The 115,343-nt window shown below is 47.4% G+C and carries 88 protein-coding genes, 5 pseudogenes and 2 riboswitches (1 of these 95 only partly in view); of the genes and pseudogenes, 41 read left to right on the top strand and 52 right to left on the bottom strand.

Features of this window, described 5'->3' with window-relative positions; translation table 11 throughout:
* Positions 1 to 105: 105 nt before the first annotated feature.
* Positions 106 to 1,467: an MATE family efflux transporter gene (locus CEQ32_RS12455; RefSeq protein ID WP_088586127.1), complete on the top strand. Its 1,362-nt coding sequence runs from the start codon at positions 106 to 108 to the stop codon at positions 1,465 to 1,467.
* Positions 1,468 to 1,484: 17 nt separating this feature from the next.
* Here CEQ32_RS12455 and CEQ32_RS12450 read toward each other — a convergent pair whose 3' ends face one another.
* Both CEQ32_RS12450 and CEQ32_RS12445 read right to left on the bottom strand, forming a co-directional pair.
* Positions 1,485 to 2,090 carry a DUF4274 domain-containing protein gene (locus tag CEQ32_RS12450; RefSeq protein ID WP_088586126.1) on the bottom strand — a complete coding sequence of 202 codons (606 nt, stop codon included), beginning with the start codon at positions 2,088 to 2,090 and terminating at the stop codon, positions 1,485 to 1,487.
* A 79-nt stretch (positions 2,091 to 2,169) separates the two neighbouring features.
* Positions 2,170 to 2,595 (bottom strand): HPP family protein, encoded by a 426-nt coding sequence (locus CEQ32_RS12445; protein WP_069453544.1) that lies wholly within the window; start codon positions 2,593 to 2,595, stop codon positions 2,170 to 2,172.
* 268 nt (positions 2,596 to 2,863) lie between these two features.
* On the opposite strand from CEQ32_RS12445, the gene CEQ32_RS12440 reads away from it, so the two are divergent.
* Together CEQ32_RS12440 and CEQ32_RS12435 are read left to right on the top strand one after the other, a co-directional pair.
* Positions 2,864 to 4,630, top strand: a complete 1,767-nt coding sequence (locus tag CEQ32_RS12440) for an alkaline phosphatase D family protein (protein WP_088586125.1) — start codon at positions 2,864 to 2,866, stop codon at positions 4,628 to 4,630.
* 333 nt (positions 4,631 to 4,963) lie between these two features.
* Positions 4,964 to 5,530, top strand: a complete 567-nt coding sequence (locus tag CEQ32_RS12435) for a phosphoribosyltransferase (RefSeq protein ID WP_011624046.1) — start codon at positions 4,964 to 4,966, stop codon at positions 5,528 to 5,530.
* A gap of 85 nt (positions 5,531 to 5,615) precedes the next feature.
* Here CEQ32_RS12435 and CEQ32_RS12430 read toward each other — a convergent pair whose 3' ends face one another.
* Positions 5,616 to 6,884, bottom strand: coding sequence for a glycerophosphodiester phosphodiesterase family protein (locus tag CEQ32_RS12430; protein ID WP_088586124.1), 1,269 nt, complete (start codon positions 6,882 to 6,884; stop codon positions 5,616 to 5,618).
* Between the two features lie 352 nt (positions 6,885 to 7,236).
* Here CEQ32_RS12430 and CEQ32_RS12425 point away from each other — a divergent pair, with 352 nt between their 5' ends.
* Positions 7,237 to 7,542 carry a DUF3622 domain-containing protein gene (locus CEQ32_RS12425; RefSeq protein WP_037414426.1) on the top strand — a complete coding sequence of 102 codons (306 nt, stop codon included), beginning with the start codon at positions 7,237 to 7,239 and terminating at the stop codon, positions 7,540 to 7,542.
* A gap of 143 nt (positions 7,543 to 7,685) precedes the next feature.
* Here the strand turns inward: CEQ32_RS12425 and azu are convergent, their stop codons facing one another.
* The 3 genes from azu to rihA form a co-directional block, all read right to left on the bottom strand.
* Positions 7,686 to 8,162 carry an azurin gene (gene azu / locus CEQ32_RS12420; RefSeq protein WP_055648145.1) on the bottom strand — a complete coding sequence of 159 codons (477 nt, stop codon included), beginning with the start codon at positions 8,160 to 8,162 and terminating at the stop codon, positions 7,686 to 7,688.
* A gap of 170 nt (positions 8,163 to 8,332) precedes the next feature.
* Positions 8,333 to 9,244 carry a ribokinase gene (gene rbsK / locus CEQ32_RS12415; protein ID WP_088586123.1) on the bottom strand — a complete coding sequence of 304 codons (912 nt, stop codon included), beginning with the start codon at positions 9,242 to 9,244 and terminating at the stop codon, positions 8,333 to 8,335.
* Between the two features lie 18 nt (positions 9,245 to 9,262).
* Positions 9,263 to 10,219 carry a pyrimidine-specific ribonucleoside hydrolase RihA gene (gene rihA / locus CEQ32_RS12410; protein WP_037414420.1) on the bottom strand — a complete coding sequence of 319 codons (957 nt, stop codon included), beginning with the start codon at positions 10,217 to 10,219 and terminating at the stop codon, positions 9,263 to 9,265.
* Positions 10,220 to 10,423: 204 nt separating this feature from the next.
* On the opposite strand from rihA, the gene CEQ32_RS12405 reads away from it, so the two are divergent.
* From CEQ32_RS12405 to CEQ32_RS12390, 4 genes are all read left to right on the top strand, one after another.
* Complete coding sequence (locus CEQ32_RS12405) at positions 10,424 to 11,755, top strand: DUF3592 domain-containing protein (RefSeq protein ID WP_088586122.1); 1,332 nt, start codon at positions 10,424 to 10,426, stop codon at positions 11,753 to 11,755.
* 3 nt (positions 11,756 to 11,758) lie between these two features.
* Entirely contained in the window at positions 11,759 to 13,201 is a 1,443-nt protein-coding gene (locus CEQ32_RS12400) for a hypothetical protein (protein ID WP_088586121.1), read from the top strand.
* 134 nt (positions 13,202 to 13,335) lie between these two features.
* Positions 13,336 to 13,565, top strand: a riboswitch (cobalamin riboswitch).
* 108 nt (positions 13,566 to 13,673) lie between these two features.
* Positions 13,674 to 15,635 carry a TonB-dependent receptor gene (locus CEQ32_RS12395; RefSeq protein WP_088586120.1) on the top strand — a complete coding sequence of 654 codons (1,962 nt, stop codon included), beginning with the start codon at positions 13,674 to 13,676 and terminating at the stop codon, positions 15,633 to 15,635.
* 261 nt (positions 15,636 to 15,896) lie between these two features.
* The gene (locus CEQ32_RS12390) at positions 15,897 to 16,625 is read left to right on the top strand and encodes an HDOD domain-containing protein (RefSeq protein WP_037414412.1); all 729 of its coding nucleotides are present in this window, start codon (positions 15,897 to 15,899) and stop codon (positions 16,623 to 16,625) included.
* Positions 16,626 to 16,684: 59 nt separating this feature from the next.
* On the opposite strand, the gene CEQ32_RS12385 is transcribed toward CEQ32_RS12390, so the two are convergent.
* A complete protein-coding gene (locus CEQ32_RS12385; RefSeq protein ID WP_088586119.1) occupies positions 16,685 to 17,590 on the bottom strand; it encodes a LysR family transcriptional regulator in 906 nt (301 codons plus the stop codon).
* Positions 17,591 to 17,790: 200 nt separating this feature from the next.
* On the opposite strand from CEQ32_RS12385, the gene metE reads away from it, so the two are divergent.
* The 4 genes from metE to CEQ32_RS12365 all read left to right on the top strand — a co-directional run bounded on the left by metE (position 17,791) and on the right by CEQ32_RS12365 (position 25,067).
* On the top strand, positions 17,791 to 20,061 hold the full coding sequence (metE, locus tag CEQ32_RS12380; protein WP_088586118.1) for a 5-methyltetrahydropteroyltriglutamate--homocysteine S-methyltransferase: 2,271 nt from the start codon (positions 17,791 to 17,793) through the stop codon (positions 20,059 to 20,061).
* Positions 20,062 to 20,432: 371 nt separating this feature from the next.
* Positions 20,433 to 21,644 (top strand): efflux RND transporter periplasmic adaptor subunit, encoded by a 1,212-nt coding sequence (locus CEQ32_RS12375; RefSeq protein WP_088586117.1) that lies wholly within the window; start codon positions 20,433 to 20,435, stop codon positions 21,642 to 21,644.
* Between the two features lie 2 nt (positions 21,645 to 21,646).
* On the top strand, positions 21,647 to 23,617 hold the full coding sequence (locus CEQ32_RS12370; protein WP_088586116.1) for a MacB family efflux pump subunit: 1,971 nt from the start codon (positions 21,647 to 21,649) through the stop codon (positions 23,615 to 23,617).
* Positions 23,618 to 23,621: 4 nt separating this feature from the next.
* Positions 23,622 to 25,067, top strand: a complete 1,446-nt coding sequence (locus CEQ32_RS12365) for an efflux transporter outer membrane subunit (protein WP_088586115.1) — start codon at positions 23,622 to 23,624, stop codon at positions 25,065 to 25,067.
* Between the two features lie 78 nt (positions 25,068 to 25,145).
* Here CEQ32_RS12365 and CEQ32_RS12360 read toward each other — a convergent pair whose 3' ends face one another.
* The 3 genes from CEQ32_RS12360 to CEQ32_RS12350 all read right to left on the bottom strand — a co-directional run bounded on the left by CEQ32_RS12360 (position 25,146) and on the right by CEQ32_RS12350 (position 28,793).
* Positions 25,146 to 26,270, bottom strand: coding sequence for a site-2 protease family protein (locus CEQ32_RS12360; RefSeq protein WP_047534546.1), 1,125 nt, complete (start codon positions 26,268 to 26,270; stop codon positions 25,146 to 25,148).
* A 205-nt stretch (positions 26,271 to 26,475) separates the two neighbouring features.
* On the bottom strand, positions 26,476 to 26,853 hold the full coding sequence (locus CEQ32_RS12355; RefSeq protein WP_037414404.1) for a DUF4144 domain-containing protein: 378 nt from the start codon (positions 26,851 to 26,853) through the stop codon (positions 26,476 to 26,478).
* Positions 26,854 to 27,101: 248 nt separating this feature from the next.
* Positions 27,102 to 28,793 (bottom strand): DUF342 domain-containing protein, encoded by a 1,692-nt coding sequence (locus CEQ32_RS12350; RefSeq protein WP_088586114.1) that lies wholly within the window; start codon positions 28,791 to 28,793, stop codon positions 27,102 to 27,104.
* Between the two features lie 1,088 nt (positions 28,794 to 29,881).
* Between CEQ32_RS12350 and CEQ32_RS12345 the strand changes: the two genes are divergently transcribed.
* Positions 29,882 to 30,508, top strand: a complete 627-nt coding sequence (locus CEQ32_RS12345; protein WP_088586113.1) for a hypothetical protein — start codon at positions 29,882 to 29,884, stop codon at positions 30,506 to 30,508.
* A 384-nt stretch (positions 30,509 to 30,892) separates the two neighbouring features.
* Positions 30,893 to 31,285, top strand: a complete 393-nt coding sequence (locus CEQ32_RS12340) for a hypothetical protein (protein ID WP_146128718.1) — start codon at positions 30,893 to 30,895, stop codon at positions 31,283 to 31,285.
* Between the two features lie 465 nt (positions 31,286 to 31,750).
* Here CEQ32_RS12340 and CEQ32_RS12335 read toward each other — a convergent pair whose 3' ends face one another.
* Positions 31,751 to 32,149, bottom strand: coding sequence for a hypothetical protein (locus CEQ32_RS12335; RefSeq protein ID WP_088586111.1), 399 nt, complete (start codon positions 32,147 to 32,149; stop codon positions 31,751 to 31,753).
* 81 nt (positions 32,150 to 32,230) lie between these two features.
* Complete coding sequence (locus CEQ32_RS12330; protein ID WP_088586110.1) at positions 32,231 to 32,836, bottom strand: hypothetical protein; 606 nt, start codon at positions 32,834 to 32,836, stop codon at positions 32,231 to 32,233.
* Between CEQ32_RS12330 and CEQ32_RS12325 the strand changes: the two genes are divergently transcribed.
* Positions 32,821 to 34,376, top strand: a protein-coding gene (locus CEQ32_RS12325) for an IS3 family transposase (RefSeq protein WP_088213182.1) whose coding sequence is annotated in 2 segments (ribosomal slippage) — positions 32,821 to 33,283 and positions 33,283 to 34,376 — 1,557 coding nt in all. Because the reading frame shifts where the segments join, the coding sequence is not laid out codon by codon here. The two genes, CEQ32_RS12330 and CEQ32_RS12325, sit on opposite strands and share 16 nt — an antisense overlap.
* Here CEQ32_RS12325 and CEQ32_RS12320 read toward each other — a convergent pair.
* The 8 genes from CEQ32_RS12320 to CEQ32_RS12285 form a co-directional block, all read right to left on the bottom strand.
* Positions 34,373 to 34,639: a hypothetical protein gene (locus CEQ32_RS12320; protein ID WP_088586109.1), complete on the bottom strand. Its 267-nt coding sequence runs from the start codon at positions 34,637 to 34,639 to the stop codon at positions 34,373 to 34,375. The two genes, CEQ32_RS12325 and CEQ32_RS12320, sit on opposite strands and share 4 nt — an antisense overlap.
* A 622-nt stretch (positions 34,640 to 35,261) precedes the next feature.
* The gene (locus tag CEQ32_RS12315; protein ID WP_088586990.1) at positions 35,262 to 36,290 is read right to left on the bottom strand and encodes a methyltransferase; all 1,029 of its coding nucleotides are present in this window, start codon (positions 36,288 to 36,290) and stop codon (positions 35,262 to 35,264) included.
* Positions 36,291 to 36,508: 218 nt separating this feature from the next.
* A complete protein-coding gene (locus CEQ32_RS12310) occupies positions 36,509 to 37,891 on the bottom strand; it encodes an alkaline phosphatase (RefSeq protein ID WP_088586108.1) in 1,383 nt (460 codons plus the stop codon).
* A gap of 73 nt (positions 37,892 to 37,964) precedes the next feature.
* The gene (gene gshB / locus CEQ32_RS12305; RefSeq protein WP_088586107.1) at positions 37,965 to 38,912 is read right to left on the bottom strand and encodes a glutathione synthase; all 948 of its coding nucleotides are present in this window, start codon (positions 38,910 to 38,912) and stop codon (positions 37,965 to 37,967) included.
* Between the two features lie 92 nt (positions 38,913 to 39,004).
* The gene (gene rsmE, locus CEQ32_RS12300) at positions 39,005 to 39,736 is read right to left on the bottom strand and encodes a 16S rRNA (uracil(1498)-N(3))-methyltransferase (RefSeq protein WP_088586106.1); all 732 of its coding nucleotides are present in this window, start codon (positions 39,734 to 39,736) and stop codon (positions 39,005 to 39,007) included.
* Between the two features lie 8 nt (positions 39,737 to 39,744).
* Positions 39,745 to 40,521, bottom strand: coding sequence for an endonuclease EndA (gene endA / locus CEQ32_RS12295; protein WP_088586105.1), 777 nt, complete (start codon positions 40,519 to 40,521; stop codon positions 39,745 to 39,747).
* Between the two features lie 126 nt (positions 40,522 to 40,647).
* Positions 40,648 to 41,262 (bottom strand): SprT family zinc-dependent metalloprotease, encoded by a 615-nt coding sequence (locus tag CEQ32_RS12290; RefSeq protein ID WP_088586104.1) that lies wholly within the window; start codon positions 41,260 to 41,262, stop codon positions 40,648 to 40,650.
* Between the two features lie 145 nt (positions 41,263 to 41,407).
* A complete protein-coding gene (locus tag CEQ32_RS12285) occupies positions 41,408 to 42,565 on the bottom strand; it encodes a hypothetical protein (protein WP_088586103.1) in 1,158 nt (385 codons plus the stop codon).
* 369 nt (positions 42,566 to 42,934) lie between these two features.
* Between CEQ32_RS12285 and CEQ32_RS12280 the strand changes: the two genes are divergently transcribed.
* Positions 42,935 to 43,732: an OXA-48 family carbapenem-hydrolyzing class D beta-lactamase OXA-252 gene (locus CEQ32_RS12280; protein ID WP_037428895.1), complete on the top strand. Its 798-nt coding sequence runs from the start codon at positions 42,935 to 42,937 to the stop codon at positions 43,730 to 43,732.
* Between the two features lie 301 nt (positions 43,733 to 44,033).
* On the opposite strand, the gene CEQ32_RS12275 is transcribed toward CEQ32_RS12280, so the two are convergent.
* The gene (locus CEQ32_RS12275; RefSeq protein ID WP_015586033.1) at positions 44,034 to 44,945 is read right to left on the bottom strand and encodes a LysR family transcriptional regulator; all 912 of its coding nucleotides are present in this window, start codon (positions 44,943 to 44,945) and stop codon (positions 44,034 to 44,036) included.
* 122 nt (positions 44,946 to 45,067) lie between these two features.
* On the opposite strand from CEQ32_RS12275, the gene CEQ32_RS12270 reads away from it, so the two are divergent.
* The 3 genes from CEQ32_RS12270 (at position 45,068) to fusA (ending at position 53,794) form a co-directional block, all read left to right on the top strand.
* Entirely contained in the window at positions 45,068 to 49,621 is a 4,554-nt protein-coding gene (locus CEQ32_RS12270) for a biotin carboxylase N-terminal domain-containing protein (RefSeq protein WP_047535014.1), read from the top strand.
* Between the two features lie 189 nt (positions 49,622 to 49,810).
* Positions 49,811 to 51,262, top strand: a complete 1,452-nt coding sequence (locus CEQ32_RS12265; RefSeq protein WP_181159849.1) for a diguanylate cyclase — start codon at positions 49,811 to 49,813, stop codon at positions 51,260 to 51,262.
* A 438-nt stretch (positions 51,263 to 51,700) separates the two neighbouring features.
* Entirely contained in the window at positions 51,701 to 53,794 is a 2,094-nt protein-coding gene (fusA, locus tag CEQ32_RS12260; protein ID WP_037414509.1) for an elongation factor G, read from the top strand.
* A gap of 100 nt (positions 53,795 to 53,894) precedes the next feature.
* Here the strand turns inward: fusA and CEQ32_RS12255 are convergent, their stop codons facing one another.
* Complete coding sequence (locus CEQ32_RS12255; RefSeq protein WP_037414510.1) at positions 53,895 to 54,776, bottom strand: LysR family transcriptional regulator; 882 nt, start codon at positions 54,774 to 54,776, stop codon at positions 53,895 to 53,897.
* A gap of 94 nt (positions 54,777 to 54,870) precedes the next feature.
* Here CEQ32_RS12255 and CEQ32_RS12250 point away from each other — a divergent pair, with 94 nt between their 5' ends.
* The gene (locus CEQ32_RS12250) at positions 54,871 to 55,023 is read left to right on the top strand and encodes a hypothetical protein (protein ID WP_037414512.1); all 153 of its coding nucleotides are present in this window, start codon (positions 54,871 to 54,873) and stop codon (positions 55,021 to 55,023) included.
* A gap of 164 nt (positions 55,024 to 55,187) precedes the next feature.
* Here the strand turns inward: CEQ32_RS12250 and napB are convergent, their stop codons facing one another.
* The 8 genes and pseudogenes from napB to CEQ32_RS12210 all read right to left on the bottom strand — a co-directional run.
* Positions 55,188 to 55,619: a nitrate reductase cytochrome c-type subunit NapB gene (gene napB / locus CEQ32_RS12245; RefSeq protein WP_088586102.1), complete on the bottom strand. Its 432-nt coding sequence runs from the start codon at positions 55,617 to 55,619 to the stop codon at positions 55,188 to 55,190.
* Positions 55,616 to 56,599 (bottom strand): quinol dehydrogenase ferredoxin subunit NapH, encoded by a 984-nt coding sequence (napH, locus tag CEQ32_RS12240; RefSeq protein ID WP_088586101.1) that lies wholly within the window; start codon positions 56,597 to 56,599, stop codon positions 55,616 to 55,618. Before napH ends, napB begins: the two co-directional genes overlap by 4 nt.
* Positions 56,596 to 57,330: a ferredoxin-type protein NapG gene (gene napG / locus CEQ32_RS12235; protein ID WP_037414518.1), complete on the bottom strand. Its 735-nt coding sequence runs from the start codon at positions 57,328 to 57,330 to the stop codon at positions 56,596 to 56,598. Before napG ends, napH begins: the two co-directional genes overlap by 4 nt.
* A 51-nt stretch (positions 57,331 to 57,381) precedes the next feature.
* A complete protein-coding gene (napA, locus tag CEQ32_RS12230) occupies positions 57,382 to 59,862 on the bottom strand; it encodes a nitrate reductase catalytic subunit NapA (RefSeq protein ID WP_088586100.1) in 2,481 nt (826 codons plus the stop codon).
* Positions 59,859 to 60,143, bottom strand: coding sequence for a chaperone NapD (locus CEQ32_RS12225; protein ID WP_037414522.1), 285 nt, complete (start codon positions 60,141 to 60,143; stop codon positions 59,859 to 59,861). The genes napA and CEQ32_RS12225 overlap by 4 nt, the downstream gene beginning before the upstream one ends.
* A gap of 268 nt (positions 60,144 to 60,411) precedes the next feature.
* The gene (locus tag CEQ32_RS12220; RefSeq protein ID WP_181159848.1) at positions 60,412 to 61,635 is read right to left on the bottom strand and encodes a lipocalin-like domain-containing protein; all 1,224 of its coding nucleotides are present in this window, start codon (positions 61,633 to 61,635) and stop codon (positions 60,412 to 60,414) included.
* A gap of 50 nt (positions 61,636 to 61,685) precedes the next feature.
* The gene (locus CEQ32_RS12215; protein WP_181159846.1) at positions 61,686 to 64,376 is read right to left on the bottom strand and encodes an ABC transporter permease; all 2,691 of its coding nucleotides are present in this window, start codon (positions 64,374 to 64,376) and stop codon (positions 61,686 to 61,688) included.
* 154 nt (positions 64,377 to 64,530) lie between these two features.
* Positions 64,531 to 65,052: pseudogene (locus CEQ32_RS12210) on the bottom strand (ABC transporter ATP-binding protein); the annotation flags it as partial.
* Between the two features lie 378 nt (positions 65,053 to 65,430).
* Positions 65,431 to 65,553: riboswitch (glycine riboswitch) on the top strand.
* A 153-nt stretch (positions 65,554 to 65,706) separates the two neighbouring features.
* Between CEQ32_RS12210 and CEQ32_RS12205 the strand changes: the two are divergent.
* Positions 65,707 to 67,065, top strand: a complete 1,359-nt coding sequence (locus tag CEQ32_RS12205) for an alanine/glycine:cation symporter family protein (protein ID WP_122040763.1) — start codon at positions 65,707 to 65,709, stop codon at positions 67,063 to 67,065.
* A gap of 129 nt (positions 67,066 to 67,194) precedes the next feature.
* Positions 67,195 to 70,155: pseudogene (locus tag CEQ32_RS12200) on the top strand (PAS domain S-box protein); the annotation flags it as partial.
* A gap of 21 nt (positions 70,156 to 70,176) precedes the next feature.
* On the opposite strand, the gene CEQ32_RS12195 reads toward CEQ32_RS12200, so the two are convergent.
* Positions 70,177 to 71,298 carry an ISAs1 family transposase gene (locus CEQ32_RS12195; protein ID WP_088585462.1) on the bottom strand — a complete coding sequence of 374 codons (1,122 nt, stop codon included), beginning with the start codon at positions 71,296 to 71,298 and terminating at the stop codon, positions 70,177 to 70,179.
* Positions 71,299 to 71,379: 81 nt separating this feature from the next.
* On the opposite strand from CEQ32_RS12195, the pseudogene CEQ32_RS12190 reads away from it, so the two are divergent.
* Positions 71,380 to 73,728: pseudogene (locus CEQ32_RS12190) on the top strand (response regulator); the annotation flags it as partial.
* 60 nt (positions 73,729 to 73,788) lie between these two features.
* Positions 73,789 to 74,805 carry a two-component system response regulator gene (locus CEQ32_RS12185; RefSeq protein ID WP_037414530.1) on the top strand — a complete coding sequence of 339 codons (1,017 nt, stop codon included), beginning with the start codon at positions 73,789 to 73,791 and terminating at the stop codon, positions 74,803 to 74,805.
* A gap of 55 nt (positions 74,806 to 74,860) precedes the next feature.
* On the opposite strand, the gene ygfZ is transcribed toward CEQ32_RS12185, so the two are convergent.
* A complete protein-coding gene (gene ygfZ, locus CEQ32_RS12180; protein WP_088586096.1) occupies positions 74,861 to 75,814 on the bottom strand; it encodes a tRNA-modifying protein YgfZ in 954 nt (317 codons plus the stop codon).
* Positions 75,815 to 75,949: 135 nt separating this feature from the next.
* Positions 75,950 to 77,179, bottom strand: coding sequence for a phosphoglycerate dehydrogenase (serA, locus tag CEQ32_RS12175; RefSeq protein ID WP_037414534.1), 1,230 nt, complete (start codon positions 77,177 to 77,179; stop codon positions 75,950 to 75,952).
* Positions 77,180 to 77,335: 156 nt separating this feature from the next.
* Here serA and CEQ32_RS12170 point away from each other — a divergent pair, with 156 nt between their 5' ends.
* Together CEQ32_RS12170 and CEQ32_RS12165 are read left to right on the top strand one after the other, a co-directional pair.
* Entirely contained in the window at positions 77,336 to 77,944 is a 609-nt protein-coding gene (locus CEQ32_RS12170; RefSeq protein WP_055648172.1) for a DUF2238 domain-containing protein, read from the top strand.
* A gap of 364 nt (positions 77,945 to 78,308) precedes the next feature.
* Positions 78,309 to 78,929: a helix-turn-helix transcriptional regulator gene (locus tag CEQ32_RS12165; RefSeq protein WP_055648173.1), complete on the top strand. Its 621-nt coding sequence runs from the start codon at positions 78,309 to 78,311 to the stop codon at positions 78,927 to 78,929.
* On the opposite strand, the gene CEQ32_RS12160 is transcribed toward CEQ32_RS12165, so the two are convergent.
* Entirely contained in the window at positions 78,926 to 80,539 is a 1,614-nt protein-coding gene (locus tag CEQ32_RS12160) for an IS1634-like element ISShes12 family transposase (protein ID WP_011715680.1), read from the bottom strand. The two genes, CEQ32_RS12165 and CEQ32_RS12160, sit on opposite strands and share 4 nt — an antisense overlap.
* Before the next feature lie 90 nt (positions 80,540 to 80,629).
* Here CEQ32_RS12160 and CEQ32_RS12155 point away from each other — a divergent pair.
* Positions 80,630 to 80,707: pseudogene (locus CEQ32_RS12155) on the top strand (DNA-binding response regulator); the annotation flags it as partial.
* Between the two features lie 176 nt (positions 80,708 to 80,883).
* Here the strand turns inward: CEQ32_RS12155 and CEQ32_RS12150 are convergent.
* Together CEQ32_RS12150 and CEQ32_RS12145 are read right to left on the bottom strand one after the other, a co-directional pair.
* Complete coding sequence (locus tag CEQ32_RS12150) at positions 80,884 to 82,389, bottom strand: curlin (RefSeq protein ID WP_055648263.1); 1,506 nt, start codon at positions 82,387 to 82,389, stop codon at positions 80,884 to 80,886.
* A gap of 14 nt (positions 82,390 to 82,403) precedes the next feature.
* Complete coding sequence (locus CEQ32_RS12145) at positions 82,404 to 82,823, bottom strand: curlin (protein WP_037414543.1); 420 nt, start codon at positions 82,821 to 82,823, stop codon at positions 82,404 to 82,406.
* A gap of 399 nt (positions 82,824 to 83,222) precedes the next feature.
* Between CEQ32_RS12145 and CEQ32_RS12140 the strand changes: the two genes are divergently transcribed.
* Positions 83,223 to 85,730, top strand: a complete 2,508-nt coding sequence (locus tag CEQ32_RS12140; RefSeq protein ID WP_055648264.1) for a S8 family serine peptidase — start codon at positions 83,223 to 83,225, stop codon at positions 85,728 to 85,730.
* Positions 85,731 to 85,841: 111 nt separating this feature from the next.
* Here CEQ32_RS12140 and CEQ32_RS12135 read toward each other — a convergent pair whose 3' ends face one another.
* The 8 genes from CEQ32_RS12135 to sfsA form a co-directional block, all read right to left on the bottom strand.
* Positions 85,842 to 86,360 (bottom strand): hypothetical protein, encoded by a 519-nt coding sequence (locus CEQ32_RS12135; RefSeq protein ID WP_055648265.1) that lies wholly within the window; start codon positions 86,358 to 86,360, stop codon positions 85,842 to 85,844.
* Positions 86,361 to 86,659: 299 nt separating this feature from the next.
* Complete coding sequence (gene panC / locus CEQ32_RS12130; protein WP_055648266.1) at positions 86,660 to 87,505, bottom strand: pantoate--beta-alanine ligase; 846 nt, start codon at positions 87,503 to 87,505, stop codon at positions 86,660 to 86,662.
* A 77-nt stretch (positions 87,506 to 87,582) separates the two neighbouring features.
* Positions 87,583 to 88,377, bottom strand: a complete 795-nt coding sequence (gene panB, locus CEQ32_RS12125) for a 3-methyl-2-oxobutanoate hydroxymethyltransferase (protein WP_037429053.1) — start codon at positions 88,375 to 88,377, stop codon at positions 87,583 to 87,585.
* Between the two features lie 56 nt (positions 88,378 to 88,433).
* Positions 88,434 to 88,922, bottom strand: a complete 489-nt coding sequence (gene folK, locus CEQ32_RS12120; RefSeq protein ID WP_088586095.1) for a 2-amino-4-hydroxy-6-hydroxymethyldihydropteridine diphosphokinase — start codon at positions 88,920 to 88,922, stop codon at positions 88,434 to 88,436.
* The gene (locus tag CEQ32_RS12115; RefSeq protein WP_037414638.1) at positions 88,922 to 90,223 is read right to left on the bottom strand and encodes a polynucleotide adenylyltransferase PcnB; all 1,302 of its coding nucleotides are present in this window, start codon (positions 90,221 to 90,223) and stop codon (positions 88,922 to 88,924) included. Before CEQ32_RS12115 ends, folK begins: the two co-directional genes overlap by 1 nt.
* Positions 90,224 to 90,505: 282 nt before the next feature.
* A complete protein-coding gene (gluQRS, locus tag CEQ32_RS12110) occupies positions 90,506 to 91,402 on the bottom strand; it encodes a tRNA glutamyl-Q(34) synthetase GluQRS (RefSeq protein WP_088586988.1) in 897 nt (298 codons plus the stop codon).
* 139 nt (positions 91,403 to 91,541) lie between these two features.
* Positions 91,542 to 91,985: an RNA polymerase-binding protein DksA gene (gene dksA, locus CEQ32_RS12105; RefSeq protein WP_037414555.1), complete on the bottom strand. Its 444-nt coding sequence runs from the start codon at positions 91,983 to 91,985 to the stop codon at positions 91,542 to 91,544.
* Positions 91,986 to 92,148: 163 nt separating this feature from the next.
* On the bottom strand, positions 92,149 to 92,853 hold the full coding sequence (gene sfsA, locus CEQ32_RS12100; protein ID WP_088586094.1) for a DNA/RNA nuclease SfsA: 705 nt from the start codon (positions 92,851 to 92,853) through the stop codon (positions 92,149 to 92,151).
* A 230-nt stretch (positions 92,854 to 93,083) separates the two neighbouring features.
* Between sfsA and pepB the strand changes: the two genes are divergently transcribed.
* On the top strand, positions 93,084 to 94,376 hold the full coding sequence (pepB, locus tag CEQ32_RS12095) for an aminopeptidase PepB (protein ID WP_088586093.1): 1,293 nt from the start codon (positions 93,084 to 93,086) through the stop codon (positions 94,374 to 94,376).
* Positions 94,377 to 94,566: 190 nt separating this feature from the next.
* The gene (locus CEQ32_RS12090) at positions 94,567 to 95,064 is read left to right on the top strand and encodes a GNAT family N-acetyltransferase (RefSeq protein ID WP_192959170.1); all 498 of its coding nucleotides are present in this window, start codon (positions 94,567 to 94,569) and stop codon (positions 95,062 to 95,064) included.
* Between the two features lie 402 nt (positions 95,065 to 95,466).
* Here the strand turns inward: CEQ32_RS12090 and CEQ32_RS12085 are convergent, their stop codons facing one another.
* From CEQ32_RS12085 to CEQ32_RS12075, 3 genes are all read right to left on the bottom strand, one after another.
* Positions 95,467 to 96,354 carry a phosphoribulokinase gene (locus tag CEQ32_RS12085; protein WP_011071167.1) on the bottom strand — a complete coding sequence of 296 codons (888 nt, stop codon included), beginning with the start codon at positions 96,352 to 96,354 and terminating at the stop codon, positions 95,467 to 95,469.
* A gap of 85 nt (positions 96,355 to 96,439) precedes the next feature.
* Positions 96,440 to 96,685: a YheU family protein gene (locus CEQ32_RS12080; RefSeq protein ID WP_037429042.1), complete on the bottom strand. Its 246-nt coding sequence runs from the start codon at positions 96,683 to 96,685 to the stop codon at positions 96,440 to 96,442.
* A 9-nt stretch (positions 96,686 to 96,694) separates the two neighbouring features.
* Positions 96,695 to 97,678, bottom strand: coding sequence for a hydrolase (locus CEQ32_RS12075; protein WP_088586091.1), 984 nt, complete (start codon positions 97,676 to 97,678; stop codon positions 96,695 to 96,697).
* Between the two features lie 111 nt (positions 97,679 to 97,789).
* Here CEQ32_RS12075 and CEQ32_RS12070 point away from each other — a divergent pair, with 111 nt between their 5' ends.
* Complete coding sequence (locus CEQ32_RS12070; RefSeq protein WP_047539290.1) at positions 97,790 to 98,296, top strand: hypothetical protein; 507 nt, start codon at positions 97,790 to 97,792, stop codon at positions 98,294 to 98,296.
* 46 nt (positions 98,297 to 98,342) lie between these two features.
* Entirely contained in the window at positions 98,343 to 99,938 is a 1,596-nt protein-coding gene (locus CEQ32_RS12065; protein WP_055648273.1) for a GMC family oxidoreductase, read from the top strand.
* A gap of 70 nt (positions 99,939 to 100,008) precedes the next feature.
* Here CEQ32_RS12065 and CEQ32_RS12060 read toward each other — a convergent pair whose 3' ends face one another.
* Positions 100,009 to 100,668: a cupin domain-containing protein gene (locus CEQ32_RS12060; protein ID WP_088586090.1), complete on the bottom strand. Its 660-nt coding sequence runs from the start codon at positions 100,666 to 100,668 to the stop codon at positions 100,009 to 100,011.
* A gap of 70 nt (positions 100,669 to 100,738) precedes the next feature.
* Positions 100,739 to 101,521 (bottom strand): SDR family NAD(P)-dependent oxidoreductase, encoded by a 783-nt coding sequence (locus CEQ32_RS12055; protein ID WP_088586089.1) that lies wholly within the window; start codon positions 101,519 to 101,521, stop codon positions 100,739 to 100,741.
* 102 nt (positions 101,522 to 101,623) lie between these two features.
* Here CEQ32_RS12055 and CEQ32_RS12050 point away from each other — a divergent pair, with 102 nt between their 5' ends.
* Entirely contained in the window at positions 101,624 to 101,959 is a 336-nt protein-coding gene (locus CEQ32_RS12050) for a winged helix-turn-helix transcriptional regulator (protein ID WP_088586088.1), read from the top strand.
* An 88-nt stretch (positions 101,960 to 102,047) separates the two neighbouring features.
* Complete coding sequence (locus CEQ32_RS12045; protein ID WP_088586987.1) at positions 102,048 to 102,455, top strand: GFA family protein; 408 nt, start codon at positions 102,048 to 102,050, stop codon at positions 102,453 to 102,455.
* 253 nt (positions 102,456 to 102,708) lie between these two features.
* Here the strand turns inward: CEQ32_RS12045 and CEQ32_RS12040 are convergent, their stop codons facing one another.
* Both CEQ32_RS12040 and CEQ32_RS12035 read right to left on the bottom strand, forming a co-directional pair.
* The gene (locus tag CEQ32_RS12040) at positions 102,709 to 103,170 is read right to left on the bottom strand and encodes a DUF2390 domain-containing protein (RefSeq protein ID WP_055648275.1); all 462 of its coding nucleotides are present in this window, start codon (positions 103,168 to 103,170) and stop codon (positions 102,709 to 102,711) included.
* A gap of 35 nt (positions 103,171 to 103,205) precedes the next feature.
* Positions 103,206 to 105,119 carry an ABC transporter ATP-binding protein gene (locus CEQ32_RS12035; RefSeq protein ID WP_088586087.1) on the bottom strand — a complete coding sequence of 638 codons (1,914 nt, stop codon included), beginning with the start codon at positions 105,117 to 105,119 and terminating at the stop codon, positions 103,206 to 103,208.
* A 59-nt stretch (positions 105,120 to 105,178) separates the two neighbouring features.
* Between CEQ32_RS12035 and CEQ32_RS23205 the strand changes: the two genes are divergently transcribed.
* The 5 genes and pseudogenes from CEQ32_RS23205 to CEQ32_RS12015 all read left to right on the top strand — a co-directional run bounded on the left by CEQ32_RS23205 (position 105,179) and on the right by CEQ32_RS12015 (position 110,100).
* On the top strand, positions 105,179 to 105,304 hold the full coding sequence (locus CEQ32_RS23205; RefSeq protein WP_264291138.1) for a hypothetical protein: 126 nt from the start codon (positions 105,179 to 105,181) through the stop codon (positions 105,302 to 105,304).
* 91 nt (positions 105,305 to 105,395) lie between these two features.
* Positions 105,396 to 105,596 (top strand): YheV family putative zinc ribbon protein, encoded by a 201-nt coding sequence (locus tag CEQ32_RS12030; protein WP_011071175.1) that lies wholly within the window; start codon positions 105,396 to 105,398, stop codon positions 105,594 to 105,596.
* A 168-nt stretch (positions 105,597 to 105,764) separates the two neighbouring features.
* Complete coding sequence (gene aguA, locus CEQ32_RS12025; protein WP_055648277.1) at positions 105,765 to 106,877, top strand: agmatine deiminase; 1,113 nt, start codon at positions 105,765 to 105,767, stop codon at positions 106,875 to 106,877.
* 73 nt (positions 106,878 to 106,950) lie between these two features.
* Positions 106,951 to 108,657, top strand: a complete 1,707-nt coding sequence (locus tag CEQ32_RS12020; protein WP_088586086.1) for an amidase — start codon at positions 106,951 to 106,953, stop codon at positions 108,655 to 108,657.
* Positions 108,658 to 109,172: 515 nt separating this feature from the next.
* Positions 109,173 to 110,100, top strand: a pseudogene (locus tag CEQ32_RS12015) (transposase).
* 34 nt (positions 110,101 to 110,134) lie between these two features.
* Here the strand turns inward: CEQ32_RS12015 and CEQ32_RS12010 are convergent.
* Positions 110,135 to 111,748, bottom strand: coding sequence for an IS1634 family transposase (locus tag CEQ32_RS12010; protein ID WP_037431746.1), 1,614 nt, complete (start codon positions 111,746 to 111,748; stop codon positions 110,135 to 110,137).
* 162 nt (positions 111,749 to 111,910) lie between these two features.
* On the opposite strand from CEQ32_RS12010, the gene CEQ32_RS12005 reads away from it, so the two are divergent.
* Together CEQ32_RS12005 and CEQ32_RS11995 are read left to right on the top strand one after the other, a co-directional pair.
* On the top strand, positions 111,911 to 113,521 hold the full coding sequence (locus CEQ32_RS12005) for an IS1634-like element ISSpu7 family transposase (RefSeq protein WP_011787758.1): 1,611 nt from the start codon (positions 111,911 to 111,913) through the stop codon (positions 113,519 to 113,521).
* A 1,387-nt stretch (positions 113,522 to 114,908) separates the two neighbouring features.
* Positions 114,909 to 115,343 carry the 5' portion of a pirin family protein gene (locus CEQ32_RS11995; protein ID WP_088586085.1) on the top strand. It continues 423 nt past the right edge of the window, so only the first 435 of its 858 coding nucleotides appear in the window; it begins with the start codon at positions 114,909 to 114,911; its stop codon lies off the right edge, out of view.

The raw sequence follows: 115,343 nt of genomic DNA, 5'->3' as shown, positions 1-115,343 counted from the left end.
TTTGATGAAGGATTGAGCACAATCTAAAAATGTAAGAAAATTACCGCTCGCCAGCCTTGGCGTGTTATTGCTATTTCACTTGTCTTCCAGCGGTAAGGATTGGACGTGGCCACATCAGCTAAAACCCTGCAACAACGCATGGGCATTGTCGCCCTCACTTGGCCGATTTTTATCGAAACCTTGCTGCAATCCTTACTCGGGATCAGCGATATTTTTATGCTGAGCCATTATTCCGATAATGCGGTTGCGGCGGTCGGACTCACCACCCAATTGATGTTTTTTATGATGGTGATGTCCATGATGGTCAGCACGGGTGCCAGTATTCTGATCAGCCAAAATAACGGTGCGGGGCGAACCCAACAGGCGACCGATATTGGTGTCGCCAGCGTGGCCTTAAGTTTAGGTTTAGCAGTGGTGATGGGCGCTGCGATGTTTTTCAGTGCCCACGGCATTATCGGTTTATTTGCGCTAGAGCCTAAGGTTGCGGGCTATGGTTACGATTATCTGCTGATCTGCGGCAGTTTAAGTATCGGACTGGTGATGAACATCGCCTTTGCTGCCATCTTACGTAGTTACGGTTTTACCCGCTCGGCTATGTTGGTCACATTGAGCACGGGATTGATGAACGTGCTCGGTAACTATATTGCCCTCTATTCTCCCTTTGGTTTGCCGGTTTATGGGGTAACTGGGGTGGCGATTTCGACTGTGACCAGCCAGATGATTGGTGCCTTGATTATGCTGGCGGTGATCCGCAGTAAGCATATTCCGCTGCCAATGCAACGACTTAAATTATTGCCGCGCAGCACCTATTGGAGCGTGATGCGCATAGGTTTGCTTAATGCGGGCGAAATGCTGTCCTACAATGTGGCGCAGATGACCATCATCTATTTTATCAGCCAGATGGGCACCTTATCGTTAACGGCTTATACCTATGGCTTGAATATCAGTCGCTTTATTTACTGTTTTTCGGTGGCATTGGGGCAGGCGGCGCAAATCCAAACCGGTTACTACGTCGGTAAACAATGGTTTGATGAGATCACTGTGCGGGTGCAAAAGTATTGCTTAGTAGGCTTTATAGTCTCCCTTGCCATAGTGTTAACCTTTTATTGGCAGCGTTTTACCATTGTGGGTTGGTTGAGTGAAAATCCTAAAGTGATTGAACTTACTGCACTTCTGCTATTGGGCTCTATCGCGCTGGAAACCGGCCGAGTCTTCAATCTGGTGATTATTTCGGCATTAAAAGGCGCGGGGGATGTGGCGTTTCCGGTGCGGGTTGGCCTGTTTAGCATGTGGGGAATTGGCGTGTTATTGGCTTGGTTCTTTGGGCTGCATTTAGGTTATGGCGTGCTGGCCGCTTGGCTTGCTGTTGCGGCCGATGAATGGGTGCGAGGCTTGATTATGGTGCACCGTTGGCGCTCGGGTCGCTGGCAGCGTTTTACCCGTATTCCGCCAGCAACCTCAGCTTAAACCTAAAAGGTCACCCCTTATTGGTTGCCCCATTTACCCGATTTCAGCAGTTCATTTTTAAATTGTAGATACCTTGGGTGCCCTGCATCGGTTTCGATTTCCATCGTGCTGTAGGGGGCAAAAAGCGCACCGGGAATTTGGTATCCTCGCGTCAATACATCCTCTAGTGAGGGCATAAAACATTCTTTAATCGGGTCAAAATGGATTTTATAACTGGCATAGCTGCGCTCAACAAATCTATTGGTTATGGTTTTGAATAGCTGTCCAAAAGGCGTGTCGAGCCTCTGTGGCGTGGAGTAATAAAAGCCTTGTCCGTACCAGTAGAGCAATAAGGCGGTACCCGCATCGCAGAGTGGATGTTCGATAATTGCCCTGACCATATCGGGATCATGGTCATCCCAATTCAGGTTGCCCGCGACAAAATGCAATTCCTCAATACTTTGTAAGTCACTGATACAGGTGATTTGTGTCGCCACTTTACCAAAGTAGACGCTGTATTCATGTAAAGCGTCATAATCGGGATCGGCGAGCAATTGGGCGAGGCGGTCATGGTTGGTGATACAGCCTAATTCGGCGCATTCATAGGCGCGGATAAATTGCTCTTGGGTTAATAACTTGGCCACAGGCGTCCTTGGGAGTGTTGAAATAAGCACACTCGCCAGCTCTGCGAGAGCTGGCGAGGAATTGGGCGAGTATTAGAGGTTAAGCTTGCTGTTGCAGCAGGGTACGACAGAGCTTGATAAAGTCGGACGAGGTGACTATTCCCAATACTTTCTTATTGTTATCCACTACGGGTAAACAGCCGAGTTTATTACCGATAAAGTATTCGACTACCACGGTTAAAGGTTCATCAGGGGTGAGAGATTGGCAATCTTTATCCATCACAGTGGCGATGGGGGTGTAACGTTCCTTGCGATCCAATGCGCCTTGGCCGTATTTATTCAACATAGATAATACGCTGGCGATCATCTTTTTGTGGGTAAGAATACCGACTAAGGTGCCGTCGGTTTCAGAAATAACAGGTAAATGGCGCACGCCGCGGGTTTGCATTAAATGGTGGGCATCTTTAAGGCTCGCACCATCGCTGATGCAGATGACCTCTGTGCTCATAATATCGCTGACTTTCATCCTAAATTCCTTTTTTAACAATGCTCTGGTTTGACTCAGCATGAGCCAAAATCTGAGCGATTTGCCTCTTATTCGATGTTAGCAGCTTCATTGCGCCTTATGCCAGTATTGTACAAATAAAGTACGCTATTCAGTATAAGGCTATGAATTAAAAGAAATCATAAAAGGCTGACAAAGATGTCACAAATGTGTAACAGTGATGTCTCACAATCGGGGCCTCATTAGACCTCATACCAGTGAACCCTCATCTTAGAAAGGAATAATAATAATGAAACGAACCGTGACTCGTCGTGATTTTTTAGCCATGTCAGCCAAAGGTATTGGTGCCGCAGTGATTTCCTACGGCCTAATGGGGTGTAGTGACAGTAATGATGATAACTCTGTGCCCGCACAGTTTTTACATGGGGTTGCCAGTGGTGACCCAGCGCAGGATGCGGTGATCCTTTGGACCCGTGTGACGCCGGATTCTGTGGGGGATGTAAAAGTCAGCTGGCAAGTCGCCAGTGATGCAGCGTTCTCCCAATTAGTGACCACGGGGGAGATGGTCACTAATGCTAATCGTGATTACACCGTTAAAGTTGATGCCCGCGGTTTACGTGCGGGACAAACCTATTTCTACCGCTTTATGACGGCGGATAAAACCTCTGTCGTGGGCAAAACGCGCACTTTACCCGAGGGAGAGGTGAGTTCAGTCAAGTTAGCCGTGATGTCCTGCGCTAACTTTCCTGCGGGTTATTTTAACGTGTATGAATTGGCAGCGGCACAGGATGATCTCGATGCCGTGGTGCATCTTGGGGATTATATTTACGAATATGCCCGTGGTGGTTATGCCAGCGAACATGCGGCAGAGCTTGGCCGAGAAGTGTTACCCGCCAATGAGCTACTAACACTTAGCGATTATCGTACCCGTTACGCCCAATACCATACCGATGCCAGCCTGCAAAAACTGCATGCTAAAGTGCCTTTTATTACGGTATGGGACGACCACGAAGTAGCAAACGATACTTGGCGTGATGGCGCTGAGAATCATAACGAAGGCGAAGGGACTTTTGCGGCACGCAAAGAAGCGGCGTTGCAAGCTTACTTCGAGTGGCTGCCAATCCGTCCATGGCGCGAGGGCAACCATGAGGAGATTTACCGTAGCTTTAGTTACGGTAATCTAGTCGACTTACATATGCTCGATACGCGTGTGTTAGCCCGTGATAAGCAGCTCGACTATGCCGACTATATGGATGCCAGCACGGGCGCCTTCGATGGCGAGCGTTTCCGCGCCGATGTGACATCGACCTCTCGCACCATGTTGGGTTTAACCCAGTTGCTCTGGTTACAGGGCACCTTATTGCAAGCCACGGGTACTTGGCAGGTGTTGGGTCAGCAGATCCTCATGGGCAAAATGTCTCTACCTGCCGCGATTGCCACCCAGCAAATGAGCATTCCACAATACGCCATGCTTGGTGCGCTGGCGAAGTTAGCGGCCCGCGCAGCGGCAAATGATCCAACCTTAACGGCGGCAGAATTACAGTATTTACAGGCCAACCAAGCCTTGTTAACGCCAGAGGTGATTGCCCTGCTGCAACTGCCATCTATTCCTTATAATTTGGATGCATGGGACGGTTATGCCTATGAAAGAGAAGTGATTTTAGGCACGGCTAAATCGAAAAATCACAACCTAGTGGTGATCGCGGGTGACACCCATAACGCCTGGGCGAATGAGCTTAAAGACGTCAACGGTAATAGTGTTGGGGTGGAGTTTGCCACAAGCTCAGTATCATCCCCTGGATTGGAATACTATTTAAATCTGCCTGTGGAGCAGATCCCCGCAACCGAGGCGGCAATTGTCGAGTTGGTGCCGGATCTTAAATACACCAACCTCAAAGATCGCGGTTTTATGACCTTAACCTTCACTAAGGAAGCGGTGCGTAGCGACTGGCATTATGTCAGCACGATTCTGGCGAAGGAGTTTGAAGAGTCGACCAGCCGTAGCTACAGCGCCATGACTAAGGTCGGTGAACATATTATCAACCCAGTGAGCTAACTTAAGCGCCAAACTTAAGCTCCATCCTTTGCGTTGAGCTTGTACTCGTTCCTTGTTGGCCACCTTTGGGTGGCCTTTTTTTGCGCGTTTTTGTTAGTTCTGTCCTAAAAATGCAAAATAAACCGCAGTTAATCTACAACTTATTACTATTACTGCAGCACGGTGGTTTTTTTTGGTATAAAATTCGCTCCCAAAATTCGGCGGCTGCCTACACTTGCTAGGACTCTTATAAAGAGAATGCTGTTCTCGTGTTTTGGACGCCGAACAGACCTTACTAGGTAAAAAGCTACGCTTTGTCGCCTAAAATCAATAATTAAGATGGGGATCGGTGTCATGTCAGAAAAATATTTCGTTACCGCACAGCAACTGCTCGAAGATTCATTTCTATTAGCTTCACAGGTTTATGAGAGTGGATTTCGTCCGCAGTTTATCGTGGGTATTTGGCGTGGCGGTGCTCCAATCGGGATCGCGGTACAAGAGTTTTTCGACTTTAAAAAGGTTGAAACCGACCATATCGCCGTGCGTACCTCGTCTTACTACGGTATTGGTACCGACAAGCAAAGCAAAGAAATCAAAGTACATGGTCTGCATTACATTGTTGAAAATGCCAATGCCAGCGATAGCTTACTGATTGTGGATGATGTGTTTGACTCTGGCCGCAGTATCCATGCGCTGAAGGAAAAGTTAAGCCAACTGATGCGCTTAAATATGCCGCAGGACATTCGTATCGCTTGCCCTTATTACAAGCCAAAGAATACCGCTGTGCCTTTAAAGCCTGATTACTATATCCATGCCTCTGAAGACTGGTTAGTGTTCCCACATGAAGTGACGGGTTTAACGCCGGAAGAAATTGCCGAAGGTAAGGGCGATTTAAAAAATATTCAGCATCTTTTTAAGTAAAAAGAATCTGTTAATAAAAAGCGTTAGCAGTTTTTGCTAACGCTTTTTTGTTTCTCGGTTTTGAAATAGCGCCTATTGTTTTGGCCTATAAATCCATGCAGTTGGCATAGTAAGTCACAGTCGCTGGCCAGTCCGAAAACACGCCAATCACGCCCACATCTTTAGCTAACACATCGAGTAGTTCGTAGGTATCGCCCTCATTATCAATGGCATCGGTAATACTTTGATAATAAAAGCCGCCACCATTTTTTAATAAACCAGAACGTTCCAGCGACCATGTGGTGATCTTAAGTCCCGAGGCTTTCGCAGCCTTAGCGTATTCCGATGGAATGATTTTTTTATCCGCATCTAAGGCGACTAAAACCCAGAGTGGCGGCGCGATAATTTCGACGCCTTGGGTCTTTAAATCCGCCATTGAGGGTGACCAAGTCGCTGGATTTTGCGGATCGAAGGCGTTGTTATAATCGTACCTGTCATCGAGAAATACTGCCTGTTTAGCAAATTCAGGCGCGTTGGCGACCCAATATTTAATGTCATCCAAAATAAAGGATTGAGGAAAAACCTGTGAGGCATCGACGCCTGCTGCTGTATATTCATCGAGCATTTTCTGGGCGTACTGCTGCTGAGTAAAACCATCGAAGGGCATAGCTACGCTCGCGGCTTTTAGCTCGGGCGTCATTTTTACACCAGCTTTTTTAAACATCTCAATGCTTTCGGCGTGGGTCATTAGGGTGCCATTGCCAGCATATAAATCCGTGCGCCACTTAGGCGTACCATTCATAAACTCCTCGACAGTGGTGGCCTTGGGATTCTCGCCCTCCATCTTACCCTTTAAGGTTTTAAACTCGGCAAGGGTGATATCACTGGTACAGCAGGTTGCTGTGGCGGCAATGCCATTGGACGGATCGGCGGGCGTAAAAGGCACAGAGCATTTATTGGCAAGTTCGGGAATGGCCAAAATATTGGTCGTGCTGGCGAGATCGCACTGAGAGTGGCGGCAGACTAAGGCTTTATCGGCGGTAAAGGTCACATCACACTCGACGATACCCGCGCCGGAATCAATAGCCGCTTGGTAGGATTCTTTGGTGTGTTCAGGAAACTGCATCGCCGCGCCGCGATGACCGATGGAAAAATCACTACGGTAGAAATGATCGGTTTCGCACTGGGCTAAGCGGGTTTTAAGTGTGCTGTCTTGCATCTGGCGCACCAGAAACAGCGGCCGCTCACCCACTTGGGCCGCAACCATTTGAGTGGTGGGTGCTGTGGTCTCGTTATCTTTAGTATCACTGTTGCAGCCAGCAAGCAGAGCTGTTGTGGCAAATAGCATGTAGCGTGTTATTGGAGAGGTTTTCATCATCTTTCCTAGATTGAGTTTTTGTGAATGGATTCACCTCACACTCTAAAATGGCTAGATGACTAAATATGTTCAGTTTTATGATCAAAACAAGAAAAGTTACCGTTTGCCCGCCGCTTTTACGCTAGCTTGATACTGAGCTTAGGACTAAGATTAGGGCGAAAAATCATCTAGCATGTCGCGTTACTTTTGGGATTATTACGGCTATTTGAAAGTGCTAAGCATGAAAATTTTCTCGCAAGCGATCTTTCTGTGCCGAAATCAAGTAAACTGCGCTCCTTTTGTTTTATGATGGCGTTTGTATCGCTTGATAAGACAAACGTGGCAAGCATCATTTAGGAAATAGAGCAGAATGAGCAAGGGTAAAAAATACGATTTTCGCGTCACTCAAGCTGAAAATGGTTGGAAGACGGAAATCACTCGTCGTATGACGTCGACTAAGACGGTTGTGTCGAAAAGCCATGATGGTTTTGCGACTGAGGCCGAGGCACAAGCTTGGGGTCAAGCCGAGCTGCAAGTGTTTTTAGGCACACTGGTTGAGCGTAATAAGCGTCGCTCAGAGAAACAAGCTAAGGCTAAATTAGCGGCTGCATTAGCAGCGGAAGCGGCAACTGACGCCGATGATTTTGATGATGAAGACGAGTTCGGCGAAGAATAAATCGCAGAAGAAATCTCGGAACAAAAGTCTCGAAGGCAAGCTGGCTTGTGAGCCAATCTGCATTCAACAAAAAGCGGACCCAAGGTCCGCTTTTTGTTATGCCATCTTAAGGTGTTCCCCTAAGTAGCTGTTAGGCAATGGAATTATCCTTGAATTTTAAAGCTACCTTGCATAATCGCCCAGTGACCTGGGAAGCTGCAAAAGAATTGGTAAGCTTCAGTTGGGCTCATGCCCGCAGTACTAAATTTTATCGAAGTAGATTCACCGCCACCCACTAACGCAGTGTGAGCAATAACACGGGTATCACCGGCTTTAACATAAGCTGCATCGGCACCAGCACTCATTCCATCGGTCGCAACGGCAGACATATCTGCGGCTTTAGTTAATACCCAGTTGTGGCCCATAGCGGCTTTGGGCAGGGTACCAGTGTGCGTTAGGGTCAGTGTGACTTCTTTACAGGTAGCAGGAACAGATAGCTCTTTAGTGTCAAATTGCATTGCGTCAGTCGCAGCAATCTTGAGTTCACATTCGTTAGCACTCGCTTGGCTGGCGACGAATAATCCTAGACCGAGTAGGCTTGCGCTAGTCATGTTACGGAAAGTGGTGCTTTTCGCTTTCATCTGGTACTTCCTTATTCTGAACAAGGTGGATCGAGCCGTTTGACTCGAGTATGCGCTGCTCAGCATAGGTTGAATTCATTAAATGGGAATGAATTCGGTATGTAAATTATGTATATACAACTTTTGATTGAAAGAGATTGAGTGCGACAATTTGCCGCACTCATCAGGCATTAACGCGGCACTTCGTTGCGGTAGGGAATGGCGCGTTGTGCGCCTTCACGGGTAACCGTAATCGCCGATGCCGCATTGGCAAAGCCGACGGCGGCGGCAATCGACATACCTTCACTTAAGCCGACAACCAGTGCACCGTTGAAGGTATCACCAGCGGCGACTGTATCTATGGCTTGTACTTCAAGTGCCGGAATTAGCCCGGTAAAGCCTGCGCTACTGATAAATGCACCTTTGCTGCCTAAGGTGATCACTACCGTCGCAATCCCCTGTTGATGTAGCCATTGGGCGGCGAGTTTGGCATCTTCCTCATGCTTGACCTCTATACCCGTTAAGGCTTCGGCCTCGGTTTCATTGGGAGTAATAATGTCGACCCATTTGAGGTAGTCCAGCTCCTGAGTGGCCGCTGGCGCAGGATTAAGCACAGTGGTGATACCAAGACGTTTGGCCATTTGCAGTGCATTACTCACCGTCTCAGTGGGTGTTTCGAGTTGGATCAGTAGGTATTGCGCATTGGCAAACAGGGCGTAATGTTTTTCTAACTCGGCAGGGCTGAGGTGGGCATTAGCCCCAGCGGCAATCCCAATAGTGTTTTCGCCATTTTCAGCGATAAAAATCATCGCTGTACCTGTACTCATATTGGCAACTTGAGTGATGCCATCAGCTTGTATACCGTCCTTGAGCCAACTATTGCGCATTTCATTACCGATACCGTCTTGGCCTACATAGCAAATAAAATCCACACGAGAATCGGGCAGACACAGGCGAGCGCAAGCGACGGCCTGATTTGCGCCCTTGCCACCATGTTCTAGCCGATAACTTCGGCTTTTTAGGGTTTGTCCGGGAGCGGGCAAATACTCAAAATTCATGACATGATCGGCGTTGGCACTGCCGATAACAAGAATATGGCTCATGGAAGGTTCACCTTAGTGTCATCTGCGGTTGAGATACGTTGGAGTGTAGGCCGCTAAGCTGTCAACTAACAAGTCAACAAAGCCTTGTCTGTCGAGTCCAAACAGTACTGTGGCATTCGCAGGTTTAGCCGTAAGCTGATAGCGGTCGACTACCGTCATCCCCAGCGTTAATTCGCTCTGGGTTTCAATCTCTACTCGACAGTCTTGGGCATCAAACAGTTCAGGTTTGAGTAGCCAAGCAATAGTGCAGGGATCGTGCAGCGGCGCACCCACAAATCCCCATTTTGGATCCCTATGATAAATCATAAAGAAATCCAGTAACTCGGCGACACATTTAGCCACAGGGTTGGGAATCGCACGAATACGTTCGATATCTTCATCCATGATCTGTGCTTGATGTGTTACATCGAGGCCGCACATGGTAATGGGAATGCCGGATTTAAACACGATATCGGCGGCTTCTGGGTCGACAAAAATATTAAACTCGGCGGCAGGTGTCCAATTGCCGACACCCGCTGCACCACCCATCAATACAATGCGTTCGATCTTGGCGTGTAACTCGGCGTGGCTTGCAAGTAATAGCGCGATATTGGTAAGTGGCCCTGTGGGAACCAATGTCACGGGCTTATCACTTTGACGCAGCTGCTGCGCCATCAACTCAACGGCATTGATGCTTTGTGGCGTAAAGCTGGGTTCTGGTAATACTGGGCCGTCAAGTCCGGTTTCGCCGTGGACATTATCGGCAATGATTAACTCACGGCTTAAGGGTTTAACCGCACCGCCCGCGACCGGAATATCACTGCGATTTAATAAGGTTAAGATCCGCAGGGCGTTATTAAGCGTTTTATCGGGGGTTTGGTTACCCGCGCTGGTGGTGACGGCGAGTGGAACGAGCTCTGGATGGGCGAGGGCTAAAATGAGCGCAATGGCGTCATCATGGCCAGGATCGCAATCCAGAATAATAGGACGAGTCATACTGTTACTCCTTTAAACAGCGCAATGGAGGCTTAGAATAGCACGCTAAAGCTTGAAGACAGTGAGTCTCATAGTGTCTTTACAATAAACTGTGAGCATTTTCTGATTTCTCTTCATAAGCTGCTACAATAGCGCCCGCTTTAGGCACAATAAAGATAGATATTCAATGCCTTAAATATCATGGAATGATAAGGACGTTCTGGCGTGTTGGTGAATCCTAGTCAATTAACCTCGAGTACCTCCACTCGTTTTTTGGGGTGGTTAGAAATACTCTTAATCTGTATCCCTCTGCTGCTTTTTAGTTTTGCCGCCTTATTTCTGTGGGAAGGCGTGCAAAAGTGGTCGTTGGTCAATCAACTTGAAGAACGTGGTGCTGTCGCCATTGGCCGAGTGATTGACACTGAGTATCGGAGTGAACGAGGTTCGAACGGCATGTCTCGCCAAAGATTGATGTGTTTGGTGGAGTATCACACCGCCGAGGGCGAGGAAATTCGTCAGTGGGATCTCGATGGTGTGGATTGCCGTGCAACTTATCAATTAGTCTCGCCGCAGGATGATACGCCGGGGGCATTAGTGCCCAACTATGCGCAAAGTGCTGTGAGCTACTTGCCTGATGCACCAACACGGGCGAGCGCCAATCTTGAATTAACCCGCGATCGCGCCAAACTGGACGTTGGCTTTGGCGTCGCAGGCTTATTATTTGGCTTGTTTGTCGGTTATTTCTGTTTGAACTTATTTAGAATTCGTTGGGCTGAGTGTCGTTATGTGCCAATGCTCAAGCGTTTAGGACAGCAGCAGGATTACGCTGGGATTATCAATCTGCTTGAAACCTACAGGTGTCACCCCGCCGCGAATATTCTGGTATGGGAAGCAGCCGATCATATCGGCCATTGCAGTGAGTTATACCCGCGTTTTGTTGCCTTATTTGCCCAAATGCAATCTGTGCCAAGCAAAAAACAGTTGGAACCGATAGATGAAACCATTGTGATGATTAGCTTTTATCGCTTGAGTTCCTTAGGGTTTCACGACTTGGCGCTCGCGATGTTAGCCCGTAGCAATCAAGCTTTGTCGGCAAGAACCTTGGCAACCTTTGTACTGATAACTCGCACTTATCAGCTCCCTTTGGCACTGACATTATCCACAGAAAAGCTCAAGGCATTGGAGGCACTTTGTTATGCCAAAGAGCTCAGTTTTGGTTTGGAGGATGAAAAACAATGCTGTGTCGACTTTGCTGCCCGCATCGAATATTTACTTTGGTTAGTTAGATGGGTACTCGATAATACGCATGGTGCGCCGGAGCAAATGGTTAGCCCCGTGCAAGCGCGGATCTTGGCGGCGTTTGGCCAGACAATGGCGCTGCAAACACTCAGCCTCGATAGCGCGCAGGTGATTGATAAAAATACACAAGTATTATTATCTCGGTTAGATACGAGTCATGGTTTTCAGTGCGCATTGAGGCCGATAATCGAGTCATTATCGGATAACGTAGCGCAACATATTCAACAACTCACGTTTTCAGCAACGACAAGGAAATAAGTTATGCAGTCTTATTCAATTCCTCGCCCTTTGGCATTGGTAGCAGCCTTAATCGCCCTACAATTAACGGCTTGTAGTCAGCCGAAACCCGTAACCGTATTCGAAAATGATAAGGAAGCCTTATTGCAGTTTGATAACGGCAAACTGCTCCAATTTAAGGAAAATCCGAGTCCACAGTACCGCCATATTCCCTGTGATTTACCCGCTGTCGAGACTGTGGTCACCAATAGTTCGGCCTTTGCGGCGTTAACACAATCCGGTGAGGTGATCACTTGGGGTGATAGCTATGCTGGTGGCGATAGCCGCGAGGTGACTGAGCAGCTTAAGCAAGTTAAGCAAATCGTCTCGATTAAAGATGGGTTTGCCGCGTTACGTCAAGATGGCACTGTGGTGTTCTGGGGCAATGTGGGTAAATATCGCCTCGACAAAGCCCTACAAAACCGCATGACTAATATTACTAAATTATTCGCCAACCAAGAGGCCATTGCCGCGCTAGATGCCACAGGCAAGGTACACACTTGGGGTTATGGCCCTTACGGTGGCAATAGCTTGCATGTGCAGGATCAATTAGTTGATGTCATTGATATCTTTGCTAAGGGACGCAGTTTTGTCGCCCTCAAAAAACAGGGTAGTGCAGTGATTTGGGGCCAGGTTGAAGAGTCGACCAATATGAAAAAGTTGCTCCCTCAGCTTACGGATGTGGCGAAGATCGAATATTTTCAACACACCTATGCCGCCTTGAAAAAGGACGGCTCAGTAGTGAGTTGGGGCTGGCGCAGTGATACTTATCCTATCCGCAGTGCCTTAAAAGACGTGGCGAGTATGACGGCAAACAATTGCGCATTTGCGGTGTTAAGTCCTACGGGGGATGCGCATTTTTGGGGCGATGGCATTAACTGTGGCGTCGATTGGATTAAAAAAACCGACATTACAGGCGTGAAGGAGATTATCAGCGTCGGCTCAGGTTTTTTATTACTGCGGGATAAGGCGGTGCCGCAAATTGTGGCCGACGACACTGACTACGCGTATATGTTTGGGTTTCACTATGCCCAAGAGATTCTTGATAAATATTGGCAGGAAGGCAGTGTTATTACGCAAGGACCATCTTCCTTTGTGTTTACTCGTCCCGATGGCAAAGTGGTGCCCGTTGGATATCGCGCTAACCGTGATAATGTGGAAAAGTTAATGGCACGTATTCCGCGCCTCACGTGGTTAGATGGCGCAAATGACGGTTATGTTGGCATTAGCGACAAGGGGGAGCTGGTCTCTTGGTCGATGAATTTGCCCATGTTCGACAAGTCGCCTGTGCAACCTGCTGACTCGTTAGTGATTAAGCCGCTGGATTTAAGCCCGGTTGCCCAATGCGAAACCCCTGAGCAACGTCAGGCGATTTTGAGCAAAGACAGACCCCAACCTGCGGCAAAAAACTGGGATGGCGTTTTCTAACTCATCTGAGCTTTCTCGCCAATCTGAGATTAATGGACTTTCATCCGTATAGACGTCTATAATGCGCGCGCTTAGGTCTTTAATATTCTGAGCCTTGTTGGGCGTTAACAGGTTTGACGCCCTTTGAACCTAATTTTGAGTCAACCTTCTGTGGTGCTTGCGATGATGAAGTCGCGAGATAATCGGGAAGCCAGTGAAATTCTGGCACTGCCCCCGCAACGGTAAAAGGTGAGAGACGACCGCATTTGATAGGCGTTCACGATGAGCCCTGTAATCGAGTGTGTAAAGGTCAGTTTCGCGTTCATCTCAAGTTGAGATGGATATAGCCTAAGTCCGGAGACCGGCCCTAAAGGTGTTTTTGAGATTTCGGTGGGCAGATCTCAAAATGCGATAGTGACTATCAGTGTTTTCTACTGAATCAACGGTATCGTGGCGCTAATGCCCCGTTTTCCTTGTAGGAGTTAAAGGTAAAATGGGAACACATCCAACCAAAATTGCGCTGCTGATTGGCAGCCTTTGCAGTGTATCAATTATCGCGCCCGCTGTGGCTGCCGATGAAACTCATGCCGCCAACGTCGATGAGCATATCGTGGTGATTGGCCGTGCTGATAAGACCCCGTTAAATATTGCCGCTAATGTGAATGTGATTGATGCTGCGGCGATTGAAATGAGTGGCGCAACCAGCTTGACCGAAGTGTTACGTGGTCAAAGTGGTATTCAACTGTCCGACAATAACATTGGCACTAGCTTTGCGATGCGTGGCTTTAGCGCCAGCTCTGCGGTTAACAACACGCTGATTTTGCTCGATGGTCGCCGCTTAAATAATATTGATATCGCCGCGCCTAGCCTGAATGCGATTCCACTCAATTTAATTGAGCGGGTCGAGATTTTATCGGGCAGTGCGGGCGTGCTCTATGGCGACCAAGCGGTAGGCGGGGTGATCAATATTGTGACTAAGTCGCCTGAGAATTCGGGCGGCAGCGTGCAATTATCCGGCGGCAGCTTTAATACCTACGAAGGTCGCGGCGATGTGTCGGGCGCCATCAATAAAGATTGGCACTATTTCCTGACTGGTAGCTACAACCAAGGCGATAACTATCGTAAGCATAATGCCAATGAAACGGGTTCTATCCTTGGCCGTATTCAATATAAAACCGCCACAGATTCTTTCTTCGTTGAAACCAGCTATTACGATGATGACCGCGAGAATCCTGGGGCGTTGACCCCTAAGCAGTTCAAAGAAAACCCACGTCAGTCTTCTAATAGCAGCGAATATGTTCATGAGATGACCACGGCGGCGCGCAGCGGTTATCAGCATCAGCTTAACCAAAACTGGGCCTTGGTGGCGGATCTGGATTACAGCGATACCTTAGTGAGCTCATTAAACTGGGGGGCGGGTAGCCAAAATACTCGCTCGTTGCTGATGTTTAGCCCTAAAGCGCTCGCCAACTACAGCACCCGTCAAGGTGAGCTCAACCTAGTCACAGGTTTGGATATCAGCCGCGGTAAAGCCGAGTTTGACTCTATGGCGCGCAGTAACGTGCAGGAAATGCAAAGTGCTTACCTGCAAGCCACTGTGCCGTTAAGTCACACCTTAAGCTATGTGGTGGGCGGACGTTACGCGCGGGTGACTGACGATCTGGTCGATGGCAATGTCTATCCAAACGGTATTGATTTAGATGAAGATGCCACTGCATTCGAGTTCGGTTTAAATTACCGCCCGAGCGCCGAGCACAGATTCTATCTACGTGGCGATGAAAACTTCCGTTTCGCTAAGGTGGATGAGCAAGCCTACACCCCGAAAGATGTGTATGGCTTAAAGCCGCAGACCGGCCGCTCCTATGAAGCGGGTTGGGATTGGGCTGTTGCCAGCCAAACTTTGCGAGTGAGCTTATACCGCCTCGATTTAGAAGATGAAATTGTCTTCGACCCGAGTGCGGAAAAACCTGTTGGTGGCAGCTTCCAAGGCGCTAACGTTAATGCCGATGCTTCACGCCGTTATGGCGCGAGTGCCGATTGGGATTGGCAGGTGACTAAAGCGTTGCAACTAGGTCTTGAGTACAACTATATCGATGCCGAATTTACCGACGGGGTGAATGATGGCAAGCAATTGTCTTGGGTGGCCGAGCATTCGGGACGCGGTTATGTCAGTATGGATTTTGCCGAACATTTTCAAGTCTTTGCCGAGGCCATTTATACGGGCGATCGCTTTATCGAAGGCGATAATGCTAACCAAGGCGATAAATTGGCTAGTTATGTCTTAGGTAACTTGGCACTTAACTATACCCGTGACGCCTGGTTAGCGAGCCTGCGTATCGATAACCTGTTCGATAAAGACTATGTCAGTGCTGGTTATTATGCTGGTGGAACCTATGACGGCTATTACTCAGGCCGAGGCCGTGATATTCGCTTTACTGTCGGCTACCGTTTCTAAGCTGAACCCTGATAATTAAGTGATTTAGTACCTTTTTAAGCCAGACTCTGTCTGGCTTTGTTATTTCTGCTGTTGGGTGCAGAGAAAAATAATCTCTACGGGTGTAATATAGGCTAAGTCGTTGCTTATACTATAAAGCACATCATCTTTACGGTTAACGCAATTATTCTACGACTTAGTGCTGAAATTCTTTGTAGTTTGGGTATGATGTGAGCGGTATTCGAATCATCTTATAGCTAATTAACAGGTGTAAAGTGTCCTATGACAGATCTTGAGCAACAGGTTTTTACTCAAGTGAGAGCCATCATAGCGAATGAAGAGCAAGTCATTGGCCGCCGTGGGATCTTAATTCCACTGAAAAAGGCCATTCTTGCCGAAGGCGATATTCGTAATGTGATCGATATTATTTCGAGTGATCCCGCGTTAGCGGCCCATATGTTGATGCGCAGTAATTCGGCGCAAGCTTCTGGTGTGGTTAGCCCTAAGTCTCGCTCTTTAAAAGATGCCTTAATTCGTTTGGGCCAAGTTAATATTTACCGTTATGCCTTTACATTTTATTTGAAAGAACGCCTCGATGAATTGCCTCAACCCTATAAGAAGTTGGTTCAAGGTTATTGGAAACTCACGGAAAATATAGCAACTGATGCGGTTGACAGCTTAGTTGATATGCCGGATGTCGATATCGACCCCGATGAGGTGCAAACTTTGGCGCTGTTTAGTGTGTTCGGCCAGATTATTGCTTTAACCGCATTTGCTTATTTGAATGCCAGCTCTGAGCAATCTTTCCCGCTAAGTGTGATTAAGTCTTTGATCGATAATCAGCAACAAACTTTAACCATCGAAGCCTTTGAAGCCTTAGATCTTGACCAAGATCTGCGCCAAGAGTTTATGATCGCCCACAATCTGCGCCAGACCCGTAATCAAAATTCCCCCGGGTTAATTCTGCGCCGAGTATTGTCAATGCGTGGTTTATTGCTTAATCCGCTCTAAGCACCGCTCATAAAAACAAAGCCTGCAATAGCAGGCTTTTTTGTTAAACATTTCAACGCTTAATTGGTTTTTTGCTGGCGGGCTAAGCCTTCGCTTGCTACTAGTTGCAGCCAGTTTTGCACTAAGGCCGAGTTCGCGCTGTGGCGGCGATAAGCCCCAAATAGCGGGCGTTTTAAGCCTTCTTGACCCAGTTTGACTGAAGCTAAACTCAAACCATGTCCCTCATTGATAGACCAATTTGGTAAGGCGGCGATACCGTCCTTACAGGCGATGCGCTGCAATAACATCATGGTCAAATCGCAGGTCTTTTGCTCGCCGGCTTCTATACCCGCGGGTTCTAAAAAGTGACGGTAAATATCTAAACGCGCCAGTGGCACCGGATAACTGATTATCGGCAAGCGCGCCAATTGCTTGGGCGTAACATAGGCTTCTTTCGCTAAGGGATGATCCTTAGAAACCACTAACTTCACTTCAAAATCAAACAAATGCTGATAGGCGAGCGAGTGACCTGGCACGGGATCTGAGGTCAGCACTATATCCAGTTCGCCCATTTCTAGGGCATTGAGCGAGTCGAATAGATGACGGCTGGAAAGATCTAACTCGGCTTGGGGATGATCTTGCCTAAACTGCTCCATCACCGGCATTAGCCAGCGAAAACAGCTGTGGCATTCAATGCCGACTCTGAGCTGATTGGTTTCAGTTTCCAGCCCATTTTTGAGATCGGTTTCCGTCTCCAATACCTTAGGCAGGATCTCTTCGGCGAGGTGCAACAGGCGTGCACCTTCCTGAGTAAAGGAGAGCGGTTTGCTCTTACGCACAAAAATGGGCGAGTTAATTCGTTGCTCTAACTCCTTAATTTGATGGGAGAGAGCCGATTGAGTGACAAAACGTTTTTTGGCTGCGCCCGCCAAGCTGCCACTTTCCTTCAGGGCCATTAAGGTTCGCAGATGTCTTAGTTCGATCATGATCACTCCAAGTGAATTTCGCTCATGTTGTGCTTGAAATCAATTCGGTTGCTGGCATAGAGACTATCACAATAAACTTCTAGACGTCCAGACGCCCATTGTGATTTATCTTGGCTTAAGTGCGAAAAGTTGCCAAGAAAACACCATCAGCTGGGTGCAAGTGCCGAATATGGCTTATCTCAAATAAAGGAAGATATGGTATGCAATTAAACAGTCTAGGTTTTCCCCGTATCGGGCGTCGTCGTGAATTAAAGTTTGCCCTTGAAAAATACTGGCGTGGTGAGAGCACTCAAGCCGAGCTGCATGAGGTGGCTAGGGAGTTACGCCGCACCCATTGGCAATGGCAAGTGGCCGCAGGGATAGAGCAAGTACCTGTAGGGGATTTTGCCTTTTACGATCAAGTGTTAACCCTGAGTGCGACCTTAAACGCTATCCCCGATCGCCACCGTGGTGAGGGTGCTATCGATCTTGATACCTTATTCCGCGTTGCCCGTGGCCGTGCGCCAACTGGCACCGATGCGCCAGCCTCGGAAATGACTAAGTATTTCAACACTAACTATCACTACTTAGTGCCAGAGCTTAAGCAAGACCAAGAGTTCTCTATCGCCTATGAGCAGTTTTTTGATGAAGTGGCCGAGGCGCAGTCCTTAGGTTATCAAGCCAAGCCGGTGCTGTTAGGCCCCGTGAGTTACTTGTATCTGGCAAAAACTGTGGGTCAGGATTTCGATAAACTCAGCCTATTGCCAAATCTGTTAAAGGCCTATGCCGACATTCTTGCGCGTTTTGCTGCGCAGGGCGTGACTTGGGTGCAACTTGAAGAGCCGATTCTAGCACTCGAATTAACTCATGATTGGCAAGCAGCGATTAGCCAAGCTTATCAAGCGCTTAAAACGGCTCAAGTGAAGATTTTACTCACCAGCTACTATGGCAGTATCAGTCATCATCAGACGCTGGTTTCCGCGCTGCCAGTGGCGGGTTTGCACTTCGATTTAGTGACTGCCCCTGAACAATTGGCCTTGTTTGCCAATGCCTTAAGACCAGATCAAATTCTGTCAGCTGGCGTAGTTAATGGCCGTAACGTGTGGGCGGCAGAGGTTGACCTGATTGTTGAGCGTATCGGCGGTGTTGCCCGAGACTTAGGCCAGCGTTTATGGATTGGCACCTCCTGTTCACTGCTGCACAGCCCTGTGGATTTAGAGGTAGAGACAACGCTCACGCCGGCGCTACGTCAGCAGCTCGCATTTGCTAAGCAAAAGCTGTTGGAACTGGCTAATGTGCGCCAATTGTTGCAGGCCCCTGAGTCTGTCGCGGCCAAAGAGATAGTTAACACCTGTTTGGCACGCCGTGAGGCTAAAGCACAGGCGGCGGATGCTAAAGTGATCGCCCGTGTTGCTGCGCTGACCCCAGCCGACTATGAACGTGTGAGCGAATTTACTGAGCGCCAAGCGGTGCAGCAGCGTAAGTACCGTTTGCCATTGTTGCCAACGACCACGATTGGCTCGTTCCCACAAACACCAGCAATCCGCGGACTACGTAGTCGCTGGCGCAAGGGTGAGCTAAGCGATGCCCAATATACTGAGCAGTTGCAGCAAGTAACCCGCGATACCATCGACCGCCAGCTTAAACTCGGTATCGATGTGCTGGTACACGGTGAGGCCGAGCGTAACGACATGGTCGAATACTTCGGTGAGCAGCTCGAAGGTGTGGGCTTTACCAAAAATGGTTGGGTACAGAGTTATGGTTCTCGCTGCGTTAAGCCGCCATTGATTTATGGTGATGTGAGTCGCCCGAAAGCCATGACGGTTGATTGGGCTGTATTTGCCCAAAGCCTGACGGACAAACCCGTCAAAGGCATGCTAACGGGCCCGGTGACGATTCTACATTGGTCGTTTGCCCGTGAAGATATCAGCCGCGATACCATTGCCACCCAATTGGCGCTGGCAATTCGTGATGAAGTGGTGGATTTACAAAATGCAGGTATTGGCATTATTCAAATTGATGAGCCAGCCTTCCGCGAAGGTCTGCCATTAAAGCAAAGCGAGTGGCAGGCTTACTTAGATTGGGCGGTGAATGCCTTTAAACTAAGTGCGGCGGGTGTGGTGGATGAAACCCAAATCCACACCCATATGTGCTACAGCGAGTTTAATGACACGATTGCGGCCATTGCCGCCATGGATGCGGACGTCATCACCATCGAGACCTCGCGTTCACGCATGGAGCTGCTCAACGCCTTTGAAGATTTTGAATATCCAAATGAAATTGGCCCAGGCGTTTACGATATCCACTCGCCAAATACGCCAAGTGTTGAGGCCATGGTGCACCTTATCGAAAAAGCGGCGCAAAAAGTGCCAGTGCGCCAACTCTGGGTTAACCCCGACTGCGGCCTTAAGACACGCACTTGGGCTGAAGTAGAACCCGCGCTGAAAAACATGGTCGATGCGACCCGTGAACTACGTCGCCGCCTTGGCTAAGCACTGTAAAATCTGCAATGAATGCCTCTTTGGCATAGCGTAAACAACAGGGATACCTAAGGTATCCCTGTTTTGCTATTGGTTGTTTGAACAGACCTTCGCTTATAAAAATCAGCGTTTCACGCCATGACCCTTTAGTTTGAGGTATGCAGATAATCTCAAGTAACATGGATTTATATGGTTCAACGTTTTATCCGTATATTTAAAGGTCTAGGGCGCAAACTTCTACACAGATATTTGCAAATCTTTACCTGATATCGACACTTCCTTCGTCTACTGTGCTTAGCTAACTCTATATACTGACAGCACTATTTTTCTTCCCGCAAGATACACGCTTGCGCCCATTGGCATTGATGGACACCTAGATTCAGATGAAAAAATCCTCAAAGCGTAAATTGATATTGATCCTAAGCGGCCTCATCCTCCTTGGGGGCGGCGCTTATTTTCTGCTACATAAACCCGAGGCGGCTCCAAGCTATGTGACTGAACCCGTTAGACGCGGCGATATTGAAAACTCGGTGCTCGCCAACGGCATGTTGCAGGCCTCCAAGCTGGTGAGTGTGGGCGCGCAGGTCTCAGGGCAAATTCTGAGTTTGCCTGTGGAGCTAGGCCAAGAGGTGAAAAAGGGCGATCTTATCGCGCAAATCGACAGTCTTGCCCAGCAAAACAACCTGCAAAATGCGCTGGCATCCCTTAAAAACATCAATGCCCAGTATCGTGCTAAGCAGGCGCAAATTCGTCAGGCAAAACTCGAATATACCCGTCAGCAGCAAATGCTCGCCGATAAGGCCAGCTCCCGCGCAGACTTTGAAGCCGCCGAAGCCACGCTCACGGTGTATCAAGCCGAGCTTGAGCAGTTAGAAGCGCAAAAACAACAGGCTGAGATTAATGTCGACAGTGCCAGAATCGATTTAGGTTATACCAAGATCACTGCGCCTATGGATGGCACCGTCGTTTACTCTGCGGTCGAAGTGGGTCAAACCGTTAACGCCAATCAAACCACACCAACCATAGTCGAGATGGCGCAGCTCGATACCATGACGGTCAAGGCGCAGATCTCCGAAGCCGATATCGTCAATGTGCGCCCCGGACAGCCAGTGTATTTCACTATTCTTGGCAGACCTAACCATCCCTATCGCGGCACCTTAAGGGCGATTGAGCCTGGCCCGACCTCAATGGATGGTGACGATAGCAATATGAGCTCGAGCGATTCAGACGCCATTTATTACCATGGCCTGTTCGATGTCGAAAACCCCGACCGTACCCTACGCATTGGCATGACGGCGCAGATTTCGATTGTGCTTGCCAAGTCTGATGATGCGCTGTTAGTACCATCGCAAGTGCTGAGGGTAAAACCAAGGGATAAAGCGGCTCCGCCAGCGGAAGGCAAGTCCCGTGGGCCGCAATATCAAGTGCCTGTATTGGTGAATAACCAAGTGCAATATGTGGATGTAACTGTTGGTATTAATAACAAAATCAATGCCGAAATCCTGTCTGGCCTGAACGAAGGCGACCAAGTGGTGCTCGGAATGCCCGCCGATGGTTCGACCATGAAGTTCCGTGGCCCACCAATGAGGTTTTAAGCGTGACTAAGCCATTACTGGAAGTGTCAGCTTGCTACCGCAGTTTTCAGGCGGGTGAGCAACAACTGACTGTACTCAAAGATGTTAATCTTTCCATCGCCCGGGGTGAGATGGTGGCGATTGTCGGCGCCTCGGGTTCGGGTAAGTCGACCTTGATGAATATCTTGGGCTGTTTAGATAAACCCTCAAAGGGCGCGTACTTTATCGATGGCCAAGATACCTCGCAGATGGATGTGGATGAACTCGCAAAGCTGAGACGTGAGCATTTTGGCTTTATTTTTCAGCGATATCATTTGCTTGGCGATCTTAATGCCGTCGGTAACGTCGAAGTGCCCGCCGTGTATGCGGGTAAAGATCGCCTTGAACGTAGACAGCGCGCTGAGCACTTATTGTCGCGCTTGGGTTTAGGTGAGCGTCTCGATCATAAGCCGAATCAGCTCAGTGGTGGCCAACAGCAGAGGGTGAGTGTTGCGCGGGCGCTGATGAATGGCGGTGATGTGATCCTTGCCGACGAACCGACGGGCGCTTTAGATAGTCACAGCGGCGAAGAAATGATGCGGTTATTACAGGAACTGCACCGCGAAGGACACACTATTATCATCGTCACCCACGATATGCATGTGGCGCAGCATGCCGACCGTATTATTGAGATTAAGGACGGGGTGATTATCAGCGATGAGCCTAATCCCGCCTCAAACGTTGCTGCTGCGCCTAAGACTGAAGTGATCCCCGCCAAGACGAAGGTGCGCGCCCGCGTGGCGGCATGGGACAGATATGCCGAAGCCCTGAAAATGGCGCTGCTGGCGATGTCGACCCATAGATTGCGCACCTTTTTAACTATGCTCGGCATTATTATCGGTATCGCTTCAGTCGTGTCTGTGGTGGCGCTGGGTGAAGGCTCGCAGCGGGAAATCTTAAAGAGCATTAGTTCGATGGGCACCAATACCATAGACATTCGCCCCGGCTCAGGCTTTGGTGATAGGCGCTCGGCAAAGGTACGAACTTTGACTGCAAGCGATGCTAATGCACTGAAAAACTTACCCTATGTCGATAGCGTCACCCCGAGCATTGGTTCGAGTGCGACGGTGCGTTATGGCAATAAGGCGGTGACGGCGACTGTGAATGGTGTGGGTCCAGAGTTCTTCCGGGTTAGAGGCTATGAGCTCGCCCAAGGGCAGTTTTGGGATGATGACAGTGTTAATGCGTTAGCGCAGGATGCGGTGATCGACGAGAACACCCGTAAACAGCTGTTCCCTAACAGTAGCGGCGTCATGGGCTCTGCCATCGGGGAAGTCATCTTCCTCGGGGATTTGCCGGTGCGGATTATTGGTGTCACTCAGCCTAAGGAAAGCGCCTTTGGTAACAGTGATGCCCTCAATGTGTGGGTGCCTTATACCACGGTATCAGGCCGGATGGTGGGCAAGAAATACCTTGATGGCATTACTGTTAGGCTCGATGAATCCGTACCGAGCAATGCGGCGGAGCAGGGCATTATTAGCCTGCTGAAGATGCGCCACGGCACCCAAGATTTCTTTACCATTAACACGGATACCATTCGCCAGAATATCGAGAAAACCACCGCGACCATGACGCTATTAATCTCGGCCATTGCGGTGATTTCCCTCGTGGTGGGTGGTATTGGGGTGATGAATATCATGTTGGTGTCGGTGACCGAACGTACCCGCGAGATTGGCGTGCGCATGGCGGTTGGGGCGCGCCAGAGCGATATTCTGCGGCAGTTTTTAATTGAGGCCGTGTTGGTTTGTCTGTGCGGCGGCGCGCTTGGGGTGGCCTTGGCCTATTTGATTGGCGTGGTGTTTGCCCAAGCGGGAGGCAGTTTCCAGATGATTTATTCGACGACTTCTATTGTTGCCGCCTTCGCCTGCTCCACCTTAATCGGGGTGTTGTTTGGCTTCCTCCCCGCTCGCAATGCGGCGCGTTTAGACCCAGTTGATGCACTAGCAAGAGAGTAACGCAATGAATGATCAAGTTTTAACGCATCAAAACAAATTAAACTGCCGTGTCGGTTTATCGCTCAAGGTCAGTGTGATTGCCATCAGCATCGCACTGCTGTCAGGCTGTGGCGCGCTGATGCGCTCCGACTTTGAGCCGCCTGCTTTGCAGGTGCCAGAGCAGTGGCAGCATACCCAAGTGAATGACCCTGTGAATGGCCAAGTGAGTCTCGACCCTTGGTGGCATAAGTTTAATCAACCCGAATTAAATCAGTTGATTAGCCAAGTGCTTAGCAGCAATAATGATTTGACTCTTGCGACTTTGACCTTGCAAAAGGCGCGTTTACAGGCGGGGTTAGCGCGGGATGATTTGTATCCACAGCTCAGCTCCAATAATACGGCGTCTGTGAATAAACCACTGGATGGCGGTAGTTCGAGCAAGGCATTTCAGGCGAACCTGTCGGTAAGCTATGAGGTGGATCTCTGGGGCAAAGTGTCGGCCAATATCGACCAAGCCCAATGGACGGCGCTGGCAAGTCTCGAAGATAGGGAGAGCACGGCGCAGAGTCTCGTCGCGACGACGGCTTCGCTCTATTGGCAGATTGGTTATCTGCATCAACGGATTGAACTGAGCAATAAGAGTATTGAACACAGTCGGCAAACGTTGGCGTTAACCCAGCGCCAATATGCCTCGGGTGCCGTCACAGAGCTGAATGTGCTCGAATCCCAACGCAGTTTAGCGGGGCAAGAGGCCTCCCACAGTCAACTGCTGCAACAGTTGGTTGAAGCTGAAAATGCTCTGGCAATCTTACTCAATCGCGCCCCGGGGCAAGTGGCGGTTGAGATCAAGCAATTGCCGGACAATGCGGTGCCTGAGGTTGGTGTCGGTATTCCCGCCGACTTGGTTGGCCGTCGTCCCGATGTGAAGGCGGCCCTGTATCAATTGCGCTCGGCGCTGGCCAGTAAGGATGCGACCTACGCCAGTTACTTCCCAAGCTTGAGTTTGACTGGCAGCGTAGGGGAGTCGACCTCAGAGCTAAAAGAGCTATTGCGTAATCCCGTGGGGAGTTTAGGTGCGGGCTTAGTGCTGCCTTTTTTGCAATGGAATCAAATGCAAATCAACAATGATATTGCCGATATCGACTATCAATCTGCCATCGTCAGCTATCGTAAAACCCTCTACAGCGCCTTCGAGGATGTGGATAACGCCATCTCGGCCAAGCAGCAATACGCTTACCAAGGTGAGAAGCTTGAGCTGCAATTTAGCGCCGCCGCCCAGGCCGAAGCCATTTATGAGAGCCAATATCGCCATGGTGCTATCGGCATTCAAAATTGGATCGATGCGCAGGAGAATCGCCGCAGCGCCGAGGCCGCATTGCTGGAGAATCGCTATAACCAATTAACGGCCCAAGCGACACTCTACCAAGCCTTAGGTGGGAGCGATATCGCGCCGCCATTAGCGGATAACTAATTGAATCATTCATAAATAAAAAAACCGCGATGCCTTAAGCAATCGCGGTTTTTTATTATGTGGATCAGACGATTGCGTTTAGCTGCGCAGGATCTGGAGTGGCAGGCTTAACATATCATCGCCCGTGCCTGCTAAGTGCCAGATAATCCCAACGAGGGCGGCAACGGTCACTAAGTACCAAATGGTTGAGAATATCTGCCCATATCTGTCTAGCGGCAACAGGTGGCTTTGATGACGAGTACGCCACTCGAACACTATCTCTAAGCTACCGATAAGCAATAGGAAACCGAGCAGGGCAAGGCCCAAGGTGTAGCTGATATACACCCCAAAGGCGGCGCCAATCACACAGGCAATTAACCCCATAATGCTGTTCATCGAGAAGCTAATGCTTTTTAAAATATGGCCACCATCGAGGGGTAAAATTGGCAATAAATTAAACAGGTTAAGTAGCGCGTTAAAGGCCGCAAGCCCTGCAAAGAAGACATTGTCCGTCATGTGGTAAGCGATAAGTGAGCCTACCGACATCAATAGGCCGAAGGTTGGCCCCATAATCGAGATGACCACATCCTGCCAGCGGGTGTTAATCTTTTCATCGCTGAGGGCGAGTCCCCCCATAAAGGGGATGAGGTAAATTCCTTTGGTTTTCATCCCAAAATACTTCATCGCGCGAATATGGCCGTACTCGTGGAATACCAAACAGGCGATAAGTGCCAAGGCAAATTGGAATGAAAACAACCAAGAGTAGGCCGCCACACTCGCGCCCGCGAGTACCACTTTGATGACCTTAGCGCTTTTGAGTAGCTTAAATCCAAGGGACGCTAAACCAACAAAGCTAAATTTTTGTGGTGTAGTCACTGGGATTTCAGGGGTTTGGCGTTCGATATCTTTTTCGGTACGAGTGCCTTGGGCAATCACTTCTTCATCAATAAGCAGTCGATAGTCGAATCTAAAGGGCTGCCAAACCACATCAGTTTCAAGTCGCACAAGGATTTTATGCTCAAGAACTTGCGCTTCGCCATGCTCGCTGGCCAATTGGCTATGCTGTTGAGTGAGTTCAAATTCATGGACTTTAAGGCCGCCATTATCCACTGAAGCGGCTTTTTGTGAGACTAAGGTATTGTCCCAAAAGAGTTGTTGCCAACCTGCGAGGGAGCCTTCCAAACGCAGTGATTTGCCTAAGCAGTCAATCTTAAGTAGTTCCAATTTAGGTTCCGTTTGTTGGTGTATCCGAATGATGTCCAGCGTTGATTTGGCACTTTAAGGCAAAGTATGCAGACCAATCGCTTTGGACATAACGGGCTGGGCCGTTCGTGATAAATTATGCCTGCTAAATGTGGTTGAGGATATTAGCTTTTTGGATCATCTCGTTGAAGACTGTGAATCCTATCAGATTTTACTTTGCTTCTGCTTAGTCATCTAAGCTATGGACGATTTCCATCCCTTGGGCGAATGTTGTAAACGCTAATTTGGCCACACAGCATTGGCCTACGGCATTGGCATGTTTTTGTACCCATTTAATAAAATCGGTGAGGGGCAATTTGTGCTCTTGTTTTAGCAGGTTAGGTAGCTCACCAATAGGATCTTCATGAATAGTGGTTGGGGTGGCGCGGATCAAATATTGGTTACCTAAGCTGTCGAGTAACAGGTCCGTATCGATAAATTGATGCTGGTAAAGGCAGGCGAGTTCTAACCAATCACGTTGATGGCCAAGATAAAGGAGTTCATCATTTTGAGTCAGCTTAACTACTGCAGGCCATTGAATATCAGCCATTTTTACTTGAGTCATGTGTATTCCTGGGGCCATGTTCTACTTCAACCTATCACATTTATCCTTATCCCCCAACGCTGGCGTTTACATGGGGAATCGTAGGCAGTATGCCACCGACTAGGTCAAAGAAGAAAGCCATTGAAATGTTCTTGGGTGAGGATTCACTCGTGGATAACAATGAGGGGGCTATGATTGAGGCAGTAGCCCTAAGGGGCGCGCCACGTTGAATGACATGTGCGCCCTTAGTAAAACGCTTTGAACGTTATTTAACTGGCTGCCGCTTGTGCTTTAGGTTTGGCATTGTAATCAAAGTTAATCTCTTGATTAAGATTGGTGATGGAGCAAGTGCCATGTTCGCGGGTCGTTCTATGATTAGCTTGGCCAATATGAAATTCGACATTGAGGAATACATGCTTAATCACATCGATGTGATACTTATCGAAATAACTTTCCACTTCCTGTTTTAGGCTATCAAATTCGAGCTCTTCACGGGTGCGCTCGTTTAAAATTCGGTTCTTCTCATCGAGCATCATCTTAATCTGCTCAATCATCACGGGATCATTTTGCCATTCGGATTTTGGGGGAAGTCTTTTTAGGCGAGCTTCAATATCGAGGGTGGCTATTACCATTGATTGGACACTTTCCTCCAGCTGTTTGAGGTTTTGCTTGAGCTCGCCTTGCTCCATTGCACAAAAGACTTCTGTTTTTGTCCCCGCAGTGGCACCAATGGCAACGGCAATGAGTCCTTTTTCAGCATGGGCGACGCCACCAGTTAAATCGCCGCGGCGACCGCTAGTGTCACTTATTGTCAGGGTTCCTGCTGTTTTGGTATGACTATGAAGTAATTGCTTAGTGATCAGAATATTCCCCTTTGCAGTTAATTGGGAATATTGCACAAACTGGGCGCTGATTTGCCCTTGAGCAGTGAGGTTAGTCGAAAACTCATTGACGCGAATTTGCCGACCAATGACGCCTTTACTAACGGTAATATCGCCTTCTGCCTCAAGGGTCGCTGAATCGACAAAGCCCATCACAGTAATATCACCGGAGCTTTTCACTATCATGCCTTCGTGTACATCACCTGTGATTAAAATACTGCCTTTAAAGGTGACATGGCCCGTGCTGATATCGACATCTTTTAGCTGTAAAACATCATCAACATTCATGCCTGTGCGGGTTTCAACGGGTTGCCCTGCTACAGTGGCGATGAGTTTGTTGGGATCATTCGGATGGATGCTGGTACCTGTTCCTGCGAGTAAAGGCAGATCCTTGCCAGGCTTTTGCTTAAGGACTTCTCCTTTAATGTTATAACCGGGAGAGCCTTCGGTCCCTGGGTGTTTGATCATCAAAATATCGTTAGGCTTGACCATTATCATGGAGCCAAGATTACGCATATCCACAGTACCATCTTCGCGCTCCTGCGGCTGGAGTAAGCGCTCACGGGCCAGCGAAACCTTACGCTCTAGCACGGCATTTTGGCCGTTTACTGGGTGCTTGCCTTGGGCGATTTCACTTTGACAGCTATCGCCGGGTTTGAGCTTGGTGATTTTTTGCAGCAAGGTTTGGATTTTAAGTTTGCTTAAGCCCATGCAAACATTATTTTTTTTAAGTTCAGTAAGAATTTCAGGTAAGTCGACCGCTTTACCTCCACAAGGGGCGGTTAGGGTCATGGTGGCGAGCATTTTATCTGGGCTGATTTCAATCTTAACGCTACCATCTCGGCGTTCAGCCAGTACGGAAAACAGTTCAAATTTACCATCTTCTTGATGGTACAGAGAGTTAGTTTGCGCCACCACTTTATCGATGGCCTGATCAAGTGGATACAGTGAGCAAAACTCTGGGAGCGATAACAGGCGCATCACATCATCACGGGTGATGGGGCCATGCTCTTTGGGGATCAGGCGTAATTCCGCCTTGCTTTTGTCACTGCTTAACTCGAGGAGTTCAGGGGCCAACATAGAGCGCTTCCTTACTCGTTTGTTTTATTATTGTTTTATCGGCTAACGCGAGTATAACAGTAGAAACTTTGCGCAAAGAAGCCTTTTCGGCGCGAAAAAATGTAAATGTTGTGTTTTTGTTGTCATGGTCTATTGGTTGATTTATCAATAGATTTTTTATTTGATTAACGATAGTTAATCTAGTGTAATCTCTGGTTTTTTAGCCAAAGAATAGCACGAGTATTAATCGGCTTGGTTATGATGTTAACAAAAAAATAAACTTTACAACGCCCTAGGATATGTTAGGGATGAAGCCGATGTAGCAAAACCCTTAATAATTTAGCGCTTACTGCATTTGATAGCGTTCACAAAACGATGAAATTGTTCTTTGAAAGCTAAGCAAATTAAGTGACTGCAGAACTTGTTCACCGCCCTATTTGTCTCTGTTAACAGATACTCCCCTATATGGCTGTATGCAAAAGGTGTTCAGAGAGTTGAGCCTTTTTGATGTTTGCAATATTTTGATTAAATTTATTTTTTTGTGTGGATAAATAAGATGTGGCTTGTTGTTACTTCTTACTGTATTTCTCCAGTAAGAAGATTGAAACCGTAAAATAATGATGTTAATGTTTTGTGATTGCTGAATTACTTATCCGCAACACACTCATAAATACGAGCAAGACGGTGCTTTACTGAGGGTGACTTGTACGCGAAAAGATAGAGAGTATTGCTCTCATATCGAATATCTCGCACTAACTTACGATTTTTTCTGCTTGGAGTTGCGATTAATCGACAGTAACTTACAAATTAAGAACGAATTTAAAGCTTTCCCTGTATTTAGTGCAGGCTCCACGAATTAATGTGACATAGTTGAAGTCTGATGACTTTGGGATTTTGGATGTAAAAAGAAGAACTAATTGGAAACTATAGGTAAAAAATGCAGTGTCCAATTCGAAGTGTAATTAATAAATTTATACTTATTGAAGATATATGCGCAGGTTAACAGATAGCTGACTAGGAATAAATTGAATAATTTAGTTGCATTTTTAGAGTTTAGTTTATTCAATTTTTCTTATTAGCTTAGTATTTCATCTATTGGGAGAGTTCAATTGAATTTTAAAGTTATTGTACCGTTGATTGTTCTGATCGTTACAGGTTGCTCGTCAGTGCCAACTGTAAAGTTAAAGCCAGAAGTGTTTAATAGTCTTAAGACTGTAAACCTGGAGTCTTATCCAGATAATAATTTGATGTTGTATTCTGTTAGTACTGTTGATGTGCAGTTTGTTGGAGTTGGTATTGCAACTTCGGCTGGGGATGGGAAAGGTGTTAAAGAGTTCGCTCTTGAATACATGGAACGGAATAATATTAGTCTTAATGAGTTGGTTCGCAGCCAGTTCAAAAGTAAAGTTCAATCGGATAAATTACCAATAGTTTTCAAACAAGACTCACCTAATAAGCTTGTGCTTACACTTAATGTAGTTGTTCTAGGTATGAAGCACGGATTTTCTGATGAGTTCAACGCTTTATTCAACATTTCCGGCCAATTATTAAACGAAAAAGGTGAAATTGTTTGGTCTTATAACGCAATACCTATGCCTCCCGCGCCCGGTTACTCAGCAACCTTGGACGAAATGTTTTCCTCACCCGAGGCTTTTATTAAATATTTATCAGCAGCCTCTGATCCAATGGTGCAAAAGCTATATAATCACTTTAAAAGTGGGTTAAAGGAGATATAACCACCATCGTTATTGGGGATTGGTGGAGTGTACCCATTGACGCTATTTCAAATTTTCATTGGGCATCATTTTAAGGTGGGTTTTAGCTACTTTGGTAATGTTTAGTTTTGATTTTTTACTTGTATTCAAGGCCCGAAGCGATTCGGAAGATAAAGTGTAAAATCAAAGGGGTTTTTATTAACAAGTTTTATTCTGAATGTTAAAATTTGAAAGAGCTAAACCACAATCTATGGATTGGTAAAGTTTATAATTTTAAGGTATTGATATATGGATGATTTTTTCAAGTTTCATCGTGTAATGAGTCTGCCTTTGTCGAATCTGTTCTATTATATCAGGCACACTACGAAGTGTCGTACTTCAAGGGCGATTAGTTGTTTTTTGCTATTGTTTTTATTAGCATTTACTTTCAAAGCTCTGGCTAATGATACACATATGCAGCTTGCATTAAAGTTTGAAGATCTTAGCAGTTCTTCAGATAAAGAGGCCTTAGTGGATAGTATGATACCCTATTTTCAGATGCAAACTGATGGAGGTGAAGCAGAGATGAAAAAAATTCGTAGCTTCCTTATCCAATCTCTTCAATCTGAAGATTACAGAATCATGAAAGCAAACATATATAAAAGGCAGTTTTCCAAAGAGGAACTTGAATTGCTTATTGAGTTAGTAAGTAGCCCAGCTTATAAGTTATTGAACTCTAAGCGTTACGATATAGCAATTGATACCCAACAATCGATGCTAATCTTTCTACAAAAATCAATGGAAAATATGGGGGAATAAATCAGGTCACCCATTTTAAATCAAAAATATAATGTACTTACATTTGTCTACAACTTGTAAAAGTTAACATTGTTTAAAAATAACCATCAAAAGTCGCAGGGACAGAATCTGAGGCAATAAATTGCGCTAATCACTTAAAAATGGAGCATTTCAGACGAGACCACATCCCATAGTGCTTGGGAAGTGTTTGTTATTAGCGCGATTAATGCTGTGTCTTCAATTTTTTGTGCGATTAAGCATGAGACTGTCCAAATTTTACACCATTCGGAGGTTAACTGCAGCGCCATTAAGGCTGGGTGTCCAAATTTGTCATAAGGGGATAAGGTTTCTATCCAGATGTGGGCTTAAAAGCTTAGAGTCATCTAACTTTGGGCAAAGTAAGCTAGGTGCTTTGCTTCAATTTGTGGGGTTAGGATTAAATCGTGGGATTAAAAATTCTATGGTTAGCATTTGATTACCCCTTCGCTATTCTTGTATTACACCCCCATGAGTCAGCTCAAATCTGGGTTCTTTATTGCTTGGCCATGTCGGCTTTTCTATGGGGGACTCAAAAGTTGTCAGCCAAACTTCAAGCTCACCGGAGTCTGATAAACATCCCATGTAGGAAAAACACATACCGCTATCTATCATGTTATTGGCAAATTGAATTGCCTCTTCAAGAGAGCCTTCTTCCTTGTTATGGCTGAAGGTTTCATCGTCCCACACCCAGTTGATAGGTGCTCCATCTTCATCACAAGCAAGGTATCTTACGTTCTTATAACCGTCACTTGCTGCTGTTAATGAATCCAGAAAGGTTTCTCTGATTTCTGAGAATCTCTTTTTGAATGCTTCAATGCCTAAATCTTTACTAATAATGTGCTTCATACTTGCTCTAGAGGTTAACACCCCAATAACCGGCGCAGCTTTGCTGCGTCCGGACCCTAAGGGGCGAAGTTGATTGATTTGTTAGAAGGTGTTTTTGATTAGCCAATTTGCGCCCTCAATCAACTCGTTAATCTGTTCTTTTGTAGGCTCAATATCTTTTTTGTGAGAACAAATATTTCTAATGTCTGCAAGATAAGTAACCTTTCTCCATGTTGGAGTATCAAATACCCCTTCATTTTTTAATGGGTCGTTTAAGTCACTTATCGTTGGGTGCTTTTTGCGAGACTTAATGCCATGGTTATTAGCCAATTTTTGAAGGTGATTTTCGATAACTACGCCAACCAGAGAACCAGCTGCCCTTAAGCTTATCTTGGATAGTTGCCTTGCTGTTTCAAGCTCTGCATCTTGGATTTCAGAAAGAAGCTCTGTATCAATGTTTGCCAGGACGGAGTCAATTCTTCCTAGCAAAGAATGGAGGATTGTCAGCTGGTTAACTGAATTTTGAACAGTCTGAGCACGTGTATCGAAGTTTTGCAATTGATATGATCCAGGAGCGACGCCTTTTAGATAATCCTGAATTACATAGGTACCGTAACCCCCCTGTGTCAGGATTGTTGTCACCCCTAAATAATCATTATTTTTAAAGACAGGGTGCGGCAAAAGAGAACAAAATGGCTCGGTATTCACCAGAACGTAAAGAGGCGATCCTTAAAAAATTATTACCGCCTCACAATTTAACGGTCGCAGAGGTTGCTCGGGAAGAAGGCATTGCGGTGCAAACCTTGTATCATTGGCGGGATATTGCCAGAAAAGAAGGTCGCCCCGTGCCAGGTAAAACATTAACAGCCGATGATTGGTCAGCTGAAGCCAAACTTGCCGTGATTATTGAAACTGCTCCGCTATCAGAAGCAGAAATAAGCCAGTATTGTCGTGAAAAAGGCTTGTACCGCGAACAAGTACAACAGTGGAAGTTGGAGTGCTTGTCTGGTTTTCAAACCTCAGAAGTACAAACTAAAACCATTAAACAGCAGGCCAAGGCTGACAAAGCCGAAATCAAATCGCTGCAACGGGAATTGCGCTACAAAGAGAAAGCGTTGGCAGAAGCTGCCGCATTACTGGTGCTCAGAAAAAAGCTCAATGCGCTCTGGGGGGACGACAGCGAGGAGAGCTAACCCCCTTGCCTGAGCGCATAGCATTGATTGCCTTAATTCAAGAGGCCTATACCAATGGTGCTCGCCTTTATAAGGCTTGTGCTGAAACGGGCCTCAGTAAGCGTACCTATCGACGTTGGTATCGAGAAGGTCAAGTACAAGCTGATTTAAGGCCGACAGCGGCTCGTCCAGAGCCCGCCAATAAACTCGAAGAACATGAGCGACAACAGATATTAAGTGTGTGTAATCAAGCGGAGTACGCCAGCTTACCCCCGTCGCAAATTGTGCCAACATTATTAGATAACGGGATTTATATCGCTTCGGAATCCAGCTTCTACAGAGTGTTAAATGCTCATGGTCAACTTAACCATCGTGGTCGCACTCAGGCTGCTGTTAATCGAAGCAAACCGTTAAGTTATCGGGCAGATGGGCCGAATCAAGTGTGGTCGTGGGACATCACTTATTTGGCTTCAACCGTCAAAGGCCAGTTTTATTATCTGTACATGTTTGAAGATATTTACAGTAGAAAAATAGTGGGTTACGAAGTTCACGAACAAGAATGCGGTGAGTACGCCGCCGCGCTAATCCAACGCTGCATGTTACGCGAACAATGTTTTAATACGCCATTAGTGCTGCACTCTGATAATGGGGCGCCGATGAAGTCATTGACCATGAAAGCCAAGCTAGAAGAACTCGGTATTACGGCATCATTAAGTCGGCCGCGGGTGAGTAACGACAACCCCTTTTCAGAGTCGTTATTTAAAACCTTAAAATACCGACCACAGTGGCCTGCATCAGGTTTTAGCAGCTTAGCAACAGCAAGAGAATGGGTGGAAAAGTTTGTAACCTGGTACAACGATGAACATAAACACAGCCAGCTCAATTTTGTCTCACCAGGACAACGTCATGCTCAGCTAGATAACGCTATTTTAGCCAAGCGTAAGGAAGTGCTTGAAGCGGCAAAGGCAAGAAGACCGACGCGCTGGTCTAAAGACGTGAGAAATTGTGAGGCAGTTGGGCCCGTGACCCTAAACCCAGATAAAGCACCAATAGAAGGGGTAATAAATGCAGCTTAATATTTAAGCAAAGAGTGACAACTACCTTGAAAAACACCGTAACCAAGGCTCTTACGTTTTGGATCTATTTCATAATAAGATTTGAATTCTGGATATCGATCTGGCGCTAGCACCTCAACTACTCGAAGTGATTTTGTATACCAAGACTGATATTCATATCGGAAGTTCTGATTTTTATCTTTATCCTGAAGACGTTTTATAAGATTTACGCCTTCATCATAAAGATCTGATATTTCCTTCGATATTGATTCTTTAGTATCCATGCAAACCTCCTAACATTTTATTCATGCGCATGTGCGTTTACCTCGTTGGACCAGTGAAAACGCGCACAGTTAACTATCTGTATAAAAAGAACTTATCAGCTTTCTGCCGCTTTTCATATAAGTAATCCATCTGGAAAAACGCGCATGTGCGTTTTTCAAACCTATTAACTAAAAGCCAACTACTATAGTCAATTGATTTTATAGCGTTTTATTTGTTGAAAATGGAGTTAATGCGCACTGATATTGTCTTCAAATCATTCAAAAATACCTAAATTTAAATATGACTGTAACTCATATATTGTTAGTCAATTTATGGCAGGGCCAAACATAGGCAAATAGATAAGAATTTGTATCGCAGCAGGAGTGGGAATTTTCGATTGAGCTAACAAGCCGAAGCACGGAATGGAGCATTAGCTTTTTAGTCAGATGAAAAGTTCAATGGCAAAAAATGCTATTTAAGAGATGGCAGCGTTAACTTGTTTGTTGGGGGATTTTTTATTTCAAAATGCGCGTATTTGATAGGGGCGGCGTTATCTTCGTAATTCTTAATGAGTCTTTATTCCTTAGTGCAGCATAGAGTCAAATTAAGTTTGCCCCACTCACAATCGAGCGGGGCGAAAGATTAGGCCTGTTGGAAGGAATAGAGTTTGTACTTGTTGTTCTCTGCCGGCACGGTTAATTGGCCGAACTCGGCGGCGATGGTGTCCGAATAGGGTAGGTGGCGGTTAGCGACGATTTGCCAAATCCCTTTAGATTGTAATTGCTTGGCGCTATCGGCGACAAAGCGTTGTGCAATGCTGGTCGTGCTGGCAAGGCCATCGTGGAACGGGGGGTTGGAGATAATACCGTCGAATTTTCCACTGGTTTGCGCCAGTCCATCGGAGGGATAGACCTTGCCCGTCATGCCGTTTGCTGCCAACGTAAGTTCGCAGGAGGCTAGCGCCATAGCATTGATATCAATACATTCTAGCGACAGTGTCGGCTGCGCCTTTAGCAGCGCCGCGGCAATCACACCAGCGCCGCAGCCAAAATCCAGTACTCGACCTGAAAGCGTTGGCAGATGCGACAGCAATAGCTCTGTGCCTTGGTCTAAATGCTTTTCACTGAACACACCGACTAAGTTACAGATGGTGATATTGCCCTGCGGGGTGGCGAGTTGATACTGGCTAGTCCAATTGCTGAGTTTAATCTCGGGCGCGGTATCGATTAGGCTGCTGCCAAAGAGTAGGCAATGGCGCGCGTTATCGAGTTTGACGCCTGTGGCAAAGTATTTCGGCAACAGTTTGACTAAGGATTTAACCCCGCCTTTGTTTTCTCCTACGACTAAGAGCTGGCCATCGGCCACTAAATGCTGAGCGGCCAGATTAAACAAATAGGGCGCTAACGGCTTAGCCTTAGGAAAGTACACAATCACAGTGTCGTACTTATCATGGTGGGGCAATTGATGGCCAAAATAGCAACGCAGTTTGGCATTAGCCTGCGGCGCTAAATGCAGATAATGATGGTAATCCAAGGCGAGGGCATCGACGGACTGGGCGACATCGAGCAGTGCTTTGGGCAGTGAATCTGCCTCATGGTTTAGCACTAAGACTTTATGTTGGCTCAGGGTTTCCTGATTGCGGATAATGACTTGCGATGGATTCGTTAACACTGCATGGCTACCGTAAAAAATAAGTGCGGGCATTATACCCCTTATTCGGCTGCGAGCCAGCCTGCATGCCGCCGACTTAAGGGGTGCAGCAAAACAGCGCTCACTCGAACGGTGCGAACTGAAAGCCAATAAAAAAGGCAACTGTGTTAATACGGTTGCCTTTTATCTGTTAGCTGGCGCGATATTCGCTTGGCTTATTTTTAGCTAATCGCAGCAAATCAACCCTGTGGCTGCACTGGTGCTGGGGCTGGAGTTGATACCTGTACCGGGGCTTTTGGCTTTTTAGGCTTAGGTAGCAGGCTAAAAATCTTATTGGCGATATCAGTATTGTCCTGATGACCGTTAAACAGCCCTGCTGCGGGACCTGCGGCAAACACTTGCACATCGGTGCCTGTGTGTCCGTCCGTTGTCCAACCCGTATCGGTACGTTTATCAATCACATGACGAATAGCCATTGCCATGGTTTCTAAGCCCTGCATTCTGGCTACATTGAGTTTAGCCAGTTCTTCTTCCGTTAATTCAAAGCCTAAACCACGGGATAAGTCGGCTTGCCAGGTTTCGCCACCGATAGCGGCTTGCGCTAAGGTATCTGAACTGGCGGAAATATTGCGCAGGATCTCAGGATTCCAGTTGTAGTTTCCATCGACACCAATCGATAAACCGCCGGTATTATGGTCGGCGGTGATCACCATTAAGGTATCGGGATTTTGCCGCACAAATTGTTCAACGACTTCAATGGTGTTTGCAAACTCATCCATTTCGCCCATAGCGGCGGCGATATCATTGTTATGTCCCGCCCAGTCGATAAGGCTACCTTCGACCAGCAGTACAAAGCCTTGATCATTTTGCGACAGTAAACTGAGGGCTTTTTGGGTCAAGGTGCTAAGTTTTTTAGCATCTTTTTCATCTATGGCCCAAGGCAGTTGTACTTCGGCAAACAAACCTAAGACCTTAGGCTGGGTAATGCTGGCCAGATCATCAAAGCGGGTAATATGTTGATAGCCCTTGGCGGTAAATTGGGCCAACAGCTCGGGTGGAAAGTACTTTTGTCCGCCACCTAAAAACACATCGGCGTTGGTGTCAAGATAACTTAATGCCAGTGCATCGTAATTTTTACGGCTTTCGTTATGGGATAAAAATGCTGCTGGCGTGGCATGGTTAATTTGTGAGGTAACGGCAACCCCGGTACTTAAGCCTAAGGATTTGGCTTTTTCAAGAATGGTGGGCAGTGGCTGTTTTTGGGTATCAACCGAGATGGCGCCGTTATAGGATTTGACTCCTGTCGCGAGGGCGGTTGCGGCGGCGGCCGAGTCGGTCACATAACCACTGACACTGGCGGGATACGTGCTTGCCATGCCAACCAATAAACGGTCAAAGACGGTTTGTTCGACTTCTTCGGTATCTGGATTGTCCTTGTAATAGCGATAGGCACTGGTATAGGAAGGCCCCATGCCGTCGCCAATCATAATCACAATATTTTTGGGGCGTGATGGCGCCTTGGCTGGGCCCGTCTCATTCGCCCCAGCTTCCGCTGCAAATACGGGGCTTGAGAGCCATAAACTCATACCAAGCAGTAACAGTGGCGCTTTGGTGAAACTCATATCAGATCCCTAGAAGTCGTAGGCGCTCTTAAGGCGCCTTCAATGAATATTATTATCTTGTAGGTGTACAAGCTTACTGGGCGAGACGGGCTTCGATGGCATCGAACAGCATGCCAGTAATGTCCACATCAAATGCCGCTTGGATTTCGCGGATACAAGTCGGGCTAGTGACGTTAATTTCGGTCAGCTTGTCACCAATCACATCCAGACCCACAAAAATCAGCCCGCGTTTTTTAAGCTCTGGGCCAATGGCGCGCGCGATTTTCCAATCTGAGTCCGATAGCGGTTGGGCAACACCGCTGCCGCCTGCGGCCAAGTTACCGCGGGTTTCGCCTTTTTTCGGAATCCGCGCCAAGGCGTAGGGCACGGGCTCGCCATCCACCACCAGAATGCGCTTGTCGCCCTTGGTGATTTCAGGAATAAAGGCCTGCGCCATTGCGTATTGGTTGCCATATTGGGTTAAGGTTTCGATGATCACCCCAAGGTTAGGGTCGTCCTGCTTGACGCGGAAAATCGAGGTGCCGCCCATGCCATCTAGTGGCTTGAGGATAATATCGCCCTTGGCTTGGTGGAACGCGCGGATCCGGTTGGCATCGCGAGTCACAATGGTCTCTGGAGTAAATTCGCTAAACCATGCGGTGAATAGTTTTTCGTTGGCATCGCGCAAGCTTTGTGGCTTGTTGACGATTAATACACCTTGTTCTTCGGCGCGCTCTAACATGTAAGTGGCGTAGATATATTCGGTATCGAACGGCGGGTCTTTACGCATTAACACCACGTTCAGATCGCTCAGCGGCGTGTCTTGGGCATCGCCCAGTTCAAACCATTTATTGGCATCGTTGATGACTTTTAATGGACGCATATTGCCCATGGCTACGCCATTGACCATAGCAAGGTCGGCCATTTCCATATAAAACAGCTGGTAACCCTTTTCCTGCGCCGCCATCAGCATGGCAAAACTGGAGTCTTTCTTAATGTTGATCTCACTGATGGGGTCCATCACTATGCCGAGTTTTATCATTAATCTGTTCCTTATTGGTTGCCGTCGCAGGCAAAAAGCATTTATGGATTAGCCAGTAACCGATTCGCTAGTTAGCGGTTAACCTTTAACCTTTAACCTAAATCACCGAATCGAAGTTGCAGCGCGGTAATCGCCGTGAGTGAGGCGGTTTCAGTGCGCAGCACTCGGGGGCCGAGTAACACGTCGGTAAACTGATAGGTTTCCGTCATCGCGATTTCTTCCGCCGATAATCCCCCTTCGGGACCGATCAGTAGGCGTACGCGGGTATGGGATAAATCTAAGCCATTGATACCGTGCGCTGCCCTTGGATGCAAGTTGAGTTTGAGTGCGCTGGTCGGTTCGCTGCACCATTGCTGTAATTCCATGGCGGGGCGAACGATGGGCACTTGGCTACGGCCCGATTGCTCACAGGCGCTGATCACTATCTTTTGCCATTGCTGGATTTTCTTTTCGAGACGCTCACCAGTGAGCTTGACGCCGCAGCGGTCAGAAAATAGCGGCGTAATGGTATTTACCCCTAGCTCAACGGATTTTTGAATGGTGAACTCCATCCGATCGCCGCGGGAAATCACTTGGCCTAAATGCAGGTTGAGGGGCGACTCCGATGGATTGGCCTCACAGGACAGCACTTTTACCGTGACCGATTTTTTACCCGCATCGACAATTTCGGCAAGATAATCATGACCATCGCCATTAAACAGGCTAATTTGCTCGCCACTGCCCATACGCAGCACTTTGCCGATATGGGCTGCGCCATCTTCGTCTAGATTCAGCTGTTGGTTTACGGCTAATGGCTGAGGTTGATAAATTCTTGGAACTCTCATTGTCGACCTTATTCGGCTAATTGTTGGCGCAGTGGTGGTGCATTGCAGGCATTCTGCACAAAGGGATTATGATTACCTTGGATCTGCGCTATGGCGTTATCGCGTTTGCATTCAATAGTATCAACTGGATAGCTTTTATCCCATGCTTTGAACAATTTTAATTGCTGTGAGGCGATTTTAAGGCCATAGGTCTGCTGCATATACAGGTAAGTGCGTGCAATTTTGCCACGGGCGTGAGCGGGCGGCTGGGCTTGGCGATTCCTAAAGTCGATGACCATAGCACATTGACCATATTGGTCTGCCTTACCATTCCATTGGCTAAAACGGAAGTTGCTGCGATCACCGTTCACTTCACCAATGGCGGGCACCAGATTGTGCATGTCCGCTTCCATCTTATTGAATTCTTGGCTGTTATCGGCGCAGTTTTTACGGCCACCCTTTTGCCAGCATTGTAATTGGTGACCAAACTCCCATGCAGGGACGATATGCTCCCACTCGATACGGTTGGCGCGGGTTTCTTGTTTACGCACTTGATAACCGCAGCTATTGAGATCGGGCTTCCAGGATTTGCCCTTAATTTGGATAGTGCAGCCACAGTAAAAACTGACTGCGGGCAAGGTGCCTTGGCGACTGCCTTGGTATAAGGATTGAGACAAGACCTTGGCTTGGCTAAAACTATTGGGGTGCGAAGGAGAGGCATTGGCTGAGGCCAACACCGCCAGCCAACTGAATAGGCACAGCAAGGTTTGCCGAGACCTTAAGGCTATCTTGGAGTTGTTCAATATTTATCCCAAAAATAATCAATACTACGCGAGCCTGTGGCTCGTCTTTTATGTCTGAATGGTAAGGGAAATACCGCGTCCTATGCAAATCGCTCGTACTTTTGGCAGAGGATTTTTACGCTATGTGGGTTATTTGGCTGCTTCGGTAAAGGTGAGGTGGGTATGGCAGCGTTTACACAGATAACGGGTTTCACCACGCAGTACTTTATTATGGCGACGGATGCTCAGCCTAACCGGACCGCAGGCACAGCGGTACTCAAAGTCTTTCCCTTTAACCGACTGAGTATCGAAACTGTGGGTGGTATTGGGGCTCACCTTAAACAGCTTGAGCATGATGGATTGCCACTCGCGGCCATGGGGTTTGGTTTTGCCAAAGAGTTGGAAGCAGAGTAAGTGGCTTATTTCGTGGGGCACTACTTCGGATAAGAAGGCTTCGCTATTTTCCCTGAGTAATACGGGGTTAAAGCGCAGGCGATTCTGCTGCAAATGCGCTGTGCCCGCACTCCGTCCCCGCAGGGTAAATTGGGTCAACGGCCGCGCAAATGGACGCTTAAAGTAGATTTCTGCCTGCTGATAACAGTCTTCGATACGCGTAAGGATTTGCTGCTGCACTGGTGTCAGTGGCTTTGGCTGGTGTTGTGGCGTGTTGGTTTTCGCCATCTTGGTCGCAGTCGGCGTGGTGATACTCGCGGATGAGATAGCTTTACGGCGCAGGCTATTGAGTAGGGATCTCGGGTTAAACATAGACTTAGGCGTTAACTCTTATTTTGCAAAGCATCAAATGTGGCTAGGTGTGTCAGATGGATACCATGATGCGACCCGATAAGGCGCATAAAGCAAGCGTTCGCATCATAACCAACGCTTGCTGACAATGCCAGTATTGCAGCGGTTACAGGCTTGCCGCGGCCTGCATCACCATAGTACGCACTTGCTCGACAATGGCTTGTTCGGTGGCATTGTCGTAGCCCTTCACCCTCGGGGTGTGGATATGGCCCACCTTAGCGCGGCTATTGAACTTTTGCTGTAACACAATGGCGCGATAAGAAATCTCGTTTGAGAGATACCCACCGCCAGAGCCTTCGACCGAGGTTTCATTTTGCAGCTCGCTTAGGGAACTGGCATTAAATTCACCGCGCGCAAGGGTGGTCACAGTATGGTTATCGTTGACTTTCCACTGACCATCTTGCACTTGCATCGCTGCGACGGGTAATGAAAATTCAACAAATTCAGGGCCGATAAAGTTTTTACCGTTGAGTTTGGGGGCGATAGGCGCGGTTTTGCTTGCGCCTGTGTATAGATTTTGGTTATCGGGCGCTGCTGCACTACGGTTACGGCCTGGGAAGCGTTCAATATCAAAGTCGCTGCGCCCCATGCTGACGGTAAAGATAAACTGGGTTTTAGGGTCGCGATAAATGGGGCTGAGTAAGGATTCGATAATACCTTGGTCGAAATCCTCGAAGCGTACTGGGATCATGGCGGTTTCGATTTGGGCCTTTTTGCCATTGATATCAAATTTAAAACCATCGAGGGCGAGGGCGACTAAGCCCGAAGGATTGCTCTGACTGATGTCTTTGTCGAGGAAGAAGGGGTCGAATCCCGTCAGGAAGATTTTTATCTGCACATCATCATCGTATTGGATATCACTGAATCCTCGCGATGCCTTTTCTACGGCGCTGGCTAAAATCTGTTGCTGCCAATCAGCCATTTTAAAGTTAGCACTGTTGTTTTTAAGGCTATTTAACATTGAGAGTCGCGCCCAATACAGGGATCTGTCATCAAAGTGTCCAGACTGCACATCACGCACAGCCTGTTGCCATAATCTATGTCCTTGGCGCGCGGCAAGTTGGGTAGCGTCGCGTTCATTTTTCTGTGCGGATAATTGATTCGCTAAGCCTTCATCCAATGCTTGATAACGGTTTACCACTTCAGCCATGACTTTTTCAGCGGTAGGAATGCGAGACACTTCCACATCGCCGAGGAGTTGTACGGCACCAGCGGTTTGCGCCACTGTGCTAGCGAGGATAAAAGCGAGGCAGGGCTTTAACATTGGCGTTTCCTTTTTATTTTAATCACTTATTTTGCTGGAAATAGACGATGTTTCTAGGGCGTTCGGGCTTACTTCATCTTAGAAATAATGAAACTTATGCCAAAAAGCCACAATGATTGTTTTGAGTATAAGAGTTTACCTATAGTGATTCGAGGATCTTATTCCTATTTTGCATATCAGATCGATACTGACGAGTTGCTATGATTTTGGACTGGCGTTTAGTTGGGATAGCTAATAGTTAAATCTTGTAAAGCTTGTGCCTGATTGTTGCCACAATTGGTCAGCAGTTTGCTAGGGAATGAGAGGGCAGAGAATGATAAGCTTAGCACTTAATTTGTATGGATATATTGCATTAAGCAAGGGGACGTTATGCGTGTATTAGCCTTATCGGCTGTGTTTTTGGTGGCATCGATTATCGGAATGCCTGCGGTAGCAAAGGAATGGCAAGAAAACAAAAGTTGGAATGCTCACTTTACTGAACATAAATCACAGGGCGTAGTTGCGCTCTGGAATGAGAATAAGCAGCAAGGATTTACCAATAATCTTAAACGGGCGAACCAAGCATTTTTACCCGCATCTACCTTTAAAATTCCCAATAGCTTGATCGCCCTCGATTTGGGCGTGGTTAAGGATGAACACCAAGTCTTTAAGTGGGATGGACAGACGCGCGATATCGCCACTTGGAATCGCGATCATAATCTAATCACCGCGATGAAATATTCAGTTGTGCCTGTTTATCAAGAATTTGCCCGCCAAATTGGCGAGGCACGTATGAGCAAGATGCTACATGCTTTCGATTATGGTAATGAGGACATTTCGGGCAATGTAGACAGTTTCTGGCTCGACGGTGGTATTCGAATTTCGGCCACTGAGCAAATCAGCTTTTTAAGAAAGCTGTATCACAATAAGTTACACGTATCGGAGCGCAGCCAGCGTATTGTCAAACAAGCCATGCTGACCGAAGCCAATGGCGACTATATTATTCGGGCTAAAACTGGATACTCGACTAGAATCGAACCTAAGATTGGCTGGTGGGTCGGTTGGGTTGAACTGGATGATAATGTGTGGTTTTTTGCGATGAATATGGATATGCCCACATCGGATGGTTTAGGGCTGCGCCAAGCCATCACAAAAGAAGTGCTCAAACAGGAAAAAATTATTCCCTAGAAGTGGTTAGCGCGTATTTGTGTGAAATAGCCGTCATATAAGCTGTAAAGATATATGGACAAAATGCAGATGCTCGATGCACTTGTAGTTAATGGCTCATACTTAATCGGTCAGGCCTAATCGACTTAAGCTCCGCGCGTTAACTTTCAGCCTGAGCATTAGTATCACATTCCTAAACGTAAAAAGCCTAGCCAATTTGCTAGGCTTTTTTGTTATCTCAATGGCCATGGTCACTCAACATGGTGGTGTGAATAAAGGAATGGCGATGTCAGTAAAGGTGAATGCCGCTGCGATAAAGTGCCTAGCCCATCAAGGATTGTAGGCTTTCTTGGCTGCTAAAGCGTTTGACGAAAAAGTCCAAGAAAGCGCTGATATTGGTGGCTAATTGTCTGCGGCTCGAATACACCCCGTAGACCTTAAAGGGTTCAATCGGCCATTCCTGTAAGATTGGCACTAGCTGGCCGTTGGCGAGTTCGGTTTTGCAGGCGGAGTTTGATAGCATTGCAATCCCAAAGTCATCGAGGGCTAACTGCTTAACCATTATCGGGCTATTGACCCTGACTTTACGCTGAAAGTTTACCATGGTTTTGCGAGCACCTTTGCCTAAGGGCCATATGGGTGCTGAGCGGGATGTCCCTAGCAGAATACCACTATGGTCGCTCAGCTCCTTAGGTGTTGCGGGGGTGCCGCGTGCTTTTAAATAGCCAGGGCTTGCTACCAGAATTGGTTGACGCTCGAACAGTAATCTTGCAACAAGATCAGAGGATTGCAGTGGTCCATATTTGATAGCTATGTCATATCCTTCACCCACCAAACCGATATCGTTGTCGGTAAACTGGACATCTAATTCCACATTGGGATATAAACGCATGAATCCGCTACAGAGGTTAGCAATTAATTCTTGGCTAAAAGAGACCGGAATGGCTATCCGTAATGATCCTGATACATCATCATGGGTACTCTCGATAACAGCCTTGGCCGCTTCCACCTCATTGCGAATGGAATCACAGTGTTGATAAAAGAGTGCCCCGACTTGGGTAAGACTCAGGTTACGGGTGTCGCGTTGTAACAATCGCACGCCTAGTTGTTCTTCAAGCTGCGCGATTTTGCGACTTATGGTGGATTTTGGGTGGCCGGTTTCACGTGCAGCTTGGGAGAATCCCTTTGCTCTCACTACGGCTGCAAATAGCATCATACCGTTTAAATCTGGCATGTTTTTCCCACTGTCTCATATTTGGAACATAGCGTCTTATGCAGTTTAATGGCATTTGGCGGGATAACAAAGTTATATTTATTGGCTAAAAATTTTCAGAGGCTAAAGCAGAGGATCTTTTGATGACCAGCAATAATCAGCCCAAACACATGACTCAAGCCCAAACGCCCGATCCGCTTTTTTTACAGGCCGAGCATTTGGCAAAGGATTTTTCTCTGTTTCCTAAACACAGTAAACAGAGCTTATCAGAAGAAATTAAAGGTCTTTTAAATGAAGATGCCATTCAGGCAAATTTAAAAGACTTGGCATCGTTAGATGTTGACGGTTACGTCGCAAAAGTGATCCAGCCGACCCAAGACAAAGGTCGTCCTGGTGCTAAACGTATCATTGCGGACCTAAAGGGGCGCTTGATTACCGAAACTCACTTGGGCTCTTTCTACAGTGCTGAGGTCGAGTTGAATTTCGGTTCACGCACTCGTCGTATCGGCTTTATTGCTCAAGAGCGCACAACGGCTAACGGTGCATGGATGCCTGAGCATCACTATGCCGCCTGTAAAGCGATTCGTCATTTTGCCGAATTGTCTATGCCTATCGTCTATTTAATCGATACCCCAGGGGCCGATGCAGGCGAAGTGGCCAACAGCCAAAACCAAGCACATTCTATTTCTAAGGCGATTGCCGAGAGTGCCAACGTTGACGTACCGACAGTCGGTATCGTTATCGGTGCGGGTTACTCGGGCGGCGCGATTCCATTAGCGGCGGCCAACATCCTGTTATCGCTGCGCGATGGTATTTTCAACACGATTCAGCCACAAGGTCTGCAAAGTATTGCGCGTAAGTACAACCTGTCATGGCAGGAATGTGCTAAGTCTGTGGGCGTATCTCCAGAAGAGCTTTACACCGCCGGTTGTATCGATGGCATTATCGATTTTTCTCCAGGTGACCGTGACGAGCGTCAGCACAATTTACGCCGCGCGATTATCAGTAGTATCGAAGCGGTTGAGCGCGCAGCAGTGAACTTTGTACGTGAATCTAAAGATTTACGTGAGCACTATGATCGCAGTTTAGCGCGTTTCCTTAACCCATCTAAAAACTTGATGGCATTAGAGTTAAACGCTGAATTGGCTGTGGCAACGAGCCCAACCAACCACCACAACTTGTTTGGTAGCGCTTACCGTTACCTGCGTTATTTAACGCTGCGTAGCCGTATTCATTCGATCTCTCAGGAGCAATACGGACGTTTGTCACGTGTTAGTGTGCCTGAAGGTGACTTGTTAGCTCGTATCCAACAAGAGCAAGATCGTGTATTCCAAGCTTGGCTATCTAGCCCTGATAAGCTGGTTTACGATGAAGATCTGAACAAATTGTGGGCGAACTTTATTGCTAAGCGCGATGAAATTTCAACCGAACGTAATATGCTGACACGTTTTATTTTGGGTGAACCAAAAGAAAACTATAAAAAAGCTCGTAAGGCACTGTTATTTAACATCGGTTGGTCTTTATATCACCGTTGGAAGAGCAACGCGGCAAACAACTTTAAGGGCTTAATTCAGCATCTTGAAAATCTGCCTAAGTCTGTAACTCAAGCAAAATGGCCTGAGCTTAATCAATTGACTGTGCTCGATGTCGTTGTAAACGATGAGCTGCGTGAAGACTTTATTTGGCAATGCCATAACATCCTGATTTTTAACTCACTTTACGACAACGTTGTGGGTAGCTTAGCGTCTATCGCGAAAGAAGCCATGATGTCTAAGAGTCTGTCACGCAACTCTGTGAACAATCTACTGCACAAGTCGATTGACCATGCGCTGTCTACTCAGGATACCGCAAACGACAAGGCTAAATTCTACAAGTGGCTTAAGTACTTTATGAGCCAATCTAACCGTGCCGATCTCTTGGTGCGGGTAGAGCAGTGGAAGAGTGTGGGCTTCCCACAACTTAACGACAGTTTATTCGTTATCCTGACTTACTTCTTCGAACGTTTATTGCCTGAATACTTCGACAGTGAAAGCGACCACAGCAAATACACTGGTGCGATTAACCCTGTGCGTATCGGTCGTCGTAAGGACTTCTGGAACCGCTTGACCATGGGTTATCAGGACTTACTGATCCAAAAAGTATTACGTGACGAAAAACGTACCGGCAAGATGACGTGGGAAAATGTGATTAAGCAATTTTTCACTAATTTCGACGAAATCAATGGCGACAAAATGTCGGCTAACTTGCTCAACTTCCCTGGTTTCCGTTTATCCATTGAAGATGCGTTAGATAAAGGTATTCGTCCTTGCGGCCTGATCACTGGTATTGCTGACTTTAAAGAAAAGGGACAAAAAGTCCGTGTGGGTCTGGCGGTATCTAACACTGCATTCCAAGCGGGTGCCTTCGATATGGCGAGTGCCGAGAAATTCTCTGCGCTGCTGATCGAATGTGCTAAGCGTAAATTGCCAGTAGTTTGTTTTATCAGCTCAGGCGGTATGCAGACTAAAGAAGGTGCTGCGGCTCTGTTCTCAATGGCTGTTGTGAACGACCGTATCACACGCTTTATCCGTGATAACGAATTGCCAGTATTGATGTTTGGTTTTGGTGACTGTACCGGTGGTGCGCAAGCGAGTTTCGTGACTCACCCATTAGTGCAAACCTACTACCTGTCTGGTACTAACATGCCATTCGCGGGTCAAATGGTGGTTCCAGCTTACTTGCCTTCGACTTCTACACTGTCTAACTACTTGTCGAAAGTACCAGGTGCAATGGCGGGCTTAGTCCACAACCCATTCAGCGAAACCTTAGATAACCAATTGGCGAGCATCGATCCTCTGATGCCAATGCCAACGGCGAAGATTAATGACGTAATCATCAATGCTCTGTCGACTCTGGTTGTTGAAGCGCCTGTTGAAGAAGAAGTGATTGTTCAAAACGATCCTCGTAAGTTAATGAAACCAATTAACAAAGTTTTGGTTCATGCCCGTGGTTGTACCGCTGTTAAGTTGATCCGTAAGGCTCACGATAACGATATCAACGTGGTATTAGTGGCGTCAGATCCTGACATGACTGCCGTACCTGCGGATATGCTGAAAGATTCTGACAAGTTAGTCTGTTTAGGGGGTAACACCTCTGACGAAAGTTACCTGAATGCTTACTCAGTGTTGAAAGTTGCCGAATACGAGCAAGTTGATGCACTGCACCCAGGTATCGGCTTCCTGTCTGAAAGTCCACAATTTGCGGCATTGTGTGTGAATAATGGGGTTAACTTTGTGGGTCCTAGCGTGCATTCAATGACGACTATGGGTAACAAGTCGAACGCGATTAAGACGTCACAAAGCCAAAACGTACCAGTGGTACCAGGTTCACACGGTATTCTGACTAACGCTGAGCAAGCGGTAAACGTGGCCAATGAAATTGGTTACCCAGTGCTGCTCAAAGCGGTACAAGGCGGCGGTGGTAAAGGTATTCAGGTCGTTAAACGTCCTGAGGATATGATTGGTTTATTCCAAAAAACCGCTACCGAAGCGGCAGCCGCCTTCGGTAACGGCGACCTGTACTTAGAGAAATATGTTACGTCACTACGTCATATCGAAGTGCAATTACTGCGCGACCAATTTGGTCACGCTAAAGTATTGGGTTTACGTGACTGTTCAGTACAACGTAACAACCAGAAAGTGGTTGAAGAGTCTGGCTCAACCATGTTGCCAGATGAACTGAAAAAACAAGTGCTGGATTACACCCGTGCCTTAGGTGATGCGACCGATTATATGGGTGCTGGTACTGTAGAGTTTATCTACAACTTAGACGCAAACGAAGTGTATTTCATGGAGATGAACACTCGTCTGCAAGTAGAGCATCCAGTAACCGAAGCGACTTCTGGTATCGATATCGTGAGCGCGCAGTTTGATATTGCTGCGGGTCGTTCAATCGAGCATTTAGAGCCGAAAGAAATCGGTTATGCGATGGAAGTGCGTGTCACGGCTGAGAAAGCCGCACTCGACAGCCACGGCATCCTGCAACTGGTTCCAAACCCTGGCAAGATCACCGAATGTGTATTCCCTGATCATCCAGATGTAGAAATCATCTCGATTGCTGCACCGGGCAAAGAAGTTTCGCCTTATTACGATAGCTTAATCGCCCAGGTGATTATGCGCGGTGAAAACCGTGAAGACGTTATTGCGAAGCTACATGCTTACCTCGACAGCGTAGTGCTCAAAGGTATCGCGACTAACATTCCATTGCTGAAGTTAATCCTAAGCGATGGCACCTTCAAAGAAGGTGTATACGACACTAACTATCTGCCACGCTTTATGGCTGAGCTAGATATTCCAGCACTGATTGCTGAAATGGAAGCCGCTGCTGAAACTGTAGGTGTGGATACTGAGTCGCTGCGTGTGGGTGAAAGTAACGAGCTTAAAGTATTAGCCCAAGGCGCAGGTATCTTCTATACCTCTCCAGCGCCAGGCGAACCTGATTTCGTTAAAGAAGGTGATATTGTAACCGTTGAGCAAACCCTTGCCTTGACTGAAGCAATGAAGATGTTCTCGCAGGTTAACTTGGCTGGCTTTAACCGCCAAGGCGCAGTGCTCTATCCTGAGGATAAGAAGTACCGCATCGAGCGTATTCTGAACAGCAATGGTCAGCAAGTATCGCAAGGTGACCTACTCTTTGTTGTGTCACCAGTTGAAGATTAATCTTGTAAAAATAGATTAAGTAAACGAAATACCCGTCAATTTGGCGGGTATTTTTTTATTGCTAACAAGATTACGTTTCTCAGGTTCGGTGCATTTTTCTGCTTAGGATGAGCGAATTGGTATTATCTTAATATCATGTATACACTTTTTATCTACGTCAGCGAATTACGAATGTATTTGAGAAGCGACATGGGTTGTCGATTTTGGTTTTTATTGTTCTGTTTATGCTCACCCTTAACTGTGAGTGCAGAGCGTTTGGCTTCGCGCTATCTCAAAACCGCTGATGACGGTGCTAGCAGTAGGCAGTTAGTCCGTTACTGTGTTGATCCCGACTGGTTGCCCTATGAAGCGATTCGAGAGGGAAAACATGTAGGGGTCTCATCGGACTATATTCGTTACATTGAGTCCCATTCTCCCCTTAAATTCATTCTTGTTCCCACAACATCTTGGTCTGAAACTCTTAATTTTTTACAAGCTGGGCGCTGTGATTTAACTCCAATGTTGAACAAAACCGCTACCCGAGAGCAATTTTTACATTTTAGCCATGTGTATTTTCACTCGCCAAATGTGTTGGTTTCGCTAAAAGAACAGCCATTTTTACAAGGATTTGAAAACATAGGCTCACGAACATTAGCCGTGCCTAAAGGTTATCGTCTCGCTGAGTATATTCAGCAATATTACCCTAGAGTCAAAATCATCGAAGTGGCCAGTGAACCAGCGGGACTCGAGGCTGTGCTCGATAAGCGCGCTGATTTATTTGTTGGGTCAATGTTTTCGGTGAATGCTTATATTCAGCAGACAGGTTTTAACCATCTTAAAATTGCGGGGTGGGGCGGGCCAGAAGATGAACTACGCATGGGAGTGAGTTTAGGCCATGAAGCACTGCTGCCGATACTTAATCAAGTACTTGATGATGTTGATGAGCTTGAGCGAATTAGGATTTACCAGAAATGGAACAATATTACTGTTATCGATGAGACTAACTATTGGCTTATCTATCAAGTGATTGCAGGTACTCTGCTGGTGATATTCTTACTTGCGACTCGGACTTATTTTATCAGTCGCTATAATCGACGCTTAACCGATAAAAATACACAGCTTGAAGCCCTTCGTCGGCAATTAGAACAAACCAATACTGAACTCGAGTTTTTATCTACCCATGATCCGCTCACCAAACTCTATAATCGCCATTACTTTAACCGCCAGTTTGTGCATGAGCATCGTTCTGAGACCGCAACAGAAAGTAGCATCTGCCTTGTCATGTTAGATATCGATTTCTTTAAAGAGATTAATGACACCTTAGGTCATGCCGTCGGAGATAATATTTTGATGGAGCTGTCTACAGTGTTGCAGCATTGTGTGCGTGAATCAGATGTTGTTGCCCGTTGGGGAGGTGAAGAGTTCGTGATCCTTTGCCATCAGACTTCAATTACTTTAGTTAACTCATTGTGCCAGCGGATTGCTGCGGCGATTAAGGATTATCGCTTTAGTGGTGATGTGCGGCTCACCTGTAGTTTTGGGATTGCCAAATTAGCGAGTAATGAACCAATGCAGTCCTGCTTTGAACGAGCAGATAAAGCACTGTATCAAGCGAAAGCCTTGGGCAGAAATCAGATTTGTATTGATGAATCCAATGCTTAGTTTGCGAAATTAGATGCATTGCTAAGCCCATTGCCACTTTACTCGATCAATTTCACATTTATGCTAATCAACTTTTAGGTTAAACCGAGTTTTAACCTGAGTTGAAGTTTGTATTGAGGTTGCATTGGGCTGGTCTTTTGCCATTTGTGAGTCCTTAAAGTATGAGAAATCTGCAATATCGGTAAAAAAACGCTTATTTTTAGGCTTTTTACTAATTGTTTGAAAACTGAGCTAAATTTTTTTATTTAATTGTTTTAATGCATTTTTCTTATTTTTTTTTAATTTTTTCCGCGACTTTATCGTGAAAAATTGCAAGAGCCATTTGCGCATAGCGGGGTTCCAATTTACAATATGCGCCTAAAATAATCTGATGTGCGGTGTGTCGGTGGTTTGTCGCATACTCCGTCTACTTCTTAAACTAATCATTAAAGTTGAATCATGACCGAATTATCCAAATACAGAAACATTGGTATCTTCGCTCACGTTGACGCGGGTAAAACCACGACCACCGAGCGTATTCTTAAGCTAACCGGTAAAATCCATAAAATCGGTGAAGTTCACGATGGTGAATCAACAACTGACTTCATGGTTCAGGAAGCTGAGCGCGGTATTACCATTCAGTCAGCGGCAGTAAGCTGCTTCTGGAAAGATCACCGTTTCAACGTTATTGACACCCCTGGGCACGTTGACTTCACTGTTGAAGTTTACCGTTCTCTGAAGGTTCTTGACGGCGGTATCGCTGTATTCTGTGGTTCTGGTGGTGTTGAGCCTCAATCAGAAACTAACTGGCGCTATGCGAACGAATCTGAAGTTGCTCGTATCATCTTCGTAAACAAGTTAGACCGTATGGGTGCTGACTTCTTACGTGTTGTTAAGCAAACTAAAGACGTTTTAGCTGCTAACCCACTGGTTATGGTTCTGCCAATCGGTATTGAAGATGAGTTCTGTGGTGTTGTTGACCTGCTAACTCGTAAAGCCTACGTATGGGACGATTCTGGTATTCCAGAAAACTTCGAAGTTAAAGATGTTCCAGCGGACATGGTTGACTTAGTTGAAGAATACCGTGAAATGCTGATCGAAACTGCTGTTGAGCAAGATGACGATCTGCTAGAAGCTTACATGGAAGGCGAAGAGCCATCTGTTGAAGACCTGAAACGTTGTATCCGTAAGGGTACTCGTACTATGGCATTCTTCCCAACATTCTGTGGTTCAGCCTTCAAAAACAAAGGTATGCAACTGGTTCTGGATGCTGTTGTTGATTATCTGCCAGCGCCAGATGAAGTTGATCCACAACCTTTAACTGACGAAGAAGGTAACGAAACTGGCGAATACGCTATCGTTTCTGCTGATGAGTCATTAAAAGCATTAGCGTTCAAGATCATGGATGACCGTTTCGGTGCCCTGACTTTCGTACGTATTTATGCTGGCCGTCTGAAGAAAGGCGATACCATTCTTAACAGTGCAACTGGTAAGACTGAGCGTATCGGCCGTATGTGCGAAATGTATGCTAACGATCGTATCGAAATTGAATCAGCTGAAGCTGGTGACATTATCGCAATCGTGGGTATGAAGAACGTACAAACTGGTCACACTCTGTGTGATGTTAAGCACCCATGTACTCTGGAAGCCATGGTGTTCCCAGAGCCAGTTATCTCTATCGCAGTAGCGCCAAAAGATAAAGGCGGCAGCGAGAAGATGGCTATCGCTATCGGTAAGATGATCGCAGAAGATCCATCATTCCGCGTAGAAACTGATGAAGATTCAGGTGAAACCATCCTTAAAGGTATGGGTGAACTGCACTTAGATATTAAAGTGGACATCCTGAAGCGTACTTATGGTGTTGAGCTGATCGTAGGTGAGCCACAAGTGGCCTACCGTGAAACTATTACTCAAATGGTTGAAGACCAATACACCCACAAGAAACAATCTGGTGGTTCTGGTCAATTCGGTAAGATCGAATACATCATTCGCCCAGGTGAGCCAAACTCTGGCTTCGTGTTCAAGTCTTCAGTTGTTGGTGGTAACGTTCCTAAGGAATACTGGCCAGCAGTTGAAAAAGGCTTCGCGAGCATGATGAACACCGGTACTATCGCTGGCTTCCCAGTGTTAGACGTTGAGTTTGAACTGACTGACGGTGCTTACCACGCAGTTGACTCTTCAGCTATCGCGTTCGAAATCGCTGCTAAAGCGGCATTCCGTCAATCTATGGCTAAAGCTAAACCACAACTACTTGAGCCAATCATGAAAGTTGACGTGTTCAGCCCAGAAGACAACGTGGGTGACGTGATCGGTGACTTAAACCGTCGCCGCGGTATGATCAAAGACCAAGTTGCTGGTGTAACTGGTGTTCGCGTTAAGGCTGACGTACCGTTATCAGAAATGTTCGGTTACATCGGTACTCTGCGTACAATGACTTCAGGCCGTGGTCAGTTCTCTATGGAGTTCTCACACTACAGCCCATGTCCAAACAGTGTTGCGGAAAAAGTTGTTGAGCAAGTTAAAGAGCGTAAAGCTGCTGAAGCTAAGAAGTAATTCTTAACTTCCTCTAAATAGAAACCGCTGCTAAGCCTAGGCTAGCAGCGGTTTTTTTATGGGCGATGCACTGGTTGACGATAGGTTGACGAGTCAGCATTCACGCTTTTTGTTTACTTAATTCCAGTAGAGCATTTGCCGCGGGAGTTAACGGTAAGTTCTGCCGCCAAATCAGGGCTAAATCCCAAGTTAATGCCGGTTGCATCGGTCTAAAGACTAGTTTGCTGTGACTGAGTTTTTGGCAAATAGGTTCGGGTAATATGGCCAGTCCCATGTCGGCTTCAACCATGGTTGCAAGAAAGTCCCATTGACCACTGCGAAAGGCGATATTTAATTGCACGCCAGCCTTACGGCTGAGGCGAGTTATCAATTTGGCAAGTGAGAAGTCCTCGTTATAGAGAATAAACGGATAAGCTTCAAAATCTTGCCAGTTGAGATATGACTTAGCCGCAAGCGGGTGCCCATCAGGCAGGCAAGCTAACAGAGGATATTTTGTCAGCGGTTGGTTGACTAGCTCAGTCTCATGGGTTGTGGGTAACGCAGTAAAGGCAATATCTAAACTGTTATTTAGCAGTGCCTGCTCGCAGCCAAACCCCCCGTATTCATACATTTGTAGTTCAACCCCAGGATAACGCTTACGATAGCTCGTCAGTAATCCAATAATTAAGCTACTCATCATGGGGCAGACACCGAGTCTAAGCCGCCCCGATTTTAGGCCGCTTAAGTTACTCATATCCTCCTGCAATCTATGCCATTGTCCGAGGATCTCCCGCGCACTGTGTTCAAACAGCTGCCCTGCTTGGGTTAGCTCCACCTTTTGATTGTTACGGATCAGCAGGGTTTCTCCTACGCTTTCTTCAAGCCTTTGGATGATTTTGCTAAGCGTTGGTTGAGTGATAAAGCATTTTTGTGCTGCACGGGTGAAGTTTTCCGTTTCAACTAAGATCAGAAAACATTGTAAGGTCTTGATTGGAATGTTCATGCTCAAATGGAATCCATTGTATGGCGTTAATTCATTTTACTGATGATGGTCTAAGTATTACTTTGAACTTGTTAACAGAACAGGAGATTTGGTCATGAAGTCAACGTCAAGTTTATGGGTAGGTGCTTTGTGGCAGGCGGCGATGCCTGAAACAAAGAATGTGCAAACAGCAAAGGCAGCGCAAACAAGAGTAACGGCTCCGGCGGGTGATTTGCATAAAGCAAAACAACAAGTTAACCCAGCCTAGGCTGGGTTTTTACTTTTCCATTTTATCTATTGCCCCGTCTGCTTATTTTTCAGTTCGTCCAACATCTCCCCCACTGAGTTTTTAAGTTTATCTCTAATTTTGTTATGGATAATAAAAAGCCACTGGATGATCAGTGGCTTTGGTGCGGGCAGGGGAGGATTGTTTTACTGAGTTGAGAACTTATTATCAACTAAAGGCGCTTTGTTTTCTGCTTGTGCAACATGGCACTGGGTGCAGAAATAATTATGGCCATTGAGCGTGCCCTTATCGTCGATAACGTGGGATTTCGCCACTGGTGTGGCTTTCATCCGTGGGGCTTTATCCCAGCTATGGCAAGTTAAACAGCCATTTTTATCTAAGGTTATTTTGTAATCATCCTTATGGGGGATGAGTGGCGGTTGGTCAGTAAAACTGCGTTCCAACGCCTTACCGCGAGCTGGGTAAACGGGCATAGCATCAGCGGGGCGAATATCGGTCACCGCGCTATCGCCAGCGAGGGATTTGATATTGACAGGTGTTGCTTGAGTGTCTGCTTGTTGGCCTGAGCAGCCGCCGATGGCTAATACAATCGCGGCTAAGGTGAGTATTTTTTTCATTGGTCATTCTCCGCCTTGGGGGCAATGTGTTGACGAATTGGTGAAGTGGTTGATGGCGAGTGACAATCGGTCGAATCGCCTGAACTAAGTTGAGCCTGAGTGGCCGTAAAACGTGTTTGATAGCGAAATACGCGCTTTGCGCAGACATCGATACAGCGGCCGCATTGGGTGCAGTCTGGGCTAGTGATCACCGGGTTTTGCCCTTTTAACGCGGGCTTTAATACTTGGCGCTCGGGGCAAACAGCAAAGCAATCCATGCAGTTATCACAGGCGCTAGCTTTGCTGGCGACGATCTTAATGGGGCTCCATTTGCCGATTAAGCCAAATAGGGCGCCCGTTGGGCACAGATGACCACACCAAGCGCGCTCGGCGATAAATAGATCCAGCAGAAATATTGCCGCTAAGATCCATAAACCACTGAGACTGCCAAATAGCACGGCGCGATAGACTAAGGGGACGGGATTAATCCATTCCCAAATCAAGTTGCCCGTGAGCAGTGGCAATAACAGCACGAGTGCCAGCAGGTAATAACGTAAATTACGCGGTAACTCGCTGGTGCGAGGGAGGTTTAGTTTACGTCTGAGCCAGCTTGCGGTATCGGTGGCCAGATTGACGGGACACACCCAACTGCAAAACACCCGGCCACCGGCGAGGGCATAAAACAGTATGACCAAGGTTGCACCTATCAATAGGCTAAGCTCGGGAATATGCCCGCTAATGAGCATTTGTAAGCTCACTAGCGGATCGGCAAAGGGAATGGTATCGAGCAGTAAACTGGCCGATAAATTACCCTTAAATAACCAAATCCCTAGTAGCGGCCCCAGTGCAAATAGCCCTAACAAGCCGCATTGCACTGCGCGGCGTAGTAGCAAATATTTGTGTGCGCCAAACCAACCGAGTTCTGCAATGGCTGCGGCATGCTCGCCTTGCATGCGGGCTTTTGAGTTCATGGTCCGGTTATTCATAGACTTGTTACTCATAGCGTTAGCCCCTTATTCAACATCTCTAAGGTGGTTTCCTCAGTGTTGAGATAAGTGTCATGCTCCGCTGCCTTACCGAGTGCTAATGCCGTCGGTAAGACTTTTATGGCGGCGGTATCGAGCACGCAGGCGTGCTCGCATTTGCCACAACCCGTACAGGTATCGCTGTTGACTGTGGGTAAAAACATGGCGTGGTGATCGCTATGTTGATTGCGTTGGCGTTCTAAGGTGATGGCGTTGTCGATTAACGGACAAACCCGATAACAGACATCACAGCGTAATCCCTTAAAGTTAAGGCAATTTTTCTCATCGATCAGTACCGCAACACCCATTTTGGCATCGCTAATGTGCTCAAGTTGAGGATCAAGCGCGCCCGATGGGCAGGCTTTGATGCAGGGAATATCCTCACACATTTCGCAGGGAATGCGTCTTGCGGTAAAGAATGGCGTGCCAGTGGCGGCGCCATCGAACCAACGTGCCAGTGTTAGCGTGTCGTAAGGGCAAGCCTCAACACACAAGCCGCAGCGCACGCAGGCCGAGAGAAAATCGCTTTCTTCAAGGGCGCCCGGCGGTCTGCAAGCTTGGGAGGCGAGTTGACCTTGGCTTTTTGCCGTGGCCGTCAAGCCTAATCCCACAAGCCCCATCACACAGCCAGCCTTAGCCGTCGTGGCCAAAAACTGGCGACGGTTGACTTGTTTGACTGTGAATGGACTCTTCACTTGCTGACTCACCTTAGACTCCTTAATCGCTTTCAAATACGCTTATCGCTATCAAATGAGGGCTTAGGCCTTCATCACTTTTACTGGGCACTTCTTAAAATCAGTTTCTTTTGACAGTGGATCGGTCGCATCCAGAATCAACTTGTTAACTAACTGACGCGCATCGAAGAAGGGCATAAACACCACGCCGCGTGGCGGTTTGTTACGGCCTTTGGTTTCGACACGGGTTTTGACCTCACCACGGGGAGATGCCACGATCACTTCATCACCACGTTGCAGACCTCGGGCCTTAGCGTCTTCAGGATGCATAAAGATTTGTGCATCAGGATAGGCGCGATAGAGCTCAGGTACACGGGCGGTCATCGAACCTGTATGCCAGTGTTCGAGCACGCGGCCGGTAGACATCCACAGATCGTATTCTGAGTTAGGCTCTTCCGCTGCTGGTTCGTAAGGCAGGGCGAAAATTACCGCTTTACCATCGGGTTTACCGTAGAACTTAAAGCCTTCACCTGCCTTAACATAAGGATCGCTGCCTTCAACGAAGCGGCGCAGGGTTTCTTTCCCCTCAACCACTGGCCAGCGTAGGCCGCGGGTTTCGTGGTAACGGTCAAAGTCGGCTAAGTCATGGCCATGGCCGCGACCGAAGGCGGCGTATTCTTCGAAGATGCCTTTTTGTAGATAGAAGCCAAAGTGTTCACTTTCGTCGTTTAGGTCGCCCTTACAATCGGTAGTCGGGAACTTGTTGATGACACCATTGGCAAACAGTACTTCATAAAGGGTCTTGTCAGCGTATTCAGGCTTTTTAGCGATAAGCTCTGCTGGCCAGACTTCAGACACTTTAAAGCGTTTTGAAAACTCGACTAATTGCCACAGATCCGATTTAGCTCCCTCAGGCGCTTTAACCTGTTGATGCCACATATGGGTGCGGCGCTCGGCGTTACCGTAGGCGCCTTCTTTCTCGACCCACATGGCGGTCGGTAGAATAAGGTCTGCTGCCATGGCGGTGACGGTTGGGTAAGGATCGGATACCACGATAAAGTTCTCTGGATTACGGAATCCCGGGTAAATTTCATCGTTGATATTCGGGCCGGCTTGCATGTTATTGGTACACATAGTCCAATAACAGTTTAGCTTACCGTCTTTGAGCATCCGGCTTTGCAGCACTGCATGGTAGCCAGGTTTAGGTGGTATCGTGCCTTCAGGCACTTGCCACATTTTTTCGGTAATCGCGCGATGCTTATCGTTATCCACCACCATATCAGCAGGTAAGCGGTGGGCGAAGGTGCCGACTTCACGGGCGGTGCCACAGGCTGAAGGTTGACCTGTCAGTGAGAATGGGCTGTTGCCAGGTGTGGCGATTTTGCCCGTCAGTAAGTGAATGTTATAGAGCATGTTGTTTGCCCACACTCCACGAACGTGTTGGTTAATCCCCATGGTCCACAGGCTCATAACCTTCACTTTAGGATCGGCATAGGCTTTGGCTAAGGTTTCTAATTTTTCAGGCTCTACACCACTCATTTTTGCTGCGTATTCCAGCGTATAAGTGCTGACGAACTTAGCGTATTCTTCGAAGCTAATAGGGCTAGATTTACCATTGCCAGGGTTTTTGGCTTTCTTCTCTAACGGATGATCTGGACGCAGACCATAACCGATATCATCTACACCGAGGGCAAACTTAGTGTGTTTAGTCACAAAGTTGGTATTTACCGCTTTGTTTTGAATGATGTAGTTGGCGATATAGTTGAGGATCACCAGATCTGATTGCGGATGGAAAACCATCGGGTTATCCGCAAGATCGAAGCTACGGTTCTCGAAGGTGGATAGTACATGCACGCGACAGTCTTTACTGCTTAAACGGCGATCAGATAAACGTGCCCACAGGATCGGATGCATCTCGGCCATGTTGGCGCCCCAGAGCACAAAGTGATCGGCGGCTTCTAAGTCGTCGTAACAGCCCATCGGTTCATCAATACCGAAGGTACGCATAAACCCAACGACCGCTGAGGCCATACAGTGGCGGGCGTTAGGGTCGATGTTGTTGGTTAAGAATCCAGCTTTATGCAGTTTAGATGCAGCGTAACCTTCCCAAATCGTCCACTGACCAGAACCGAACATACCGACTGAGGTTGGGCCTTTAGTGGCGATGCTGTGTTTCCACTTAGCGGCCATAGTATCGAAGGCAACATCCCAACTTACTGGGGTAAACTCGCCTTCTTTGTGGTATTTGCCGTCTTTCATGCGTAGTAATGGCGTGGTTAATCTGTCCTTGCCGTACATGATTTTCGACAGGAAGTAGCCTTTAATACAGTTCAAACCACGGTTAACTGGGCTTTCTGGATCGCCTTTGGTGGCAACCACTTTACCCGCTTTAGTACCGACTAATACGCTACAACCCACACCGCAAAAACGGCAGGGGGCTTTGTCCCACTTGATGTTATCTGACTCGGCGGCTTCAACCATTTTCACGGGAAGCGTGACGCCAACGGCCGTCGCAGCGGCAACCGCTGCGTTAGCCTTGAGAAACTCGCGGCGGCTAATGCTCATAGTGTTTCCTCACTCTCTTTTTCTAACAGTTCTTGTTCTAGGGGTTCTACTTGGTGGTAAATCAAACTGGCGGATAACACACCGGACAGGCCATTGATGGCTTCAACATTGTCGAGAATGGCTTTTTGGGTATTCCCTTCGAGGGTAATAACCAACTTGCCTTCGGGTGAAATGGCGTGGATATCGCAGCCTTTTAGCGCGGCAATATCGGCTTCAACCTGTTGCAAGGCATTAGGGGCTGCATGTACCACGAGGCTGGTGACATGGTATTCCTGACTCATAGCGGTGACCTTTATCTTGAGATGCACTCAGCTGCTTTGCATAAACATCTGTACAACTGAATGTGGATAACTGCGAGTCTAGACCTGATAAAAAATGTGGGTATACCTCACAAGAGGTATTGCAGGGGATAGTCGATCGGGATCAAAGTTTTGCGCGTGATCTAACTCTCAGTTTGAAATTTAAACAATCGCTATCTCTTTGGAGAGGGAATGGCGAGATTGGTTAGATTAGCGAAAGATCCGGCAGTCAAACATCACTATAAGTGGATTAATATCCCGTCAGCTCCATATAACCCATGCCAGTGTGGCTACCGCTAAGTTTGATTGGGCCTTCCCAATAGGAGGTGGATAACGCCATGGCGCTATTGGGATTTAACGGCGAGATACGGATATCGATTTGCTCACTCGGGATTTGGACTTGCCAGCTTACAGGGTATTTGCCGGTGCGGGTGGTTTGCCATTCAAGCGGCGTCATTTTTATTCCATCTGGCGTGTCTCGGGAGTTGATATTACGGCCTGTGCCATCGGCAAACATTCGTCTGGCGCTGTAAAAGGCTAATGGAGTTTGAGATTTATCGGTGGATTGCTCCCTTAACTGAAAGAGCATTAGCGCCGAACCATCATTGAGGCGCAGGGCAAACCAATCCCAACCCTGCTGGCTTTTAGTTAAAAATTGTGAGCTCCATTCTCTGTCTAGCCAGCCTTTGCCTGTGACTTTCTCTACCCGACTCTCGGCTTGGCCATTGATGTTGATATATCGGGTGATCTCACCGCTAATAGTGATAAAAGGTTGACTGTAATAGTAGGAGGCGACGTTACCCTCGCGGTTTTTAATGCTATAGCCATTATCACCTTGATATTGCAGCGGTGCTTGGCTAGTCAGCGTTAGCGCGTAACTAAAGTCTGCGGTCTCAACCCTTAAGATTGCCGGAAATAACGCGCTCGATTCACTCTGCCATTGCCAGTTATCGAGATGAATTTGATAGGGATTGGCATTGACGCCGGCAAGCTTTGGATGACCGCGAGACCATTTCTCATGGGCCAGATGTGCCGCGCTAGAGGTCAGTGCGCTATGGGCAAAATAGAGTTGTTCAGTTGCCCAAGCGGAGTTAAGGGTAGTCGGTTGCGCATTTTGCGGTTCTGTATATTGAGGTTTTAGTGCCACCCTAAATTGGGTCCATTGCGCGCCAAGTTGCTCACCTTTTTCGGTGGTTAAGTTAGCAGTGAGATACCACCATTCTTGCCGAAAGCCGTTGTGGGCAAGATGATCTTGAGGAAAGTGAAACTGATGCTCAGGTGTCACCTTGGCAAAGGCTTGTTGCGTTGAGGTTGTTTCGCCTTCTTTTGTTTGCCCTAGCAAAGCTCCCATGGATTTGGATTCTGAAACGCTCGCGGGCGCATTATCGCAGCCGCTTATCGTGAAAAAGAGTAATCCACCGATGATGAGTTGACTGATTAAGCGTGCGTTTGTACGGCACTTAAGCCAGTTCATTGTGAGTAAACCATTCACTTTCAATTGGGTAATGGTATATGGACGACTGTTCATAGGGTTTCCTGCTGCAAACTGGCGATTAGCGGCCTGCGGGTTTGCCAGTAAAGCGGTAAGAGCACGGCTAAGGTACAAGTCACCAGTGCGATGAGGATGGCTTTGGCATAAGCAAACCAGTCCCAGATCATTTGGATGGTCCAACCAAAGGCTTGCAGGGTGATTTTATTGATTAATAAATACCCCAGCAGAGCGCCCGTAGGCATCGCAATCAGGCAAGTGATTACCACAACCAGCAGCATTTGGCTAAATACCATAGTACGCAGTTTGCTGCGACTCACCCCAAGGGAATAAAGCCGTGCCAGTGGTGCTTGCCGTGCTTGGGTTAACATTAAGCAGGCGCTAAATAGCCCAATGGCGGCCACCAGCAAGGTTAAACTATTGAGCACTAACGTGATTGAAAAAGTGCGTTTAAACATGGCAATGGCTTGGGCCTTTATGTTGGCTTGGCTATAAATTTGTGCCTGAGCCAACTCTAGCGCTGTGGCGAGCTGCATTTGCAGTTCATCCAGTTCGGCCTCGCTGCGCTTGCCGTTCGTGGGTATTGGTTGCGTTAGCACTGATGAGGATGATTTATCAGCTTGTTCCAGAGGATGAAAACTGGCCGCAAGGCTGATGGGTAACAGTGGCAGTTGTGCCTGTTGCCACAGTTGATGGCTAATAATGAGCTCATTGCGGGTATTACCATGGTCGTAATAAATTCCTGCGATAACCACTTGGTTATTGGTGGTTTTATCGAGCACGTTTAAAGTGACTTTATCGCCCAGCATCAACTGATACTTAATCGCCATTGGCTCACTCACCAAGACAAATTGTCCGCCAAAATAGTGTTGCCATAGGTCAGGTAAACTGTCTTTGAGTGTACTTGTGTACTTTATCGATTCATCATCACGGCTGATAATATTCACAGGGATCGTTTGAGCTGTTGGACCTTGGGTCGATATCTCGCCATCGACTTGCCATTGTTGATATAAGCCGCTGACACGAGGATCTTGGCTTAATTTATCCCGTACATCAGCCATACGGTTAGCACTGGGGCGTAGGTATAAATCGGCATGTAAGCGGGTTTCTAACCAACTTCTTAGGGTTTGCTCAAAGCTGCCCACTAGGGTATTCATCGCCACATTTGCGCTTAATGCCAGCAAAATGGCCATCATCGCAAGGGAAAGTGGCGCGATAAGCTCGCGGGTTTCGGCGAGCAAATAGTGCTTAAGCCCTGGGCGAGTGAAGGGGAGCAGTAAGCTTACTCCCCAATGCAATACTTGGGGCAACAGCAGAGGAATCGCGACCGTCACTATGCCTAGTAATATCAAACTGGTGTTGTAACTTTGGCTGAAGGGAAACAGTATCGCCGCGAGTACGAGTAACCCACAGGCTAAGATAAATTGCCGCTGGTGGGTTTGGTTGTGGGCCTTAGTTTGCTGATAACGGTTAGCGCCTTGGGCAAGGGATTGGCGCGTAAGATCAAAATACAAGGGCATGCAAGCAGCAAGCGCTGCCACTAAGGTGAGCGCGATCGCCTGTGCTAACCAATGCCATTGCCAAATGCCCGGCAGCAAGTGAGCACCATAGAGTTGCTCTAGCGTCATAGCAACCATAGGTTGTAGCCAATGGCTGAGTTGTAAACCTAAGATAAACCCGATTACCGAGCCTAAGATAACCAAAAATAGTAATTCGGCGAGCAGGGCAAGCATCACGTCGAGTCGTTCTAGCCCCTGTTGCAGCAGTTGAATCAGCAGACGTTGGCGTTTCATCAGGCTGTAACGCACGCCGTTATAGGCAATAAATAGCCCAACTACAAAGGCTAACATACTCATTGCATTGAGATTTAAATGAAAACTGCGGGTAAGCGCCATTAAGGCTTGCCCTTGATCTTGCTGACTGTAGCTGGCGAGATCTGGGGTGATACCTAAGGTGTCGAGCCGTTGTTTTAACGCGACTAGTTTATCCCTATCGCTAAATAGGGCGATATAACTGAGTTTGCCCTGCATGCCAAGTAAGTTTTGGGCGAGGGAAATATCGGTCAAGATGGCGCTGCCAAGTCCCCAACTATCATCGACACGGATCACTTTTAGGGTCGATGGTGTTATGGATTGGGCTAGGCTGAGCTGGCCATTGGGCGCGATTTTGCTGGCTAGACTGTCACTCATCACCACCACGGGCTCACCGCTTATTAGGTCGGCAAGGGGCAGATCTCCCATTGAGACAGTAGAATTAGCCGTTGCCTTGTTATTTGAGGACGGTGAAGCGTTTTTTGAGGTTAACGTGGCAGTCAATGCCGCGACAATATCGCTGCCTTCAATTTGCCAATACTGGCCGTTTTGGCCAGCAACTCTGCCACTGACTACCGCAAGACTTTGGCTAATCCCAGCCTGCCTTAAACTGAAATACACCGATTCATCGAGATTATCTTGGCCAACGGGTGAGGTCAGCAGTACATCGGCTCGCTGACTTAAGAGCTCAGTGGCTTCGCTATAGCTACGAATCGCATTATCGTTGGTGGCTTTTACCCCGATGAGCAGCGTCACGGCGAGGGCGATTCCGAGTAAAATCGCCCCAGCCTGCAATGGCGCGTGGCGATAATGGGCTAAAAATACCTTGAGTACCCAGGTGATACGCAGCCATTGCCCACTCTTGTTTAAGTTATTGTATGGATTGGCTTTATTTTCTGGTTGTGTGTTATTCATCATGCTAGCCGGAGATCGACACTGCGGTGTAGGACAGATGCCAGCGTTTGTTCATAAAGGCGGCGCACTCTTCGCTGTGGGTGACCATCAAAATGCTGGTTTGGCTCTCTTTGGCGAGTTCGCATAGCAGTGACATCACCTGTTTACCAGATTCGTCATCTAAGTTACCCGTGGGTTCATCGGCCAGCAGTAAACTCGGATTGTGGGCTAATGCCCTAGCTATCGCGACCCGCTGTTGTTGTCCGCCGGAAAGCGCTTCAACCTGCCGGTTTAATAATGCCGCTAACCCGAGCTTTTCCACCAAATAATCGCACCAAGGATTCCAGCTATCACCGTTAAGGTGCAGGGAAAAGCCGATATTATTTTTAACATTCAGCGGAGTGAGTAAATTAAATTGCTGGAATACCACGCCTAAATGGGTACGCCTAAACTCACTCCATTGCTTATCTTGCCACTTGGTGGTGGATTGATGATTCAGCACTATCTGGCCACTGTCTGCCGATTCAAAGCCCGCAATCAGATTCAGTAAAGTGCTTTTGCCGCTGCCACTTGGGCCGGTGAGTGCGATAGTCTCCCCTTGATGCAAAGTTAAATCGACCGCTTGCAGCACTGTGTGGCGCTGCTCGCCGTCGCGAAAACTTTTACTTACTTGGATAAGCTTGGCGACTTCTTTCATCTATCTCTTCCAATTGGGATTTTACCAACTTAGGCGTTAGGCTAAAGATAAAGCATTTTACAATCCTATAGATACCGATATTTGGGCAAGTTAGATCAATTCACATTGATTAAGACTTAGGATTGAGTCTGTTTGAATTTTCTGCGATTAACGGCTTGTCTCTCATTTCTGTGAGCAAATGGGCTTGAGCTATTGTGGTGTTTGTTGCATGCTGTGCGCCCTGTTAAAACGATAGCTGGCTATCGTTTTAACAATCCGTTCGGATGAAGGTAGCAGGAGAGTGGGGAATTAACCCCACACCGACGAGGCAACTTTGTTGTTGGAAGCATTCCATAAACAAAGCACTCTTTCAGGTGCCGCAAGGCGTGGACTGTTACTGGACGAGCCTCTGGAGAGACTACCGATTGCATTAACTTGCAATAATAGGTGGCGCCGAAGGCGAAAGTGTCGCAGTGTTTTAAGCGACGCGAAACGCTCAGGCAAAAGGACAGAGGAGAGGATGACTGCACAGTCCCTGTCGTTTGTCTTTGTGGACTATTTTCCTGCCGTTATTGGCTGGGAAGATGGTATTTCTTTAGGCTGGCAGCGATGTGTCACAGCCATTTCTTTTCCTCCTCCTTTATTAATTTAGTTGTTTAATAATTGAGGAATATCATGAGTTTTGAAGCCTTGCTCAGCAGCCTAAATGGTATTGTCTGGGGTCCTATCACACTTTGTTTGTTAGTTGGCACAGGGATTTATCTCACTGCGCGACTAAAGCTTATCCAAGTATTTCGTCTGCCAATGGCGCTTAGCCTATTGTTCAAACCCGCTAAGGGGCATGGTGATCTATCGTCCTTCGCCGCGCTTTGTACTGCATTGTCTGCAACCATAGGTACGGGCAATATTGTTGGAGTCGCAACGGCGATTAAGATGGGCGGCCCTGGTGCGTTATTTTGGATGTGGCTTGCTGCCTTTTTTGGCATGGCGACTAAGTATGCCGAGTGTATGTTGGCGGTAAAATACCGCACCACCGATGCACGTGGACAGATTGCCGGTGGCCCGATGTATTACATCGAGCGAGGCCTCGGTTTGCGTTGGATGGCGAAGTTATTTGCGCTGTTTGGCGTGGGGGTAGCGTTTTTCGGCATTGGGACTTTTGCTCAAGTGAATGCGATAAGTGATGCCTTAACTATCGCCTTTGATGTACCAACATGGGTGACTGCGCTGGTGCTAACCCTGCTGGTGGCTGCTGTCACCTTAGGTGGCGTCAAACGTATCTCCAACGTGGCGCAAAAGCTTGTGCCTGCAATGTCGATTGGTTACGTGTTGGCCTGTGTGTGGATTTTAGTGGTTTTTGCCGATGCCATTCTACCCGCGTTGCAATTAGTGGTGGAGTCGGCTTTTACGCCAGTATCGGCTGCGGGGGGATTTTTAGGGGCCACCGTGGCGCAAGCGATTCAAATGGGGATTGCCCGCGGGGTATTTTCTAATGAGTCAGGCTTAGGTAGTGCGCCCATTGCTGCGGCTGCGGCAAAAACCAATGAGCCCGTCGAGCAGGGCTTAGTGAGTATGACTGGCACCTTTTTCGATACTATTATCATCTGCACTATGACGGGATTAGTGCTTATCATCACTGGGGTATGGAGCGGTGACACTGCGGGCGCGGCCATGACCAGTGCGGCGTTTAGCTTAGGCGGATCGGCTGCCATCGGCCAGTATTTAGTCACTATCGCCTTGGTCTGCTTTGCGTTTACGACCATTTTAGGCTGGCATTACTATGGTGAACGTTGCTGGTACTACTTAGTGGGCGAGCGCGGGCTGCGTGCCTATCAAATCTTGTTTTTAGGCCTGATTGCTGGTGGGGCTTTTATCAAGTTGGATGTGATTTGGTTACTGGCTGATACGGTAAATGGCTTAATGGCCATACCTAATTTGATTGCGATTATTGGATTGCGGCACATTATCATTGCTGAAACTCAAAGCTATTTTGTTCGAACATTCGCTAACCGTACGCTAAACCCTGTTTATTAATGTTGTGAAAACAATATATTAGTTCACATTATTTTAACTTTGAGATTGTCGCCACAGCGTTCTTCGTTTACTTTATAAGAGCTACCCCAAAAAGGGGGGGACTTAAAACGGGGGCTTTGAGGCGACGCCATGGATAAAAGTAAACTTCGTACTTTCCGCAGCAAAATTTTATCCCATATTGCGCTGCCTTTGATTCTTATCATGGCGGCCGTTTATGGGATTACTTCATGGTTTAATTATCTTTCCCTTGAAAAGCGGCTTTACGATCATTTAGCTCAACAGTCGGCACATTCAGCCTCTCGATTGCAATTATTACTCGAACACGCTCAAACAAATACTCAAGGGCTTGCTGATTTTATTGGTTTTTTGGCTGACAAGAATGATATTAACGATTCTGATAAGCTGCAAAAAGTCTTAACTAATCGCCTCGAGCGTAACCCCGATTTTTATGGTTCTGCCGTTGCCTTTAAACCGGGCACTTTTCTCAATAAAAAACTTTTCTCTCCCTATGTATACCGCAGTGGTAATAGTTTCCATTATTTAGATATTGGCGCCGAGGGGTACGATTATACCGATGGGACTTGGGATTGGTGGACGCAAGCCATCAATAAGGTCGAAGGTTATTGGTCAAAAGCCTATTTCGACGAGGGTGCTGGTAATACTTTAATGATTACTTATGCGGTTCCTTTTGGAGTGCAGCCGAATTATTTTGGGGTTACAACCGTTGATTTGGCTTTAGATAGATTACCTGAGCAACTAGGGATAGCCCCTAATCGGCTGATGATATTAGATGAGCAAGGTCGGCTTATCTTTCATGGGGATAAAGAAAAGGTTTTAGCCACATCAGTTTCGGAATGGCTGGATAAAGGAAATCACAAAAATAATGCATTTGGCGCTTTGCTGGAAGATGGGCTGACTGGGCAAGCCAGTTTTGTTGATGATACTGGTACAGTTTATCTTGCCAGCATTGCAGAAGTGGCAAAGTTAAAATGGCACGTGGTTGTTATGGTGCCACAGCAGGAGTTATTTACCTCGCTACTGGACGATATTTCCTCAGTTGTCCTCAACTTAAGTTTATTAACCTTACTGCTGTTATTGACCTGCTATATCGCCGCTAAACGGTTAACTCGTCCACTGGAATCCCTTGAATCCGGTATTTTGGCTTTCGGTCAAGGTAAAACACAGCAGTTGGTTATCCCTAAAGGGGCGATTAGCGAGATAGTGACCTTAAGTGAAACCTTTAACAAAATGGCAGATCTGCTTGCTCAGCGTGAGCAAGCTATTTTAGATTCCCGCGGTAACCGCTTCGCTCGCTTGATCGACGGTATGAGCGATAAATCCTTTTACTGCTCACTTGATCCTGACGGACAACTTGCACAGGTCAGTGAAGGGGTGACCAAAGTATTGGGCATACCGCCCGAATTACTTAAGCGCAAATATCAAAGATTGTTTTCGGCCAACCCCCTTAATGAGAAAAACTGGGAATACACCGATCTGGCACTCAAAGGGCAGAACGTCCCTTCACATCAAGTTGAACTCATCGATTCAAAAGGCCAGTCAAGGCGGCTCGATGTTTTTATGCAGCCTTTAGTGTCAGATACTGGCGAGTTAATGTCGGTGGAGATGCTATTTACCGATGTGACAGAGCAATTTTCCGCCGCAGCTTGGTCTAGCGCGGTACTTGAGGCCGCACCTGAGGCCATGCTGATTGTCGATCAAAGTGGCCAAATAGTATTTAGCAATAGTCGCTGTCAGCAGCTGTTTGGTTATGACGCAAAAGCTATGTTGGGATTACAAATTGAAGCTTTGCTACCCGAAGATTTAAGGAGTCCCCATGCCAAAGAAAGATTACAGTTTCTACGTGAGGGGCGTGATAGGCCGATGGCAAATGCACGCCATGTGCGGGCGCTTAAGTCTGATGGGGATGAGTTTGTTGCCGAAATCGCCTTAAGTATTTTACCGAGTGATTTCGATGGTCGTCGCCAAGTGGCCGCATCGATCCGTGATATGACCCAAAAAATAGCGGTTGAACAAAAAATCCGTGATAGTGAAGTTCGCTTCCGTGGTTTGGTGACTAATATTCCTGGGGCTGTCTACCGCACTCGCATCGGCGAGGAGTGGGTGATGGAATATGTCAGTGACAATATTGCCGATATTACCGGTTATGCCGCGAGCCAGTTTATTGAGAATCGTCAACGCAGCTTTGCTTCATTGATTTTGGAAGAAGATCGCGAGCTGTGTCATCAGCATATTGATAGAGCCCTCGCGCAGCAGGAAACCTTTGAGGTGGAATATCGTATTCGCCACCGTGACGGTAGCATCCGTTGGGTGCATGAAAAGGGCAAGGCGAGTTATACCGAAGAGGGTTTTCCCCTATGGTTTGACGGCAGTATTGACGATATAACCAAGAGTAAGTTAGCCATCGTCGAGCTTGAAGCCTCAAGGCTGCAATTAACTAATATCACTGAGTCTATTCCTTGTACTGTGTATCAATTGCGCTGGGTTTCTCCTAGCGATCGCCGTTTTACCTTCCTTTCTGGCGCAGCATTTCACATGTTGGGCTTACACCGCGAAGATTTACTCAGTAACTTTAATATTATTGCTGAGCGGATTTTTGATGAGGAACGACCAGAAGTTATACGCGCGCTTGAGGGAATGAGTGACGATAAATTAAGCTGGATCCGCGAGTTCCGCTATCGTCATCCTAATGGTGGCATTCGCTGGATGGAAGCCGGAGCCAGTGGTCATTATGCCGATGATGGCGCCATTATCTGGAATGGCTATGTGATGGATGTGACTGAACGCAAGTCTATTGAAGAAGAACTTGCGGTCAGTGAGGCGCACTTTAAGGCCTTATTTGATGGAGCAACCATTGGTATCGTGAATGTCGATATCAAAGGACTTATCCTCGATTGTAATGATCAATTCTGTGAGGATATGGGGCTGAGCCGTAATGAATTACGTAGTACGCCGATTTTTGATGTCTTGAGTGCACAGGATAAAGAAGTTGCAAAAGCGCAGTTTAAGGAACTTGTAGAAGGTAAAGTTGATCACTATCGAGGGGAAAGAAGCTTTATTCGTCCCTCCGGTGCAGGGCGACCGCATGAGTGTCTACATTTTAACCACATGACTAAAACCAGCGCTTAATACCTCCTCTAGCATGGTTGTGCTCATCATGCATCGCTTTTGTTTACCAACAATGCTTAGCTTGGTTGGCTCTGCTCGAAGCATATTCAAACTCATATGGCGTAAGCAAGACAGATTTTCTGCACCATGACCTTTATATATCTGGCACGCATCTTCATTCATGGTGACATCAAGCACCCAGTGCATTGACTCTATGCCCCAGTGGTCTCTGACTGCTACCGCAGCTTGCTCTGCACTAAGCGCTTTGGAACTGATGTAATAACGGTACTCTAGCTCGACAGATTTGCCTTTCTCAAAGCGGAAGTTTTCAACCATGATAATGTTCTTCAACCCTTTCCAGCGAGAAAAGTCACCATCAAGGTTGGTACTGGCCAAAACATAGCATTGGCGAGACTCTATACGTCCATGCCCCTGTTCAAGGTTGACAGTGTCTGCCACATTGGCTCGCTGAGATGAGAATGCTTTTTCCATCGCTTGTCGGAGTTTTCCTTGATTGCTCTTTACTGCAAGCAAGTAATCACCACCTTGCTCTACAATGGCTTTGGCTATACTAGTCTGACAAGCCATTGCATCAATGGTGACTAGGGCTCCCCTGATATCAAGCATCTTTATCAGCTCAGGAATGGCCGTTATTTCATTACTCTTTTGCTCAGTTTTTAACTGTCCCAACACAAGTTTGTTTGATGATGCATAAGCACTGATCATATGGATAGTGCTCGACCTATCTTCGCGATTGTATGAGCCTCGAAGTGTTTTGCCGTCGATCGCAACGACTTGACCTTGGGTAAGAGTATGTACTGACGACATCCAGTTGATGAAGCACTCATGAAACGACTCTGGTTCAATCGTCGATATTATGCGAGCAATAGTGTCATCAACAGGAATGCCGTTCACAAAGAGGCCATTACGCTTAAACCAATCATGATGACCGAGAATGTATTCACGAATATCAAACCAGCCTTTCGCGCCTGCAATCACCGCACATAGCGAGCCAAAAAGGACTTCAAACAGGCAATATGTGACCTTTGCACCTTGGCGTTGGTCGATAATCGTTTGAAAATGTTCTTTGAAGTGGTCAATGTGCATGGTGCTCTCCCTAAAAAGGGAGTATATGATCACAGCTAAATGTGATCGTCAAATCGATCATGAATTTGGTTGAAAAGTGTTCGCGATCTCACCCTGCCCTCCGGTGAGCATTTATGGATGACAGTCAACGTTTCAAGCTTATTGGACAGCCAGAACCAATTTGAGTCAGCTGTGGTAAGCATGGTCGATATGACTGAGTTAAAACTGCTTTCAGAACAATTGCTTGTTGCCAAGGAAGAGGCTGATGCCGCCAGTAAGGCAAAAGGCGACTTCCTCGCGAATATGTCCCATGAAATCCGCACGCCAATGAATGCCATTATCGGGATGTCGCAACTTTGCTTACAGACTGATCTAGACAAAAAACAGAAAAATTATCTCGAAAAAATTGAGCGCGCATCGCAATCTTTATTATCAATCATTAACGATATCCTTGATTTTTCTAAGATTGAAGCTGGCAAGCTTGATATCGAAAATGTGCCTTTTCAACTCGATACCATGCTTGAAGATTTGAGCGATATCTTCTCCGAAAGGGCGGCTCAAAAGCAGATTGAATTGCTGTTTGCTGTCGCACCCAATGTTCCACGTTATCTGCTTGGCGATCCGTTGCGGTTGGGGCAAGTGCTGATCAACCTAATGAATAATGCGATCAAATTTACCGAAAGAGGAGAGGTATTACTGTCCCTCAGCTTGGTCGAGCAGCAAAACGATGATGTCATATTACGTTGTAGTGTGCGTGACAGTGGCATTGGGTTAACCCATGAACAACAAGCCAAACTGTTTAAGTCGTTTACGCAAGCAGACACGTCTACTACCCGTAAATATGGTGGTACAGGATTAGGGCTGGCGATTTGTAAACAACTGGTTGAATTAATGGGGGGAAGTATCGGGGTCGAAAGCCAGCAAGGCCATGGCAGTACTTTCTTTTTTACCGTTAAATTGCGCATCTCCAGTGGACAAAAGCTCATCGTAGGTCAAGAGCTTGAAGGTATGCCAGTATTAGTTGCCGACGACAATGCCACCGCAAGGGACATTATGCGAACCACTCTAGAGAGCATGGGCTTTCAAGTGGATACCGTGCGTTCTGGCGACGAGGCGGTGATGCGGTGCAGTCAGCAGGATTATGCTGTGGCATTGATTGATTGGAAAATGCCACATCTTGATGGGCTCGAAACCGCAAAACAAATCCTGCAACGGGCAAAAAAAGCGCCGCGGATCTTGATGGTATCAGCCCATGCGAATCAAGATTTCTTGACCCAAATCGAGCAACTTGGGTTAGCGGGCTACATCAGTAAACCTATCAGCGCATCAAGATTGCTTGATGGCATTATGAACGCACTTGGTCGCGCAGGGTTCCTACCCGTCAGGCGCCATCAAGACAGTATTGCGCCTGAGTTATTATTGCCCCTTAAAGGTAAGCGTATTCTGTTAGTCGAAGATAACGAAATGAACCTTGAGGTGGCGACCGAATTTTTAGAGCAAGTGGGGATTATTTTATCCATTGCCACCAACGGCCAAATTGCGTTGGATAAGTTAGCTCAACAGAGTTTTGATTTGGTATTGATGGATTGTCAAATGCCAGTGATGGATGGTTATCAGGCAACAAAAGCACTGAGACAAAGGCCCGAGTTAGCACAGTTACCTGTGATAGCAATGACCGCCAATGCCATGGCTGGCGACAAGGAAATGTGTTTAAGAGCGGGAATGAATGATCATATCGCCAAGCCGATAGAGGTTAACTTACTGTATCAAACCCTCCTAAAATATTTAGGTGCACCGTTACCGCCTCTAGAGCTTATTAATGATTCACCCAAGCCTGTGAATATTGATGTTGATTCTGTCGTGAAATGGCCTGAACACCCAGAGCTTGATATTGATAGAGGCTTGCAGTTAGTGCAAAACTCCACGCGCCTTTACCAAAGGATCTTTGATCGTTTTGTTACTAGCCAACGTAATGTTGTCGAGCAAATCAACAAGGCCGTTGCCAGCAATAAACGTGAGGATGCGGTGCGAATGGCCCATACGCTTAAGGGACTTGCGGGCAATTTAAGTTCCACAACGCTTGCGGAATTGGCTCGGCAATTGGAACTTCACTTAAGTGAAAATACTGAGTTCCAAGCGGAGTTGGACCAAATCCAAACGTTAGTGGCATCGATTTGCCAAGCAATTGAAAAAGTTAAACCTGAGTTTGAAGAATCTAGTGGGCCGACGGCGGAGCATTTACCACCAGAAGCCCTCATTGAGGCCTTAACGCGATTACGCCAAAGTTTAGAAGAAGCGGATTCCGATGCAGTCGCCCAAATGGATGCACTTAAACCGCAAGTGAGTGCGCAGTTATGGCAGCAGTTGAGTCCAGCGCTAACAATGATTAATCAATATCAATTCGATGAGGCCGTCGAGTTGATTGATGAAGTACTTGTAGACTTAACGTAAAACGGTCAATTATGCGCAGTATTGATCATTGATAAAGCCACTGGAAAGGTGAATGTGTTGATGGATAAGGCAACAATATTAGTCGTCGATGATACTCCAGAAAATATCGATATTTTGGTGGGCATACTCGGTGATGACTATAAGGTCAAAGTCGCGATTGATGGACCAAGGGCGCTAGCCCTTGTAGCCAAAACACTACCTGATTTAATTTTACTCGATGTCATGATGCCCGGCATGAATGGTTATGAAGTCTGTAAGCAGCTTAAACAGGAGCCCTTAACTTGCCACATCCCTGTGATTTTTGTGACGGCATTATCTGAGGTTGCCGATGAAGCACAGGGCTTTGCCTTAGGTGCGGTTGACTACATTACCAAACCAGTCAGCGCTCCCGTGGTGAAGGCGCGAGTCAAAACTCATCTCGCGCTGTACGATCAAAAACGCTTGCTAGAGCAACAAGTTAAAGAACGTACCCAAGAGTTAGAAGAAACCCGCTTTGAAATCATTCGCCGTTTAGGTCGCGCCGCCGAATACAAAGACAACGAAACGGGTCTGCACGTTGTGCGTATGAGCCATTATGCGCGGCTGCTCGCTATCAAACTAGGTTTACCGAGCACCTTCTGTGAGTTGTTGTATAACGCGGCGCCTATGCATGACATTGGCAAAATCGGCACGCCCGATGCGGTACTGAAAAAGCCGGGTAAGCTCGATGCCGAAGAGTGGAAAATCATGCAGCAACATGCCGCCATTGGTGCTGAGATCATTGGTGAGCATGGCGACCCACTGCTGCAAATGGCGCGGCGTATCGCCTTAACCCACCATGAGAAATGGGATGGTTCGGGTTATCCTAATGGCTTGTCTGGGGAAAATATTCCGATCGAAGGTCGGATTGTGGCGATAGCGGACGTCTTTGACGCGCTGACTTCGCGCCGTCCTTACAAGGAGCCTTGGACAATAGAGGCCACGCTCGAGTTACTCGAAAGCCAAGCAGGGCAACACTTTGACCCTAAGCTGGTGGCCGAATTTAAGCAAATCTTGCCCGAGGTGGTGGCGATTCGAGATACTTATTTCGAGCATTAAAAGCAAAAGGCGCCTAGGGCGCCTTTTTCAATACGATTCGCTTATCAGCGAGAAACTAGTCTTCGAGCGAGTAGGGCAATGCTTGAATACGTAAGCTAGATTGCTCGTCATCAGCGAAACGCAGTTTGGCGTCACTCTCGGTATCGTTGGCGAGCACGGCGCTGAGCAGCACTTGATTACCACGTTGAACAAATTCAATGATTTGTCCACCCTTGCGATAACCGTCTTCCAATTCTATCTCGATACCAGTTTCCAAATTGATATTTAAGGAAGTGGTGCCTTGAAGAATATAGAGCGCACGCTTGTTACCACCACGGTATTTCATCCGAGCCACAGTTTCTTGACCCATGTAGCAGCCTTTGTTAAAGCTGATCCCGTTGATAGCCTGTAGGTTACACATCTGCGGTACGTACTGATTAGCATGGCTTGGCGCTAGATTGGGATAACCCGCAGCAATTTCTAATGCTTGCCAAGCGCTGGCATCAAATACTGTATGCTCGGCAATGAGGGCACTTGCGGCTTGTGGTTGTAGAACCAATATAAATCGATCCGCATCTTTTAAAATGGCGCCATGCTCGATGAGAGTGAGTTCCTGAGTGACTTCACCGTAGTGTTGGCTGACAAATTGTTTAGCCTGTTCACCCGCCACACCGAGTAATGTCCACTCATCAGAGGCATTGGTCAGGGTCGCTTTACTAAATACCGCATATTTTTGCAGTTGTGGCAGATCCACTGCAATAGTGTCCTTTGGCATCAACATCAACAGCGCATCTTGGATGGCAAAGGTGCGGAAGCTAGCCAGCATCTTTCCCTTAGGATCACAATGTGCGCCCCAGCGCCATTGGTTGGCTTCAAGTGAGCTGATATCTGTGGTCACTTGGCCATGGATAAAACTGCGGCCCTGTTCGCCAACCACTTTGATAAGGCCTAGGTGGGATAAGTTGGCGAGCATAAGTGGAGGCGTGGAGGCGTCCAGATCCCAATTGGGTGTCGAAACTGCAATAGTCATAGCGAGATCCTGAAAATGAAGGCGATGCAAGAGGCTTGATTGTAGCGGAATTCCTCTGGCCTCAAAAGCATAAGGCGCACATATCTTAAATGAAATGTGCGCCTTAGATGGGGGCAAACCTAAGCGGTTTAGGCGTTAGAACAACACGCGAGTACGCAGTGTGCCTTCAATGGCTTTAAGCTCAACCAAGGCTTCTTCTGCTTGGTGGGTGTCGACTTCCATTACCACATAACCGATTTCTGCCGTGGTTTGCAGATACTGAGCGGCAATGTTAATGCCTTTTTCAGAGAAGGCTTTGTTGATTTTGATCAGCACGCCTGGACGGTTTTGGTGGATATGCAGTAGGCGAGAGGTACCTTTATGCATTGGCAGAGACACTTCAGGGAAGTTAACCGCCGATACGGTTGAACCGTTATCTGAGTATTTGGCTAATTTGCCTGCCACTTCGATACCGATATTTTCCTGTGCTTCGGCGGTGCTACCACCCACATGTGGCGTGAGTAGCACATTATCTAAACCGCGTAATGGGCTGATAAATTCATCATCATTCGATTGTGGCTCAATGGGGAAAACGTCAATCGCCGCGCCCGCAAGGTGACGCTCTTTGAGTGCAACCGTAAGCGCATCGATATCGACCACAGTACCGCGGGAAGCGTTGATAAAGATGCTGCCTTTACGCATAGCGGCGAATTCGGCAGTACTTATCATGTCTTTGGTTTGCGGCGTTTCAGGCACGTGCAAGCTTACTACATCGGACTGTGCCAGCAATTGCTCCATTGAATGGATTTGCTGGGCATTACCCAATGGCAATTTGTCTTCGATATCGAAGAACACCACACGCATGCCTAAGGTTTCTGCCAGGATCCCCAGCTGAGTTCCAATATGGCCATAGCCTATCACGCCTAAAGTTTTGCCACGGACTTCGTAACTGCCTGCGGCAGTTTTCATCCAACCACCACGATGGGCGATAGCGTTACGTTCAGGAATACCGCGCATCAGCATAATAATTTCGCCTAATACCAGTTCAGCTACGCTGCGGGTATTAGAGAATGGTGCGTTAAAAACGGGGATACCGAGGGATTCGGCGGTCGCTAGATCCACTTGGTTAGTGCCGATACAGAAACAACCAATCGCAATTAATTTTTCGGCACGTTTTAATACATCGGCGGTGAGTTGGGTACGGGAACGAATACCAACAAAATGAGCATCTTTGATGGATTCGTGCAGGGCTTCATCACCTAACGAGGCTTTGTGATACTCAATATTGGTGTATCCCGCGCGTTCAAACACATCTACCGCAGATTGGTGGACGCCTTCCAACAACAGGATTTTGATCTTATCCTTGTCAAGCGAATGTTTCGCCATGATATGGGTACCCTCTAATTAATTGAAGTGGTTCTTGTATGTTATGCTGACAACCTTGGCTCATCAAAGTAGCACTTTTTTTGCTCACTGTGGAGGGCTAGATGGCTAAAGTTAATATTCTAAAATTAGAACAATATCGCATAAGAGGAAGAAACATTGAATAATAAAATCGCTTGGTGCGGTATTTACCTCTCAGTATTAGTCTGGTCGGCGATAAAACCTGCTGATACTTTCACTTGGTGGCTTGAAGCTTTACCTGCATTAGTGGCGGTTCCGCTATTATTTTTTACCCGCAAACGCTTTGAGCTAACCCCAATAGTGTATTTTTTAGTACTTGTACATTGCTGTGTGCTGTTTGTCGGTGCGCACTATACCTATGCTGAAGTGCCATTATTTGACACCATTGCCCAATGGATGGGTAGTGAACGTAACAATTACGACAAGGTCGGGCATTTCGCTCAAGGCTTTATTCCTGCCATGTTGGCCCGTGAGATTATGTTACGCAATCAAGCCGTCAAACCCGGCGCTTGGTGCGCTTTTTTGGTCACTTGTTTTGTGCTCGCGTTTAGTGCCTTTTATGAGCTTATTGAGTGGTGGGTGGCCGCTGCAACGGGCGAAGGTGCTGAGGCATTCTTAGGCACACAAGGTTACGTGTGGGATACCCAATCGGATATGTTTTTAGCCTTAATTGGGGCCATCGTGGCGCTACTCAGTTTATCCCGTGTGCAGGATAAGCAAATCACTAAACTCCTGACTCAAGCCTAATCGTAGTCTGAGAACATCCAATCCCCTTTGAATTAGATTCAAAGGGGATTGTTATTCCCAAAAATGTCATCTTAAGGTGTTAATTTTTTGTTTAAACTTTCGATTGATGTTTTCATAGACTAAGGTATAAAGATGAATGTGATCTCCATCTCATTTAGTATTAATTGCTAGCAATTAAATACTATTTAGGAACTTAGTCGAATTTACTACATATAAATAGAGGTTATTAGTACATTTGGGTGATGGCATTCATACGGTAACTAGTCAAAATGGGCTATGTTAATGAGATGTACGCTGAGATTTAGGCAGATTTCATTAAGCCGGATAAAAAGATAATGAAATACTTTTCAGGGAGAAGAGTAAATTGGGTACTATCAATGAGTTAGTATTTTTACATCAAGTGGCGGCGCCTTGCCATTTAGCGATACTTGCTGAATCTATCGGATTGAAAACACGGATCGTTAAACATGCCTCAGCGTTAGAGTTAGATTTAGAAAAAGGGCATCGCAGCTTTTGTTTAATCGCCCAGAAAGGTGCGGCCTTAGATAATAAAGGGATCCCTTTGCTGGCATCTCGTCTTGTCCCCCATATTCCTGTGGCTCTGTATCAAGTTGAGCGCAATTCCTTAGATCAAGAGTCAGCTATGCTGCTTGGCATACGCGGACTACTGTTTACTGACCAGCGTATGGATTTGATGTTGACCGGATTGCGTAAAATGGTTGCCGATGAGCTTTGGTACGATAGAACTTTGCTCAGTAAGATGTTTCGTCGCGTGGTGCAAAAGTTGGATGGACAACATGATATGCCTGCCGACACTGTGGCCATGCTGCAAGCTCTTACCTCTAGAGAAAGAACCATCATTCAATTCGTTTCCAGCGGCGCGAGAAATAAGGAAATTGCCCATCGTCTTTGCATCAGTGAGCACACGGTAAAGGCGCATATTTCATCGATTTTCCGTAAAACCGACTTTCCGCACCTGATTTAGGAATAAATTTGCCGATACCGTTCGCCTAACACGTCGAGAATGATCTGCTGGTCCACTGTGAGTCCTGTGACTTGAGGTGGCGCCTCTCCCAACTGGTACTCGTGCACCCCGCCAAAGCGTAAAAAAATCCACCGCGCAGTCGGTTTTTGCGTGGGTTTCTTTTTCATGTCCGCCACACTCCGGTTCTGCTCTACTAAGCCCTGCCGGATCCGGTGCTCCAGCGCCGCATAAATCATCAGGCTACAGGTCATCACCATCAGCAACGCTTCGATACGTTCCGGTTTTTTAAGATATAACGAGGAGGTTAAAAATTCGGGACTTTTCAGAAACCTAAAACCACGCTCGACATTCTGCTGGGCTTTATAGGTAGCCAACAGCTCAGCCATGGTGAGCGTTTCACTGTGATCATTGGTCGCGAGGATGAACACCCCTGTCTGGTTGCGCGCCTCAGCCACCCGCGCCAAGCTACTTGCGGCTAACCCCTTGATGTGAAATTGGTAGTTCACCGGCATTTCACCCTTTTGGGGCCTTCCGCGCCCTGCATAGATAGGTTCACTCACGACTTCTGCTTCTAGTTGCAGCAGATTTAAGCTGACAGCAAAACGGGCTAATTCAGCCTGCGCATCGGTCTCGCAGGCAAAACGCTGGGCACATAATTTGTTGAAGGCTTTCAGTTCACGCGTGCTGTCTTTCAGTAGGTTTTTGGCTAATGTTTGCTGCTCACGGTGGCTGGCCTGTTCGCTGCGCACCAGCAACCAACGCTGCGCGACGTCGGCATAATTGGCGCTTTGCCAACAGCCATGATAGCCATTGCCCAGCGCAACCAGCGACTGGGTGCCAATGGTTGCCACGGCTCGCTTGGCTTCATTGAGGGTGACAGGCACACGAGTCACGAACAACTGTTGCTGTTGTGCCAGTAGTTGCAAGGTGTCGGCGCAATACAGCGCCGCATCGCCGACCAGATAACGACTCTCCTGCGCGGCCTTGAGACTGCTCAAGTGGCGCCGTACCGTCTGGGCAAAGGCCTTGGTATCATTAATATTACCACTCAAGGCTTGCATGTAGATGGGCAGGCCGGCCTGATTTTCACAGATAAGCTCCAGGATAACCTGGTTTAGCTCTGGCCGATGGTCGCGGCTATAGCCCCGTACCAATTGCAACTTACCGAGCTGCTCGCCATCGGCTTGGTCATAGGCGCCATCGACGTGGAAGCTGGTGATATCGAGGTGTACTGCAGTACTTTTGAGCCCCAATCGTTCAACGACCTGCTCCGCCATCACCTGATAAAGCGTGCTGACATCGGCCTCAAAGAGGGCATCAAGGCAGCGGCCGAGCACATCATCATTGAGGTCATCGGCACAGATCCCCGGGCCAATCAGGCGTTCTACAGGCTTGTTGGCAAAGAATTGCGGGAACATGTGCAAGGTCGAACTATGAAAGCCAAGACCGTTCAGTATCATCGCCACCAACGCTTCACCATGTGAGACTTTGTAGGGCGGCGTTTTGGGTAGCACCGCATCAATCATGCGAGCAATGCCGAGTTCTTGGCAAAGTGCAGCGACCAAACCAAGGTGGTCGAGGTTACGGATAGAGATAGCGGGAGCGGCCATGATGAATTACCTGCAAAAGAGAGTAATAGATCAGAATGACCGATCGCCGTCAAGTTTTTTAAATCGAAAATTAGGTGCGGAATGACGGGTAAAACCCAGTCACGAAATCGTGTCGAGTTATTAAGATGGGCTCAGACCTATCAAACCCATTTTGAGTTTTGTAGTTAAGCCTTTGTTGATTGGTATCTTGTTTGAAAGCGAGCGGGTGCGTGGTGTGATACCCAAACGATAAGACGAATAACGATGTACTTTTGCGTGTGATAGGCAAATAAAAACGGGAACATTATCAATGTTCCCGTTTTTATTTAGTCGCCTTCAACTTGAAGGCGACTCATATTTAAAGATTAGTACTGCACAACAGTCGCAACGTTCATATCACCATTTTGGGTTACGCTGATGCTGTTGTTGTTACCCGCTTGTGAGCCTAATACTAAGTTGTCATTACCTGTTTGGGAGATCATTAGGCTGTTGTTGTCACCACTCACGCCAAATGAGTTGGCAGCAAATGAACTACCGCTATCACCACCGACCCAGTTGCCGTTACCCGCTTGAGTGATTTCTGCTGAGTTTCCATCACCTTCGATGATTAAATCGATAAGGTTCAGATCGCCACGGTGTTGCAGTGCAGTTACATCGGCGTTGTTACCTGTTACGCTAATGATGGTCTCGTTTTGATCACCATCTTGCTCAACATCCACTTCGTTGTCGCTACCCACGGCATCCACATAAGCGAAGTTCGCATCACCTTCTTGACTGATTTCGATGCTGTTGTCTTCACCTGTTGCGAAGGCAACCAGCTCGTTGTTATCACCTTTAGAGGATAAGTCGAAGTCGTTGTCAGTACCGTAAGCGCCAAAGGTTGCGAAGTTAGCATCACCACGTTGTTTTAAATCAACGTCGTTGCTATCGCCCCATACTTGGAACTCTGCACCGTTGCTATCGCCTTTTTGCTTGATGGCGATATCATTATCATCACCTTGAATATCAGCAATTAAAGAATCACCAACTGTATTGCTATCACCATCTTGAGCGATGTCGATAGTGTTATCATCACCCGTAGTCATAGAGAGGTAAGCAATGTTATTGCTGCCTTCTTGCTTCATGCTGATATCGTTTTCGCTACCGGCTAAGGCGTAAACAAAGCCAGTGTGGTTATCACCTTTTTGGTAGATATCAACACTGTTGTCGTTACCAGCGATGCCTTTGGCTGCACCAAAGTTATTGTTACCAATTTGTTCAACTGATACGTCGTTGTTATTACCCACGTTGGCAGTCAGATCGAGTGCAATAAGACCCGCTTGGTTGCTGTTACCGTATTGTTTGATATCACCGTCGTTGTTGTCGCCTTGAACACGGAATACGGCAAGGTTTTCATCACCTTCTTGCTCAACAAATGCACTGTTTTCTGTGCCAGTGATTTCAACATAGCTTTCGTTCAGCTCGCCTAATTGGCTAACTGAAACAAGGTTGTCGTTGCCCACGACATCGTTGCTGCTTTGGTTGAAGAAGCCGTCTTGAGTCACTTCAACTTCGTTATTATTGCCTTCCACATCAACAGAGGCTACGTGCCAATCTGTTTGTTGGCTAACAGTCACTTTGTTAGCATCGCCAGTTGAGTTGACTTGTGCTTCATGCCACACACCGTCTTGTAATACGGTGGCAACTTGGTCGTTACCCGTTTGGGTTACTGCTGCTGCGTTAATGACACCAGTTTGAGCGACTAAGGTATCTTGACCTTGGCCTGTTTGCTCAACGCTGATTTCGTTGACTGTGCTTGCTGCTAGCGCATTACCACTTAATCCCGCAGTAATGGCTAATGCAATCAATGACATTTTTGCTTGTGATTTCATGTGACTCTCCCTGTTTAATACTGAGTTATTGAGATTGCGGCACCGTCCGCAATCTGTTGAATCGAAAAATTGCCGCTTCCTAGCTGGTTCAATTGCACCAGGTTGTCATTACCAATCTGGGTAATCGAAGCCATATTTTTAGTGCCGACTTGTCGTAGTTGGACTTCATTATTGGTTCCAATCTGTGTCACAAGCGATACGTTATCGTTACCCGCTTGCGTCACATAGGCGCTGTTATCGTTCCCTGATTGAAACACTATCCCTTGGTTTGCCGTGCCTTGCTGCACTAGGTCGATAAGATTATCGCGCCCTGAACGCTCAATTAGCGCCTGCAGTGTGACGGGCAATTCACTGACATCTGCCGCATGGGATGATGTCAGGCAACTACATATCAAGAGCAGCAGTACCAAAAAGCGTGTTAATGGATTTGGCACAAGTGACTCCTTGCATGTATTGGTGTTTTGGTCAGAGCACAGACTCTTTCCAACTCAGGCATCAAGGTACGAGCCATAGTGCTTAGAGACAATTGGCCAAAAGGGTATTTATTTTTGAGGTGTAATTTAAATGCTAACCAGATTAACTTTTGTTAATTCCATGAATATCTTGTTTTTTGTCGATAAAACCCTGCGTTTAGGCGGTATTTACCTCACCGAGTTGGTCTAGTAGTTAAGTTGTATTTAGCGTGCAGCGTCTTTTTTAAATTGAAACATTATGGCAACAATTTGCAGGCAAACATGCTGGAAATTCGTCGTTTTTATCCATCTCACTTTGAATGGTGGCTGCGTAATTGCCGTTCCAGAATTTCAACGTAAAGGACTATAGGAAGCTTAAGTATGTCAATAAAACTCTCACCATTGGCGTTAGCAATTGCAGGGGCGATGACGTTGTCAGCGGTGCCTGCAATGGCAAAAGATGCACCAGTCTATGAAAAAGACGCCATCCTTGTGGTGTACAAAGATAATGTGACTAAAGCCGAACGTGCAGCAGCACAGCGTTTAGTTCGCGGCACCTTAACCGATGCAAATGCTGATGGCGTAGACGATAAATTCCAGCATTTACTCAATGGTAAACTTACCCGTTTAGCCCTGCGTAAAGGCGCTAATATTGAAGATGCGATTAAGGTGATTAGTCGTCATCCAGCGGTAAAATATGCAGAACCCAACTACATTCTTAAGGCGATAGGTACGCCCGATGATCCAAGCTTTGCTAGCCTGTGGGGCATGAACAACACTGGCCAAAATGGCGGTAGTGCCGATGCAGATATCGACGCGCCAGAGGCTTGGGAAATAACCACGGGTAGCTCGGATGTGGTGATTGGGGTTATCGATACTGGGGTTGATTACAATCACCCAGATTTGCAAGCCAACATGTGGGTTAACGCTGGCGAAATTCCAGGTAATGGTATCGATGACGATGGTAACGGCGTGATCGATGATATTCACGGTTACAGTGCGGTAAATGATAACGGTAACCCAATGGATGGTAATGGTCACGGTACTCACGTATCTGGCACTATTGGTGCTAAAGGCAACAATGGTGTGGGTGTCGTTGGGGTGAACTGGGACGTTAAAATTGCCGCCTGTCAGTTCCTTGATGCCGATGGTTATGGTTCTACAGCTGGCGCTATTGCATGTTTAGATTACTTTACGGATCTGAAGGTTAACCATGGCGTGGATATCAAAGCCACCAACAACTCTTGGGGCGGCGGTAGCTTTAGCCAAGCCTTAAAAGATGCGATTGAAGCGGGTGGTGAAGCAGGCATTTTATTCGTTGCAGCAGCGGGTAATGACGCGGTCGATAACGATGCGAGCCCACATTATCCCTCAAGCTACGATTCTGACGTTGTCCTCTCGATTGCAAGTACGGATCGTAATGACCGTATGTCAGACTTCTCACAATGGGGTTTAACTAGCGTCGATATGGGAGCACCAGGCTCCGCGATTCTCTCTACTGTTCCAGGTGGTGGTTACGCGACGTATTCTGGTACCTCTATGGCTACTCCACATGTCACCGGCGCCGCGGCTCTGGTGTGGTCATTAAATCCAGATCTCTCACCAGTAGAAATGAAATCCTTACTGATGGCATCAGGTGATGCTAATGCAGATTTAACGGGTAAAACCGTGGCTGGTACTCGCCTCAATGTGGCTAACGCACTCGAGCAGGCTAACCCATCTCCTAGCTACAAGTTTACCGTATCGCCAGTATCACAATCTGTCGAAGCGGGTAGCACTGCAAGCTATAACTTTAGTGTTGGTAGCGTTGCAGGATGGGAAGGCGATGTAGCTCTTTCTGTCTCGGTTTCTCCAGCGCTAGAAGGTGTGTCCTTATCAGCCTCAACTGTTTCAGCTGGTGGTTCATTTACCTTAGATGTTGCGACAACGGCGCAAACAGCTTGGGGTGATTACAGCATTACAGTAACAGGTACCGATGGCACTATTGAAAAGGCTAAAGTCGTTTCACTGAATGTGTTCCCTCAAGGATTAAATGACTTTACCTATGGCAATGAGAATGCTGTTGCTATGCCTGATAACAATGCTAGTGGTATTGTGAGCACGATTGAAGTTACTGATGATGTGCAGATTTTTGGCGTGACCGCCGATGTCAATATCAGCCACACTTGGATTGGTGACTTACGCGTTGTGTTAACTTCTCCAGCAGGTACTGAAGTGGTTCTACATAACCGTGATGGCGGCAGCGCTGACAACATTGTTAAGAGCTGGGACTTAAGCGCGTTTGATGGTGAAAACGCACGGGGTACTTGGTCATTATCAGTAGATGACAATGCAGCGGCTGACACTGGTACTCTTAATAACTGGGGCTTAGTGATCAGCGGCTTAGGCGAAGCATCTCCAGCGGCACCAGTGGCGGGCTTCGAGTATGCAGTTGAAGGTTTAAGTGTCGCCTTTACTAACACTAGTACCGATGCGAACGATGATATCGTGAGCTACAGCTGGGATTTTGGTGATGGTTCAACTTCAACTGAAATGAACCCTAGCCATGTATTTGCTGCGGCAGGTACTTACACTGTGGCCCTCACTGTGACTGACTCAATGGAACACAGCAATACTGTGACCATGGAAGTTCAAGTTTATGAGCATAGTATCAACGCATCCGTCACTCGCGCATTGGTATCACGCCGTGGTAGCGCTATGGTAGATATTGAATGGGATAGTGCATTAGGCGAAAGTGTTGCTCTATACCGTGACGGTCAGTTAGTGGTGACAACAGAGAACGATGGCAACTATCGTGATCGCTTCACTACATCTGCATCAAGTGTGACTTATCAAGTATGTGAAACCACTGGAACCTTATGTTCTGCACCAGTAGTAGCACAATTCTAATGTAGTCCTTAAAAATGAAGGCGACCGAAAGGTCGCCTTTTTGCTTTCAACCCCTAAACTAGCTGTTTAGTCGGTAGTTACCATTTACGTTTAATGCTCAACTAATGCGTGTCATTTTTTTTGGGGTTCTTCGTGTTCTACATCGGCATTTATTTGGGTTTTTCTATCCGATAATTGCTGTATAAGTTGGCTATTGATTGTGGTGAGTTTATCAAAATGATCATTAATCTTACTCAGTTGCTTTAAATAATCGGGATCACTTTTGTCTTTATTTTGCCAATATCGCTGCCGTTCTAGTTTCTGTAATTCACTGGCCCTTAGGATTTCAAAATAGCTATTCTCTTGTTTTAGGCTATAGATTTCACCGTCGAGTAATTGCAGCAGTTTCTTTGGGGGTAAGGAGTGATTATTTAACAAAGCTTGCAATGGGTCTACTTTGGTTTCACGTTTATCCGAATCAATTTCGTTGCTAATACCCAACTGATATTCAATTTTATGCTGACTGTATTCCTGCGGACAGGCGATTTGGCTAAAGATGACTTTATCGCCTTTGCGACATTTATAGACGGTATTTGCGAGCGCCGTGAGAGGCAAAAGCATACAAATAAGAGTCACTATGAGTCTTGCCATTCGACGACAAATCCTTTGTATACGCAATGAATGAAATTATCACAATGGGTATTAAGCTAGAGTTAAATGGAGTTGTCTCACTTATCTCCCTTTAAACTTTAGCAGTTATAAATCCATGTAGTATAAACATATGTTACTTAACGTTAACATTGGTGAGTACTATGGCGTAAGTGAAAGAATAAAACCAGTTTTTTGACACTGGAATTTATTTGACGCTTCACTGGAACGCCAGCAATACCAGCGTTCTGAGGTAATAAAAAAGGAGCCTAAGCTCCTTTTCTCAAATCTTAAATAGATGTTTAGCGATCAAAGCGCAGATTATCAATAAGACGCGCTTTACCTAAGTAAGCGGCCGCCAAAATCACCAGGGCTTGGTCCGTAGCTTCCGCATGGGCCAGCGTGGTGGCATGGCGAACTTCTAAATAATCCGGTGTAAAGCCTGCGGCGATAAGGCTCGCTTTGGCTTCTGCGGTGACTTGTTTGATACTCACGCCTTGCTTGATCCCTTGTGCCATGGCATCAATCGCTTTTTTCAGCGCGGGCGCTGCGGCTTTTTCTTCCGCCGTCAGGTAGCCATTGCGTGAACTCATGGCTAAACCCGAGGCTTCACGAATGGTATCAATGCCAATTATTTCAATCGGCAGCGACAAATCCTCAACCATAGTGCGGATCACTAACAGTTGTTGATAATCCTTGTTGCCAAAAAACGCGACATCGGGCTGCACTATGTTGAACAGTTTACAAACGATGGTCGCGACGCCACGGAAGTGGCCGGGACGACTGGCACCGCAGAGCACATCGGAGATCCCTGGGACTTCAACATAGGTTTGCTGCGCTAACCCTTTGGGATAAATAATCGCCGGTGTTGGGGTAAACAACAGCTCGGCGCCCGCCGCGGTTAAGGCTTGGCTATCGGCCTCTAAGGTGCGCGGGTAGGCATCGAGATCTTCATTTTGCCCAAACTGCATGGGATTGACGAAGATAGACACGACTACATGATCGCACTTCTTCGCCGCTTCTTTCACTAAGGTGATGTGTCCCTGATGGAGATTGCCCATGGTCGGCACAAAGGCGACAGTCTCGCCCTTGGCACGCCATGCTCGCACTTGAGTACGAATATCATCGATATGGGCGCTAGTGATCATTAACTCTTACCTTGCTAAAACCTAAAATGAGTAGTCTGTGTGCTTAGCACTATTTAGCTTAATGAGTGCTAGCACGCTTAGTTGAACGTGTGATCTGCACTCGGGAAGGTGCCATTGGCCACTTCTTCAATATAAGCGCGAACCGCCGAGCGGATTTCGCCCGTTTGCTTGAGGTAGTTCTTTGAAAAACGTGGAATATAACCACTCGAAATACCGAGCACGTCGTGCATCACCAGAATCTGACCATCGGTGCTGGCGCCCGCGCCAATGCCAATTACAGGGATAGTTAATGCTTGAGTAATGGCGGTAGCAAGCGATGCTGGAATACATTCAACCACTAACAGCTGCGCGCCTGCCGCCTCTAAGGCTTTGGCTTCATCGAGAATGCGCTGGGCATTTTCAGCATCGCGGCCCTGCACTTTAAAACCGCCAAAAACGTGTACCGATTGCGGGGTGAGGCCCAAGTGGGCGCAGACAGGAATACCGCGCTCGGTCAGTTTAGTAACCGTTTCGAGTAACCAGTGACCGCCTTCCAGCTTGACCATATTGGCACCCGCCTGCATGAGTGCGGTGGCGTTTTCCATGGCTTGTTCTGGCGTGGCGTAACTCATAAACGGCATGTCTGCGATCAGCAGTGATCGCTCGATACCGCGACGCACACAACGAGTGTGATAGGCGATTTCGGCTGTCGTGACGGGCAGCGTATCATCGTGGCCTTGCAGAACCATTCCCAAAGAATCGCCGACCAGTAGCACATCGATGCCTTCGCCGTCGAACGCGCTGGCAAAGCTGGCATCATAGGCTGTCAGAGCGGTGAATTTTCTACCTTCCTGTTTGTATTTCAACAGGGTTGAGCTAGTAACTTTAGACATATGGGTGATCTTCAAACCAAATGGAAGTGGTGTTATAAGCTAACTGGGGGCTGACTTCAATGATCATTGCCCAGTAGTTGTAACTCGGCCAAGAATTTTTCACTGATAAGGCTGTGTAGCGGCGTTTTACAGGGCAACACGAGATCGGGCGCAATGGCAGCTAAAGGAACTAGCACAAAGCTACGTTCTTTCATGCCGTAGTGCGGCACTTTGAGTCTGGGCTCATCGATAATGGCGTCGCCATACAAGAGTAAGTCTAGATCTAATGTTCTGGGCCCCCAACGCTCTTGGCGTACACGGCCTTGGGTATTTTCAATGTGTTGCAGTGCATCTAATAAGGCCAGCGGGGCCAGCTGAGTTTCAAAGCCTGCGACAGCATTGATATAGTCAGGTTGCACAACCTCACCCATTGGCGTTGAACGGTAATAGGGAGATACCCTAAGACTTTGATTTTCAGCCAAGGTGGACAAGGCCGCTACGGCATTGTCCAGCTGTGCTTGGGGATCTTCAAGATTCGCTCCAAGGGCGACAAAGACTTGAGTCATTATTCTTCGGCTTTGGCTGCACTTGGGCGGCGACGGCGACGCTGAGGTGAATTGCGATTACGGCTGCTCGAGGCTTTATTACCGCTGCGGGCAATCGCCAAACGCTCGGTTTCATCCGCTTCAACAAACTGTTGCCACCAGGCTGCACTCTTGGCCAGATTGCCCCCTTCGACTTCGCCACGCAGTAACAGTAAGTCGTATGCCGCTCTAAACTTCGGATGCTCTAACAGTTTAAAGGCGCGCGTGCCTTGGCTGCGCTCAAAGCGAAGTTGTAGTTGCCAGATATCCTTGGCTGGTGTGCTAAAGCGGCGCGGAATGCTAATGGTTTGGCATTGTTGTTCCATCACATCGCCCATTGCGGCGAAAAAGGCATCGTATAAAGTAAGGCCACTTTCAACGGCAATATCTTCGGCGCGTTGGCGCAGTGGATACCAGAGAATCGCCGCATAGAAAAACGATGGCGTGACGGGCTTATCTTCATTAACGCGATCATCCGTACTCTTCATGATGGCTTGCACCATCTTCATTGCCGGACCTTTAGGCGCTTCTTTTAATAGGGCGTCAACCTGAGGAAATAGGGGCGCAAACAGTTTATATTCCTGCATCATCTCAAAGTTTGCCATGGCTTTGCCGGCGAAGAAGAGTTTGAGCACTTCTTCATACATGCGGGCGGCAGGAATATCTTTGAGCAGTGGTGCTAACTGTTTGATTGGTTTAGCAGTTACTTCATCAATTGTCATGCTGAGCTTAGTGGCAAAACGCACGGCTCTGAGCATACGCACTGGATCTTCGCGGTAACGGGTTTCGGGATCGCCAATCAGCCTTAAGGTGCCGGCTTTAAGATCTTCCATGCCACCGCCATAGCTGCGGATAGAGTAGTCGCTAATATCGTAGTAAAGGGCGTTGACGGTAAAATCGCGGCGCTCGGCGTCTTCATCGATTTCTCCATATACGTTATCCCTAAGTAAACGTCCTTCGGCATTAGCTTTAGATATTTTTTCGTTGCTTTCACCGTGGTGGCCACGGAAAGTTGCCACTTCAATGACATCGCGGCCAAATACAATATGGGCGAGGCGGAATCGACGACCAACAACACGGCAATTGCGGAACAGTTTTTTGATTTCTTCCGGCGTTGCATTGGTAACTACGTCAAAATCTTTCGGTTCAAGCCCAAGGAGCAAATCCCGTACACCCCCACCGACTAAATAGGCTTGGAAACCAGCTTTATTCAGTCGATATAGTACCTTAAGCGCATTTTCACTGATTTGCTTTCGGGAAATGGTGTGCGCATCCCGAGGCACGATCGCCAAGCTTAAGCCGCCAGATGTGAGTTCGGGCGTTTGGGGTTCAATCTGAGCTGGAGTTGGAGCGGTCGTTTTAGGCGCGTCTTCAAATAGCTGCTTGCAGAATTGGCTAATACGGCGAAAAATGGGACACCTCGGAATGTATCTGTTATGTGATTAAAAATCTGGCGGCTATGATATACCAATTGCGCACCGATGGGTATATCGCGATTTTTGAGCTATGCCACGACTTAGCACAGCTAAAACGATGCTTTTGGGGCGCAACTCGCCCCACGGGGATTAAGGTGCTATCAAGATTTCCCGCTGCTTAGGAATGGCCGACAGTTGAAACTGCGCCACCGCTTGGGCCAGCATTTGCGGCGCCGTTGTCGGCTCCACTGGCGCTTGGCCTAAAAAGGTGAGGGCGGCATTAAGGCTCGCCTGCGGATGCTGTTTATCGATAGCCTGCGCATGGTTTTGTTTTGACAGCTTAAATCCTGGCATCAAACAGGCGAGGGGTAAGTGCAGCCACTGCGGCGCGCTTAGGCCAAAGGTTTGATACAGGCTTAATTGGCGACAACTGGCTTCGATTAAATCGTAGCCCCGCACCACCTCGGTAATGCCTTGGTAGGCGTCATCCAGCACTACGGCGAGTTGATAGGCATAAAGTCCATCACTACGTTTGATAATAAAATCTTCAGCAGCAAAGGCCCGATCTACAATCACTTTTCCCATCAGGTTATCGGTAAACTCGGCCACTTGAGCGCGATTAACTAGCCGAACCGCACCACTGTGATGTGGCGTGGCTAGCCGATGGCAGCGGCCATCGTAAATCCCACCTATGGCTTGAATTTGTTTGCGGCTGCATTGGCAGAAGTAGGCGTTATCCTCAGCGAGTAACTCATCGAGTTTGGCCTGATAGGCCTCGGTGCGCGCACTCTGGTACAGCACTGTATGATCCCATTCGAAACCATAAGCCTCTAAGGTGCGTAAAATATCATCGGCGGCGCCTGCAACTTCCCTAGGTGGATCAATATCCTCAACGCGTATTAACCACTTTCCTCCCTCTGAGCGCGCCCGCAGATAACTGCCAAGGGCGGCGATTAGCGAGCCAAAATGCAATGCTCCTGAGGGCGAAGGCGCAAAACGGCCAACATAAGGATGTAAAGCGGAAGTGTTGCAAGAGTGAGTCGCCATCATAGGAATTTGCAGGAATAACCAGTCAAAGTGGCTGTATTTTAGGGGGATACTAACAAAAAAGCGAAGTGAAACGAGAGGATGTTTATGCAAGATGCACAAACAAGTAGGCGGGGAACTCCCCGCCTAGGATGGCCGATTAACCCGCCATTTGCTTCTCTTTGATCTCTGCAAGCGTTTTACAGTCGATACACTGATCGGCTGTTGGACGCGCTTCGAGACGGCGAATGCCGATTTCGATACCGCAAGAATCGCAGAAGCCAAAATCGTCTTCTTCGATTTTCTGGAGAGTTTTTTCGATCTTCTTGATCAGTTTACGTTCTCTGTCACGCGCACGTAATTCGAGACTGAACTCTTCTTCCTGCGCTGCACGGTCTACAGGATCGGGAAAGTTTGCTGCTTCATCCTGCATATGACTCAGAGTACGGTCGACCTCCTCACGCAACTGATTGCGCCAAGCTTCAAGAATGATCTTGAAGTGACCCAGTTGCTTAGCGTTCATATACTCCTCACCGGGTTTTTCCTGGTAGGGACTTACACCTGCGATAGCGAGTACGCCAAGTTTTTTGGTGCCTTCAGGCATAACGCATCTCCTGTCATCATTTGCGTTTGTAGGGCGTCCTTAAGAACGGCCGCTATCTATATCAGAATCTTTACAACGAGGCAAATTTTTCGTTTCACCTTGACAGAATTTTTTGACTGCCTTCGCTAATTGAAATGAAAAAGTATTTTACTCAATCTTAACATCATACTCGGACTGGGCATGATTGGGCCAGATGTATCTCATCGGGGGATATTTCGCAGCGATACGCTAGCACTTCTACACCTGATAAAATAGCTTTTTTCAATAGGTTAGAATACTCAGGGTCAATGTGTGCCGCTGGTGCCACACTCATAATGTCAGTATGTTGCACCACAAATAGCAATACGGCTCTGTGCCCAAGGCTGGCCATGTGCATTAATTCCCGTAGATGTTTTTGGCCGCGAAGACTCACTGCATCGGGGAAATAACCTTGTCCATCTTCAAGCAAAGTACAACTTTTGACTTCTATATAGCAGGCGGGTTTTTGAGCCGCTTCCAGCAAGATATCGATACGGCTATTTTCATCTCCGTACTTCACTTCGCGACTTAAGCTGTCGTAACCTTTAAGTTCAGTAATAATACCTTTATTAAGAGCTTCCTCTACTAGGGCGTTGGCATTGCCCGAATGAATACCAATAAGGCCACCCGTTGGTGTAGTCATTAACTCCCATGTGTTGGCATATTTGCGCTTAGGGTTGCTTGAGGTGGAAAACCACACAGTTTCACCGGGGAACAGGCAGTTACGCATTGAACCGGTATTGGGGCAATGCAGGGTGATTTCACTGCCGTCTTCGAGTTGAATATCGGCGAGAAAGCGTTTGTAGCGCTTAAGTAGCTTTCCCGATTTCAGTGCTGGAGTAAAGTGCATGTGATCCCTGTAGCTAGTTGATTCTGGCGCCAAAGACTAACAAATTTCGCAAATGTTTACAGATTTTACCTCGGTAACTTAGGCCGATGGCTTTCAGTCCTAGGCCACTGGCAGTAAACTGCCGCCAACCCCGTTGTATTGTGTGTACCCCAAAAGCCTGAGGATGCAGGACGTCTCACCTCAACTTGTATGGGTATAAGAGCAAGAACAAATTAAAATAAGGACCCCTCATGAGTGAACTTAAAGTGACTGAAGTGATGAGAGTTGAGTTAACCAAAGATGCCCCCGCAGCCCATTGGGGCAAAGCCGATGTGACCTTCAATGGCGAAGGCGCATTAGTCCACTTAGGTGGCGGCGATGAGTTACGCCAAATTCAAATGGCGGCGCGTAAATTACGTAATCAAGGGATTAATACCGTTGCATTGGTGGGTTCTCTTTGGGATCTAAATAGCCAATGGGTCTTCGCCCAAGGGTTTGCCACCGCTAAACCGGGTTACAAAATCCAATGGTGTGGTGATGCCGAAGTACAAGCCGAATTACAACGTCGATTAGAAGTGGCGACATTTGCCCGTCAACTGATCAACGATACCCCTGAAAATCTGTCTCCGGTGAAACTGGCGCAGCAAGCGGCCAAATGGTTAGCCGAACTCGGTGGTGCCAAGGTCAGCTACCGTATTATTGAAGGTGAAGCATTATTAGCAGAGCAGTGGATTGGTATTCATGCTGTAGGTCGCGGCAGTGAGCGCCCACCTGCAATGTTAGAGCTAGACTTTAACCCGCTGTCAGCCGATGCCCCAGTATCTGTTGCCTTGGTCGGTAAAGGGATTACCTTCGACTCCGGCGGTTACAGCATTAAAGCTTCTGAAGGCATGCTGGGCATGAAATGTGATATGGGCGGCGCCGCCACTGTTACTGCCGCTTTAGGTTTAGCGATTAAATCGGGCCTGAACAAACGCGTTAAATTATTCCTGTGCTGTGCTGAAAACCTGATCAGCGGCCGTGCCTACAAACTGGGCGATATCCTCACCTACAAAAATGGCGTGACAGTTGAAGTAGTTAACACCGATGCCGAAGGGCGCTTAGTGCTGGCCGATGGTCTGCAAGCGGCTTCTGCGACGGGTGCTCCTTTTATTATCGATGCGGCAACCTTAACTGGCGCAGCTGTGATGGCGGTGGGCTCTAACTACAACGCGATTTTCTCGCCACAGACAGAAGTGTTACGACTGGCGCAACAAAAAGCTTCGACAGTAGCTGAGCGTGTATGGCCATTGCCACTGGATCCTTGGCATAAAGACATGTGTCCATCGGCTTATGCTGACACGGCAAACAGCCGCCCAGTGAAAGGTGGTGGTGCGGGCGGTGCCTCGAATGCGGCCGGCTTCCTGTGGCGTTTTGTTTCGCCAGAAGCCAAGTGGTTACACGTGGATTTAGCGGCCGCCTTCGAAGATTCTGCTTCTGCACTATGGGGCGCTGGCGCGACCACCCACGGCGTGCTGACCATCAGCGAGCTGATTAAAGGCTAAGTTTGCTTTCGCGACTGAGTTTGCTTTTGCGGCTAAGCTTGCAAGTAAAGCTTCTTATTGTATTAAAACCGCCTTCGGGCGGTTTTTTATTGCATACTTTAGGAATTGGATGTACTTGCTTCTTAAGTTTTATTTGTAATTCAATATTTTATTTCATGATTCTGGCAAAGATGATTGCTTGGGGAAAATGATGCTAAGGATACGTAAAGCGACGCAATTGGATGCAAAGGCCTGCTGGGATATCCGCAATGCAGCCATTAATAAAGGCTGCGCCGGATTTTATGCTCAAGATGACTTAGAGATTTGGACCCAGGGCGAATTGACTGAATCATTTCGCCGTATGGTGGGGGCGCATTTTTATGTGGCTGAAATCCTCAATGAAACAACCCAAGAATCGACGGTTGTGGGCACCATCATGCTGGATGAACCCTATGCTCAGGTCGAGGCACTGTTTGTCTCCCCCGAGGTGATGGGCTTAGGTGTTGGCAAGTCGTTATTGCAATTTATTGAAACAAAAGCCTTTAATTTAGGCCTCGCCCAGTTGCGATTAGAGTCGACCTTAAATGCGGTCGAATTTTATCGCCACTGCGGTTTCGGTGGTGAAAGTCTAGAGGAAGAGTCGATTTATTGCTCACCCCGCGGTATCGCCTTGGAATGTATGGTGATGTATAAAAATTTAGCTTGCTAGGGCGCAGAAAAAAAAGCTTCTGCTAGAACCTAGAACCTAGAACCTAGAACCTAGAACCTAGAACCTAGAACCTAGAACCTAGAACCTAGAACCTAGAACCTAGAACCTAGAACCTAGAACCTAGAACCTAGAACCTAGAACCTATTTGGTTCAGCTATGCTAACATACCTAAGGGAATCAACAGAGCAAGCATAGATGTGGAATTAACAGCAAGATGAGGTTGCTGGCATACCCAAGGGAATCAACAGATCAAGATGGGGGAATTAACTCCCAAGAGTATGCCAACTATCGTTCTTTCGCCTGAAATCCCGATGCCAATAAGATTAACTTCAATGGCTTAAATCAAGCTTAATCTATTGCTCAAAAAGGCTTTATTTGATTAAGGCACATCTTAACTCTGTCTTAGTTCGCCTGCGGACTATTAAGCTGTTGGCGTTTTTCCATCAAATCTTTAATCAGTGGTGTAAGGATCAACTCCATTGCGAGGGACATTTTACCACCCGGCACCACCAAGGTGTTAACCCGTGACATAAAGGAGCCTTGGATCATGCTCAAATAATAGGGGAAGTCGACGTTGTTGATGCCGCGAAAACGGATCACCACAAAGCTTTCATCTAGGCTTGGAATATCTTTGGCGCTAAAGGGGTTAGAGGTATCTACCGTCGGCACCCGTTGGAAGTTGATATGGGTGCGCGAAAATTGCGGCGTCATATGCTTAATATAATCGTCCATACTGCGGACAATCGAGCCCATGACTTTTTCGCGGCTATGGCCACGCTCCGATGTATCGCGAATGATCTTTTGGATCCACTCTAAGTTGACGATAGGCACCATGCCGATCAGCAAATCCACATGCTGGGCCACATTGGCATCGCCCGTGACTACGCCACCATGTAAGCCTTCGTAATACAACATATCGGTGTTTTCAGGCAGTGGACGCCATTGGGTGAAGGTGCCAGGCATTTGGTTAAATGGCACAGCTTCGTCAAAGGTGTGTAAGTAGCTGCGGGTTTCACCTTGGCCAGTGGCGCCATAATCGCGAAAGCATTGTTCTAGGCGGGCAAAGTTATTGGCCTCGGGGCCAAAATAGCTCAGGTTACGATTCTCGGCTTGGGATTTACGGATCATCACTTCCATCTCTGCACGGGTATAGTGATGAAAACTATCCCCTTCTACAAAGGCGGCATTGATTCCAAGTTGGCGAAAAATATGACTAAAGGCGGTGGTGGTTGTGGTGGTTCCTGCCCCAGATGAGCCTGTAACTGCAATAATTGGATGTTTTGCTGACATGTTTTCTACCTAGGCACCATAAAGAGCCGCTCAGTGGGAGCGATAAACCGTATAAGCTATTTATACGGCACAGGGATACTAATGGTCAATCTTGCCGTTTGGCCACTTGGTCAGCGTGACGAATGGCAAAGGACTCATCCTCTTCACTGTATTCTAAGACAAGTTTACCTTGTTTAAGTGCTTGTTGGCATTGCACTATTGCGCCTGATAGTTCTTGCTCATCTAGGCTAGTAAAACTTCCATCTTCCACTTGGCCTAACAAATATTCGCGGATCAAATTGACTAAGGTCTCTTTGGGAAGTTGGAGTAAGGCATCATAGGGGATAAGCATTCGGGTTCCTTAAGGTGCCGATGACGCATCATTGGCGAGTAAAAAGTCTAAAATGCGTCGCTCTAAATAATAGCGTGGCTTCCATGGTGTGCCGCCTTCGATAAAACCAACATGGCCGCCATGGGCATGTAACTCATATTCCACATGTTCGGAAAGCTGGCTGGGATGCGGGATGACCTCATCCGTCATAAAGGGATCGTCCTTGGCATGCATAATTAGCGTAGGCTTAGTGATTCGGCTAACAAAGGGTAAGCCGCTGGCGCGGGTATAGTAATCTTCTACACCTAAAAATCCATGGAGCGGGGCGGTGACTTTATCGTCAAAGTCATAAAAAGTATTGAGATTAGCAACTTGGATTGGGGTCAAGGTCATAGTGCCAGCAAGCTCTGGATCATTAAGCTTTTGATTGATCTTATATTGTAACTGCTTGATTAAATGGCTTTGATACACCTTTGAAAAACCACTCTCTAAGCGTTTTGCACATGCCGATAATTGCAGCGGCGCCGACACGACTACAGCGCGACTCAACAGGCTGTGCTCTTGATATTCTCCTTGATATTTGGTTAATACATTGCCGCCTAAGCTGTAACCTACTGCCAATAAAGGTGATTGCGGATAGGTTTGTTGCAGCTGGCTTAGGCTAAACTGCAAATCGTCGGTGTCGCCACTGTGGTAACTGCGGGCGAGACGATTGGCTTCACCTGAGCAGCTTCTATGATGGTGAACCACGGCCGCTAACTCTTGTTCTTTACAGGCTTGCAGAATGCGTCTGGCATAATGGGACTGGGCACTGCCCTCTAATCCATGAATGATAACCACAATGGCTTTACCGATTTCTGGCCTAGCTTGCCAATCTAAATCGATAAAATCGCCATCGGGAAGCTCGAGTCGCTGTCGCTTAAGCACAGGTTTGGCCACTTTAGTGAATACGGGCAAAATGGTTTGTACATGGGGACTTTTGGCCCACCAAGGCGGTGTAAAAGCGTTTGGCATGGGATCTTATCTTGGCATCAACTATTGCTGAAAATTAAAACGTGTGTTTAATTTAGGTTCGCGGTCATTGTAGCACAGTAATTTAACACTAAGCGTCTTGGGGAGACATTGATGAATAGACGAACCTTTTTACTGGGCGCGTTTGCTGGTACAGCGGCGATAGCCCTAGGGGTGAATCTTTATTCTCCCGAATTTAGTCTACCCGATGAAGGCGAGGGGAAAGACTACCGCTTATTATTCAGTGTGCTGTTGCCTGTGATGCTTGATGGGGCTTTGCCTGATGTGGCAACCCATAAGGTGGCGGCGCAAAATCGCACCTTAGATGCCATTAAACAATCGATCGCTGTGTTGCCAGATGAACAGCAGTCCGAGTTATTTGAACTACTCGATATGCTCGAGAATCGCCTTGGATTATTGCTACTGACCTCAAGCATGACGCCACTGTTAATGCGCTCTCCCGCCGAGTTGACCCAAATGCTCGAGACTTGGCGTCACAGCTACTTTGCGTTATTGCAAACGGCTTATTTAGGCCTGCGAGAATTAGTGATGGCCAGTTATTACGCTTGTCCTGAGCATTGGAGCCGACTCCACTACGCCAAGCCTGAGTTGTTCAAATAGGCCTAATTTCTAATAATAACAATAATGTGAAGATGGAGTATTCCAAGTGGCAATCATAGATCCCATAGTGACAGGCTTAAATTCCGGTTGGTTACATACCGATGCCAGTCAGCTGCAAGAAAACCAACAATTTGAAGCCGATGTGGTGATTGTGGGCACGGGCGCAGGTGGCGGCGTTGCGGCGGAGATCCTCACCCAAGCAGGGCTAAGTGTGATTATGATAGAAGCGGGGCCGCTTAAATCCTCCAGCGATTTTAATATGGAGGAGCGGGTCGCGTATCCGAATTTGTATCAACAGGCGGCGGCGATGAAAACCGCCGATAAAGCGATTGGTATTTTCCAAGGTCGCGCCGTGGGCGGCTCGACGACCATCAATTGGACCACCTCCATTCGTACACCAAAGGAAGCCTTAGCCTTTTGGGCACAGCATAAATCGGTAGCCGGACTCGATCCTGAAACCCTCGCGCCTTGGTTCGAGCAGATGGAGCAGCGGCTCAATATCCACGAATGGAATTATGAACCTAACCGTAATAACGGCGCACTCAAGCAAGGCTGTATCAATCTAGGTTGGGATTATACCGTCATTAAACGCAATGTGGCGGGCTGCTGGAATACTGGCTATTGCGGGATGGGCTGCCCAGTCAATGCCAAACAGTCGATGCTAGTCACGACAATTCCGAGTGCATTAGAGAAAGGCGCACAGCTGATTAGTCGCGCCAAAGTCGTTAAAATTGAACACCATAATGGCCAAGTCTTTGCCCTCAAGGCACAGGCGCTCGACGTTAATTTAAGGCCGACTGCGGTTGAGCTGCTGTTTAAAGCCAAACATTATATTTTAAGCGCTGGCGCTATCCACACGCCGACATTAATGATGCGCTCTGAGGTGCCCGATCCCTACCAGTTATTGGGCAAACGAACCTTTTTACATCCCACTGTGCTTTCTGGCGGCGTATTTGCCGATGCGATTAATGCCCACAGCGGCGCACCTCAATCTATCTATTCCGATGAGTTTGTTTGGAAAAATGGCGCAGATGGCGAGTTAGGTTACAAGCTCGAAGTGCCGCCAGTGCATCCGATTTTGATCGCCTCTAAGACCATAGGTTATGGATTAAGCCATGCTGAGTTGATGGCGCAGTTTAATCAGTTGCAGGTGACTATCGCCTTGGTTCGCGACGGTTATCATCCCGACAGCCAAGGTGGACAAGTGCATTTAACCCCAACGGGCTTTAGTTTGGACTATCCACTAACCGACGCCTTTTGGCGGGCTGTGCGGCGAGCCTATGCCAGCATGGCCGAATTGCAATTCTCTGCGGGTGCATTAAAAGTGCTGCCTATCAGCGATGGTATGCCCTATTTGTCGTCATGGAAGGAGGCGAAAGAGAGCATAGCCCAAATGGACTTAGCGCCGCTAAAGACGGTGGTGGCCTCGGCCCATGTGATGGGTGGCTGTCCATTCGGCGAAGATGAAAAGCTCTCTATGGTCAATAGCTATGGGCAGTCACATTATTTGGATAATCTGTCGGTGATGGACGGTTCTATCTTCCCGACTAGTCTAGGGGCCAATCCGCAGCTATCGATTTATGGTATTACCGCGCGCAATGCCACCGCATTGGCGCAAAAGCTCACCGATGGTAAAGGCTGATATTTCCTCGGCCGCATAAGTCAGTCGCTAACACTTATGCGGTCTAAGCCTAATGAGTCGTCTGCTAGCGTTACATGGCGCTAATGGGTAAATGGCCTGTTTTTACTAAGATAATGGTTTCCTCTTCGACAAAAGGAAAATGGCCGCTCATATGGGGGCTGCGTATCCATGTGTGGCGCGGATATTCACCTAGCTCATCTTGAAACTTGCCCGATAACACTAAGATTTCTTCGCCACCAAAATGCCGATGGGGTTGAAATTTTTCTCCCTTAGGCCATTTCACTAATGCGGTATGTTGGTGCTCGAACTCGTGTAACGGCATGACTTGTAAGCCACCAATACCCGGTAACCATGGTGTCTGCTGAGTATTCATTCTGATCAGTTCGAGATCCCGCGGATCGAATTGGTTAAGTTTTACGAAAATCACGCAACCTGTTTGGCTAAAAGGAGCATGTTGGCTCCCGGGGGGATGGCGAAGATAACTGCCCGCGGGATAATCACCGTTTTCATCGGAAAATACCCCTTCGAGCACAAGGATTTCTTCGCCCAGCGGATGCTTATGAGTCGTAAACTGCGAGCCCGCGTCATATTTCACTATGCTGGTGGTGTGCCCTGATTCCTTAGCCTCCCGCTCCAGTGGTTTACGCCACACCCCTTGAGCAGGGCTTGGCAACCAAGGTTGCTGCTCAGTATCAATAACGATACGTTCACTAAAGTTCATATTAAGCATAGTGTTAGACCCGATTTAACCTTTTCTAATGATTAGTTATGTGTCGCTCGTAGTGCATTAACTCGCGAATTTAGTTGCGTCCTGCCATCACGCCGCCATCAACATCCCAAATTGCACCTGTTACCCAGCTGGTGTCATTGGATAACAAAAAGCACACGCTATTTGCCACATCGGCAGGAGTGCCGACTCGTCCAATTGGATGAAAAGCATCAAAGCTTGCAAGCACTTGGTCTCGCTCTTCCTTTGGAATAAAAGCGTTATAGATTGGCGTATTGACCACCGCAGGTGAAACCGCATTGACGCGAATATGCTTGTCCGCCAGTTCCATCGCTAAGTGTTGGGTTAATGCGTGTAACCCGGCTTTTGCCATCGAATACGCCGACGAAGGCGTGGCTTTAACCGCTTGTTTTGCCCACATCGACCCTATGTTCACTATACTACCACCGCCCGCATCGATCATCTTGTGGGTCACGGCTTGGGTAATCCTGAACAGCGCTTTATTTAACCCCATATACAGTTCGTAATCGGCTTCAGTGTGGTCAATAAAGGATTTGGGATTGAAATACCCCGCCGCATTGACGAGATAGCCGACCTTATGCTCGAGTTGGTTGATGTGTGTAATGAGTCGATTAAGATCCGCAGCTTGGTAAAGGTTGGCTTGAAACCCCTCGACCTGTAACTCAGGGGTTGTATTTTCCTGTTTGAGCGCAGCGACGGCATCAGTGAGTTTTTCTTGCTGATTACCCACTATAAGCACTGATACGCCTTGCTTGGCCAGTTGTTTTGCGGTTTCAAAACCGATGCCGCTGCTACCACCGATAATAATGGCGAGATTTGAGGTATTAAATTGCATTTGCTACTCCTAAGTATTATCAAGGTGGTAATCTTAGGGATTCAATAACTATATGAACAGTAAGTACAAATTGGTTAGGCAGGTACTTTTGGGTACATCTTTATGAATAACAATGAAAAAATAATTTCACGCAAATCGCCCCCAGAGCGCTCAGCCCGAATGGTCGAGACGATTTATGGCTGTAAATGGTCATTAACGGTTTATCAGTTGTTGGCAAATGGGATCCAAAGGCCTGGAGAAATGGTGCGTTCGGTTGAGGGACTCTCCACTAAGGTATTGAATCAATGTTTAAAAAAGAACATTGAATTTGGCATCTTAGATAAAATTATTTATAACGAATTACCACCGCGGGTCGAATATCAAGTGACGGAGTTTGGCCAAAAATTTCTGCATATTTTGGATGAGCTGGAAAAATTGCAGCAAGAAATTGATGCGTAATGAGCCGTCTTGACTGGCCAGTTACACAAGATCATCAAGGTAACTTAATGTATTAGGTTTTTGCTCTGTTTGATGAGGGTTAATGGGTATGTCTAAGATCTTACAAGAGGGCGGCTGTTTATGCGGAGCGATTCGTTATCGGATTGAGGGCATGCCCTTCGATGCGGATTATTGTCACTGCCGCATGTGCCAAAAGAGTATTGGGGCAGCCTTTGGTGCTTGGATGGATTTTAACGTGTCGCAGGTGACATGGCTTAAGGGCAACATCACTGAGTTTGCCTCATCAGAATATGTAAGACGCGGATTTTGCGCCCAATGTGGCTGCTCACTGACCTTTCGGCACACTGAGTATCCCGATTATCTCACCCTAACGATCGCCAGCTTGGATGATCCAAATTCAGTGCAGCCTAATTACCATATTTATACTGAGCAGCAGCTGAGCTGGCTTAACATTGAGGATAACTGCCAGCGTTATCCTCAAGCTCGCACTAAGTAAACCTGAGCTCGGGATAAGTAGAGCCGCTGAATAGGCATCTTTTCGGGCCTCTCTGCGTTGCTCTGTCTAACCATAGCTCGCTATGACATACGACAGGGCGCCTTGATATGCGCAAAAATCTGCGCATTCAGTCAGAAAAAAGATTCTTCTTTTCAAAAAAATCATTTATAGCATTGATTTTGATTGTTAAATTTAGATTTTTCCGACACTCGTTATCCCGAGTTCAGGTTAAGTAAGCTGTGCGTGAGGCCAGTTAAGGTGCGATAAGATCTAGCGCAGTAACATCCGCAGCGGATAAACCAAATAGCGCGAGGTAACTCACGAGATTGGTTTGTTGACCGCTAGGCGATAAATCATTGACGGCATGTAAAATGGTGCGCTGCGCCTTGCGTTCCATCATCAACTCAACATCGAGCATTTGCTGATATTCTGCTGCATTCAGGCTGGCTTTGGCGAGACGACGCAAACGGCGATAGGGGGTGAGAAACTTTTCATCCCATTCCCATACTGCATTGACGAGTTGTTGCCATTGCTCGGTTGAATATTCCCGCGGCCCCGCCACATCACTGGTGAGATCTAAATACTGCGCTAGCAGTAATAGATTCACATTTACCTGACAATTATCCTGAAGCTCAAGGCAAAGCACTTTGTTTTGCCCATAGCTCATATCACACCAATGCCAAATTTGGCTGTCTAGCGGGGTTACATTCGACATACGGCTTCCTTGTCAATTAGGCGCCAGCAGACCGGTTATTGGCCCATTAACTCAAGTTCTATTGCATCAATTTCTTCTTGTAGCTCAAGCCATTGCATTTCACTTTCTTCTAGCGTTTGTGTCAAGCTGGTGCGCTCACTGAGTACCGAGGTTAGTTTGGCTTTATTGTCTTGATCATATAATTCGCTATCGGCCAGCAAATGCTCCAGTTCGGCGAGCCGCTCACTGAGCTTTTGCTGATCGGTTTCAAGCTTCGCCTGTTTGCGTTTAAGTGGTGACACCTTTTGGCGTAGCTCTGCTTCTAAGCGCTTTTGCTGCTTCTTATCGACAGCGGGTTTGGTGTCATCGCTGTTGGCCGTTTGGTTGGCACTGGCGGCTTTTGCGGCATCGAGTAACCATTGGTGGTAATCGTCAAGATCGCCATCAAAGGCTTGTACTTCACCTTGGTCAACCAAATAGTAGTCGCTACAGGTTAAGCGCAATAAATGGCGGTCGTGCGATACAATCACCATTGCACCTTCAAAGGTTTGCAATGCCATAGTGAGCGCATGGCGCATCTCTAAATCTAAATGGTTGGTTGGTTCGTCAAGCAGCAACAGATTGGGCCGTTGCCATACCAATAATGCCAACACTAAACGGGCTTTTTCACCACCAGAGAAGGGGCGCACTGGCGAGAGTGCCATATCGCCATTAAAGCCAAAACCACCGAGGAAGTTACGCAATTCCTGCTCGCGGGCATTGGGCGCAAGGCGCACTAAATGTTGCAGCGGCGTATCGTCTAAGCGTAAAAATTCAATTTGATGCTGGGCAAAGTAACCGATATTCAGGCCGGGATTGGGCTCATACAATCCGGTCATCGGTGATAACTGGCCTGATAACAGCTTGATTAGGGTTGATTTACCCGCACCGTTACGGCCGAGCAACCCAATGCGCGCTCCAGGCACTAAGTTTAAATGCACTTTGCTGAGGATTTGCTTATCGCCATAGCCAACAGCCACTTGCTCCATCTTAATCAGCGGATTAGGCAGGGCCTCAGGCGGGCGAAACTCCATATAAAACGGGCTATCTGCTTGAGATGGTAACAGCTCAGTCATCCGCTCCAGCGCCTTTAAGCGGCTCTGCGCTTGTTTGGCTTTACTGGCCTTATAGCGGAAGCGGTCAACAAAAGACTGCATATGCGCCCGTTCTTTTTGTTGGCGCTCAAAGGCGACTTGTTGCTGTGCCATACGTTCAGCACGGATGCGTTCAAAGGCACTGTAGTTGCCTTTGTAAAAATTGAGTTTTTGATTTTCGACATGGACGATTTCATCAACGATTTCATCGATAAAATCCCTATCGTGGCTGATTAAAATCAGCGTGCCTTGATAGGACTTAATCCAACCTTCGAGCCAGTACATGGTATCTAAGTCTAAGTGGTTGGTCGGTTCGTCGAGCAGCAGTAAGTCGGAGCGGCACAGTAGTGCTTGGGCTAGGTTGAGGCGCATCCGCCAACCGCCCGAAAAGCTTTTCACTGGGTTATTTTGCTCTGCTTCGCTAAAGCCTAAACCTGCAAGCAGGGCTCCGGCGCGGGCGCGAATAGCATAACCGCCAATGGCATCGATTTTACCGTGCAAGGTGGCGATCGCATGGCCATCATTATGTTCCTGTGCAATATGCAGATCAGCCTCAAGCTGGCGATATTCTTTATCGCCATCAAGCACATATTCAAGTGCAGACATTTCGAGTGCAGGGGTTTCCTGGGCGACGCTGGCAATCTGCCAACCCGAAGGCATACTAAACTCGCCTTTATCTAAGCTCAGGTGACCCATAATTAATGCGAGCAGTGAGGATTTACCCGTGCCGTTGGCGCCCACTAGGCCGACCTTATGGCCGGGATAAATGGTCAGAGAGGCTTCGTCGAGCAGGGTTTTGCTACCACGGATTAATTGTGCTTGGTTGATGCTGATCATTAACTACAACTTGGTCATATCATGAATGAGTAAGGGTTGTGATGATAACGTACAAGCTCATGGCAAACCACAACTTAGGCCGAGTTGCTGCGTATTTCTTCGACTTTTTATGGCCTAGTGCGATAGCGCTCGACCGCGTGGTCAGGGAGTATGGCAGCACAAGTTTATTCAAGGACTGGCAATAGCTGGGCAGTATGGCAAAATAGCGCCACATTTTCGCCTTAACGCCGATGATTCGCTTATCGCTGGGCGCGTAGCCATTTATAGGTTTGTATCATGACCACTAAAATAAAAAAACGCTTTGTTGCTGGCGCAAAATGCCCTAAGTGCGGCGCGAAAGACAGCATTTTGCTGTTTAAAGAAAACGGTATCGAAACCGTAGAATGTACTGACTGTGATTATCGTGAGCAGCAAACCGATATCAAAGTGACCGAAAAAGCCACGGGCGCCGTCATTGGGGTGTTTAAACCCGACTAGGCTCATCTTTATGAAGCGCCAAACACGTGCTGGCAAAGTATGTAAGAGATTTTATTAACCGCTGCCAATGACCCTCGCATCGTTGTGGGGCTGATATAACTGTATTCTGTCGTCCTATTTTAGGGGCGTACACCCTTATCGATTTCAGCATTACTGGAGACAAAACTCATGACAAACGTGAATGTGGATGTCACGCCGTTAACGACTAAGCCATCACAAGATGGTTTTTATATGCCCGCCGAATGGGCGGCGCAGCAAGCTGTGTGGATGATTTGGCCCTATCGTCCTGATAACTGGCGCGCTGCGGGGGCGTATGCTCAGGCGACTTTCGCTAAGGTGGCCGATGCGATTGGCGCGGCAACGCCAGTGTATATGGGTGTCCCTAAAGCCTTTTTAGCCGAAGCTAAAACGGTAATGCCATCCCACGTTACCTTGGTTGAAATGGACAGTAACGATTGCTGGGCTCGCGATACAGGGCCAACTGTGGTCGTTAATGCTGAGGGCGAATGCCGCGGTGTTGACTGGGGCTTTAATGCTTGGGGCGGCCATAACGGTGGTTTGTACTTTCCATGGGATAAGGACGAGCAAGTCGCGCAGCAAATGCTTGCACAGCATGGTTTTGCCCGTTATCGCGCGCCGCTGATCCTCGAAGGTGGCTCCATCCATGTCGATGGTGAAGGCACCTGTATGACGAGTGCCGAATGTTTACTCAACGCCAACCGTAACCCTGAGCTGACAAAAGAACAGATTGAAGACTTACTGCGTGACTATTTGAATGTTAAGCAGTTTATCTGGTTACAAGATGGCGTTTATATGGATGAGACCGATGGCCATATCGATAATATGTGCTGTTTTGCCCGTCCTGGTGAAGTCATTCTGCACTGGACCGACGATGAAACTGATCCACAATATCCACGTTCAAAAGCCGCGCTCGAAGTGCTGCAAAACACTGTGGATGCCCAAGGCCGTAAGTTAAAAATCCATCTGTTGCCACAACCAGGGCCGCTGTATTGCAGCGAAGAAGAATCAAAAGGTGTGACTGAAGGCACTGGTGTGCCACGTACGGCAGGTGAGCGTTTAGCGGGTTCTTACGTGAACTTTTTAATCACCAATCATCGCATCGTATTCCCGCTGCTTGACCCAGCAACCGATGATATCGCTGCTCAAAAACTGCAAGAAATTTTCCCTGAGCATGAGATTGTGGGGGTGCCAGCCCGTGAGATTTTATTAGGTGGCGGCAATATCCATTGTATTACTCAGCAAATCCCTGCTGGAAAGTAACCCGAGGAGAACAGCATGACGATTGATGTCACTGTTAATACACCACAATTGGCTTTCTGCGGGAGGGCGTAAGATGTTTGAAGTCACTGAAGTTTCTATTGCCGAGCTGCGTGCTGCGCTCGAATCTGGCCGAACTACCGCAGTGGAGTTGGTGAAATCGTATCTCGCGCGGGTTGATGCCTATGACGGCCCTGCGACAAAAACTAAGCTCAATGCGTTAGTGGTGCACAATCCCGATGCGCTGAAAGAAGCTGAAGCCTCAGATGCGCGCCGCGCTCGAGGTGAAACCTTAAGCCCGCTCGATGGTATTCCTTACACCGCTAAGGACAGCTATTTGGTGAAGGGACTGACGGCGGCGTCTGGCAGCCCAGCATTTAAAGATTTAGTGGCCCAGTACGATGCTTTTGCCGTCGAGCGCCTACGCGCCGCGGGTGCCATTTGCCTAGGCAAAACCAATATGCCACCTATGGCTAATGGCGGCATGCAGCGTGGTCACTATGGCCGCGCCGAAAGTCCATACAATGCTGATTATCTTACAGCACCCTTTGCTTCGGGCTCTTCTAATGGGGCGGGCACGGGCACGGCGGCGAGCTACTCATCATTTGGTCTTGCTGAAGAAACTTGGTCGAGTGGTCGAGGCCCTGCGTCCAATAATGGTTTATGCGCCTATACGCCGTCTCGCGGCGTGATTTCCGTGCGTGGTAACTGGCCGCTAACCCCGACCATGGATGTGGTTGTGCCCTATACCCGCACAATGGCGGATATGCTCGAAGTGCTCGATGTGATTGTGGCCGACGACCCAATCACCCGTGGCGATCTCTGGCGTCTACAACCTTGGGTTAAAATCCCTAAAGCATCGACAGTTCGCCCAGAATCCTATCTAGCGCTGGCGGCTAGCGCCGATACGCTTAAGGGTAAGCGTTTTGGTGTGCCGCGTATGTACATCAATAAAGATGAATTGGCTGGCACCAGCGAAAATCCGGGTATTGGCGGCCCAACGGGTCAACGGATCCATACCCGCCAATCGGTGATCGATCTGTGGGAAGCCGCGCGTAAAGCCTTAGAAGCCGCTGGCGCCGAAGTGGTTGAAGTGGATTTTCCGCTGGTTTCCAATTGCGAAGGCGACCGCCCTGGTGCGCCGACGGTGTTTAACCGTGGTATCGTTACACCTCAGTTCCTGCATGATGAGTTATGGGAACTCTCAGGTTGGGCGTTCGATGAATTCCTGCGTGCTAACAATGACCCTAAACTCAACAAGCTTGAAGATGTGGTGGGGCATTTGATATTCCCCCATGATCTTGGCACCTTGCCAAATCGTGAAGGTGACTTAGCGGCAGGCATGGAAGAGTACGTCAACATGGCTAAGCGTGGCCTTAAATCCTTCGAACAGATCGACAGTATTCCCGATGGTCTGCGTGGTTTAGAAAAGACCCGTAAGCTGGACCTTGAAGATTGGATGGACGGGCTAAAGCTTGATGCCGTGCTGTTCCCAACGGTGGCCGATGTGGGGCCTGCCGATGCCCATGTGAATCCAGCCTCTGCCGATATTGCGTGGAGTAACGGGGTTTGGGTGGCAAATGGTAACTTAGCGATTCGCCACTTAGGCGTACCAACTGTGACTGTGCCTATGGGCGTGATGGCTGATATTGGCATGCCAGTGGGTTTGACCTTTGCGGGCCGTGCCTACGACGATAATAATCTGCTTAAATTTGCCGGTGCATTTGAGTCAACAGGTAACAGGCGCATTATTCCGCCGCGTACACCAAAACTGAGTCAATAAGCGCTAAACTGACAAATATAGACTTAGCTTAATCTTAGGGATTTATCTTGCTAGAGATTTAGCCCCATATAACGGCAAAGTATAGAGTTATAAAAACGGGATGGGTCTTAATGTACCAATCCCGTTTTTTTATGCTAACAACAGCCAGATACGACATTTTGCCATTCGCTACTGTTTGCTGCTGTGAGAGAGTAATACAGTCTTATACCAAGCAATTAAGAATCACACTAAATGGCAGTAATCCCATCAATACGCAGCCTTTGATAAAATGTTTTTGCCCCATTCCTCATTAGCAAAGCGGCATCTAGCTAACTTCAACTTCAATATGTTGACCCAATTTTAGTAATGCTACAGAGCTCTGGCCTTATCAGTTTTACCCAACTGCAATAACGTTTGCCAATGCGAAAATGTGGTACGAGTATTAGCCTGAATATAAAACATGGACACCCAATCTTAATAGCGAGGTAGCTAACCTCCGACTATGCTTTGGTTAAGCATTGAACAAGGAGGTTTGTATGCCGCGCCCTCGCCGAACTCAGATAAGTCTTGAAGACACTCCCTTTTACCATTGCTGTAGCCGCGTGGTGCGGCGTGCATTTTTATGTAGCGATGATACCTATTCGGGTAAAAACTATGACCATCGCCGTGGTTGGGTAGAATCGCTACTGTTTGAACTTGAAGCTGTTTTTGCTATTGATGTGGCCGCGTTTGCGGTGATGTCGAATCATCTGCATGTGGTGTTGCGGGTCGATATCGACAGTGCAAATCGCTGGACTGACCGCGAAGTGCTTGAGCAGTGGCATAAGCTATTTAAAGGCAATGAATTAACGCAAAAGTTCGCCAGAGGTGAATTGGTTGAAGCTCATGAGGTTAACAGATTAAGGCATTCAATTGCCCTTTATCGCAGTCGATTATGCGACATTAGCTGGTTTATGCGCTGCCTCAATGAACCTATCGCAAGGCAAGCAAATCAAGAAGATAAGTGTACAGGTCGTTTCTGGGAAGGTCGGTTTACCCATTTATTTTATATAGAATCAAGCCCTACTCGATGAAGCCGTGGTATTAGCTTGTATGACTTATGTTGATTACTCTTTATTAAAAGAAAGTCCTATCAGAGCCCAACTGGCTGATACACCAGAACAATCCGACCATACCAGTATTCAACTACGCATTCGGGCGGCGTTTAAAGGTGAGCAGCCGAGCAATCTCCTGCCTTTTATTGGCAACGAGTACGACAACCAACCCAATGGCATTGCGTTTGTCTTAACCGATTACCTTCAATTGCTGGATGATACCGGCCGAATCATTCGCAATGATAAACGTGGATACATCAGTGAAAATAGCGCCAAGTTACTGACCAGATTAAATATCACCCATAAAAATTGGCTCAGGCTGACCACCGAGTTTGGAAAACTATTTCACGGTCCAGTAGGCACATTGTAAGAACTGAGCGATTACCCGACATTCCGCACCTAATTTAGGAATAAATTTGCCGATAGCGTTCACCCAATACCTCCAAAATGATCTGCTGGTCTCCTGTTAGCTCCGTTACTTGTGGCGGAGCGTCTCCCTGTCGATATTCATGGATGCCACCAAAGCGCAAAAAGATCCAACGGGCCGTCGGCTGCTGGGTCGGTTTCTTTTTCATATCCGCCACGCTGCGGTTTTGCTCCATTAATCCCTGCCGGATACGGTGCTCCAACGCGGCATAAATCATCAGGCTACAGGTCATCACCATCAGCAGCGCTTCAATCCGCTCCGGTTTTTTCAGGTACAGTGAGGAGGTTAAAAACTCCGGGCTCTTGAGAAAACGAAAGCCTCGTTCGACATTCTGCTGCGCTTTATAGGTGGCGAGTAGTTCGGCCATGGTCAGCGTATCGCTGTGGTCATTGGTCGCCAGGATGAACACACCGGTCTGGTTGCGAGCCTCTTCAACGCAAGCCAGGCTAGTTGCCGCCAACCCACGGATTTGAAACTGATGGCCAATTGGCTCTTCGCCACGCTTGGGTCTGCCACGCCCTGCATAAACGGGTTCACTCACCACCTCGGCATCCAGTTGCAGCAGCATCAAGCTGGCGGTAAAACGACTCAACTCAGCTTGGGCATCCGCCTCACAAGCAAAGCGTCGGGCACACAATTTGGCGAAGGCTTTGAGCTCGCGAGTACTGTCTTTGAGCAGGTTTTTGGCCAATGTCTGCTGCTCGCGATGGCTGGCCTGTTCGCTGCGCACCAGCAACCAGCGCTGCGCGACGCCGGCATAATTGGCACCTTGCCAACGGCCATGATAGCCATTGCCCAAGGCAGTCAGAGGTTGCGCGCCGATTGTTGCTACGGCCTGCTTGGCCTCGTTCAACGTGACAGGTACCCGGGTGACAAACAGTTGCTGCTGTTGCGCCAGCAGTTGCAAAGTATCGGCGCAGTACAGTGCGGCATCGCCGACCAGATAACGACTCTCCTGCGCAGCCTTGAGGCTGCTCAAATGGCGACGAACGGTCTGGGCAAAGGCTTTGGTGTCATTACTATTGCCGCTCAGGGCCTGCATATAGACAGGTAGCCCGGCCTGATTTTCACAGATGAGCTCAAGGATCACCTGGTTCAGCTCTGGCCGGTGATCGCGACTATAACCACGCACCAGTTGCAGCTTACCGAGCGGTTCCCCATCGTTGCAGTCATAGGCGCCATCGACGTGGAAGCTGGTGATATCGAGGTGCACTGCGGTGCTTTTGAGCCCCAGCCGCTCGACAACTTGCGCCGCCATCACCTGATACAAGGCGCTGACATCGGCCTCGAAGAGGGCATCGAGACAGCGACCGAGCACATCATCGTTGAGGTCATCAGCACAGATCCCGGGGCCAATCAGGCGCTCCACCGGCTTGTTAGCGAAGAATTGCGGGAACATGTGCAGGGTGCAGCTGTTAAAGCCGAGACCGTTCACTATCATGGCGACCAAGGCTTCACCATGCGAGACCTTAAAAGGCGGCGTTTTGGGGAGTACGGCATCGATCATGCGGGCAATCCCCAGTTCTTGGCAGAGTGCGGCGACCAAGCCAAGGTGATCGAGGTTACGGATAGAGATAGCGGGAGCGGCCATGATGAATTACCTGCAAAAGAGAGTAATAGATCCGTCATTCCGCAGCTAATTCCAGAATTTAAATAGTGTGATCTGGCGATCAGCTTTTCATAAAAACTACGACACCATCTTGACCGCGATCGACAGTTTTGATCTATTACTGCTATTTGACGGTCTCAAAATATGTCTACCCATCCTGTTATTAAACGCTTAGATCACCTTGGTCTCATTGCCGCCTTTTGTCACGAAATTGGCCTGCCACGGATGATAGATGCCGTTATCCCAAAATATTCTGACCACAATGTTTCTCATGGTGACGCGGTATTGGCCATGCTCCTAAATGGACTTGGCTTTCATAGCAGAACACTGCACATGTTCTCGGACTTTTTTAAGACCAAGCCTGTATCTAAGCTACTCGCCAAAGACATTGAAGCACACCACCTGACTGATGATGTACTAGGCCGCACATTAGATGCTCTATACGAAGCCGATGTCTCAGCGCTCTATCAGGTTATTGCTGAGCGTGTTGTTGATAAACTGGGCTTGACGACCGATTCTGTTCATCTTGATATCACTAGCTTCCACGTTGATGGTGAGTATGCACAAGATGAAAACACCAACGTGATTAAGCTTGTAAGAGGTTATAGTCGGGATCATAGGCCAGAGCTTAACCAAGTCGTGCTTGAACTCATCTGTGAAAACCAAGCAGGTATTCCTGTTTACATGCAAGCACTGAGTGGTAACACCAATGATGCCAAGGCATTCGCTGAAGTCACTAAAAGACACATACATTGCCTAAAAGCCGCGCAAAATAGTCGTTACTTTATCGCTGATGCCGCTTTGTACACCGAAGAAAGCATCTCCTCGCTAGATGAGCAAAATCAAAAATTCATTACCCGTGTCCCCATGACCATCAAGCTCGCAAAACAAGCACTACTTGCGCTAGAGCCAGAGCAATTAAGCACTATCGGTCATGGCTACTCAGGATGTTGGATAGACTCGGATTACGGAAAGGTCAATCAACGTTGGTTGCTCGTTCACAGTGAACAGGCCACCAAGCGGGAAGAAATCACTTTCTTCAAGAACTTAGAGAAAAACATAGCAAAAGAAATCAAAGCGTTGGAAAAGCTAAGTAAAAAACCATTCGCTTGTGAAGTTGACGCAGAATTAGCGTTTAACGATTTCAAGAAACAATGTGACTTACTTGGGTTTGAACAAGGCACTCTCATCAAACAGCCGACTTACTCTCATTCGGGCCGCCCAAAGACAGATGAAGCACCGACAGGATACCAATACTTTATCGAAGCCGCCCCCTTCACCGACCTAGAAAAAGTAAAACTGGCTAAGCTCAAAGTAGGCATGTTTATCCTCGCGACGAATGACACCGACAATGAAGCACTCACCATGGCGGCTCTTCTAGCACATTACAAATCGCAACAAAAAGTCGAGCGCGGCTTCCGTTTTCTAAAAAGCCCTGAGTTTTTAACCTCTTCCATCTTCTTGAAAAAGCCTGAGCGCATTGAAGCGTTGCTAATGATAATGACGTTGAGCTTGCTTGTTTACGCTAGTTTAGAACACAAAATCAGAGAACAACTCGCACAAACCGAAGCGTTCTTCCCAAGTATGGTAAAGAACAAGACGACCTCCAGACCGACGGCACGTTGGGTCTTCTTGCAATTCGAAGGCATAGATACGCTAGAGATTAACGGCCAAAGGTTCATCACTGGACTTCAAGATCACCAAACACAACTACTCAAATTACTCGGTAGATTCTATGAGGTAGTTTATTCCTAAATTAGCTGCGGAATGTCGGATAGATCAGAATGACCGATCGCTGTCAAGCACTGAAAATTGCAAAATTTAGGTGCGGAATGACGGATTACTGCGAACATCTCGAAAAGCGACTATGGCACTTTGCGGCAAGCTGCCAGCACTTGCGCTGCAACTGACAACGACTTATATAACTTCGAAAGTAACCCTTGCTGAGTATCCCCTAAGAACTGGGATGATTTACCTCGTCTGAAATACCCCATTTTTTAAGGGATTAGCGCAATTTATTGTCCCGATACTGTCCCTGCGACTTTTGATGGTTCTTTTTTTAACAATGTTAACTTTTACAAGTTGTAGGCAAACTGAAAGTGCATTATGTTATTGATTTATAATGGGTGGTTAGATTTATTTCTTTGATGTAACTCACTTCATTGATTTTAATATGAATATCATAATTCGCGCGCTAGAGGACTTTACTAAGTATATTCAAAATAAAATTGATGAAATTCAAAAAAACCGTTTGGATATACATAAGTCGCCTTACTTTAATGAGTTCAAACTTCCCCATATTACTATCATAAAAAAGCTCTAGAAGATGCAGGGCGAGAGTTTACTGTAAAGGAGTGTCTGGTAGAATTTAATGTATCATCGACAGCCGCCAGAGCGTATTTAGATAAGTTGTCGGATCTTGGGTTGCTGATTAAACATCCAATCAAAGGGCGTCAAATGGGATATATAGCTCCAAGAAACCTTAGGTCACGCCTCAAGATTGAATAGTATTGGTATCAGTGCAAAAACACTTAACAAGAAGGAGAGGTGTCGAGCAGATACCTAATCTAAATTGATCAGCATCTGCAATACTGGACACTTCACTAAGGTACTTTGCGATATTTGAACTAATTCAATGGCAACTAAATTAGCAAGGTTACTGACAAGGTTCTGTCCCATATATTCAGATGACGAAACGGTTGTATGTGGTGTGTGAATTGCCATTGAAGCACCAGTAACCGTTGGCAATATGGCAGCTCATTCACATCCATGTGATCGCTGCATTAGTACATCCTGTACAGCAGATGTCGCCGTCGAGCCTCTGGGCTTTTTGTCAAAGAATGGGATGGCGTGTTACTGGGGAGACAATGGCAATTTCCTTTGTCCTAGTGATAAACAGTTCACACACTTTTTCACAAACGTTTTATTTCGAGAAGTATTGTTCAAGCAAGTCATAACGCCGTTTACTCAATTCCAAACCATTCTACTTTTTCGAAAAATCTAAGCGTGATTTCGCGTTATTCATTTTCAAATTTCCTTGTTATTCTGCCACCATCAGCATTGCCACTGTTTCACGCTGTCATTTGGGGAGCCAAGAGATAGCGAGTGCACAGGCTAATGCTTTACGAGTTAGGAGCATAAAATGAAAGTCTTAGGCCAGTTTTCTGCTAAACCTGCGATGGATGGCGACGGGGTGAATATTCGCCGAGTGGCTGACTTTATCAGCACTCAGTTTGACCCATTCTTGATGATGGATGAGATCAAATCCGATGATAAACAGGATTTTATTGGTGGCTTTCCGCCGCATCCGCACCGTGGGATGGAGACCTTTACCTATATCCGTAAGGGCGGGTTTGAGCATAGAGATCAAATGGGTAACGTCAAAGCGATTCGTGCAGGCGATGTGCAGTGGATGAGCACGGGTTATGGCGTGGTGCATTCCGAAATGCCGCTGGCCGATGCACTCAATGGTCTGCATGGCTTCCAAATTTGGGTCAATATGCCCGCGAAAGATAAACTGCGCCCCGCGACGTATCAGGATACGGCTTCAATCCCAAGCGTTGAAACCACGAATGAC

The sequence above is a fragment of the Shewanella sp. FDAARGOS_354 genome (genome assembly GCF_002209245.2).
GTDB lineage: Bacteria > Pseudomonadota > Gammaproteobacteria > Enterobacterales > Shewanellaceae > Shewanella > Shewanella xiamenensis.
The sequence above is the reverse complement of the archived record's forward strand: the minus strand, read 5'-3'. Positions and strand labels throughout refer to the sequence as shown.

Bases quoted from the DNA above. Each gene is read 5' to 3' on its own strand.
- CEQ32_RS12220 (WP_181159848.1), bottom strand. From the start codon at position 61,635: ATGAACTGGCTTAAGTGCCGTACAAACGCACGCTTAATCAGTCAACTC.
- CEQ32_RS12205 (WP_122040763.1), top strand. From the start codon at position 65,707: ATGAGTTTTGAAGCCTTGCTCAGCAGCCTAAATGGTATTGTCTGGGGT.
- napB (WP_088586102.1), bottom strand. From the start codon at position 55,619: ATGAAAAAAATACTCACCTTAGCCGCGATTGTATTAGCCATCGGCGGC.
- CEQ32_RS12390 (WP_037414412.1), top strand. From the start codon at position 15,897: ATGACAGATCTTGAGCAACAGGTTTTTACTCAAGTGAGAGCCATCATA.
- CEQ32_RS12445 (WP_069453544.1), bottom strand. From the start codon at position 2,595: ATGAAAGTCAGCGATATTATGAGCACAGAGGTCATCTGCATCAGCGAT.
- rihA (WP_037414420.1), bottom strand. From the start codon at position 10,219: ATGACTCGTCCTATTATTCTGGATTGCGATCCTGGCCATGATGACGCC.
- azu (WP_055648145.1), bottom strand. From the start codon at position 8,162: ATGAAAGCGAAAAGCACCACTTTCCGTAACATGACTAGCGCAAGCCTA.
- CEQ32_RS12435 (WP_011624046.1), top strand. From the start codon at position 4,964: ATGTCAGAAAAATATTTCGTTACCGCACAGCAACTGCTCGAAGATTCA.
- CEQ32_RS12005 (WP_011787758.1), top strand. From the start codon at position 111,911: ATGTCTACCCATCCTGTTATTAAACGCTTAGATCACCTTGGTCTCATT.
- CEQ32_RS12185 (WP_037414530.1), top strand. From the start codon at position 73,789: ATGGATAAGGCAACAATATTAGTCGTCGATGATACTCCAGAAAATATC.
- rsmE (WP_088586106.1), bottom strand. From the start codon at position 39,736: ATGAGAGTTCCAAGAATTTATCAACCTCAGCCATTAGCCGTAAACCAA.
- ygfZ (WP_088586096.1), bottom strand. From the start codon at position 75,814: ATGACTATTGCAGTTTCGACACCCAATTGGGATCTGGACGCCTCCACG.
- CEQ32_RS12395 (WP_088586120.1), top strand. From the start codon at position 13,674: ATGGGAACACATCCAACCAAAATTGCGCTGCTGATTGGCAGCCTTTGC.
- CEQ32_RS12400 (WP_088586121.1), top strand. From the start codon at position 11,759: ATGCAGTCTTATTCAATTCCTCGCCCTTTGGCATTGGTAGCAGCCTTA.
- CEQ32_RS12310 (WP_088586108.1), bottom strand. From the start codon at position 37,891: ATGAGTTTCACCAAAGCGCCACTGTTACTGCTTGGTATGAGTTTATGG.
- CEQ32_RS12355 (WP_037414404.1), bottom strand. From the start codon at position 26,853: ATGACTCAAGTAAAAATGGCTGATATTCAATGGCCTGCAGTAGTTAAG.
- CEQ32_RS12285 (WP_088586103.1), bottom strand. From the start codon at position 42,565: ATGTTAAAGCCCTGCCTCGCTTTTATCCTCGCTAGCACAGTGGCGCAA.
- CEQ32_RS23205 (WP_264291138.1), top strand. From the start codon at position 105,179: ATGGCAAACCACAACTTAGGCCGAGTTGCTGCGTATTTCTTCGACTTT.
- CEQ32_RS12080 (WP_037429042.1), bottom strand. From the start codon at position 96,685: ATGCTTATCCCCTATGATGCCTTACTCCAACTTCCCAAAGAGACCTTA.
- fusA (WP_037414509.1), top strand. From the start codon at position 51,701: ATGACCGAATTATCCAAATACAGAAACATTGGTATCTTCGCTCACGTT.
- CEQ32_RS12020 (WP_088586086.1), top strand. From the start codon at position 106,951: ATGTTTGAAGTCACTGAAGTTTCTATTGCCGAGCTGCGTGCTGCGCTC.
- CEQ32_RS12010 (WP_037431746.1), bottom strand. From the start codon at position 111,748: ATGGCCGCTCCCGCTATCTCTATCCGTAACCTCGATCACCTTGGCTTG.
- CEQ32_RS12425 (WP_037414426.1), top strand. From the start codon at position 7,237: ATGAGCAAGGGTAAAAAATACGATTTTCGCGTCACTCAAGCTGAAAAT.
- CEQ32_RS12375 (WP_088586117.1), top strand. From the start codon at position 20,433: ATGAAAAAATCCTCAAAGCGTAAATTGATATTGATCCTAAGCGGCCTC.
- CEQ32_RS12255 (WP_037414510.1), bottom strand. From the start codon at position 54,776: ATGAACATTCCAATCAAGACCTTACAATGTTTTCTGATCTTAGTTGAA.
- CEQ32_RS12030 (WP_011071175.1), top strand. From the start codon at position 105,396: ATGACCACTAAAATAAAAAAACGCTTTGTTGCTGGCGCAAAATGCCCT.
- CEQ32_RS12275 (WP_015586033.1), bottom strand. From the start codon at position 44,945: ATGCCAGATTTAAACGGTATGATGCTATTTGCAGCCGTAGTGAGAGCA.
- CEQ32_RS12060 (WP_088586090.1), bottom strand. From the start codon at position 100,668: ATGCTTAATATGAACTTTAGTGAACGTATCGTTATTGATACTGAGCAG.
- CEQ32_RS12140 (WP_055648264.1), top strand. From the start codon at position 83,223: ATGTCAATAAAACTCTCACCATTGGCGTTAGCAATTGCAGGGGCGATG.
- CEQ32_RS12070 (WP_047539290.1), top strand. From the start codon at position 97,790: ATGAATAGACGAACCTTTTTACTGGGCGCGTTTGCTGGTACAGCGGCG.
- CEQ32_RS12085 (WP_011071167.1), bottom strand. From the start codon at position 96,354: ATGTCAGCAAAACATCCAATTATTGCAGTTACAGGCTCATCTGGGGCA.
- serA (WP_037414534.1), bottom strand. From the start codon at position 77,179: ATGGCGAAACATTCGCTTGACAAGGATAAGATCAAAATCCTGTTGTTG.
- CEQ32_RS12055 (WP_088586089.1), bottom strand. From the start codon at position 101,521: ATGCAATTTAATACCTCAAATCTCGCCATTATTATCGGTGGTAGCAGC.
- gluQRS (WP_088586988.1), bottom strand. From the start codon at position 91,402: ATGGCGACTCACTCTTGCAACACTTCCGCTTTACATCCTTATGTTGGC.
- CEQ32_RS12365 (WP_088586115.1), top strand. From the start codon at position 23,622: ATGAATGATCAAGTTTTAACGCATCAAAACAAATTAAACTGCCGTGTC.
- aguA (WP_055648277.1), top strand. From the start codon at position 105,765: ATGACAAACGTGAATGTGGATGTCACGCCGTTAACGACTAAGCCATCA.
- CEQ32_RS12280 (WP_037428895.1), top strand. From the start codon at position 42,935: ATGCGTGTATTAGCCTTATCGGCTGTGTTTTTGGTGGCATCGATTATC.
- CEQ32_RS12250 (WP_037414512.1), top strand. From the start codon at position 54,871: ATGAAGTCAACGTCAAGTTTATGGGTAGGTGCTTTGTGGCAGGCGGCG.
- folK (WP_088586095.1), bottom strand. From the start codon at position 88,922: ATGACTCAAGTCTTTGTCGCCCTTGGAGCGAATCTTGAAGATCCCCAA.
- CEQ32_RS12320 (WP_088586109.1), bottom strand. From the start codon at position 34,639: ATGGATACTAAAGAATCAATATCGAAGGAAATATCAGATCTTTATGAT.
- CEQ32_RS12350 (WP_088586114.1), bottom strand. From the start codon at position 28,793: ATGTTGGCCCCTGAACTCCTCGAGTTAAGCAGTGACAAAAGCAAGGCG.
- sfsA (WP_088586094.1), bottom strand. From the start codon at position 92,853: ATGCACTTTACTCCAGCACTGAAATCGGGAAAGCTACTTAAGCGCTAC.
- CEQ32_RS12035 (WP_088586087.1), bottom strand. From the start codon at position 105,119: ATGATCAGCATCAACCAAGCACAATTAATCCGTGGTAGCAAAACCCTG.
- CEQ32_RS12215 (WP_181159846.1), bottom strand. From the start codon at position 64,376: ATGAATAACACACAACCAGAAAATAAAGCCAATCCATACAATAACTTA.
- panC (WP_055648266.1), bottom strand. From the start codon at position 87,505: ATGATCACTAGCGCCCATATCGATGATATTCGTACTCAAGTGCGAGCA.
- gshB (WP_088586107.1), bottom strand. From the start codon at position 38,912: ATGATAAAACTCGGCATAGTGATGGACCCCATCAGTGAGATCAACATT.
- CEQ32_RS12090 (WP_192959170.1), top strand. From the start codon at position 94,567: ATGCTAAGGATACGTAAAGCGACGCAATTGGATGCAAAGGCCTGCTGG.
- CEQ32_RS12335 (WP_088586111.1), bottom strand. From the start codon at position 32,149: ATGAAGCACATTATTAGTAAAGATTTAGGCATTGAAGCATTCAAAAAG.
- CEQ32_RS12195 (WP_088585462.1), bottom strand. From the start codon at position 71,298: ATGCACATTGACCACTTCAAAGAACATTTTCAAACGATTATCGACCAA.
- CEQ32_RS12290 (WP_088586104.1), bottom strand. From the start codon at position 41,262: ATGTTTAACCCGAGATCCCTACTCAATAGCCTGCGCCGTAAAGCTATC.
- metE (WP_088586118.1), top strand. From the start codon at position 17,791: ATGCAATTAAACAGTCTAGGTTTTCCCCGTATCGGGCGTCGTCGTGAA.
- pepB (WP_088586093.1), top strand. From the start codon at position 93,084: ATGAGTGAACTTAAAGTGACTGAAGTGATGAGAGTTGAGTTAACCAAA.
- panB (WP_037429053.1), bottom strand. From the start codon at position 88,377: ATGTCTAAAGTTACTAGCTCAACCCTGTTGAAATACAAACAGGAAGGT.
- CEQ32_RS12150 (WP_055648263.1), bottom strand. From the start codon at position 82,389: ATGAAATCACAAGCAAAAATGTCATTGATTGCATTAGCCATTACTGCG.
- CEQ32_RS12135 (WP_055648265.1), bottom strand. From the start codon at position 86,360: ATGGCAAGACTCATAGTGACTCTTATTTGTATGCTTTTGCCTCTCACG.
- CEQ32_RS12075 (WP_088586091.1), bottom strand. From the start codon at position 97,678: ATGCCAAACGCTTTTACACCGCCTTGGTGGGCCAAAAGTCCCCATGTA.
- CEQ32_RS12270 (WP_047535014.1), top strand. From the start codon at position 45,068: ATGACCAGCAATAATCAGCCCAAACACATGACTCAAGCCCAAACGCCC.
- CEQ32_RS12385 (WP_088586119.1), bottom strand. From the start codon at position 17,590: ATGATCGAACTAAGACATCTGCGAACCTTAATGGCCCTGAAGGAAAGT.
- CEQ32_RS12050 (WP_088586088.1), top strand. From the start codon at position 101,624: ATGAATAACAATGAAAAAATAATTTCACGCAAATCGCCCCCAGAGCGC.
- napH (WP_088586101.1), bottom strand. From the start codon at position 56,599: ATGAGTAACAAGTCTATGAATAACCGGACCATGAACTCAAAAGCCCGC.
- CEQ32_RS12040 (WP_055648275.1), bottom strand. From the start codon at position 103,170: ATGTCGAATGTAACCCCGCTAGACAGCCAAATTTGGCATTGGTGTGAT.
- CEQ32_RS12430 (WP_088586124.1), bottom strand. From the start codon at position 6,884: ATGAAAACCTCTCCAATAACACGCTACATGCTATTTGCCACAACAGCT.
- dksA (WP_037414555.1), bottom strand. From the start codon at position 91,985: ATGCCTGAAGGCACCAAAAAACTTGGCGTACTCGCTATCGCAGGTGTA.
- rbsK (WP_088586123.1), bottom strand. From the start codon at position 9,244: ATGAGCCATATTCTTGTTATCGGCAGTGCCAACGCCGATCATGTCATG.
- CEQ32_RS12265 (WP_181159849.1), top strand. From the start codon at position 49,811: ATGGGTTGTCGATTTTGGTTTTTATTGTTCTGTTTATGCTCACCCTTA.
- napA (WP_088586100.1), bottom strand. From the start codon at position 59,862: ATGAGCATTAGCCGCCGCGAGTTTCTCAAGGCTAACGCAGCGGTTGCC.
- CEQ32_RS12160 (WP_011715680.1), bottom strand. From the start codon at position 80,539: ATGGCCGCTCCCGCTATCTCTATCCGTAACCTCGACCACCTTGGTTTG.
- CEQ32_RS12440 (WP_088586125.1), top strand. From the start codon at position 2,864: ATGAAACGAACCGTGACTCGTCGTGATTTTTTAGCCATGTCAGCCAAA.
- CEQ32_RS12045 (WP_088586987.1), top strand. From the start codon at position 102,048: ATGTCTAAGATCTTACAAGAGGGCGGCTGTTTATGCGGAGCGATTCGT.
- CEQ32_RS12225 (WP_037414522.1), bottom strand. From the start codon at position 60,143: ATGAGTCAGGAATACCATGTCACCAGCCTCGTGGTACATGCAGCCCCT.